This is a genomic window from Sphingomicrobium aestuariivivum, from assembly GCF_024721585.1.
Taxonomy (GTDB): Bacteria; Pseudomonadota; Alphaproteobacteria; order Sphingomonadales; family Sphingomonadaceae; genus Sphingomicrobium; species Sphingomicrobium aestuariivivum.
On sequence record NZ_CP102629.1, the window covers coordinates 2,182,445 to 2,294,309 of the forward strand.

Annotated in this window: 109 protein-coding genes and 1 tRNA gene (2 of these 110 cut by a window edge); 58 read left to right on the forward strand and 52 right to left on the reverse strand. The window is 66.3% G+C overall.

Annotated features, from left to right (window positions below; genetic code table 11):
• From NUW81_RS11230 to NUW81_RS11265, 8 genes are all read right to left on the reverse strand, one after another.
• A protein-coding gene (locus NUW81_RS11230; protein ID WP_245113329.1) for a TadA family conjugal transfer-associated ATPase crosses the window boundary here: on the reverse strand, positions 1-182 show its 5' end (the start). Its footprint begins 1,315 nt before the window's first position; only the first 182 of its 1,497 coding nucleotides appear in the window; its start codon is at positions 180-182; its stop codon lies beyond the left edge, outside the window.
• Positions 183-258: 76 nt separating this feature from the next.
• The gene (locus NUW81_RS11235; protein ID WP_245113330.1) at positions 259-1,776 is read right to left on the reverse strand and encodes a glycosyltransferase family 39 protein; all 1,518 of its coding nucleotides are present in this window, start codon (positions 1,774-1,776) and stop codon (positions 259-261) included.
• Positions 1,777-1,919: 143 nt separating this feature from the next.
• Positions 1,920-2,177 (reverse strand): ATP synthase F1 subunit epsilon, encoded by a 258-nt coding sequence (locus NUW81_RS11240; RefSeq protein WP_245113798.1) that lies wholly within the window; start codon positions 2,175-2,177, stop codon positions 1,920-1,922.
• Positions 2,177-2,371 carry a glutathione S-transferase gene (locus tag NUW81_RS11245; protein WP_245113331.1) on the reverse strand — a complete coding sequence of 65 codons (195 nt, stop codon included), beginning with the start codon at positions 2,369-2,371 and terminating at the stop codon, positions 2,177-2,179. The genes NUW81_RS11240 and NUW81_RS11245 overlap by 1 nt, the downstream gene beginning before the upstream one ends.
• 5 nt (positions 2,372-2,376) lie before the next feature.
• Positions 2,377-3,837: a F0F1 ATP synthase subunit beta gene (atpD, locus tag NUW81_RS11250; protein ID WP_245113332.1), complete on the reverse strand. Its 1,461-nt coding sequence runs from the start codon at positions 3,835-3,837 to the stop codon at positions 2,377-2,379.
• Between the two features lie 19 nt (positions 3,838-3,856).
• On the reverse strand, positions 3,857-4,738 hold the full coding sequence (locus NUW81_RS11255) for a F0F1 ATP synthase subunit gamma (RefSeq protein WP_245113333.1): 882 nt from the start codon (positions 4,736-4,738) through the stop codon (positions 3,857-3,859).
• Positions 4,739-4,797: 59 nt separating this feature from the next.
• Positions 4,798-6,327 carry a F0F1 ATP synthase subunit alpha gene (atpA, locus tag NUW81_RS11260; RefSeq protein ID WP_245113334.1) on the reverse strand — a complete coding sequence of 510 codons (1,530 nt, stop codon included), beginning with the start codon at positions 6,325-6,327 and terminating at the stop codon, positions 4,798-4,800.
• A gap of 20 nt (positions 6,328-6,347) precedes the next feature.
• Complete coding sequence (locus NUW81_RS11265) at positions 6,348-6,893, reverse strand: F0F1 ATP synthase subunit delta (RefSeq protein ID WP_260508504.1); 546 nt, start codon at positions 6,891-6,893, stop codon at positions 6,348-6,350.
• 142 nt (positions 6,894-7,035) lie between these two features.
• Here NUW81_RS11265 and NUW81_RS12060 point away from each other — a divergent pair, with 142 nt between their 5' ends.
• Together NUW81_RS12060 and NUW81_RS11275 are read left to right on the forward strand one after the other, a co-directional pair.
• Positions 7,036-7,644, forward strand: coding sequence for a methylated-DNA--[protein]-cysteine S-methyltransferase (locus NUW81_RS12060; RefSeq protein ID WP_376741949.1), 609 nt, complete (start codon positions 7,036-7,038; stop codon positions 7,642-7,644).
• A 48-nt stretch (positions 7,645-7,692) separates the two neighbouring features.
• Positions 7,693-8,925, forward strand: coding sequence for a sulfotransferase family protein (locus NUW81_RS11275; RefSeq protein WP_245113339.1), 1,233 nt, complete (start codon positions 7,693-7,695; stop codon positions 8,923-8,925).
• A gap of 45 nt (positions 8,926-8,970) precedes the next feature.
• Here the strand turns inward: NUW81_RS11275 and NUW81_RS11280 are convergent, their stop codons facing one another.
• The 5 genes from NUW81_RS11280 to purC all read right to left on the reverse strand — a co-directional run bounded on the left by NUW81_RS11280 (position 8,971) and on the right by purC (position 16,783).
• Positions 8,971-10,548, reverse strand: coding sequence for a tetratricopeptide repeat protein (locus tag NUW81_RS11280; RefSeq protein ID WP_245113342.1), 1,578 nt, complete (start codon positions 10,546-10,548; stop codon positions 8,971-8,973).
• Between the two features lie 147 nt (positions 10,549-10,695).
• The gene (locus NUW81_RS11285; RefSeq protein WP_245113344.1) at positions 10,696-12,171 is read right to left on the reverse strand and encodes a DUF1570 domain-containing protein; all 1,476 of its coding nucleotides are present in this window, start codon (positions 12,169-12,171) and stop codon (positions 10,696-10,698) included.
• Between the two features lie 63 nt (positions 12,172-12,234).
• Entirely contained in the window at positions 12,235-13,788 is a 1,554-nt protein-coding gene (locus NUW81_RS11290) for a cryptochrome/photolyase family protein (protein WP_245113345.1), read from the reverse strand.
• A gap of 39 nt (positions 13,789-13,827) precedes the next feature.
• Positions 13,828-15,987, reverse strand: a complete 2,160-nt coding sequence (locus tag NUW81_RS11295) for a primosomal protein N' (RefSeq protein WP_245113346.1) — start codon at positions 15,985-15,987, stop codon at positions 13,828-13,830.
• Between the two features lie 4 nt (positions 15,988-15,991).
• A complete protein-coding gene (gene purC / locus NUW81_RS11300) occupies positions 15,992-16,783 on the reverse strand; it encodes a phosphoribosylaminoimidazolesuccinocarboxamide synthase (protein ID WP_245113347.1) in 792 nt (263 codons plus the stop codon).
• A 383-nt stretch (positions 16,784-17,166) separates the two neighbouring features.
• On the opposite strand from purC, the gene NUW81_RS11305 reads away from it, so the two are divergent.
• The 7 genes from NUW81_RS11305 (at position 17,167) to NUW81_RS11335 (ending at position 26,107) form a co-directional block, all read left to right on the forward strand.
• Positions 17,167-20,229 carry an RNA-directed DNA polymerase gene (locus NUW81_RS11305; protein ID WP_245113348.1) on the forward strand — a complete coding sequence of 1,021 codons (3,063 nt, stop codon included), beginning with the start codon at positions 17,167-17,169 and terminating at the stop codon, positions 20,227-20,229.
• 96 nt (positions 20,230-20,325) lie between these two features.
• Entirely contained in the window at positions 20,326-22,587 is a 2,262-nt protein-coding gene (gene parC / locus NUW81_RS11310) for a DNA topoisomerase IV subunit A (protein ID WP_245113349.1), read from the forward strand.
• Between the two features lie 80 nt (positions 22,588-22,667).
• Complete coding sequence (locus NUW81_RS11315) at positions 22,668-24,458, forward strand: putative bifunctional diguanylate cyclase/phosphodiesterase (protein ID WP_245113351.1); 1,791 nt, start codon at positions 22,668-22,670, stop codon at positions 24,456-24,458.
• Positions 24,445-24,732 (forward strand): PilZ domain-containing protein, encoded by a 288-nt coding sequence (locus NUW81_RS11320; RefSeq protein ID WP_245113353.1) that lies wholly within the window; start codon positions 24,445-24,447, stop codon positions 24,730-24,732. The genes NUW81_RS11315 and NUW81_RS11320 overlap by 14 nt, the downstream gene beginning before the upstream one ends.
• Positions 24,733-24,843: 111 nt before the next feature.
• A complete protein-coding gene (locus NUW81_RS11325) occupies positions 24,844-25,116 on the forward strand; it encodes a PilZ domain-containing protein (protein ID WP_245113355.1) in 273 nt (90 codons plus the stop codon).
• Between the two features lie 77 nt (positions 25,117-25,193).
• A complete protein-coding gene (locus NUW81_RS11330; protein WP_245113357.1) occupies positions 25,194-25,745 on the forward strand; it encodes an RNA polymerase sigma factor in 552 nt (183 codons plus the stop codon).
• Positions 25,742-26,107, forward strand: a complete 366-nt coding sequence (locus NUW81_RS11335) for a DUF6768 family protein (RefSeq protein ID WP_245113359.1) — start codon at positions 25,742-25,744, stop codon at positions 26,105-26,107. Before NUW81_RS11330 ends, NUW81_RS11335 begins: the two co-directional genes overlap by 4 nt.
• On the opposite strand, the gene NUW81_RS11340 is transcribed toward NUW81_RS11335, so the two are convergent.
• The 3 genes from NUW81_RS11340 to NUW81_RS11350 are packed head-to-tail and all read right to left on the reverse strand — an operon-like array spanning position 26,104 to position 28,496.
• On the reverse strand, positions 26,104-27,330 hold the full coding sequence (locus tag NUW81_RS11340; RefSeq protein WP_245113361.1) for a CCA tRNA nucleotidyltransferase: 1,227 nt from the start codon (positions 27,328-27,330) through the stop codon (positions 26,104-26,106). The genes NUW81_RS11335 and NUW81_RS11340 overlap by 4 nt on opposite strands.
• Before the next feature lie 4 nt (positions 27,331-27,334).
• The gene (locus NUW81_RS11345; RefSeq protein WP_245113364.1) at positions 27,335-27,913 is read right to left on the reverse strand and encodes a CoA pyrophosphatase; all 579 of its coding nucleotides are present in this window, start codon (positions 27,911-27,913) and stop codon (positions 27,335-27,337) included.
• A 7-nt stretch (positions 27,914-27,920) separates the two neighbouring features.
• Positions 27,921-28,496 (reverse strand): DUF1285 domain-containing protein, encoded by a 576-nt coding sequence (locus NUW81_RS11350; protein WP_245113366.1) that lies wholly within the window; start codon positions 28,494-28,496, stop codon positions 27,921-27,923.
• A gap of 66 nt (positions 28,497-28,562) precedes the next feature.
• On the opposite strand from NUW81_RS11350, the gene NUW81_RS11355 reads away from it, so the two are divergent.
• The 7 genes from NUW81_RS11355 to NUW81_RS11385 all read left to right on the forward strand — a co-directional run bounded on the left by NUW81_RS11355 (position 28,563) and on the right by NUW81_RS11385 (position 33,149).
• The gene (locus tag NUW81_RS11355; RefSeq protein ID WP_245113368.1) at positions 28,563-29,288 is read left to right on the forward strand and encodes an SDR family oxidoreductase; all 726 of its coding nucleotides are present in this window, start codon (positions 28,563-28,565) and stop codon (positions 29,286-29,288) included.
• A complete protein-coding gene (locus NUW81_RS11360; protein WP_245113370.1) occupies positions 29,285-29,692 on the forward strand; it encodes a dihydroneopterin aldolase in 408 nt (135 codons plus the stop codon). Before NUW81_RS11355 ends, NUW81_RS11360 begins: the two co-directional genes overlap by 4 nt.
• A gap of 194 nt (positions 29,693-29,886) precedes the next feature.
• On the forward strand, positions 29,887-30,570 hold the full coding sequence (locus NUW81_RS11365) for an energy transducer TonB (RefSeq protein WP_245113373.1): 684 nt from the start codon (positions 29,887-29,889) through the stop codon (positions 30,568-30,570).
• Positions 30,571-30,611: 41 nt separating this feature from the next.
• On the forward strand, positions 30,612-31,406 hold the full coding sequence (locus NUW81_RS11370) for a MotA/TolQ/ExbB proton channel family protein (protein WP_245113375.1): 795 nt from the start codon (positions 30,612-30,614) through the stop codon (positions 31,404-31,406).
• A 118-nt stretch (positions 31,407-31,524) separates the two neighbouring features.
• Positions 31,525-32,016, forward strand: a complete 492-nt coding sequence (locus NUW81_RS11375; RefSeq protein WP_245113376.1) for an ExbD/TolR family protein — start codon at positions 31,525-31,527, stop codon at positions 32,014-32,016.
• 18 nt (positions 32,017-32,034) lie between these two features.
• A complete protein-coding gene (locus NUW81_RS11380; RefSeq protein ID WP_245113377.1) occupies positions 32,035-32,466 on the forward strand; it encodes an ExbD/TolR family protein in 432 nt (143 codons plus the stop codon).
• Positions 32,467-32,735: 269 nt separating this feature from the next.
• Positions 32,736-33,149: an ExbD/TolR family protein gene (locus tag NUW81_RS11385; protein WP_245113378.1), complete on the forward strand. Its 414-nt coding sequence runs from the start codon at positions 32,736-32,738 to the stop codon at positions 33,147-33,149.
• A 36-nt stretch (positions 33,150-33,185) separates the two neighbouring features.
• Here NUW81_RS11385 and NUW81_RS11390 read toward each other — a convergent pair whose 3' ends face one another.
• Complete coding sequence (locus NUW81_RS11390; protein WP_245113379.1) at positions 33,186-34,895, reverse strand: cytochrome c biogenesis protein DipZ; 1,710 nt, start codon at positions 34,893-34,895, stop codon at positions 33,186-33,188.
• Between the two features lie 3 nt (positions 34,896-34,898).
• Positions 34,899-35,399 (reverse strand): peptide-methionine (R)-S-oxide reductase MsrB, encoded by a 501-nt coding sequence (gene msrB / locus NUW81_RS11395; RefSeq protein WP_245113380.1) that lies wholly within the window; start codon positions 35,397-35,399, stop codon positions 34,899-34,901.
• 88 nt (positions 35,400-35,487) lie between these two features.
• On the opposite strand from msrB, the gene NUW81_RS11400 reads away from it, so the two are divergent.
• Positions 35,488-36,174 carry a hypothetical protein gene (locus NUW81_RS11400; protein WP_245113381.1) on the forward strand — a complete coding sequence of 229 codons (687 nt, stop codon included), beginning with the start codon at positions 35,488-35,490 and terminating at the stop codon, positions 36,172-36,174.
• Here NUW81_RS11400 and NUW81_RS11405 read toward each other — a convergent pair.
• Positions 36,171-37,940, reverse strand: a complete 1,770-nt coding sequence (locus NUW81_RS11405) for an ABC transporter transmembrane domain-containing protein (RefSeq protein WP_245113383.1) — start codon at positions 37,938-37,940, stop codon at positions 36,171-36,173. The genes NUW81_RS11400 and NUW81_RS11405 overlap by 4 nt on opposite strands.
• A gap of 25 nt (positions 37,941-37,965) precedes the next feature.
• Entirely contained in the window at positions 37,966-38,379 is a 414-nt protein-coding gene (locus tag NUW81_RS11410; protein WP_245113385.1) for a hypothetical protein, read from the reverse strand.
• A 144-nt stretch (positions 38,380-38,523) separates the two neighbouring features.
• Between NUW81_RS11410 and NUW81_RS11415 the strand changes: the two genes are divergently transcribed.
• Together NUW81_RS11415 and NUW81_RS11420 are read left to right on the forward strand one after the other, a co-directional pair.
• A complete protein-coding gene (locus NUW81_RS11415) occupies positions 38,524-39,753 on the forward strand; it encodes a polyhydroxyalkanoate depolymerase (RefSeq protein ID WP_245113387.1) in 1,230 nt (409 codons plus the stop codon).
• Positions 39,754-39,840: 87 nt separating this feature from the next.
• On the forward strand, positions 39,841-40,815 hold the full coding sequence (locus tag NUW81_RS11420) for a hypothetical protein (RefSeq protein WP_245113389.1): 975 nt from the start codon (positions 39,841-39,843) through the stop codon (positions 40,813-40,815).
• A gap of 1 nt (position 40,816) precedes the next feature.
• Here NUW81_RS11420 and NUW81_RS11425 read toward each other — a convergent pair whose 3' ends face one another.
• Both NUW81_RS11425 and NUW81_RS11430 read right to left on the reverse strand, forming a co-directional pair.
• Positions 40,817-42,145 carry an MFS transporter gene (locus NUW81_RS11425; RefSeq protein ID WP_245113391.1) on the reverse strand — a complete coding sequence of 443 codons (1,329 nt, stop codon included), beginning with the start codon at positions 42,143-42,145 and terminating at the stop codon, positions 40,817-40,819.
• An 83-nt stretch (positions 42,146-42,228) separates the two neighbouring features.
• Positions 42,229-42,828 carry a DUF4126 domain-containing protein gene (locus tag NUW81_RS11430; RefSeq protein ID WP_245113392.1) on the reverse strand — a complete coding sequence of 200 codons (600 nt, stop codon included), beginning with the start codon at positions 42,826-42,828 and terminating at the stop codon, positions 42,229-42,231.
• 120 nt (positions 42,829-42,948) lie between these two features.
• Here NUW81_RS11430 and NUW81_RS11435 point away from each other — a divergent pair, with 120 nt between their 5' ends.
• Both NUW81_RS11435 and NUW81_RS11440 read left to right on the forward strand, forming a co-directional pair.
• Complete coding sequence (locus NUW81_RS11435; RefSeq protein WP_245113393.1) at positions 42,949-44,232, forward strand: metal-dependent hydrolase family protein; 1,284 nt, start codon at positions 42,949-42,951, stop codon at positions 44,230-44,232.
• 86 nt (positions 44,233-44,318) lie between these two features.
• Positions 44,319-45,041, forward strand: a complete 723-nt coding sequence (locus NUW81_RS11440; protein WP_245113394.1) for a head GIN domain-containing protein — start codon at positions 44,319-44,321, stop codon at positions 45,039-45,041.
• Between the two features lie 102 nt (positions 45,042-45,143).
• Here the strand turns inward: NUW81_RS11440 and NUW81_RS11445 are convergent, their stop codons facing one another.
• The 6 genes from NUW81_RS11445 to NUW81_RS11470 form a co-directional block, all read right to left on the reverse strand.
• A complete protein-coding gene (locus NUW81_RS11445) occupies positions 45,144-45,587 on the reverse strand; it encodes a hypothetical protein (RefSeq protein ID WP_245113397.1) in 444 nt (147 codons plus the stop codon).
• 95 nt (positions 45,588-45,682) lie between these two features.
• Positions 45,683-46,864, reverse strand: a complete 1,182-nt coding sequence (locus tag NUW81_RS11450) for an acetyl-CoA C-acyltransferase (RefSeq protein ID WP_245113399.1) — start codon at positions 46,862-46,864, stop codon at positions 45,683-45,685.
• A 10-nt stretch (positions 46,865-46,874) separates the two neighbouring features.
• A complete protein-coding gene (locus NUW81_RS11455) occupies positions 46,875-47,330 on the reverse strand; it encodes a MaoC family dehydratase (RefSeq protein WP_245113401.1) in 456 nt (151 codons plus the stop codon).
• Positions 47,331-47,396: 66 nt separating this feature from the next.
• Entirely contained in the window at positions 47,397-48,185 is a 789-nt protein-coding gene (locus tag NUW81_RS11460) for a TspO-related membrane protein (RefSeq protein ID WP_245113402.1), read from the reverse strand.
• Positions 48,186-48,250: 65 nt separating this feature from the next.
• On the reverse strand, positions 48,251-49,579 hold the full coding sequence (locus NUW81_RS11465) for a mechanosensitive ion channel family protein (protein ID WP_245113404.1): 1,329 nt from the start codon (positions 49,577-49,579) through the stop codon (positions 48,251-48,253).
• 39 nt (positions 49,580-49,618) lie between these two features.
• The gene (locus NUW81_RS11470; RefSeq protein WP_245113406.1) at positions 49,619-50,659 is read right to left on the reverse strand and encodes a DNA topoisomerase IB; all 1,041 of its coding nucleotides are present in this window, start codon (positions 50,657-50,659) and stop codon (positions 49,619-49,621) included.
• Between the two features lie 72 nt (positions 50,660-50,731).
• Here NUW81_RS11470 and NUW81_RS11475 point away from each other — a divergent pair, with 72 nt between their 5' ends.
• Together NUW81_RS11475 and NUW81_RS11480 are read left to right on the forward strand one after the other, a co-directional pair.
• The gene (locus NUW81_RS11475; protein ID WP_245113408.1) at positions 50,732-51,268 is read left to right on the forward strand and encodes a DJ-1/PfpI/YhbO family deglycase/protease; all 537 of its coding nucleotides are present in this window, start codon (positions 50,732-50,734) and stop codon (positions 51,266-51,268) included.
• A 79-nt stretch (positions 51,269-51,347) separates the two neighbouring features.
• Positions 51,348-51,917: a hypothetical protein gene (locus tag NUW81_RS11480; RefSeq protein ID WP_245113409.1), complete on the forward strand. Its 570-nt coding sequence runs from the start codon at positions 51,348-51,350 to the stop codon at positions 51,915-51,917.
• Positions 51,918-51,954: 37 nt separating this feature from the next.
• Here the strand turns inward: NUW81_RS11480 and NUW81_RS11485 are convergent, their stop codons facing one another.
• Positions 51,955-52,290, reverse strand: a complete 336-nt coding sequence (locus NUW81_RS11485) for a hypothetical protein (RefSeq protein WP_245113410.1) — start codon at positions 52,288-52,290, stop codon at positions 51,955-51,957.
• Positions 52,291-52,560: 270 nt separating this feature from the next.
• On the opposite strand from NUW81_RS11485, the gene NUW81_RS11490 reads away from it, so the two are divergent.
• The 4 genes from NUW81_RS11490 (at position 52,561) to NUW81_RS11505 (ending at position 59,813) form a co-directional block, all read left to right on the forward strand.
• The gene (locus NUW81_RS11490; RefSeq protein WP_245113411.1) at positions 52,561-53,205 is read left to right on the forward strand and encodes a S24 family peptidase; all 645 of its coding nucleotides are present in this window, start codon (positions 52,561-52,563) and stop codon (positions 53,203-53,205) included.
• A 72-nt stretch (positions 53,206-53,277) separates the two neighbouring features.
• The gene (locus NUW81_RS11495) at positions 53,278-53,487 is read left to right on the forward strand and encodes a hypothetical protein (RefSeq protein ID WP_245113412.1); all 210 of its coding nucleotides are present in this window, start codon (positions 53,278-53,280) and stop codon (positions 53,485-53,487) included.
• Between the two features lie 174 nt (positions 53,488-53,661).
• A complete protein-coding gene (locus NUW81_RS11500) occupies positions 53,662-55,608 on the forward strand; it encodes an autotransporter assembly complex protein TamA (protein WP_245113414.1) in 1,947 nt (648 codons plus the stop codon).
• Positions 55,608-59,813 (forward strand): translocation/assembly module TamB domain-containing protein, encoded by a 4,206-nt coding sequence (locus NUW81_RS11505; RefSeq protein ID WP_245113417.1) that lies wholly within the window; start codon positions 55,608-55,610, stop codon positions 59,811-59,813. Before NUW81_RS11500 ends, NUW81_RS11505 begins: the two co-directional genes overlap by 1 nt.
• Before the next feature lie 27 nt (positions 59,814-59,840).
• Here the strand turns inward: NUW81_RS11505 and NUW81_RS11510 are convergent, their stop codons facing one another.
• The 5 genes from NUW81_RS11510 to map form a co-directional block, all read right to left on the reverse strand.
• Positions 59,841-60,815, reverse strand: coding sequence for a hypothetical protein (locus tag NUW81_RS11510; RefSeq protein ID WP_245113419.1), 975 nt, complete (start codon positions 60,813-60,815; stop codon positions 59,841-59,843).
• A 149-nt stretch (positions 60,816-60,964) separates the two neighbouring features.
• Positions 60,965-62,374 (reverse strand): type I glutamate--ammonia ligase, encoded by a 1,410-nt coding sequence (glnA, locus tag NUW81_RS11515; RefSeq protein WP_245113423.1) that lies wholly within the window; start codon positions 62,372-62,374, stop codon positions 60,965-60,967.
• 141 nt (positions 62,375-62,515) lie between these two features.
• On the reverse strand, positions 62,516-62,737 hold the full coding sequence (locus NUW81_RS11520) for a helix-turn-helix domain-containing protein (protein ID WP_245113425.1): 222 nt from the start codon (positions 62,735-62,737) through the stop codon (positions 62,516-62,518).
• 13 nt (positions 62,738-62,750) lie between these two features.
• A complete protein-coding gene (locus NUW81_RS11525) occupies positions 62,751-63,089 on the reverse strand; it encodes a P-II family nitrogen regulator (RefSeq protein WP_245113426.1) in 339 nt (112 codons plus the stop codon).
• Positions 63,090-63,109: 20 nt separating this feature from the next.
• Positions 63,110-63,937 (reverse strand): type I methionyl aminopeptidase, encoded by an 828-nt coding sequence (map, locus tag NUW81_RS11530; protein WP_245113427.1) that lies wholly within the window; start codon positions 63,935-63,937, stop codon positions 63,110-63,112.
• 52 nt (positions 63,938-63,989) lie between these two features.
• Between map and NUW81_RS11535 the strand changes: the two genes are divergently transcribed.
• Both NUW81_RS11535 and NUW81_RS11540 read left to right on the forward strand, forming a co-directional pair.
• The gene (locus tag NUW81_RS11535; RefSeq protein WP_245113428.1) at positions 63,990-64,466 is read left to right on the forward strand and encodes a GFA family protein; all 477 of its coding nucleotides are present in this window, start codon (positions 63,990-63,992) and stop codon (positions 64,464-64,466) included.
• A gap of 48 nt (positions 64,467-64,514) precedes the next feature.
• Positions 64,515-65,270: a competence/damage-inducible protein A gene (locus tag NUW81_RS11540; RefSeq protein ID WP_245113429.1), complete on the forward strand. Its 756-nt coding sequence runs from the start codon at positions 64,515-64,517 to the stop codon at positions 65,268-65,270.
• Here the strand turns inward: NUW81_RS11540 and NUW81_RS11545 are convergent.
• Positions 65,267-65,584, reverse strand: coding sequence for a hypothetical protein (locus tag NUW81_RS11545; RefSeq protein ID WP_245113430.1), 318 nt, complete (start codon positions 65,582-65,584; stop codon positions 65,267-65,269). The two genes, NUW81_RS11540 and NUW81_RS11545, sit on opposite strands and share 4 nt — an antisense overlap.
• A 44-nt stretch (positions 65,585-65,628) precedes the next feature.
• Between NUW81_RS11545 and NUW81_RS11550 the strand changes: the two genes are divergently transcribed.
• Positions 65,629-67,584, forward strand: coding sequence for a cation:proton antiporter (locus NUW81_RS11550; protein ID WP_245113431.1), 1,956 nt, complete (start codon positions 65,629-65,631; stop codon positions 67,582-67,584).
• A complete protein-coding gene (locus tag NUW81_RS11555) occupies positions 67,584-68,198 on the forward strand; it encodes an OmpA family protein (protein ID WP_245113432.1) in 615 nt (204 codons plus the stop codon). Before NUW81_RS11550 ends, NUW81_RS11555 begins: the two co-directional genes overlap by 1 nt.
• Positions 68,199-68,219: 21 nt before the next feature.
• Here NUW81_RS11555 and NUW81_RS11560 read toward each other — a convergent pair.
• A tRNA-Gly gene (locus NUW81_RS11560) sits at positions 68,220-68,293 on the reverse strand.
• 272 nt (positions 68,294-68,565) lie between these two features.
• Here NUW81_RS11560 and NUW81_RS11565 point away from each other — a divergent pair.
• The 8 genes from NUW81_RS11565 to NUW81_RS11600 all read left to right on the forward strand — a co-directional run bounded on the left by NUW81_RS11565 (position 68,566) and on the right by NUW81_RS11600 (position 76,258).
• Positions 68,566-68,706 (forward strand): hypothetical protein, encoded by a 141-nt coding sequence (locus tag NUW81_RS11565; RefSeq protein WP_245113435.1) that lies wholly within the window; start codon positions 68,566-68,568, stop codon positions 68,704-68,706.
• 158 nt (positions 68,707-68,864) lie between these two features.
• Positions 68,865-71,150 (forward strand): bifunctional salicylyl-CoA 5-hydroxylase/oxidoreductase, encoded by a 2,286-nt coding sequence (locus NUW81_RS11570; RefSeq protein WP_245113437.1) that lies wholly within the window; start codon positions 68,865-68,867, stop codon positions 71,148-71,150.
• Positions 71,147-71,896: an SDR family NAD(P)-dependent oxidoreductase gene (locus tag NUW81_RS11575; RefSeq protein WP_245113439.1), complete on the forward strand. Its 750-nt coding sequence runs from the start codon at positions 71,147-71,149 to the stop codon at positions 71,894-71,896. The genes NUW81_RS11570 and NUW81_RS11575 overlap by 4 nt, the downstream gene beginning before the upstream one ends.
• On the forward strand, positions 71,893-72,702 hold the full coding sequence (locus NUW81_RS11580) for an enoyl-CoA hydratase family protein (RefSeq protein ID WP_245113441.1): 810 nt from the start codon (positions 71,893-71,895) through the stop codon (positions 72,700-72,702). The genes NUW81_RS11575 and NUW81_RS11580 overlap by 4 nt, the downstream gene beginning before the upstream one ends.
• A gap of 1 nt (position 72,703) precedes the next feature.
• Positions 72,704-73,855, forward strand: a complete 1,152-nt coding sequence (locus NUW81_RS11585) for an acyl-CoA dehydrogenase family protein (RefSeq protein WP_245113444.1) — start codon at positions 72,704-72,706, stop codon at positions 73,853-73,855.
• Complete coding sequence (locus NUW81_RS11590; RefSeq protein ID WP_245113446.1) at positions 73,855-74,274, forward strand: acyl-CoA thioesterase; 420 nt, start codon at positions 73,855-73,857, stop codon at positions 74,272-74,274. Before NUW81_RS11585 ends, NUW81_RS11590 begins: the two co-directional genes overlap by 1 nt.
• Entirely contained in the window at positions 74,271-74,666 is a 396-nt protein-coding gene (locus NUW81_RS11595) for a RidA family protein (RefSeq protein WP_245113447.1), read from the forward strand. The genes NUW81_RS11590 and NUW81_RS11595 overlap by 4 nt, the downstream gene beginning before the upstream one ends.
• Positions 74,663-76,258 carry an AMP-binding protein gene (locus NUW81_RS11600; RefSeq protein WP_245113448.1) on the forward strand — a complete coding sequence of 532 codons (1,596 nt, stop codon included), beginning with the start codon at positions 74,663-74,665 and terminating at the stop codon, positions 76,256-76,258. Before NUW81_RS11595 ends, NUW81_RS11600 begins: the two co-directional genes overlap by 4 nt.
• Before the next feature lie 34 nt (positions 76,259-76,292).
• Here the strand turns inward: NUW81_RS11600 and NUW81_RS11605 are convergent, their stop codons facing one another.
• A complete protein-coding gene (locus NUW81_RS11605) occupies positions 76,293-76,544 on the reverse strand; it encodes a nickel-binding protein (RefSeq protein ID WP_245113449.1) in 252 nt (83 codons plus the stop codon).
• A 16-nt stretch (positions 76,545-76,560) separates the two neighbouring features.
• On the reverse strand, positions 76,561-79,449 hold the full coding sequence (locus NUW81_RS11610; RefSeq protein WP_245113451.1) for a helix-turn-helix transcriptional regulator: 2,889 nt from the start codon (positions 79,447-79,449) through the stop codon (positions 76,561-76,563).
• A 182-nt stretch (positions 79,450-79,631) separates the two neighbouring features.
• On the opposite strand from NUW81_RS11610, the gene NUW81_RS11615 reads away from it, so the two are divergent.
• The 4 genes from NUW81_RS11615 (at position 79,632) to NUW81_RS11630 (ending at position 83,200) form a co-directional block, all read left to right on the forward strand.
• Positions 79,632-79,985, forward strand: coding sequence for a hypothetical protein (locus NUW81_RS11615; RefSeq protein WP_245113453.1), 354 nt, complete (start codon positions 79,632-79,634; stop codon positions 79,983-79,985).
• Positions 79,986-80,064: 79 nt separating this feature from the next.
• Positions 80,065-80,670 carry a C39 family peptidase gene (locus tag NUW81_RS11620; RefSeq protein ID WP_245113454.1) on the forward strand — a complete coding sequence of 202 codons (606 nt, stop codon included), beginning with the start codon at positions 80,065-80,067 and terminating at the stop codon, positions 80,668-80,670.
• A complete protein-coding gene (locus NUW81_RS11625) occupies positions 80,667-81,752 on the forward strand; it encodes a hypothetical protein (protein ID WP_245113455.1) in 1,086 nt (361 codons plus the stop codon). The genes NUW81_RS11620 and NUW81_RS11625 overlap by 4 nt, the downstream gene beginning before the upstream one ends.
• Positions 81,749-83,200: a hypothetical protein gene (locus NUW81_RS11630; RefSeq protein ID WP_245113456.1), complete on the forward strand. Its 1,452-nt coding sequence runs from the start codon at positions 81,749-81,751 to the stop codon at positions 83,198-83,200. Before NUW81_RS11625 ends, NUW81_RS11630 begins: the two co-directional genes overlap by 4 nt.
• Before the next feature lie 12 nt (positions 83,201-83,212).
• On the opposite strand, the gene NUW81_RS11635 is transcribed toward NUW81_RS11630, so the two are convergent.
• The 3 genes from NUW81_RS11635 to NUW81_RS11645 all read right to left on the reverse strand — a co-directional run bounded on the left by NUW81_RS11635 (position 83,213) and on the right by NUW81_RS11645 (position 86,416).
• On the reverse strand, positions 83,213-83,467 hold the full coding sequence (locus NUW81_RS11635; protein ID WP_342370360.1) for an imm11 family protein: 255 nt from the start codon (positions 83,465-83,467) through the stop codon (positions 83,213-83,215).
• 5 nt (positions 83,468-83,472) lie between these two features.
• Positions 83,473-85,398 (reverse strand): acetate--CoA ligase, encoded by a 1,926-nt coding sequence (gene acs, locus NUW81_RS11640; RefSeq protein ID WP_245113459.1) that lies wholly within the window; start codon positions 85,396-85,398, stop codon positions 83,473-83,475.
• 232 nt (positions 85,399-85,630) lie between these two features.
• Complete coding sequence (locus tag NUW81_RS11645) at positions 85,631-86,416, reverse strand: ion transporter (protein ID WP_245113461.1); 786 nt, start codon at positions 86,414-86,416, stop codon at positions 85,631-85,633.
• Positions 86,417-86,695: 279 nt separating this feature from the next.
• Here NUW81_RS11645 and NUW81_RS11650 point away from each other — a divergent pair, with 279 nt between their 5' ends.
• From NUW81_RS11650 to NUW81_RS11660, 3 genes are all read left to right on the forward strand, one after another.
• Positions 86,696-86,881, forward strand: a complete 186-nt coding sequence (locus NUW81_RS11650) for a DUF465 domain-containing protein (protein WP_245113463.1) — start codon at positions 86,696-86,698, stop codon at positions 86,879-86,881.
• A gap of 121 nt (positions 86,882-87,002) precedes the next feature.
• Complete coding sequence (gene nhaA / locus NUW81_RS11655; protein ID WP_245113465.1) at positions 87,003-88,208, forward strand: Na+/H+ antiporter NhaA; 1,206 nt, start codon at positions 87,003-87,005, stop codon at positions 88,206-88,208.
• Positions 88,201-89,235, forward strand: coding sequence for a TerC family protein (locus NUW81_RS11660; protein WP_245113467.1), 1,035 nt, complete (start codon positions 88,201-88,203; stop codon positions 89,233-89,235). Before nhaA ends, NUW81_RS11660 begins: the two co-directional genes overlap by 8 nt.
• A 60-nt stretch (positions 89,236-89,295) precedes the next feature.
• On the opposite strand, the gene NUW81_RS11665 is transcribed toward NUW81_RS11660, so the two are convergent.
• The 4 genes from NUW81_RS11665 to NUW81_RS11680 form a co-directional block, all read right to left on the reverse strand.
• Complete coding sequence (locus NUW81_RS11665) at positions 89,296-89,760, reverse strand: hypothetical protein (protein ID WP_245113469.1); 465 nt, start codon at positions 89,758-89,760, stop codon at positions 89,296-89,298.
• A 21-nt stretch (positions 89,761-89,781) separates the two neighbouring features.
• Positions 89,782-91,866: a toll/interleukin-1 receptor domain-containing protein gene (locus NUW81_RS11670; RefSeq protein WP_245113471.1), complete on the reverse strand. Its 2,085-nt coding sequence runs from the start codon at positions 91,864-91,866 to the stop codon at positions 89,782-89,784.
• A gap of 99 nt (positions 91,867-91,965) precedes the next feature.
• Positions 91,966-93,768: a hypothetical protein gene (locus NUW81_RS11675; protein ID WP_245113473.1), complete on the reverse strand. Its 1,803-nt coding sequence runs from the start codon at positions 93,766-93,768 to the stop codon at positions 91,966-91,968.
• Positions 93,765-94,223, reverse strand: a complete 459-nt coding sequence (locus NUW81_RS11680) for a potassium channel family protein (protein WP_245113474.1) — start codon at positions 94,221-94,223, stop codon at positions 93,765-93,767. Before NUW81_RS11680 ends, NUW81_RS11675 begins: the two co-directional genes overlap by 4 nt.
• A 314-nt stretch (positions 94,224-94,537) precedes the next feature.
• Between NUW81_RS11680 and NUW81_RS11685 the strand changes: the two genes are divergently transcribed.
• Both NUW81_RS11685 and NUW81_RS11690 read left to right on the forward strand, forming a co-directional pair.
• Positions 94,538-96,586: a TIR domain-containing protein gene (locus NUW81_RS11685; RefSeq protein WP_245113475.1), complete on the forward strand. Its 2,049-nt coding sequence runs from the start codon at positions 94,538-94,540 to the stop codon at positions 96,584-96,586.
• A gap of 20 nt (positions 96,587-96,606) precedes the next feature.
• A complete protein-coding gene (locus NUW81_RS11690; protein WP_245113476.1) occupies positions 96,607-97,056 on the forward strand; it encodes a hypothetical protein in 450 nt (149 codons plus the stop codon).
• A 31-nt stretch (positions 97,057-97,087) separates the two neighbouring features.
• On the opposite strand, the gene NUW81_RS11695 is transcribed toward NUW81_RS11690, so the two are convergent.
• From NUW81_RS11695 to NUW81_RS11710, 4 genes are all read right to left on the reverse strand, one after another.
• Complete coding sequence (locus tag NUW81_RS11695; RefSeq protein WP_245113477.1) at positions 97,088-98,164, reverse strand: copper resistance protein B; 1,077 nt, start codon at positions 98,162-98,164, stop codon at positions 97,088-97,090.
• The gene (locus NUW81_RS11700; protein WP_245113478.1) at positions 98,164-99,879 is read right to left on the reverse strand and encodes a copper resistance system multicopper oxidase; all 1,716 of its coding nucleotides are present in this window, start codon (positions 99,877-99,879) and stop codon (positions 98,164-98,166) included. Before NUW81_RS11700 ends, NUW81_RS11695 begins: the two co-directional genes overlap by 1 nt.
• A gap of 73 nt (positions 99,880-99,952) precedes the next feature.
• Positions 99,953-100,240, reverse strand: a complete 288-nt coding sequence (locus tag NUW81_RS11705) for a GNAT family N-acetyltransferase (RefSeq protein ID WP_245113479.1) — start codon at positions 100,238-100,240, stop codon at positions 99,953-99,955.
• Positions 100,241-100,260: 20 nt separating this feature from the next.
• Positions 100,261-100,950, reverse strand: coding sequence for a queuosine precursor transporter (locus tag NUW81_RS11710; RefSeq protein ID WP_245113482.1), 690 nt, complete (start codon positions 100,948-100,950; stop codon positions 100,261-100,263).
• A gap of 144 nt (positions 100,951-101,094) precedes the next feature.
• Here NUW81_RS11710 and NUW81_RS11715 point away from each other — a divergent pair, with 144 nt between their 5' ends.
• From NUW81_RS11715 to NUW81_RS11740, 6 genes are read left to right on the forward strand one after another with little or no spacing between them, the layout of a single operon-like run.
• Positions 101,095-102,087, forward strand: coding sequence for an adenosine kinase (locus tag NUW81_RS11715; RefSeq protein ID WP_245113484.1), 993 nt, complete (start codon positions 101,095-101,097; stop codon positions 102,085-102,087).
• On the forward strand, positions 102,084-102,668 hold the full coding sequence (locus tag NUW81_RS11720) for an LOG family protein (protein ID WP_245113486.1): 585 nt from the start codon (positions 102,084-102,086) through the stop codon (positions 102,666-102,668). The genes NUW81_RS11715 and NUW81_RS11720 overlap by 4 nt, the downstream gene beginning before the upstream one ends.
• Before the next feature lie 28 nt (positions 102,669-102,696).
• Positions 102,697-103,992: a NupC/NupG family nucleoside CNT transporter gene (locus NUW81_RS11725; protein WP_245113490.1), complete on the forward strand. Its 1,296-nt coding sequence runs from the start codon at positions 102,697-102,699 to the stop codon at positions 103,990-103,992.
• A gap of 46 nt (positions 103,993-104,038) precedes the next feature.
• On the forward strand, positions 104,039-104,980 hold the full coding sequence (locus NUW81_RS11730) for an isopenicillin N synthase family dioxygenase (RefSeq protein ID WP_245113492.1): 942 nt from the start codon (positions 104,039-104,041) through the stop codon (positions 104,978-104,980).
• Complete coding sequence (locus tag NUW81_RS11735) at positions 104,977-105,306, forward strand: alkylphosphonate utilization protein (RefSeq protein ID WP_245113494.1); 330 nt, start codon at positions 104,977-104,979, stop codon at positions 105,304-105,306. Before NUW81_RS11730 ends, NUW81_RS11735 begins: the two co-directional genes overlap by 4 nt.
• On the forward strand, positions 105,306-106,094 hold the full coding sequence (locus NUW81_RS11740) for a thioesterase family protein (protein ID WP_245113496.1): 789 nt from the start codon (positions 105,306-105,308) through the stop codon (positions 106,092-106,094). The genes NUW81_RS11735 and NUW81_RS11740 overlap by 1 nt, the downstream gene beginning before the upstream one ends.
• 14 nt (positions 106,095-106,108) lie before the next feature.
• On the opposite strand, the gene NUW81_RS11745 is transcribed toward NUW81_RS11740, so the two are convergent.
• A complete protein-coding gene (locus NUW81_RS11745; RefSeq protein ID WP_245113498.1) occupies positions 106,109-106,894 on the reverse strand; it encodes an SDR family NAD(P)-dependent oxidoreductase in 786 nt (261 codons plus the stop codon).
• A gap of 43 nt (positions 106,895-106,937) precedes the next feature.
• Positions 106,938-107,381, reverse strand: a complete 444-nt coding sequence (locus tag NUW81_RS11750; protein ID WP_245113500.1) for a cytidine deaminase — start codon at positions 107,379-107,381, stop codon at positions 106,938-106,940.
• 47 nt (positions 107,382-107,428) lie between these two features.
• Here NUW81_RS11750 and NUW81_RS11755 point away from each other — a divergent pair, with 47 nt between their 5' ends.
• Together NUW81_RS11755 and NUW81_RS11760 are read left to right on the forward strand one after the other, a co-directional pair.
• Positions 107,429-109,162: a bifunctional metallophosphatase/5'-nucleotidase gene (locus NUW81_RS11755; protein ID WP_245113502.1), complete on the forward strand. Its 1,734-nt coding sequence runs from the start codon at positions 107,429-107,431 to the stop codon at positions 109,160-109,162.
• Between the two features lie 46 nt (positions 109,163-109,208).
• Complete coding sequence (locus NUW81_RS11760) at positions 109,209-109,661, forward strand: hypothetical protein (RefSeq protein ID WP_245113506.1); 453 nt, start codon at positions 109,209-109,211, stop codon at positions 109,659-109,661.
• Between the two features lie 3 nt (positions 109,662-109,664).
• Here NUW81_RS11760 and NUW81_RS11765 read toward each other — a convergent pair whose 3' ends face one another.
• Positions 109,665-111,116, reverse strand: coding sequence for an AMP nucleosidase (locus NUW81_RS11765; RefSeq protein ID WP_245113509.1), 1,452 nt, complete (start codon positions 111,114-111,116; stop codon positions 109,665-109,667).
• Between the two features lie 81 nt (positions 111,117-111,197).
• Here NUW81_RS11765 and NUW81_RS11770 point away from each other — a divergent pair, with 81 nt between their 5' ends.
• Positions 111,198-111,629 (forward strand): MarR family winged helix-turn-helix transcriptional regulator, encoded by a 432-nt coding sequence (locus tag NUW81_RS11770; RefSeq protein ID WP_245113511.1) that lies wholly within the window; start codon positions 111,198-111,200, stop codon positions 111,627-111,629.
• 5 nt (positions 111,630-111,634) lie between these two features.
• Positions 111,635-111,865, forward strand: partial view of an HlyD family secretion protein gene (locus NUW81_RS11775; protein WP_245113800.1) — the start only. It continues 798 nt past the right edge of the window; the window shows 231 of its 1,029 coding nt (coding positions 1-231); it begins with the start codon at positions 111,635-111,637; its stop codon lies off the right edge, out of view.

Sequence of the window (111,865 nt, forward strand, 5' to 3'; positions counted from 1 at the left end):
TTGTCCATCGCGGACAGGCTCGCGGCACCGCCGCCGGAGGAAGAGGCTTCCTCTACGGGCGGAAACTGATCGCTTTCGGTATCCTCGCTGGGGGCCGGCGCAGGCCCGCCCTTCATCGGGCGTGCGACACCGAAGCTGGGCCGAGCGCCACCGACATTTCCTCGCTTACCGAACGCATTCATCGCGATATCCCCATGGATTCGTGTCTGGTCGGTAATGGTGAATAGGATGCAAACTTTTAGAAAAGCCTAATGGGGATCAGTCGCCTTGCCGCAGCCGCTTGCGGATCATTCGGAAACCGCGGGAAGGGTCATAGTCGTCGCGCGGCCTGTCCTTGGCGTTGGAGACGGTCAGCTCGCTCACCGGTTCGCGATAGCGGTAATGGCAGATGTTGGACGCCAGCTCTCCCGGCAGCCGCTTGACGAGACCCATAGGATAGACCCGCACCACTTCCAGTTTTCCGCCGAGCAGGCGTTCGCTCCACAAGGCGCAGTCGATATCGACTTTCACGATCAGTTCGGGCGCATCGCTCGACAGGGGGAGGAGCCGGTCGGCCCCTTCGACCAGCGCGAGGTGTCGCCGCGTCTCCGCGTCGGTCTCGATCTTGCCGGGGTGGTCGGCGATCGCCTTTGCAATCGCAGGCTCGATTGAGCGGATTTCGCGCTGCACCGCGATCCCGAAGGCGCCTGCAAGGAGCACGGATGCGACCACCGTGGCCGCGGCAAGACGGACACCACCACGCCACAATGCCCGGACCTGTATGGCGAAGATGAGGGACGAGCATAGAAGGGGGACCAGCAGCATGCGCGGCTTGGGGTCGATCGCAAGTGCATAGACCAGGCCGAAGAGGAAATAGAGCCCAACGAGGGTCGTCCACTTGATCACGCTCCGGTCGTGTCCTGTCAGCCGCTTCCAAGCCAATGGAAGGATGAACAGGTTGAGGAGCAGGGTCAGCCCTCCAGCACCATTGAGGAAGAGGTTCAACGGCCCGTCGACGAGCCAATGCACCCTGAACCCCGGGACATGCCTCCAATTGGCAATGAGCTGGCTGTTGAAAAGCGGTGGTCCCTCGGCCACTTCGCCGCGCAGTTCGGTCGAGGGCACTGCCGTATGGCCGAGCGACAAGGCGCGCCGATGGAAGGGGTCCCCCGTCTGCAGTCCGAAAACGAGCATTTCGACGAGCAAGGGCAACAGGAAGGCGGTGACGGCGAGCGCGATGTGGCGCACGGGCGCCTTCAGCGCGAGGGCGCCCAAGGCTAACGGCAATGCGGCAAGGAGCGCGGTTTCGCGGACTTGGAAAGCCAGTCCGAGCAGGAGCCCCGACAGCAGGATGGGCCGTGCGTCATGTCGGTCGCCGTAATGGAGCAAGGCCAGCGTCGATCCCGCCAGCAGGGCAAGTTCGATCGGTTCGACGCTCGGCTGGTACATCTTGATCGTCGCTGCGGGGATCGCGAGCAGCAGCGTGGCGACCATCCATCCTATTGGTGGCCCGGCGAGCCGGTTGCCGATCCGCGTGATCAGGAAACAGAGGGCGAGAAAGGCCAGGAGATAGGGCAGTCCGACCGCGAACCGGCTTTCTCCGAGGAGGCCGGTGGAAAGGGCGAGGGGGGCGATGACAGGCCAGCGCCCCTGCCAGTGGTCACCCGGCAGGCACGGGCCGTTCTCGACCCAGCAGCGCGCGGCATTGAGGTACTGCCAGTCGTCCCACGCACCGCCTATGTAACCGACCGGATTGACGATGAGGATGAAGGCGAGCAGCGCAAAGAAGGCGAGCATCCACGGGCGCTCCTCGCGCGTCACCCATCCCCGGCCAGCTTGGGTCCACGAAAAAGAGCCGTGCATCGCTTGTCTCCCCCATCGGGAAGGCTAGCGGCGCACGGCCCTAATTCAAGTGTGGCGTGATCGCGGCGCGGGAGGAGCTAGCCCTCGACCTTCTCCGCCAGCACGGTCAGGCCCTTGGTCCCGACTTCGGCGAAACCGCCCGAGACGGTGACGCGCTTGGGCTCGCCGCCGGCGCTCTCGTGGATCTCGAGCTGGCCGTTCTTCAGCGTGGTCATGAAGGGCGCATGGCCCTCCATCACGCCGAAATCGCCCTCGACGCCGGGGACGACGACCATGTGCACCTCGCCCGAGCGGACGAGCTTTTCAGGGGTCACCAGTTCGAAGTTCAAGGCCATCATACGATCCCGTCTATCGCCGTATCGAATTGCGACACGGCCTGTGCAAACTTGTCCCGGCAGCCCGGGTTACAGAAGCCGACGACATGGCCCCGATAGAGGGTCAGGCTGTCAGCCTGCACCGGGTCGCCCGACCAAGGGCAGACCCGGTTCACGCAGTCCTCGAGGCGAAGTTCCGGCTGGTCCTTCGCCATGAGGGTTAGGCGTCCTGCGCCATCTTCTCGGCCTTGGCGACGGCTTCGTCGATGCCGCCGACCATGTAGAAGGCGCTTTCCGGCAGGTGGTCATACTCGCCGTTCACCACCGCCTTGAACGACTTGATGGTGTCTTCGAGCTGGACGAACTTGCCCGGGATGCCGGTGAAGACTTCCGCGACGTGGAACGGCTGCGAGAGGAAGCGCTGGATCTTGCGGGCGCGAGCCACGGTCAGCTTATCTTCTTCCGACAGCTCGTCCATGCCGAGAATGGCGATGATGTCCTGCAGCGACTTGTACTTCTGGAGGATTTCCTGGACCGCACGGGCGGTTTCGTAATGCTCCTGGCCCACGACGCGCGGCTCGAGGACGCGGCTCGAGCTGTCGAGCGGGTCGACGGCCGGGTAGATGCCGAGTTCCGAAATCGCACGCGACAGGGTGGTGGTCGCGTCGAGGTGGGCGAACGAGGTGGCGGGCGCCGGGTCGGTAAGGTCATCCGCGGGGACGTAGATGGCCTGGACCGAGGTGATCGAGCCCTTGTTGGTCGAGGTGATGCGTTCCTGCAGCGCGCCCATGTCGGTCGACAGGGTCGGCTGGTAGCCCACCGCCGAAGGAATACGGCCGAGCAGCGCCGACACTTCCGAACCCGCCTGGGTGAAGCGGAAGATGTTGTCGACGAAGAACAGGACGTCCTGGCCTTCTTCATCGCGGAAATATTCGGCCTGGGTGAGGCCCGAGAGCGCCACGCGGGCACGCGCGCCCGGCGGTTCGTTCATCTGGCCGAACACGAGGGCGACCTTCGAGCCTTCGCTCGTCGGGTTGCCGTCGGCGTCCTTGGCGATGACGCCCGCGTCGAGGAACTCGTGATAGAGATCGTTGCCTTCACGGGTGCGTTCACCGACGCCCGCGAAGACCGACACGCCGCCGTGGCCCTTGGCGATGTTGTTGATCAGTTCCTGGATGAGAACCGTCTTGCCCACGCCGGCGCCGCCGAACAGGCCGATCTTGCCGCCCTTGGCGTAGGGGGCGAGAAGGTCGATGACCTTGATGCCCGTGACGAGGATCGAGGCTTCGGTCGACTGGTCGACGAAGGCCGGAGCCTCGGCGTGGATCGGGGCGAACTTGTCCGACCCGATGGGGCCGCGTTCGTCGATCGGCTCGCCGGTGACATTCATGATGCGGCCGAGGGTCTTGGGACCGACGGGCACTTCGATCATCGAGCCGGTCGACGTGACTTCCTGACCGCGGGTCAGGCCCTCGGTGGCGTCCATCGCGATGGTGCGCACGATGTTCTCGCCGAGGTGCTGGGCGACCTCGAGAACGAGGCGCTGGCCATTGTTGGAGGTTTCAAGCGCGCCGAGGATCGGCGGCAGTTCGCCGTCGAACTCGACGTCGACGACGGCGCCGATGACCTGCGCGATGCGCCCGGCCTTGATGTTGGTTGCGGTCTTTGCAGCGGTAGCCATGAAAGTTGTTCCTCGGCTGTTAGAGCGCTTCGGCGCCCGAAATGATTTCGACAAGTTCGGTGGTGATCGCCGCCTGGCGCTGGCGGTTGTACTGGATCGACAGGCGGTTGATCATGTCGCCCGCATTGCGCGTGGCATTGTCCATCGCGGTCATCTGCGAGCCGTAGAAGCCGGCCTGGTTTTCCAGCATCGCGCGATAGATCTGGATCGCGACATTCTTCGGCAGGAGATCGGCGAGGATCGCTTCCTCGTCGGGCTCATATTCGACCGCCGCCGACGCGCCGTCGGTGGCATCGCCCGCTTCCGCCGGCTTGACCGGGATCAGCTGGTCGACCTGCGGCACCTGGCTCAGCGTCGATTCGAACTCGGCATAGGCAAGGTGCGCGACATCGAATCGGCCCGAATTGAACCGGTCGATGATGTCGTCGGCGATCGCCTGCGCGGTGTCGTAGCTCGGGTTCTTTTCCTGCGTCGTGTCATGCTCGCCGATGATGGCATCGGGAAACACGCGCTTGAGGAGCGGCTTCGACTTGCGACCGACGAGGTAGAAGTAGACGGTCTTGCCTTCCTTCTGCAGCGCTTCGGCCTTGAGGCGCGCGGCCTTGGTGATGTTGGTGTTGAACGCGCCCGCCAGGCCACGGTCGCCCGAGGCGACGATGATCAGGTGGGTTTCGTCCTTGCCCGTGCCGGCGATCAGCTTGGGGCTCTGCGGCCCCACGGTGATCCGGCTGGCCAGCGACGAGACCACGTCCGAGAGACGGGTCGCATAGGGACGACCCGCTTCGGCATTGGCCTGGGCGCGGCGCAGCTTGGCCGCCGCGACCATCTTCATCGCCTTGGTGATCTTCTGGGTCGACTTGACCGAGTTGATCCGGCCCTTGAGTGCCTTGAGTGATGCCACTGGTGCTTCTCTCTCTGCCCGTCATCCCCCCGCCGGGAGGATGACGCTGATTTGATCTCTTAGGCGAACTGCTTGGAGAAGTCGGTGAGCGCGCTGCTCAGCTTCTCGGCGGTATCGTCTTCGAGCTTCTTGGTTTCGCGGATGGTGACGAGGACGTCATTGTGCTCGGCACGCATGTAGCTGAGCATCGCCGCTTCGTAGCGGGTCACGTCTTCGACCTTCACGTCATCGATGAAGCCCTTGGTGCCCGCGAAGATCGAGGCGACCTGTTCCTCGACCGGCATCGGCGAGAACTGCGGCTGCTTGAGGAGCTCGGTGAGACGAGCGCCGCGAGCAAGCAGCTTCTGGGTCGAGGCGTCGAGGTCCGAACCGAACTGCGCGAAGGCAGCCATTTCGCGATACTGCGCGAGCTCGAGCTTGATCGAGCCGGCGACCTTCTTCATCGCCTTGGTCTGCGCGGCGCCACCGACGCGGCTGACCGAGAGGCCGACGTTAATCGCGGGACGGATGCCCTGGTAGAAGAGGTCGGTCTCGAGGAAGATCTGGCCGTCGGTGATCGAGATCACGTTGGTCGGGATGTAGGCCGACACGTCGCCCGCCTGCGTTTCGATGATCGGCAGCGCGGTCAGCGAGCCGGCGCCATTGTCTTCGTTCATCTTCGCCGCGCGCTCGAGGAGGCGCGAGTGGAGATAGAAAACGTCGCCCGGATAGGCTTCGCGGCCCGGCGGGCGGCGCAGCAGGAGCGACATCTGGCGGTAGGCGACGGCCTGCTTCGAAAGGTCATCGTAGCAGATGACGGCGTGCATGCCGTTGTCGCGGAAATATTCGCCCATCGCGCAGCCGGTGTAGGGCGCGAGGAACTGCAGCGGGGCCGGCTCCGAGGCGGTCGCGGCGACGACGATCGAATATTCCATCGCGCCATTTTCCTCGAGCGCGCGGACGATCTGCGCGACGGTCGAGCGCTTCTGGCCGACGGCGACATAGACGCAGTAGAGCTTGGCGCTCTCGTCGTCGCCCGCATTGGCACCCTTCTGGTTGATGAAGGTGTCGAGCGCGACGGCCGACTTGCCGGTCTGGCGGTCGCCGATGATCAGTTCGCGCTGGCCGCGGCCGACGGGAACGAGCGCGTCGACGGCCTTGAGACCGGTCTGCACCGGCTCGTGGACCGACTTCCTCGGGATGATGCCCGGAGCCTTGACTTCGACGCGGCTGCGCTCGTCGGTGACGATCGGGCCCTTGCCGTCGATCGGGTTGCCGAGCGCGTCGACGACGCGGCCGAGCAGGCCCTTGCCGACGGGCACGTCGACGATGGTGCCGGTGCGCTTGACGGTCGAGCCTTCGCGGACGCCGGCGTCCGAACCGAAGATGACGACGCCGACATTGTCATGTTCGAGGTTGAGGGCCATGCCCTGCACACCGCCTTCGAACTCGACCATTTCACCGGCCTGGACCTTGTCGAGGCCGTGGACGCGGGCGATGCCGTCGCCGACCGACAGGACGCTGCCGGTTTCGGTGACTTGCGCTTCGGCGTCGAAATTCTCGATTTCGTCGCGGATCACACGGGAAATTTCAGCGGCACGGATATCCATGTTCAGCCTTTCATCGAGCCTTATTGGGCGGTGCCCGCCATCTTGGCGGCGAGCGAATTCAGTTTGGTTTCAACGGAAGCGTCGATCAGCTCGGAGCCGAGCTGGATGCGAACGCCGCCGAGCAGCGAGGGATCGACCTTGGTATCGAGCGACACGGTGCGACCGGCGCGCTGCGACAGCTTGGTCTCGAGCGTCTTGGCCTGCGCGTCGGTCAGCGCACGGGCGCTGGTGACGGTGGCGCGGGCCTCGCCCTTGTGCGCGGCGACCAGCGCGTCGAACACGCGGATGGCGGCGCCGAGCTGCGTCAGGCGGCCGGCCTTGGCGAGCACCCCGAGGAAGTTCTTCGACAGCGCGTCGAGCTTCAGCTCGTCGGCGATCTTGCCCATCGTGCGGGTCGCGTCCTCACGCGACACGGCGGGCGATTCGATCATCGCATTCAGGTCGGGCGCCTGGTCGAGCGCCGCGCGAACACGCGAAAGGCTCGCCTCGACCGTGTCGATTTCCGACCGGTCTCGTGCGAGTTCGAACAGTGCAGTCGCATAGCGTCCTGCCAAGCTGGCCTTCATGCCGCTGCCAATATCCACCTGGGGTAAGCTCCGGGTTAGCGATCCTGATGTCATGCGTAAAAGGAGGCAGGCGGGCGATTCCCCGAAGAGAAAAATCCGCTGCCCCCGCATGGGTTGGCGCGCCCCTAGCAAGGGGTGGACGATGATGCAAGGCACCGCCCGCCGCTTTCGCGACGAGGCGCGCAAAAGCGTCTCCCGCCAGCCTGCCGCCGCCGCTATCCTCGGCGTCATGCCCGCGCCCGAATCGATCCGCCTCGTTACCGGCGCCTGCCGGCTCGGCCGCTTCGTCGCCGGCATGGCGGGCGACCGCCTCGTCGGCCTGTCGCTCGGCGACGGCAAGCACCGCAGCGACCGCTGGCTCGCGCAGGCCGCCGGTGCCGCGCAAGAGGGGGGAAGCGAGGCCGCCACCATCGCCGCCGCACTCGATCGCCCCGGCAGTACCAGCCCTTTCGAGCTCGCCCCCGAAGGCTCCCCCTTCCAGCAGGCAGTCTGGGCCGAACTCTGTCGCATCCCGACGGGCGAGACGCGCAGCTATGCCGATATCGCGGCGGCACTGGGCAAGCCCGGCGCCGAGCGTGCCGTCGGCACCGCTAACGGGGCCAATCCCATCGCCGTCTTCATTCCTTGCCACCGCGTCATCCGCGCCGATGGCGGGCTCGGCGGCTATGCCTATGGGCTCGCCATCAAGGAGGCGCTGCTTGCCGCCGAAGGGGCGCTCGTCCCGCCCACGCAACAGACCCTCGCCTTTTGACCGTGTTTTTGGTTCGTTTTTGACGATAAGGCGCGTTACAGCTTGGTCATGGCCACGCTAGCGCCCGATCAAACGCGCCTCGATGCGCCGTCCGCCCGGGACGACAGCCTCGCCGCCGCGCGCTTCATCGACCGCATGCTGTTGAATGTCTGGCGCAGCGGCATGAGCCCGCGCCCGAGCCTGTCCCCCGGGGCGCTCGTCGATCATGCGGTGAAGGCAGAGGGCAGGGCACCCGCGCCGGGCGACTGGGAAGAACGGCTCGCCATCCTCACTCGCAGCCTCGCGGAAGAAGCGCAGCTGTCGCCGCTCGGGCGCGCCATCGCCTTCGGCCAGATCGTCCGCAAGATCCGCTGCCGCATCCGCGCCGAGGAGCAATGGGAGCGCGATCCCTCCATTCTCGACCGGCCGGTCGAACGCCCGCTCGTCATCGTCGGCCAGATGCGTTCGGGCACGACACGGCTCCATCGCTTGCTCGCGCAGGACCCCGGCTTCATCCACACGCGGGCTTACGAGACGATGATCCCCGTGCCGACCGGCGGGCGATTGGAAACGCGCCCGCTGACCGTCACCGCCAACCTCCTGTTCCTGCGCGCGCTCAACCCGCTGCTTGCCGCGGTCCACCCGACCGGCCCCTTCCAGGCCGAAGAGGAATTCGGCTTCCACGCGATGAGCATCTTCGGCGCCCAGTTCGAGGGACAGTGGCAGGTCCCGGCCTTTGCCCGCCATTGCGAGACCTGCGACCGCGACGCCGTCTACGCCGAATTTCGCAAGACGCTACAGACCATCGCCACCGTGCGCGGCGAACCTGCGGACAAGCCGTGGGTGTTGAAAGCGCCGCAATTCACGCAGGACATGGACGCGCTCCACGAGGCTCTTCCCGACGCGCGCTACCTTTTCCTCCGCCGCGACCTCGCGCAGGTCGTCGGCTCCTCGGCGAGCCTCGCCTTCCAGCAGGCGCGCGTCCAGTCGCGCCATGTCGATCCGCATGCGGTGGGCGCCGAGTGGCTGCGCAAGACCAGGCTGCGGCACGACCGCGTCGACGACTTCCGCGCGCGCCATCCCGATATCGAGGCGCTCGATGTCTGTTTCGACGAAGTGGGGCGCGACTGGCGCGGCCAGATGCGGCGCATCTACGCCTTCCTCGGCCGCGATCTCGACACGAGGGTCGTCAATGCGATGGAAAGCTTCCTCGGCAAGAGCAAGGCGCATCACAAGCACCGCTACCGGCTCGAGGATTTCGGACTGACCGAAGAGCGCGTCCGCGCCGCTTTCGGGCAATAAGGGGCAGGGCGGGGCGCACCGTCGCGGCGCGCCCCTTGATACGTCCTAGCCGCCGCGACGCTCGCGTTCGGCCTTGGCTTCGGCTTCGGCGCGCGTCAGCGGGCGCAGTTCCTCGATGACGGGGGCGAGCTCGCCCTCGTCGATCTGCGCCAGCAGCTCGTGATATTTCTCGGTCCGCTTGCCGCCATGCGGGTCCGAGGCGAGCGGCAGCAACACCGTGCGCGCCGCATCGGGACGGTTCTCGGTGAGCAGGACATGCGCCAGCGTGCGCCGCACGATCGGCGAGAAGGGCGCGAACTCATAGGCCTGCTCGAGCGCGATCAGCGCGGTCTCGGTCATCGGCTCGTCCGAGAAATAGTAGCTGAGGTAATAGCCCAGCATGACCTCGGCGTTGCGCGGGTCGATCTGGCTCGCGCGGCCGTAATAGCGGCGCGCCTCGGCCCAGTGCGATGCATCCTCCTCGGCCCGCTTGGCCGCGATCCGCGCGAGGAAGACATTGGCGCGAAGATGGTCGGGATCCTGCTCGAGGATTTGCTTGGCGACCGCTTCGGCGCGGTCGAGATTGTCGCCGTCAAACTCGGCTTCCACGAGCGCGTTCATGACCGGCACGCTGCCCGGATACTGGCCAAGGATCTCGCGCATCCGCCCCGCGGCGAAGTCGGCGCGGCGCTCGTCCCAGCCGGCCTGCGATTCGATGAACAACTCCATGACCGCTTCTTCGTCGGGTCCCAGCGGCGTCACCGTGGCGGTGGCGGGCTCGTAATTCTCGAAGGTGACCTCGGTCAGCGGCGCGCGGCTGCCGCTGAAACGGTCGATCTCGCGCTTCAGCTGGTCGAGATCGCCGAACGCGGCCTTGGCCGCCTCGATCGATTCCTCGCCCGCATTGAGGCGGCGCAGATAGTCGGCGAGCTGTCCCTGCCGCTCGGGCGTGAAGGACAGGTAGGTCGTCAGGAGCCAGCCATAGCCATAGCTCTGGATATAATCGGCATAGCGCATCTTCTCGGGCGGATCGAACATACGGCTGATGTCATAGCTGGTCTGGAGAAGGCCGCCGCGCGCGGGCGGGCGCCCGACGACGAAGCCGTCTTCCTTGAGATCGATCGTGCCGAACAGTTCGGCAAAGCCTTCGCGATACCAGGCCGGATAGGCCGCCGCGCCGTGATGGAACATGAAGTAGTGCGTATATTCATGGAACATCACTTCCTCGACGGTGGCGCGCTTGCGCTCGAGCCGTGCGCCGCGGCCGCGCAGGTCGCGGCCATATTCGGTCGGGGTAAAGGCGACCGACTGGCCCTCGCGGGCGCTGAAGAAGCCGCCCACGCCGCGCCGGCCGGCCAGCCTGCCCATGTCCTCGATGTCGCCGACCTGGAAGATGACGAGCTTGCGTTCGGCGGCGAGCGGCGCCTCCTTGCCAAGATTGCGCATGAAGCGCAGCGCATCGTCGAGCCGCTCGAGATTTTCGGCCAGCTCGCGGGCATCCTCGCCCTCGCCGCTCGAATAGACGATGAACTTGTCGGTCTCGGCCTTCCACCAGTCCTGTGCCATCGCCGGCGTGGCCGCCACGGCCGCCATCATCATGCCCGTGGCCGCGAGCACGGCCTTGTCCGTCAGTTTGGAAAACACGCGAAAAATCCCCCACTGGATTCAAGAAACGCTTCAGGCTGAAAATGTTAATGCCAAAGCCCTGCCTGTCCAGCAGGCGCGCGCGCCGACAAGGGGCGCGGGCGTCACTTCCGGCTCGAGAGTCGCCGAAAAGTCACGCCTCCCGCTTCAGGATGCGCCGTCGACAGTAGCAGCAGCCCGTTCCTCGATCTCCGCGAGCATCTCGCGCGCCTGCGCCGCCCGCTCGGGATGATGGGGATCGTTGACGACGGGGACCATCAGCCGCCGTACTTCGGCCACGCGCCCCTGCCGCCCGAGCGCTTGGGCCGCGGTCATACGCATGTTGAAATCCTGCGGCGCCTTGGCGATCGCCGCGACCAGCCCGTCGACCGCCATGTCGGTCGCCCGCCCGTGGCGCTCCTTCGACACGCGATAGTAGAGCTTCAATGCCTCGGGATCCTCGGGGTCGAGCCGGTTGGCCGCCGCCGCCATCCTGCTCGCCTCGGCATAGAGGCTCTCGTCCTCTTCCTCGTAGGCGCGCTCGAGCAGCGCCCGCACCCGCAGCAGCATCGGCTCGGCCTTGCCGGGGCGCAATTCCATCGCCCGCGCCGCCGCCTCGTCCGCCGCCTGCGGGTTCCCGCGCGCCAGCTCGGCCATCGCCAGCACCGTCATGAACAGTCCCGACCCGCCATTCTCGGTTTCCATCGCGCGCAGGCGGGGAAGGAGGTCCTCCTCGTCCTGGTCGAGCCACAGCGCCAGATAATGCGGGATGGCCGCGCCATCGCTTTCGCTCAACGCGGCGACCGTAACCGACGGCGTCGCCACGCGCTCGGGGCCGAGTTCGAGATAGCCCAGCCGCGACCTGCGGTAAGACGCCAGTTCCTCATCGAGCCGCGCGAGGTCGCCAAAGGCGGTGCGCGCCGCCTCGCCCGACGGCAAGCCTTCGGCCATGAGGTCGAGATAGCGCGCGAAATGCTGCCGACGCGTCGGTTCGAAGGCGACATAATGGGTCAGCAGCCAGCCCGTCGCATAGAAGCGCTGCCCGTCGCTGCCCCATTGCCTGTTCTGGAGATCGAACAGCCGGTCGACCGGCATGATCCCCTCGCGCTGGAGGACCCGCGCCGCGCGGACCGGCACGTCGCCGATGCGCACCGCGCCATCCTTGTCGCTGCGCGCGGTGGAGAAGAATTCGGCCCATCCCTCGACCAGCCAGGCCGGCATCGGGCCATCCATGTCCTGGAGCAGAAGGTGATGCGAATATTCGTGCACCAGCACGTTCATCCGCCACTCGGCACGCTGCCCCTCGATGTCGGGCACCACCGCCAGCGGTCCCATCTCGCGATAGGTGTAGAAACCGCCCGCATTGCCGACCCCCGCAAGGCGGCGCACGACCTGCTCGCTGTCGAGCATGAAGATGGTGACACGGTTGCCGTCGCCGACCGCCGTATCGGGCTGCGCGCGCACGACGCGGATAGCGCTGTCGATCCGCTCCAGTTCCTCGAGCCGCTCGCGCAGCGTGTCTTCGGACAAGGTCGAATAGACCACGAAATGCGGACTCTCGGCGCGGCGCCACTGTTCGGCATCGGCCGGCGAGGATAAGGCAATCGCCGAGGCGAGAAGCGGAAGGATGGAAAGAAAACGCAAGAGACTGACCCCCGATAGGCTTCGGCGCGCCCACCATTGACCGATCCGCCGCGGCGGACAAGCTCAGCCGCGCGCCCATCCCGCATCGGCCGGCGTCAGCGTGGCAAGGAAGTCACGTGCGCTCTCCCGATATTCCGCCTTCCGCTCGTCCCCCATCCGATCCCAGGTCGCGAAGATACGCCCGATGCGATGGTTGCCCTCGAGCTTGTCGCGGTTGCGGTCCATGAAATCCCAGTAGAGCGCGTTGAAGGGGCAGGCATCCTCGCCGGTTTTCTTCTTCACATCATAGCGGCAGTGCCGGCAGTAATCGGACATCTTGTTGATGTAATTGCCGCTCGCCGCATAGGGCTTGGAGGCCATGTCGCCGCCATCGGCGAACAGCGCCATGCCGACCACATTGGGCTGCTCGACCCATTCATAGGCGTCGGCATAGACGGTGAGGAACCAGTCCTGCACATGGTCAGGCCGGACCCCCGCGATCAGCGCGAAATTGCCGAGCACCATCAGCCGCTGGATATGATGCGCATAGGCATGCTCGCGCGTCGTCCGCACCGCCTCGGCCATGCAATGCATGTCGGTCTCGCCGGTCCAGTAGAAGTCGGGCAGGTGGCGGCGGTTGCCGAAGAAATTCTCCTCGCCATAGTCCGCATCCTCCCACCAGTAGATGCCGCGGATATATTCGCGCCAGCCGAGGATCTGGCGGATGAAGCCTTCCACCGCCTCGATCGGCGCCTTGCCGTCCCGATAGGCCTGCTCGGCCTTCCGGCAAACCTCGAGCGGATCGAGCAGCCCGCAGTTGATGCTGGTCGAGAGAAGGGCATGGTTCATGAAATCCTTCCCCGTCAGCATCGCGTCCTGCGTCGCCCCGAAGCAGGGCAGGCGGTTCGCGATGAAATCGTCCAGCGCTTGCCCCGCCTGCGCCGCCGTCACCGGCCAGCCGAAGCCTTCGAGGCTGCCGAAATGGTCGCCGAAGTGGCCCGCCACGAGGTCGAGTACTTCCTGCGTGATGTTGTCGGGCTCGAAGACTGGCCGTTCGGGAAAGTCGGTGTCGGGATCGGCGCTGTCGCGGTTCTCGGCATCGAAGTTCCAGCGCCCGTGGGCCGGCTCCTCTCCGTCCATCAATAAGCCCGTCTTCAGCCTCATCTCGCGATAGAAATGCTCCATCCGCAGTCCGCTGCGCCCCTGCGCCCAGGCGCAGAATTCGGCGATCGAGCAGATGAAGCGCGTGTCGGGCAGGATGGTCATGGGCAGACCGAACTGGTGCTCCCAGCCGGCGATGGCATCCATCACCCGCCGCTCGCCCGCCTCGACGATGCGGATCGCCTCCACCTCGTGCCGTTCCAGCGCCCGCTCGACCTCACCGGTGAAGCTGCCCGAATTGCCGGCATCATCGAGCTTCACATAATCGACGGTGAAGCCCTTCTCTTCGAGCTCGGCGGCGAAATGCCGCATCGCCGAAAAGAGCAGCGCGATCTTCTGGGGGTGGTGTTTGACGTAGGTCGCCTCGTCCCACACCTCCATCATCAGCACCACGCAGGCGGCGGGGTCCTCATCGGGCAGGCTGGCGAGGTCGTGGCTGAGCTGGTCGCCGAGGACGGGAACGAGGGTCGTGGCCATGGCGCCCCAGCGGCTGGCGGGGGCGGGTCGTTCCCGACCCTAGACGAAGGAATAGGGGTCGACGTCGACCGCCACGCGCACCTTCTGCGGCCAGTCGACCTTCGCGAGCCAGTCACGGATCGCCGCCTGTACGTCGACGCGTCGCTCGGCATGGACCAGCAGGCGCTGGCGGTGCCGTCCGCGCAGCATGGCGAGCGGGGCGGGCGCGGGGCCGTAGATCGCCACGCCCTCCATCTCGGGCCGCGCGCGCCCGAGGTTCTGGGCGATCAGCTTGGCCGCTTCCTCGTCCTCGCTGCTGACGATGATTGCCGCGAGGCGCCCGAAGGGCGGCATGGCAGCGGCGCGGCGCGCCTCGGTCTCGGCGGCGATGAAGGCGGGGGCATCGCCCGACACCAACGCTTCCATCACCGGATGGTCGGGCTCGTGGGTCTGGATGAAGACGCGCCCCGGTTTGTCGCCGCGTCCCGCGCGTCCTGCCACCTGGCTGACCTGCTGGAAGGTACGCTCGGCCGCGCGCAAGTCGCCGCCTTGCAGCCCGAGGTCTGCATCGACCACGCCCACCAGCGTGAGGTTGGGGAAGTGATAGCCTTTGGTGACAAGCTGGGTGCCGACGACGATGTCGATTTCGCCAGCTTCCATCGCCCGCACGAATTCGGCGGCACGCGCCGGGCTCCAGATCGTGTCCGATGTGACGACGGCGGTGCGCGCCTCGGGAAAGAGCGCGGCGACCTCGTCGGCAATCCGCTCGACCCCCGGACCGCAGGCGACGAGGCAATCTTCCTCGCCGCACTCGGGGCAGGCCTTGGGCGGTGGCATGACATTGCCGCAGTGGTGGCAGGCCAGCCGCGCCATCAGCCGGTGCTCGACCATCCAGGCGGTGCAATTGGGGCATTGGAAACGGTGCCCGCAATTGCGGCACAGGGTCAGCGGGGCAAAGCCGCGGCGGTTGAGGAAGAGGAGGCTCTGCTCGCCCGCCTCGAGATTGGCCTCGAGCTCGCGCACCAGCCGTGGCGCCAGCCACTTGCCGCGCAAGGGCGGGTCCTGCGTCAGGTCGATGGCCGAAAGCTCGGGCAGGCGCGCTTCGGCATGGCGCTCGGCCAGCCGCACCTCGTCATAGCGCCCGATCTCGACCATGTGCCGCGTTTCGATCGCGGGAGTGGCGCTGGCAAGGATGATCGGGAATTGCTCGAACTGCCCGCGCATCACCGCGACGTCGCGGGCATGATATTGCACGCCTTCTTCCTGCTTGAAGCTGGTCTCGTGCGCCTCGTCGACGATGATGAGCTTCAAGTCGCGATAGGGAAGGAAGAGGCTGGAACGCGCGCCGACCACGACCTTCGCCGTGCCTTCCGCAATCCCGCGCCACGCTCGCCGCCGCTCCGACCCGCGAAGGTCGGAGTGCCACGCCACCGGCATCGTGCCGAAGCGCCGCTCGAAGCGCTGGAGGAAGGGTTCGGTGAGCGCGATTTCGGGGAGCAGCACGAGCACCTGGCCGCCCTGCCTGAGCGCCTCGGCAAGCGCCTCGAAATAGACTTCGGTCTTGCCCGAGCCGGTGATGCCGTCGAGCAGGATCGGCGCGAAGCCGCCGCCGATGGCACCACGCAGTCGGTCGGCGGCGGCGGCCTGTTCGGGTCGAAGCTCGACCGGCGAGAAGTCGGGATCGGGCTGCGGGAAAGGCGCATCGGCATCGACCTCGACCGCCTCGAGCGCGCCGGCCTTGACCAGACCGCGCACCACCGCGTCGGACACGCCCGCCTTGGCGGCGAGTTCGCGCACGCTGCCCTGCCGCCCCTCGAGTTCGCGCAGCGCTTTCTCGCGGGTCGCGGTGAGGCGTGGCGGGACGAGGCCGGTGAGGCGATATTCGACCAGCTGTCGCGGGCTGGCGAAGGCCGCGCTCGGGAGCATCATCCGCAGCACGCTGGCGAGCGGCGAGCAGTAGTAGGTCGCGGTCCACTCGGCGAGGCGGCGGAGCTCGGCCGACAGCGGCGGCACGTCGATCGCGCCGATGAGGGGGCGCAGGCGATTGTCGCCGACTTCCTCGGTCGGCAGCCGTTCGGGCTCCCACACCACGCCGGTGAGCTGGCGGGGCCCAAGCGGCACGGTGACGAGCGTGCCGGGCGGTGCCTCGACGCCCTCGGGCAGCTTGTAATCGAGCGGCCCCAGTGCGGCGTTCAGCGTGACGACGCGAACGCGCTCCACCGGCCTAGTCCTTGCGCTCGCGCTTCTTCTTGGCGCTGTCGAAGTCGAGCACCGCGCTTTCCTCGCCATCCTCGGGCTGGAGGAGGCCGAGGCGGCGGGCGACTTCCTGATAGGCTTCGGCGATTTCGCCGAGGTCCTGGCGGAAGCGGTCCTTGTCGAGCTTGCGGTTCGAGGCGATGTCCCACAGGCGGCAGCTGTCGGGCGAGATTTCGTCGGCGAGGATGATGCGGCTGTAGTCGTTTTCCCAGATGCGGCCGAATTCCAGCTTGAAATCGACGAGGCGGATGCCGATGCCGGCGAACAGGCCGCACATGTAATCGTTCACCCGGATCGCCATGTCGGCGATGTCGTTCATCTCTTCCTGGCTGGCCCAGCCGAAGCAGGCGATATGCTCCTCGGTCACCATGGGATCGCCGAGCTTGTCGTCCTTGTAGTAATATTCGATCACGGTGCGCGGCAGCTGGGTGCCTTCCTCGATGCCGAGACGCTTGGTCATGGAGCCGGCCGCGACGTTGCGGACGACGACCTCGATGGGGACGATCTCGACCTGGCGGACGAGCTGTTCGCGCATGTTCAACCGGCGCATGAAATGGGTCGGCACGCCGATGGTGTGGAGCGAGGTGAAGATCTTCTCCGAGATGCGGTTGTTGAGCACGCCCTTGCCCGCGATCTGCCCGGTTTTCTCGGCGTTGAAGGCGGTGGCGTCATCCTTGAAATATTGGATGATGGTGCCGGGTTCGGGACCCTCGTAGAGGATCTTCGCCTTGCCTTCGTAGATCTGCCTGCGCCGTGCCATGCTTCCCCGCCTCAACTGGTTGAAATCGGCCTATAGGAGGTTGGGCGGGACGGGGCAATTGGCTGTGTAGGGAAGCGCCTCCTGTTGGAGAAAATCGGGGGTGTGTCCACTTCGTCCACTTGTGGAACTTTTCGGGGCCAAGCCGCTGATTTTGCACGGCCCGTGCCGCTGTCGGCGGCGGTGCAGGGCGAGGAAAAAAGCGCGGCGAACCGCCGTGAACCCGCGCGAGCGGCGGGGCGATGCGGGGAGGGTGTCGGTCATTCGAGAACATAGACCGAAACGGGCGCTGTAGGACAGCGAACGCAACCCGACGCCAGGAGGTTTTACAAGCTTGACAATTCAAGACGTAATACCAAAACTTTTGAAAAACTTCGGGGCTCAATGTGAAAATAGCAAGTTGGGAAAGTATTTCCCTCGACGACATTCGAAAGGCTTACCGTAAAGCAAAGGCTGATTGCTTTTTTGAGCGATCTCTGCCCCTCGCGGAACGCTTTGCATCTTATGAGATGGATCTAGAAGAGAATTTGAGTTCTCTGCAGTGCGAGCTTGTGAAAGGCGCTGTGAGTGAAGTATTAGAGAGAGATCCGCTCGAATTTGCGGTCTGGGGAAAGGTGTTAAAGCCATCGAAAAGCACTTCAGTTAGCTCTGATGACGCTTGTTTTGACACTGAAAAAATTAACAGTCTCCAATTCGATCAAGCAAATGGTGGCACTGCAAAATTTAGATCAGTCGGCCTTTTCGCGGTCGAAACCCATATAATTTCTGCTCTATGGCTTCTCACGGTCGGTGATCGCTTGGACAAGCTATTAAGCGAAAATGCAAAAGGCTCGAGAATAAACCGACTTCCGAAAAAGGGCAGTGATAGCGCTGGGGACATTCATGCAGAATCTCTCGGGACGTTTGAGCCGTATTTTTTGCCATATTCTGAATGGCGAGATCGCGGCCTAGCGGCCATGCGAGACGAAATCGAGAAGGGGGGTCGCGTTACCGCCATCACGACGGATTTGACCGACTTCTATCAAACAGTTGACCCCTCGTACATTACTTCGGGCGAATTTAGAGAGAGGTATGGCCTAACATATTCACGAGTTGAGACTGACTTAAATCGCGCCTTGATATCGCTGATGAGGCGTTGGAATACTAAGATTTCAGAAGAATTGAATTTTGAAAAGGTCGACCCGATTGGTGTGCCGGTAGGTCTTATGGCATCAAAAGTTCTCGCAAACGTTGCCCTTATAGAGCTAGATGAAATATTCGAGACCTCTATTCGACCATACTACTACGGCAGATATGTAGACGACATTTTCATTGTTTTCCGATCGGATGGCATCGACAGTCTAGAAGGCTTTTGGGCACTACTGGAGCAAAACTCGGCGTCGATAAAGAAAGGAGCGGAAAAGGTAAAAATCTCGATCTCGTATCATCGCCCAGAGTTTAAAATTGTTGATAGTAAAACAAAGCTGTTCAAGTTGAAAGGCAGGGCGGGTCGGGACACTATTGACAAAATTGATGACGAAATTCGATCAATTTCAAGTGAACGTCGATTGCTGCCAAGTGTAGACGACCTAATAGAGGGGAGGTCGTCTGAGGCCCTCGTGCTTGGGGATGCGCCAAATTCGGAACCCACCAGTTTGATGCGCGCAGGGGGGCTGACGGTTAAGCGCTTGGCGTGGGCATTGAAGCTCAGAAACATCGAATATCTTAATCGTTTGCTCCCGCCCGATCAGTGGGAGCGGGAGCGAACAAACTTCTTTGAGTTCGCTCGAGTACATCTCTTAAATCCGAATGCGATTCTGGAGCATGTTGATTCCATTTATCGGATGTTCGGAGTGGCGGTGGCTTGTCGTGATTGGAGAGAGGCAGAGAAGCTCCTCAAGACAGTCCTCGAGTCCTTCAAAGCAATATCCCACAACAAGTTCATCAGTACTAAAGTTGATGGTTTCTCGTGCGACCATGAAGCTTGGCTCGCGCTGGAGGGGACTTTCCTTAAGGCTTTGGCGGACGCGGCCCTGAAAAATATCGGGTTTGGAAACCTCTGTCGGACGAGAAGCGATCAAAGGAGCATGCAAAACGTATTAATGACTGCTGGTCTGCCCTTGGGTGAAGAGGAATTGAGGCGGCGCTTCTTGTCAATCTATACTTCTGACTGGTCCACGATCCCTTTGAAAAGTCGCTATCCTCTAACAGCGATGGCGGCACATGTAGGGAGGCAAATGGGAAGACTTAGCTTCGATGACGTATGGGACTACGATCGTCGGAGTTTTGAGCTAGGCCTGTTTTGCATTGAGGCGTCGATGTCCCCTTATTTTAGGGAATTTATCCGCGAGCCGTTGGAGGCCGAAGAGGCGCTGATATCCAAATGTGTGAATTCTCTAAGGTATCCAACGCGTCCTTTTTCGCCGGGGGAGATATATGGTTTGTTGCCGACCACTTGCGGGTGGACTGAGAGCCGTGACGGTAGGCCGGTGTGGGCAAAACTGGTCCGCCTCTTAAGAGGCTCATGGGTGAGTGATGAAAACTTATTGTCAGTGAGCGAAGCACCAATGTCGGGCGGTAGTGGTCCGACAAGGCAAATGATTAATCGTGAAGAGAAGGTCGTACGTCTAGGTATCTCCAGCTATAAGACGGCTGGTGCTGACTGGAGGCTCATGGCTGCAGGCCAACCGCTCGTAACTGCCAAAAGGCATAAACAAATTTCTACTATGATTAATATGGCGATTAAAGCTGACCCAAAGCCGACACACCTAATACTGCCCGAGCTCGCCTTGCCGCATGAGTGGCTATCTGATGTCGCGGCTGTTCTCGCTCGGAGCAATATCAGTCTTATTAGCGGTGTTGAATATTACCATTACCCTCACCGTAAGGTCGGCAGTTCTGCCTTTATGAACCTCAGAAGTGACGATTTAGGCTGGCCAATTTGGCTATCATTGTTCCAGCACAAATCGATCCCGTCACCTCGTGAAGGAGACGAGCTAGAGAAGGTCTATAATTTAGCCTGGGAGTGCCCGTCCTTGCGCAAGCCAATCTATGTGCACGGCGAATTTGCATTCGGTACATTGATTTGTTCAGAGCTCCAGAATTTGAGCTATCGTAAGAACGCTCAGGGGAACGTTGATTGCCTTATAGTTCTCTCTTGGAACCAAGACCTTGCAACTTTTTCATCGTTAACTGAAGGCGCGGCTTTGGATGTCCATTCATATATCGCCGTAGTCAATAATAGAGCGTACGGAGATAGTCGTGTCCGCGCTCCTGCGATGAAAAACTTTGAAAGGGATATCTGCCGCGTAAAAGGTGGAGAGAATGACCATATGCTAGTTGTTGAACTTAATCCTTATGACTTGCGGCGGTTCCAGTCTCGATACACGCGGCTTACGGACCCTATGGATAAATTTAAAGCGCGGCCGGAAGATTTCGAGATAGCCAATTACCGAAGGGTAATTCCCTAGAGGTTTATGTTCGGAGACATGTCGAGCTGACAGAATCTTTTCTAAAAGAGACTAATGGGATGACACCCATAGGGCACCCGACCTAAGCTCGCTTGCATGACCACCGAATCCGTCCCCGACCAGATCATCGACGAACCCTTTTCGAGCGCGCTGAGCGAACGCTATCTCGTCTACGCGCTCTCCACCATCACGGCGCGCTCGCTGCCCGATGTGCGCGACGGCTTGAAGCCCGTGCATCGCCGCCTCCTGTGGGCGATGCGCAAGCTGAAGCTCGATCCCGCCGGCGCCTACAAGAAGTCGGCGCGCGTGGTGGGCGATGTCATCGGTAAATATCACCCGCATGGCGATGCGTCGGTCTATGACGCGATGGTGCGATTGGCGCAGGACTTTTCGCTGCGCTACCCGCTGGTCGAGGGGCAGGGGAATTTCGGCAACATCGACGGGGATAATGCCGCTGCCTATCGCTATACCGAGGCCAAGCTGACCAAGACCGCGATGCGGCTCATGGCTGGGATCGACGAGGGCACGGTGCCGTTCCGCTCGACCTATAATGGCGAGGAGGACGAGCCCGAGGTGTTCCCGGGGCTGTTCCCCAACCTGCTCGCCAATGGCGCGGCGGGGATCGCGGTGGGGATGGCGACCTCGATCCCGCCGCACAATGTGGGCGAGCTGTGCGATGCGGCGGTGCATCTGGTCGGCACGCGCGACGCGCGCGACGAGACCTTGATGAAATATGTGAAGGGGCCGGACTTCCCGACGGGGGGCGTGCTGGTCGATGACGAGGCGGTGATCCTCAAGGCCTATGTGACGGGCAGGGGGTCTTTCCGCATTCGCGCGAAGATCGAGCGCGAGGATTTGAAGGGCGGGGCCTGGCAGCTGGTCGTGACCGAGATCCCCTATGGCGTGGCGAAGGGCAAGCTGATCGAGCAGATCGCGGGGCTGATCGGGGACAAGAAGCTGCCGATCCTCGGCGATGTGCGCGACGAGAGTGCGGAGGATATCCGCATCGTGCTCGAGCCGCGGTCGCGGACGGTGGATGCGCAGCTCTTGGAGGAGAGCCTGTACAAGCTCTCTGATCTCGAGAGCCGCTTCTCGCTCAACCTCAACGTGCTCGAGCATGGGCGGACGCCGGGGGTGATGAGCCTTCGCGAGGCGCTGCTGTCGTGGATCGACTTCCAATATGACGTGATGCGCAATCGGGCGCAGTGGCGGATCGGGAAGATCGATGACCGGCTCGAGCTGGTGCGCGGCTATCTCATTGCCTTCCTCAACCTTGATCGGGTGATCGAGATCATCCGCACCGAGGACGAGCCCAAGGCGGTGATGATGGCCGAGTTCGGGCTGACCGACCGGCAGGCCGAGGCGATCCTCAACATGCGGCTGCGCAGCTTGAGGAAGCTCGAGGAGATGGAGCTCAAGGGCGAGGAAGAGAGCCTCTTGGCCGAGAAGGGCGAGCTGGAGGCGCTGCTCGGGGACGAGGAGCTGCAGAAGGCCAAGCTCAAGGAGGAGCTGCGCGCGCTCAAGAAGGATTACAAGGACGATCCGCGGCGCACCGCGGTGACGCCGGCGGCGGTGACGGCGGATGTCGACTGGACGCAGATGATCGACAAGGAGCCGGTGAGCGTGATCCTGTCGAGCCGCGGCTGGATCAGGGCGATGAAGGGGCATGTCGACCTTGCCACCGTGCCCGAGATGAAGTTCCGCGAGGGCGACGAGGCGGCGTTCCATTTCCATGCGCAGACGACCGACCGCATCCTCGTGGTGGCGGAGAACGGGCGGATCTTCACGGTGGGGGCGGACAAGCTGCCCGGTGGCAGGGGCTTTGGCGAGCCGCTGCGGCTGATGATCGATCTCGAGGGCGAGGTGGAGATCGTGACCGCGCTGCCCCTGGATCCCAAGGCGAAATATCTCGTCGCAGCGTCGGACGGGCGCGGGTTCGTGGCACTCGGCGAGAACCTCTCTGCCGAGACGCGCAAGGGCAAGCAGCTGGTGAACCTCAGGAAGGGCGCGAAGGTGAAGCTGGTGAAGCCCATTCCCGAAGGCGCCGATGCGATCGCGGTCGTGGGCGAGAATAGGAAGGTGCTGGTCTTCAGCCTCGAGGAGATGCCCGAACTGGCGCGCGGCGCGGGCGTGCAGCTCCAGCGCTATCGCGACGGGGGTTTGAGCGATGCCATCGGCTTCCGGCTGGAGGACGGGATCAGCTGGGCGATGGGCGGGGGCACGCGCAACCGCACCGAACCGGACATGACGCCGTGGAAGGTCGTGCGCGGGGCGGCAGGGCGCATGGCGCCGCAGGGTTTCCCGCAATCCAATGCCTTCGTGCCGCCCGTCAAAAAGAATGACGAGGCGCAGGATTGATCCGAAACGGGACGGAATGGGAAGGTTCACAAACGGCTTGAATACTAGCCGTTAACCCTTCGCGTTTAAGGCGGGGGCCCATGCAGGCGACCGTGCCCCTCCAACCCGCCCCCGTGGCGAGCGCCCCGCGCAACGGGCGTGGCATGTCCGTCGAGGACTGCCAACTGCTCGCCGCGCTGCCGATCGCGGCAGGGGTGGTGCACCTCGATGAAGAGGGGGAGCTGGGGCTCGACGCCTGGAACCCGAAATTCATCGAGACGATCACCGGCGGCCAGCTTCACCTCGATGCGCGCGCGATCCTGAAGGCCGCTGCGGGCGGGCCGATCGGCGCCTTCCTCAAGGCCTATCTCGCCGATCCGGCGAACGCCCCTGACGAGATGGAGCGGCAGGACGGATCGGGCGTGCACCGCCGCTATTTCCGCCTGAAGGCCGCGCCGCTGGGCGGGGCGGGGGCGATGCGGCGCTGCCTCCTCAGCCTCGTCGAGGAAACACAGGAGAAGCGCACGCAGGAGCATCTCAGGAACCAGATGCTGCAATGCTCGCTCACGGGCCTGCCCAACCGCCTCGCCTTCACCGACGCGATCGAGGCGGTCGCGGGCGACAAGGCGCGGGCCGACGGCTATGCGATCCTGCTGGTCGACCTCCTCCGCTTTTCGCGCATCAACCAGTCGATGGGCTCGGTGGTGGGCGACGAACTGCTCATCAGCTTTGCCAGCCGCCTCGTCGGCGGGCTTCGCGACGGCGACATGCTGGCACGCGTCGGCGGCAACGAATTCGGCATCCTCTTTTCGGTCAAGGGCGGGGCGGGCGATGCGGTCCGCGCGGCGGAGCGCATCGCGCGGCTGATCGAGGAGCCCTTCACCCTGTCCGACCTCGACATCCGCGTCGACGGGGCGATCGGCATCGCGCTGCTCAGTCATGGCGAGGACGGCGAGGAGCTGTTCCGCAACGCCCAGTTCGCGGTCAAGCAGGCCAAGCTGGCGGGCAAGCCCACTATCTACGAGCCCGAACAGGCGGTGGCGGCGCGGCGGCGCTTCTCGATCGAGACCGAACTCAGGCGCGCCTTGGAACGCGACGAGCTCGACCTTGCCTACCAGCCGCTCATCGAACTGAAGACGGGGCGCGTCACCGGCTTCGAGGCGCTGGCGCGCTGGAACCATGCCGAGCGCGGCGAGATCGGGCCGTCCGAATTCATTCCCGTCGCCGAGGAATCAGGCCTCATCCTCGAGCTCGGTCGCTGGGCGATGGACAAGGCGGCGCGCACGCTGTCGGGCTGGGACAATGCCGAGGGGCAGGTCCTGCCGATCAACCTGTCGGTCAACCTGTCGGCGATCCAGGTGGCGCGCGACAATGTGTCGGAAATGGTCGGCACGACGCTCAGGACCCACAAGATCGGCGGCGAGCGGCTGACCATCGAACTGACCGAAAGCGCGATCGTCCAGGATCCGGCGCGGGCGACCAAGGTGTTCGAGGCCATCAAGGGCCTAGATGCCAATCTCGCGATGGACGATTTCGGCACCGGCTATTCGAGCCTTGCCTATCTCCAGCGCCTGCCGATCGACCTTCTCAAGATCGACCAGCGGTTCATCAAGGGCATGCTGTCGGACAGGGACAGTATCGCCATTGTCCGCGCGATCCTCGGCCTTGCCGACGCACTCGGCATGAAGACTACCGCCGAGGGGATCGAGAGCGTCGAGCTGGCGACCACGCTGGCGGGGCTCGGCTGTGCCCACGGGCAGGGCTTCCATTTTTCGAAGGCGGTCGATGCCAAGCGGGCGCTGGCCTATTGGCGGGCGCGCGAGGAAAAGGCACTGCGCGAAGGCACCATCGCGGCTAGCCCGATCGGGAGGGTCCGGCATGGCCGAGCGTGATCCCGGCATGACCGGCAACGGGAGCGGCGCGCGCAGTGTGCGCATCGACCTTGCCCAGCCCGGCATGGTGACCGACAGCGATGGCGGCCGCGTGGCGGTCATCGTGCGCGACCTGTCGAAGGACGGGTGTCGCCTGTCGACCGACGGCTCGCTGATCGAGGGCGAGCAGGTCATGCTCGCGGTCGGCAAGGGACAGCCCGTTCCGGCGCTCGTTGCCTGGGCGCTCGGCGACGATGCGGGCTTGCATTTCACGGCGCCCGCCGCCATCGGGTAACGCTGTTCGTTACGGTAGCGTTAGAAAAACTAATCCAGTATAGTATTTTGTATTGCGTCATGCGCGGGTTTACGGCAGTTTCCCCTCATGAAGCTCGGGGGAAGAAGTTTGATGAGGCGTAAAGTCGGCGAAGTGAAACGCGCCAAGCGGATCGAGGTCAATCACGAAGGCGTGCTGGTCGCCAGCGACGGGGTCGAGAGCCCCGTGACCGTCATCGACCTGTCGGCGGAAGGCTGCCGCCTCAAGACCGACGGCACCCCCATGATCGGCGAGGACGTGCGGCTGCGCGTCGGCCGCTCGGGCGACTATCCGGCGCAGGTGCGCTGGGCGCTGGGCGACGAGGCGGGGCTGCGCTTCACGGGGCCCGCCGAACCGCCGGCCTGAGGGCATAGCCTCCCTATTTTTCCGAAAAATTCGCGACGGGATTGAACCGGACGCGCGCTGCGGTGCACCTTCTTTCCATGAGTAAGGGGCATCGTCTCGAGGGCCGTGCGCTCGATGGCTGGCTGGTCGCCGGCGCGCGGGCGGGCGAGAAGCGGTTGGCGGCGGCGCTGGTGCGGCGCTGGCAGCCGCGGCTCGTCGGCCATGCGCGGCGCTTGCTGGGTGGTCCCGGCACGGAGGATGTCGTGCAGGCGAGCTGGGCGGCGATCTGGAAGGCGCTGCCGACCCTGCGCGAAGAGCGGGCCTTCGGGACCTTCGCCTATCGGATCGTGTCGCGCCAATGCGCGCGCACGATCGGCAGGCGCCAGCAGCGGCGCGCGCTGGATGCGGCAGTGGCGGCCGAGCCGGCCCAAGTCGAAGCGCCGCCCGAGGGCAATGAGCGCGAGCGGCTGGCGGCGGCGATGGCGCGGTTGTCGCCCGCGCACCAGGCCGCGCTCAGGCTGTTTTATTTCGAGGACATGCGCGTGGCCGAGATCGCCGTCGCGCTCGACGTGCCGCCGGGCACGGTGAAGACCCGGCTGATGCATGGACGCGCCGCCTTGCGCGCGGCGCTGGAAGGAGAAGGGAAATGAGTGATCTCGACAAGAGGATCGCGGAACTGCTGCGCGAGGAAGAGGATGCGCTGGTGGCCGACTGGGAGGCCAATGAGCCGGGCTATTTCAGCCAGGCGATGGGGCTGTTCAAGGGGCGCACCGGCTGGCCGAGCATGGTGCTGTTCGTGACGCAGGCGGTGATGTTCATCGCCGGCGTCTGGATGGCGCTGAAATTCTATGCCGCCGACAATGTGCTCGAGGCGCTCCACTGGGGGCTGCCCGCCGCCGTGCTGGTGCTCGGCGCGCTGGTGTCGAAGCTGGCGCTGTGGCCGCAGATGCACATCAATCGCGTGCTGCGCGAGTTGAAGCTGATCGAATACCAGCTGGCGCGGAAGGACTAGGCGTCGCTGTCCGAGCGGGCGCAGGCGAGGTGACGTTCGACGATCGCGTCGAACGTCGCATCGTCGGCGAAATCATTGTCGATCCACTCGTTCTCGATGGCGCGCAGGGTGCGGGCGACCATGGGGCCGGCCGCGAGGCCCATCTTGATGAGGTCGCCGCCCTTGACCGGGAGCCTCGGCACGTCCCAGCGCTCGATATAGCGCACGGCGTCCTCGCGGCTCTTGCCCGAGGCGCTTTCCCACCAGGGGGTGAGCGCGATGCGGTCGATGGCGAAGAGCGGGCCGAGGCGATAGGCGAGCTCGCGCGCGCTGCCCTCGGCGGGGACGGCGGCGGAGGACAGGCGGTCGCGCTGTTCCTTGGAGAATTTGAGGCGGCTGGCGACGTCCCGCGCGACATCGGGGTCGCGCGGCAGCAGCGCGGCGAGGCGGCGGATCGGGCGGAACTTGCGCCCCGATGCCTGCTCGAAGACGAGGAGCTGCTTCAGGCGCTCGACGCCCGCGGCGCTGATCTCGGGGAGAACAGGTTCGAAGATGCCATTGGCCTGCATCACTTCCACGGTGGCGTGGGGGTCGGGCAGGGCGAGGAGCTTCAATAGCTCATCGGCGATGCGCTCGCGCGACAGCGATTTGAGCGTGTTCGCCATGTCGGCGCAGGCCGCGAGGCCGTCGGCGTCGGGCGCGCCCTCGGCAAAGCGGGCGTGGAAGCGGAAGAAACGCAGGATGCGAAGGTGGTCCTCGGCAATGCGCGCGCGCGGGTCGCCGATGAAGCGGATGCGGCGCGCCTCGAGATCGGCGAGGCCGTCGTGATAGTCGAAGATCTCGCCCGTCTTCGGGTCGGCGTAGAGCGCGTTGATGGTGAAGTCGCGGCGGTTGGCGTCTTGGTGCCACTCGGTGGTGAAGGCCACGGTGGCGCGGCGCCCGTCGGTGTCGACGTCGGCGCGCAGGGTGGTGACCTCGACCACCGTGCCCTGGCTGACCGCGGTGATGGTGCCATGGTCGATGCCGGTGGGCACGGCCTTGATGCCGGCGCCCTCGAGATAGCCGATGACGCGCGGGGGCTCGTAGATGGTGGCGACATCGAGATCGGAGACGGGGGCACCAAGAAGGTGGTCGCGCACGGCGCCGCCGACGAGGCGCACGCCGCCCTTGTCGACATGGAGCGCGTCGAGCAGTTCGGTGACGCCCGGGCGGGCGAGGAAAGGCTTGGGATCGAAAGCGGTCATAAGGTCAGCGTTGGAGGCGGCGCGTGAGGTTGACGATCATCGCCGCGGTGGCTCCCCAGATGTCATGGTCGGAATAGTCAATGCGCCAGTAACGCCTTTGGCGCCCACGCCAAGTTAATTCTTCCTCGCGCTGGCGGGCGGGGTCGAGAATATGGTCGAGCGGGGCCTCGAACAGTGCGTCGACCTCGGCGGGATTGGGGCGGAGGTCGAGGTCGGGGGGGACGATGCCGACGATCGGCGTGACGACATAGCCGGTGCCGGTGACATAGTCTTCGAGGCTGCCGACGAGGCGGACATGATCGCGGGGCAGGGCGATTTCCTCCTCGGCCTCGCGCAGCGCGGCGGCGACGGCGTCCTCGCCGGGATCGAGGCGGCCGCCGGGGAAGCTGACCTGGCCGGCATGGGTGCGCATGGCGGCGTTGCGGCGGGTAAGGAGGAGGCCGGGGCGTTCTTTTTCAGTGATGGCGACGAGGACGGCGGCGGGCTTGGCCTCGGGCCATTCATGGGGGTCGAGGTCGGCCTCGAGCACGGGGGCTTCGAGCGGCTGCGCGAGCGCGGCGGTCAAGCGGTCAAAGAGGCTCATCGCGGGATCAGCCGAGCGCGAAGAAGGCGCCGTCCGACCAGATGCCGGGCGGGTCGGCGTCTTCGGCAAGCGCGATTTCGGCGAGTTCGTAATAGACGGGACGGTCGAGTTCGGCTTCGAGGCCGTGGTCGAGCGGGCCTCGCACGTGGAGGCGGGGGGAGGGGCCCTCGGGCGTCTCCTCGATGCGGATCGGGTGGTCGGGGCCGGCGATGACGCTGTCGCCCGTGTCGAGGCGGAAGGCGAGGCGGCGCGCCTTGCCTTCGCCCTCGCTCTTCATCGCGACGGCACGGAAGGGCGTGCGCTCGACCGCAATCGAGAGCTTTTCCACCGGGGTGACGAGGACGTGGCTGCCGTCCGCCTCGCGGCGCAGGACGGTCGAGAAGAGGCGGACCATCGCGGGGCGGGTGATCGGGCGGCCCTGGTGGAGCCAGCTGCCGTCGGCGCGGATGACCATCTCGCTGTCGCCGCAATGTGCAGGGTTCCAGCGCTCGACCGGGGGCGCGCCGCCCGAGGCTTCGAGCTGCGCGGCGAGCGCCGACAGGCTCGATCCTTCGAAGTCGGCGGGAGGGCGCGTGTCGGGCATGGACCTGCCCTAGCGCTTCCGGTGCGCGCTTGCCTAGGGGCAGGGGGGCGGCTAGCGCATGGGGCCATGACCAAGGCCGCCCTCGTCACCGGCGCGCGCCACCGCATCGGCGCCGCCATCGCCGCGCATCTTGTCGACAAGGGCTGGCGCGTCTTCGCCCATGTGCGTTCGCAGGATGATGACGTGCCCGAGGGGTGCGCGAAAGTGGTGGGAGACCTTGCCGACCCCGACATCGGCGCCGCGCTGTTCGCGCAGGTCGAGGGGCCGTGCGACCTCCTCGTCAACAATGCCGCGGCCTTCGAGCATGACGGGCTCGAGGCGCCCGACGCGGCGATGTTCGAGCGGATGATGGCGGTGAACGCGCGCGCGCCGATGCTGCTGACCAGCGCCTTTGCCGCGCACGGGGCGAGCGGGGGCGATCGTTCGATCGTCAACATTCTCGATGCCAAGCTGGCCGCGCCCAACGCCGATCACCTGAGCTACACCCTGTCGAAGGCCGCGCTGGCGGGATTGAACGAGGTCAGCGCGCGGGCGCTGGCGGCGGCGGGCATCCGCGTCAACGCCATCGCGCCCGCGCTGATGCTGCCCTCCGGGCCGCAGGACAGTGAAGATTTCACCCGCGTCCACGACCTCAATCCGCTCGGGCGCGGGGTAGAGCCCGCGCACCTTCTCGAGGCGCTCGACGCGCTCGTGGACAATCGCGTTCTGACCGGCCAGACGCTCTGGCTCGACGCGGGGCAGCGCTATCTCGCCCTGCCGCGCGATGTCGCATTTCTGGGAGAAAATCAGTGACGGACACCATCGAGGGGCTGGCGGTGCATCGCCCGAGGAGCCTTCGCCTGTTCCTCGATTCGCTCGAGGTCATGGCCGATATCGGCTTCCACGATTTCGAGATCGGCACGCCGCAGCGGCTGAAGATTTCGGCCGAGGTGTGGATCGCGGCCGACCGGCTGCCGGCGGAGGACGAGGAGGCGCATGCATGGAATTACGACCGGCTGCGGACGACCGTCGTCGAGCTCGCCGCCGCGCGCCGCTACAACCTGCAGGAAGCGCTGGTCCAAGCGATTTTCGAGCGAATTGCATCCATGTCGGGTGTCGAGGCGTTGAGAATTCGTTCGGTCAAACCCGACATCTATCCCGACGCCGAAGGTGTCGGCGTGGAAGTGGCGAGTTTCGGCGGAACGTGGCCTGAGTGAGATGACTTGAAGCCGACGGAGAGTCGCCGAGGGAACAATGGCCCTTGCGGCCCTGATGGGTGGGCGATAGAGAAGCGCGCTGTTGTCGATGATACGTTAGTACACGACAGCGCCGAATCAGTGGGCCGTGCGTTGTACGTCGGCCTGGTCCGTGGCTCCCCCGCCACGGGTGAACCGAGGAGACGAGCGACTTAATGTCCTACGCAAGCAGACGAGAAATGGGCTCGGGCAACAAGACGGGGACGATCATTATCGTCGCCCTGATCCACGTTGCCCTGGGCTACGCGCTGGTCAGCGGGCTGGCGCTGCGCGTCGTTGAAAAGGCGGCGGAGGATCTCAAGACCTTCGACGTCGAGAACGAGCCGCCGCCCCCGCCGGAAGAACCGCCGCCCCCGCCGCCCGAACCGCAGCAGGTCCAGACCCCGCCGCCGGTCGTGGCTCCGCCGCCGATCGTGCGCACCAACCCGCAGCCGCCGCCCGTGACCACGGTCAACGTGGCACCGCCGCCGCAGGTGACGACGACCGCTCCGGTCACGCCGCCCGCGCCGACGCCGCCGGCACCGCCGCCGCCGCCGCGCATCGAGCCGGCCGCACCGCGTGGTGACGTCCGTGGCCTGTTCTCGGGCGACGACTATCCGAGCCGTGCGCTTCGCAACGAGGAAGAAGGTTCGGCCCGTGCCCGCCTGACGATCGGGACCAACGGCCGGGTGACCGGTTGCACGATCGTGCAGTCGACCGGTTCGTCGAGCCTCGACGATGCGACCTGCAAGGTGCTCCAGCGCCGGGCCCGTTTCACCCCCGGGACCGACAGCACGGGTGCGAAGGTCGTCAGCGAATATACGACCCCGACCATCGTGTGGCGCATCCAGGGGCGCTAAGCGCTCTTCATTTCAAGATTTCATCATAGGAACATCGACCCATGACCATTGAACTTCTTATGGCCGCAGCGGCCGGCGAAAACCCCTACGGCCTCAAGGCCGCCCTCGAAGAAGGCGGCCCGATCGCCATCGGTACCTTTGCGGTGCTGGTGATCATGTCGGTGGGCACCTTCTACATCCTCTTCACCAAGTTCATGCAGCAGCAGAAGATCATCAAGCAGGGCAATGCCGTGCGTGCGGCCTTCTGGAACGCGGGCACCCTCAAGGGCGGCGCCGACAAGCTCGACAAGAAGAGCGCCTACCGCGCCATCGTCGAGGACGCCCTCGTCGCGCAGGAACAGCACGGCAAGCTGACCGACCCGGTCGACCAGCACGAGTGGATGCACGGTTCGCTCGAGCGTTCGAAGACCTCGATCGGCAACCGTCTCGGTGAAGGCCTCGCCTTCCTCGCGACCGTCGGTTCGACCGCGCCGTTCGTCGGCCTGTTCGGTACCGTCGTCGGCATCTACCGCGCCCTCGTGAAGATCGGTGCCTCGGGCCAGGCCGACATCTCGACCGTCGCCGGTCCCGTCGGTGAAGCGCTCATCATGACCGCCGTCGGCCTGATCGTCGCGGTTCCCGCGGTGCTCGCCTACAACTGGCTGATCCGCCGCAACAAGGGCATCATGGAAGACCTTTCGGCCTTCACCACCGACGTCCACGGCTACCTGATGTCGGGCGGCAAGGTGAAGCCGGTCATGGCGACCGCCGCCGCGACCAAGCCGGCCCCCGCCGCGGCGCCGAAGCCGGGTGTCCAGGCTGGTGGCGCGCCGGTCAAGCCGACCGTCCGCAAGTAAGCCTGCCCGTGGAAGCCGGGGCGGCATTGCGCCGCCCCGGTCTCCCGCCCTCGCCGCGGCGCCTTCGCGCCGAGCGGAAATCCGAGGGACGAAAGACGAAGTAGAAGGATAAGCGCCCATGGGCATGAATGTTGGGATGGAGCAATCGGGTGAAGATATCCCGATGTCCGACATCAACACGACGCCGCTCGTCGACGTCATGTTGGTTCTCCTCATCATCTTCCTGATCACCGTCCCGGTGGTGCTCGAAACCGTCCCCGTGCAGCTGCCCGAGGTCCAGTACGAGCCGACCGAATCCAAGCCCGAGAACGTCAACCTCTCGGTGCGCGGCGCTGCTGACGGTAGCTGTGAAGTCTATTGGGGCGTCACGCCGGTCACGAGCGAGGAACTGCTCGACCGCGCGGTCGCCCAGCTCGAAGCCGCAATCGAAGCCGCTGGCGGGGTCGACAACATCACCGACGAGAATATGCCCGAAGCGCATATCCGCGGTGACGTGAACACCCCCTACAAGTGCATCGGCGGCGCGATCTTCACCATGCAGCGTGCGGGTTTCGCGCGGGTCGGCTTCATCTCCGAACCGCCGGCCGGTACCGCCGTCCGTCGCCTCTAGAACAAGGAGCAATTCGCCATGGCAATGTCCTCCACGGGTGCCGACGACGATACCCCGATGATGGACATCAACACGACGCCGCTTATCGACGTCATGCTGGTGCTCCTCATCATGTTCATCATCACCATCCCGGTGCAGACGCACGCGGTGAAGCTCGATCTTCCGCAGGATGACGGCTCCACCAACCCGCCGCCGGTCGACCCGATCAAGAACAAGATCGTGGTCACCGAGTCGGACGAGGTGCTCTGGAACGGCAGCCCGGTCAATCTTGTCCAGCTGCGCCAGTTCCTCGACATCTCGCAGCAGCTCCCGGTGACCCCCGAGCTGCACCTGCAGCCCGAACCCAACGCCCGTTACGAAACGGTCGACGAGGTTCTCGCCGTGACCAAGCGTGCGAGCGTCGAGAAAATGGGTTTCGTGGGTAACGAAGCTTATGTGAGCGAGTTCTAGGGAACACGCTTTCACGAGACAGGAAGGGGCGGTCTTCGGGCCGCCCTTTTTTGTGGTCTTGCGTCGGCGATGATATAACGTCACTTTGACGGAGGTTTGCTGGCGTGGCTGGGCTTGGTGCCGGGCTTGGTGCCGGGCTTGGTGCCGGGTTTGGTGCCGGGGCTGGATGTGTGGCCGTCACCAACGGGCCGCGGGCCGAGTTTGCCTGGCCTGGCCTCCCCTTGGCTTAGGCCGGGTTGGCGTGGCGCTGGAGCAGGAGGAGAATTGTCATGACCGAGGATCGGACACAGGCGGTGATGGTCGAGATGAACACCACGCCGTTGATCGACGTGATGCTGGTGCTGCTCATCATGTTCATCATCACCATTCCCGTGCAGAGCCATGCGGTGAAGCTCGACCTGCCGGGAGAGGCGCCCGAGATCACCGTGCTCGAGCCCTTGCGCAACAAGGTGGTCATCACCGCCGAGGACCGCATCCTGTGGAATGGCGAGACGGTCGGGCGGACGCAGCTGCGCACCCTGTTCGACCTGACGCTCGAGATGGATATGGAGCCCGAGCTGCATCTCCAGCCCGAAGCGGACGCGCGATACGTGCTGGTCGACGAGGTGCTCGCCGATGCGGGGCGGGCCGGGGTGACGAAACTCGGATTCGTCGGCAACGAGGGCTATGCGCGGGCCTTCTGAATGGGCGGATGAGCCGTCGTGTGACGTCGCCGCGTCCTAGCCGAAGGTGAAGGCGTAGGCGGCGGTGCCGGCGTCGAGGAAGCGGATCTCGATCCTGCGGCGGGCGGTGCCGTCCTCTTGGCGGACGAGCTGGTAGAGGCGCTCGTCGGTGATCGTGCCATAGCCGCCCGCATCCACGTCCACGCCTGCATCCTTGCCCGGTGCCTTGCCGTCGAGGAGCAGGCGGAAGCGGCGGGGTTGGCCGTCGTCGCTGCCGAGGACGAGATTGAGGTCGCGTGCGGCGAAATTCATGACGATGTCGGCATTGTCGGCGCGGGTGACGGCGCGGCGCGGCTCGACCGTCCAGGTGCCGCCGAAACCCCATTGGTCGGGTGCGAGCGGGTCGGGGAAGCGGTAGCGCGCGCTCGCATTGCGATCGATGCCCTCATTGGCGTTATTGGCCATGCGTTTCCAGCCGACATAGGTCTCGGGGGTACGACCCGCGGTGCGCGCGGCCTGCATCTCCTGTGCGGCGAAATCGGGGCCGTCGGCTGCGGCACCGACCGGCTTGCCGGCTTCGGCGAGGAGCATGCGGATGGCGGCTTCGGTCTTGTCGTAGCTGCCCTCGCCGAAGTGATGGTAGCGCAGGCGCCCCCTGGCATCGATCAGGTAATGGGCGGGCCAGTAGCGGTTGTCGAAGGCGCGCCAGATCGACCAGCGGTTGTCGAGCGCGACCGGATAGGTGATGCGCGCGTCGCGCACGGCCTTTTCGACATTGGCGCGCTTGCGCTCGAAGGCGAATTCGGGGGTGTGGACGCCGATCACGACGAGGCCGTCGCCGGCGTAGCGCTCGTGCCAGCTGCGGACATAGGGGACGGCGCGGATGCAGTTGATGCAGCTGTAGGTCCAGAAATCGATCAGCACGACCTTGCCCTCCAGGTCGGCGGCGGTGAGCGGCGGCGAATTGATCCAGCCGGTGGGGCCGGGAAGGCCGGGGAAGGCGCCTTCGTCGGGGAGCGGCCCTGCGAGCGAGGTGGTGAGCTCGGGCGCGTCCATCCCGAGGATGCGGGCGAGGCGGTTCTCGAGGCTGTTGGTCGGGCCCGATGACAGGTTGGCGAGGAGGCGGGTGTCGAGGCCCAGCGCGATGGCACCGACCCCGAGGAGGATGAGGAGGCCGAGTGCTTTCTTGATGGTCTCGCCCGCGCCGAGGCCGCGCTTCATGGCGGCGAAGACACGGCCGCCGACAAGCAGGGCGAGGGCAAGGCTGGTGGCAGCGCCGGCGGCATAAGCGAAGAGAAGGAGCGCGGTCTCGCCGCTCGCGCCCGAGAGGGCGGCGCCGGTCAGGATGAGCCCGAGGATGGGGCCTGCGCAGGGCGCCCAGAGGAGGCCGGTGGCGACGCCGAGGGCGAGGCTCGAGAAGAGGCCGGCGCGGCCTTCGTGGCGGGCGGAGAGCTTTTCGCCCATGCGCACCAGCGGGCGCGTCACGGGATCGGCGAGGCGGGGGAAGAGGAGCATGAGCGCGAACAGGCTCATGACTCCAAGCGCGATCCAGCGGCCGATGCTGTTGGCGGTGCCCGCCGCCTCGCCCGCCACGGCGGTGAGGGTGGCGACAGCTGCGAAGGTCGCCGCCATGCCGAGGAGCATGGGCAGGCCGTTCGTGAGGAAGGGCTTGTCGGCGCGCGCGAAGACGAAGGGGAGGACGGGCAGGATGCAGGGGCTGAGGATGGTCAGCACCCCGCCGAGATAGGCGAGGAGGAGGATGAGCATGGATCAGGCGGGCCGGAAGCGGAGCGCGAGGCCGTTGATGCAGTGACGCTTGCCGAGCGGCGGCGGGCCGTCGTCGAAGACATGGCCGAGATGGCCGCCGCAGCGGGCACAATGCTCCTCGGTGCGGATCATGCCCAAGGAGGTGTCTCTCGCATAGCCGATGCGGCCCCTGGCGATGGGCGCCTTGAAGGCAGGCCAGCCGGTGCCGCTGTCATATTTGGCGCTGCTCGCGAAGAGGGGCTGGTTGCAGCCCGCGCAATGATAGGTGCCGCGGCGCTTTTCGGCGTTGAGGGGGCTCGAGAAAGCGCGTTCGGTGCCCGCCTTGCGCAGGATGCGGAAGCGCTCGGGGCCGAGCTGTCGGCGCCATGCGGCCTCGCTCTTCGACACGGGGAAGCCGGACCGGTCGACGCGCGCGCCGCCCGCTGCCAGCGCGTAGGCCGCGCCTGCGCATCCCGCGGCGGCGGTGCCGAGGAACAGGCGGCGGGTGATCGGGGCGGCGGGCATGACGGCTTTCCTTGGAACGTCTCTCACCCTTCCAATCGCACGGGAAGCGTGAAAGGTTACAGATGGGCAAAGGAAGGGGGCACCCCCAATGGACTTTTACAAGCTCATCAAGTCATTGGACGACCTCGTCTACGAGGTGCTGTCGTGGCTCTATTTCTACCCGCGCACGCTGCTCCGCGTGATCTTCAAGCCATTCGGGCTGATGAAGGACACACACGAGCAGATGCTCGAGGATGACGATCCGGCCTTCGGGGACCGCATCGCGCCGCCGCTGTTCCTCGCCATTACGCTGGTGCTGATCCACGTCGTGGAACTGGCGATCGACCCCAAGGGCGGGGAAGTGGAATATTCCAATCCGGTCGTCGCCAACTTCATGGCCGACGACAAGAATTTGCTCGCCTTCCGCATCGTTCTCTACGGCATCCTGCCCCTGATCGCGGCGGCACGGCAGCTGACCTACCAGGGGGTCGCGATCAGGAAGTCGAGCCTCAAGAACCCCTTCTATCCGCAATGCTATGCGGCGGCGGGGTTCACCGTACTGACGAGCCTTGCCATCTTCGGCACGCAGGCCGCGATCGGCAACGAGGAAGGCATCCGCGCCGTCTTCTGGCTGTTCGGCGGTATCCTGCTGTCCTTCGTCTGGCTCGGCTTTGTCGAGGCGCGCTGGTTCCACCGCGTGGTGGAAACGAGCCGCGTCAAGGCGCTCGGCCATGCGCTGATGGTGCTCGGCATGTGGAGCGCGCTCGCCCTCACCCTGACGATCCTGATCGCCTAGGCGGCAGCCACGCTGTCGAACTGGAGCTTGGCGAGGCGGGCATAGAGGCCGCCGCGCGCGATGAGCGCGTCATGCGTGCCTTCCTCGACGATCCGGCCCTGGTCCATGACGAGGATGCGGTCGGCGGCGCGCACGGTCGCGAGGCGGTGGGCGATGACGATGGTGGTACGGGTGCCCATCAGCGCATCGAGCGCCGACTGGACGCGCGCCTCGCTCTCGGCGTCCAATGCACTGGTCGCCTCGTCGAGGAGGAGGAGCGGGGCGTCCTTGCGCAGGAGTGCGCGGGCGATGGCGAGGCGCTGGCGCTGGCCGCCCGAGAGGCGCGCGCCGCCTTCGCCGAGATAGGTGTCGAGGCCTTGCGGCAGCGCGCGCAGGAAGTCGTCGGCATGGGCGGCGCGGGCGGCTTCCCAGATCTCCTCGTCGCTGGCGTCCCAATGGCCGTAGCGCAAATTGTCGCGGGCCGAGGCCGCGAAGATCATGACTTCCTGTGGCACCATGGCGATGCGTTGGCGCAGCGCCTCGGGGTCGACGGTGGCGATGTCGACATCGTCGAACAGGACGCGGCCGGCGTCGGGATCGTAGAAGCGCTGGGCGAGCTGGAAGATGGTGGTCTTGCCGGCGCCCGAGGGGCCGACCAGCGCGACCAGTTCGTCGGGCTTGATGTCGATGGCAATGCTGTCGAGCGCGACATCGTCGGGGCGCGTGGGATAACGGAAGGTGACGTCCTCGAAGGTGAGGCGGCCGCGAGCGGGGCTGGGCAGCGGCGCAGGATTGGCGGGCGCGGTGATGGTCGGCTCGACCTGCATGAGCTCGTTCAGGCGTTCGGAAGCACCGGCAGCGCGCAGGAGCTGGCCATAGACTTCGGACAGGGCGCCGAAGGCTCCGGCGAGGAGGCCGCCGTAGAGGACGAAGGCGAGGATGGTGCCGCCGGTCATGGTGCCCGCGCGCACGTCCAATGCGCCCTGCCAGATGGTCAGGGTGATGGCGGCGAAGAAGAGGGTGATGGCGATGCCGGTGAGGACCGCGCGCAGGAAGATGCGGCGGCGCGCGACGGTGAACACCTCTTCGGTGACGCCCGAGAAGCGCTCGGCCTCGCGGTGCTGCTGGCCGAAGGCGAGGACGATCTTCATCGCCGAGAAGACCTCTGAGGAGACGGTGCCGACGTCGGCGAGCCGGTCCTGGCTGGTCTTGGAGATCGCGCGCACTTTCCGCCCGAGGAAGATGATCGGCACGAGGATCAGCGGGATGGCGAGGAGCAGCAGCCCTGCGAGCTTGGGGCTGAGCGCGATGATGATGCCCGCGCAGGCCACGCCGAGAACGAGGTTGCGAAGCGCGACCGAGATGGTGACGCCGACGGTCTGCTCGATGATCGCGGTATCCACCGTGATACGGCTGGTGATCTCGGCGGGGCGGTTTTCCTCGAAGAAAGACGGCGACAGGCGCATCAGGTTGCGGTGCACGGCAAGGCGGATGTCGGCGACGACGCGCTCGCCCATCCAGCTGACGAAATAGAAGCGTAGCGCGGTGGCGATCGCCATGATGACGACGAGCAGCAGGAGATATTGGAACCAGCGCGCGATGTCGCCGTCGGAGGTGAAGCCGCGGTCGATGATGAGCTTGAGGGCATAGGGGATGCCCGCGGTGGCTGCCGCCGAGACGAGGAGCGCGAGGCTCGCGGCGAGGATCTGCCACGGGTAGCGCATGGCGATGTTCCAGACCATGCGCAGGTTCGAGATCGGCTTCTTGGGCGGCGGTTCGGCTTTCATGCCCCCGCCCTAGGAAAAAAGCGCCTCAGGTGCCAGCGGCGAGATCCAAAAAGTAGAGCTGCGTGTGCAGCCGCCCGCGGCGGTCGACGGTCATGGAGACGCCATAGGGATGGCCGCGGGTGGCCTTGTCATCGAGGACGACGCGCAGCCGCTCGTAGCGCGCGGCGAAGGCGCCCATCGGCATCGTCACGGGATCGATGGCGACAGGGAGCGATTTGTCGTCGCGGTCGAGACAGGCGAAGGCCATGTCCTGCAACTCGTCGGTGACGAGATTGATGCGCACGCGTAGCTTGGCGCATTCGGGGGGCATGGCGGCCTTCACCTCGCGCATCACGCGGAAGAGGATTTCCTCATATTCATCGGCAGCGCCATGCGTCATCTCCACCGGCAGGCCCACGGGCTGGGCCGTGCCGAGGGCGAGGGAGAGCAAGGCGGACATCGGCGCATGGTGCCCGAAAGCCACGACATTGCAAGCGCGGGCCCCGCTTTCTCCCGCTTTTGCAGCGCACAAATTTTTAACTTGGCAACGGCACAAAGCCCGCTAGGCTTCGTTGCCGAATGGAACCCATTTTCAGGAAACTCAATGCTTTACGACGCCTATGAGGTGCAGCGCACGCTGATGGCCGGCGCCAGCAAACTGGCGGGTCTCAGCGCCGGCTGGCTCAGCAACCCGTCCAATCCCTTCGGCTATGGCCAGATGGGGCCGATGATGGCCGCGGGGCTCGATGTCTTCGCCCATGCCGCCGCGCCGCGCGGCAAGCCCGACTTCGGTTTCACCGAGGTCGTGGTGGACGGAAAGAGCGTGCCGGTCGACGAGGATGTGCTGGTGCGCAAGCCCTTCGGCAACCTGCTCCACTTCCACAAGAAAGGGATCGAGGGGCAGGAGCCGCTCATGATCGTGGCACCCATGTCGGGGCATTTCGCCACGCTCCTGCGCGGCACGGTCGAGCGCATGCTGCCGGGGCATGAGACCTATGTCACCGACTGGGCGGACGCCAAGCTGGTACCGCTGGCCGACGGGCATTTCGACCTCGACAGCTATATCGATTACCTGATCGAATTCGCGCAGGCGATCCATGAGGAGACGGGCAAGCGCCCGCACCTTCTTGCCGTGTGCCAGCCCTCGGTGCCGGCCTTTGCCGCGACCGCGATCATGAACCGCGACAAGATGGAGGCGACGCCGAAATCGCTGACCATGATGGGCGGGCCGATCGACACGCGCGAATGCCCGACGGCGGTCAACACGCTGGCGACCCAACGCCCGCATGCCTGGTTCCAGCAGAATGCCATCGCCACCGTGCCCTATCTCTATCCGGGCGCGGGGCGGAAGGTGTATCCGGGCTTTCTCCAGCTCGCGGGCTTCATGACCATGAACCTTGGCGATCACATGACGAGCCATTGGGAGATGTTCAAACATCTCGTCGTGGGCGACGAGGAAAGCGCCGACAAGACGCGCGAATTCTACGAGGAATATCGCTCGGTCGCCGACATGACGGCCGAATTCTATCTCCAGACGGTCGACGTGGTGTTCCAGCGCCACCTGCTCCCCGAAGGCGAGTTCACCCACAAGGGCGAGCTGGTCGATCTCGGCGCGATCGAAGAGACCGCGCTGCTCGCCATCGAGGGCGAGCGCGACGATATCTCGGGCATCGGCCAGACCAAGGCGGCGCTCGATCTTGCCACCGGCCTTGCAGAGGAAAAGAAGCAGTATCTCCTCGCCAAGGACGTCGGCCATTACGGCATCTTCCACGGCGGCAAGTGGCGCGACAAGATCGCGCCGGTGGTCGAGGAGTTCATCCAGAAGCACGCCTGAACGGGCTTGAACCCCCGGCGCTTTTTGCGCACCTTTCGCGCGAGTGTCCGTGGGGTCGGCCACGAACTTTATCCGGGGGGATTTTCCATGTTGCGTTTCCTGATGGGGGCGGCGGCCCTGGCGAGCCTTTCCAGCCCCGTGCCCGCGAGTGCGCAGGTGCACCAGCCGTCGACGCGTTGGCAGGTGGATTTCGGTGCCGAGGGGTGCGTCGCGCTGCGCGATTTCGCGGGCGCGGACCGCACCTATCACCTCGTCGTCAAACCCAATCTCATCGGCCAGCGCTACGAGATCGCGCTGATCGAGAACGGCTGGCGCGGCGAGACGCAGTCGCGCGAGGGCACTTTGAGGTTCGACGGGGCCGAGCAGGAAGTGCCGGCGCTGCGCTATGCCGACAAGGAAAACGGGCGCGTGGTGACGAGCTGGTTCGCCGACGACCTGACGGACCTTGCGGATACCGAGCGGCTCGACCTCCAGTTCGCGGGACAGCGCATGGCACTGGCGCTCACGCAGACCGCCATGGTGGTCGAGGCGCTGGAGAGCTGCCGCGTCCAACTCGCCGACTATTACAATATGGACGAGAGCAAGCTGGCCGAGGGGCCCAAGGGCGACAGCATGGTCTTCCATGCGCGCAATTACCCCAAGTTCCTCGGGCTCGACGGCGAGGAAGGGATCATCCGCGCCATGCTGTTGCTCGACGATGAGGGCAGCGTGGTCGACTGCTCGCTCCTGAGCTTTGCAGGCGATGCGATCTTCATGGCGCATAGCTGCGGCATGCTTCACGAGCTGGCCAGGTTCGAACCCGCCATCGGGCTCGACGGCAAGCCGACGCGCTCGGTCCATGTCACGCCCGCAATCCACTGGCGTATTGTCGGCAACAAGAGCGATGCGCTGACCGAGGAATTCCTCGCCCGTGACGCGGCGCTGTGGGGCGGCGCGCGCGAGGAGGAGCCGCTGGTGCTCGAGAGTCGCAAGGATAGCGACCGGCGCGAGGGCAGCCGCAACAATGCGGTGCGCGGCGGCGACGACAATGGCGGCCAGTTGCTGCGCCCGCCGGGCAAATAGGCTATCGCGCGTCGCGTTTCGCGAGGCCCCAAGAGGCGATGCCGCCCGCGATGGCGGCGGTGACAGACATGACGATCAAGGCGCGGTGGAAGCCGTCGAACAGGGCGGCGCCCGAGAGGGCGAGGATCCCGCCCAACAGCGCGACGGCGACGAGGTTGCCGGTGCGGCTGACCGCATTGTTGAGGCCCGAGGCAGTGCCGGTGAAGCGGTTTTCCACCGCGCTCATGACGGTGGAGGTGAGGGGCGCGACGGTTATCGCCATGCCCGCCGACACGGTGAGCAGGCTGGGAAGCACGGCGGTCCAATAGCTGGCGCCTTCCTCGATGCGCAGGCCGAGGAGCAAACCTGCGGCGACCACGAGCGGCCCGATGGTGAGCGGGAGGCGCGCGCCGATGCGCTCGGCAAGGCCGCCCATGAGCGGGCTGCCGAGGCCGATCAGGAGCGGGAAGGGCATGATCGCGAGACCTGCGCGGGTCGGGCTGTAGCCCGCGCTTTCGATCAAGAGGTAGGGAAGCAGCAGGAGCATGCCGCCGAGCGCTGCGTAAAGCAGGAAGGTGAGGAGGTTCAAGGCCAGCACCGCACGTGCGCCGAACAGGCCCAATGGCATCATGGCCTTCTCGCCGACGCGATGCTCGATCCAGAGGAAGAGCGCGAGAATGGTGAGTCCCGCGCCGCCCCACAGGATGACGGCGCGGTCGAAGACGCCGTCGAGGGACCAGCTGGTGAGCGTATAGGCGATGAGGCCGAGGCCGAGGGTGGCGGTGGCGGCGCCCTTCACATCGGTATGACCGCCCGCGTCGGGGACGACCTCCTCGACCTTCATGAGCGCGACGGCGATGGCGGCGAGCGCGAGGGGCAGCGGCACCCAGAAGATGAGCTGCCAGCCCAGATTGTCGACGATGGCGCCGCCCGCGAGCGGTGCGACCGCGCCCGCGATGGCTCCGGCGGCGGCCCAGGTGCCGACCGCGCGGCCGCGCGCTTCGCCCGCAAAGGCGCCGTTCAACAGCGACAGGCTGTTGGGCAGGAGCAAGGCAGCGCCGACGCCCTGGATGGCGCGGCCTGCGGTGATGGTGGCGAATTGGGGCAGGAGGGCTGACAGGAACCCGCCGGCGAAGAACAGCGCGACCCCGATGACGAGCAGGCGGCGGCGGCCGTGATGGTCGCCGAGCGTGCCGCCGAGGAGGAGCAGCGCCGCGACGGGCAGGTTGAAGGCGTTGACCATCCACTGGAGCTGCGCGGGGCTGGCATCGAGGTCGGCGCGCATGGCGGGCAGGGCGACGTTGATGAGCGAGGCGTTGACGAAGGCGAGGCTCGAGGCGAGCACCGCCATGATGAGCGTCCAGCGCGGGCAGCGTTGCTCGCCGCCCTTCTCGTTGCTCGCCCCGGGGCGGCATTCGCCAGGGGCTTGCGTGCTCAGGGGCTGGCCTTGGGCTCACGCGTGAAGAAGCGCGCGATGGCGCGGCGGGCGGCGAGGATCAGCCAGAGGGTGAAGCCCACGAGCATGAGCGCGATGACGAGCGCGGCGACGGGGTTGAGGATCGCCAGCGCGAGGAGCGAGCCGGTGGCGATATCCTCGCCGGCGGACACCACGACGTTGGAGACGGGCTCGGGGCTCATGTTGACCGCCGCGCGCGCGCTGGCCTTGCCGGCATGGGCGGCAAAGGCGGCGCCGCCGCCCAGCAGGAAGGCACCGACCTGGAAGGCGGGATCGCCCGCATCGATGATGGCGAGGCTGAGAAGCGCGCCGCCGAGCGGGCGCAGGAGGCTGTGGATCGAGTCCCAGGCGCTGTCGACCCAGGCGATCTTGTCGGCGAAGAATTCTGCGAAGGTGCCGCCCGCCGCGATGGCGAGCACCCAATTGTTGGAGAGGACCTGCAGCCCTTCGAGCTCCTCGGGCAGGGGTACCCAGCCGAACTTCATTCCGAGGCCGGTGATGAAGGTGACGAGATAGAGCCGCCAGCCCGCGAGCAGGCTTGTCGAGGCGGCGAGCGCGATGAGTTCGACAGCGTCCATGAGCCGCCAACGGGGGAAGGGGCGCGGCGGTTGCGGGAAGCGTCGAGTGGCCGCCCAAAATGGCGGTTGTCTTTCGCTCGGTCGCCGCGCAAGCTCGGCGCAATCAACAGGGGACCGCCGATGAAAACCACCTTCGCCGCCGCCATGCTCGCCGCCAGCCTGCTCTCGAGCCCCGCGCTGGCCGCCGACACCATCCTTGCTGGCAATCTCATCGCCGATGCGTCGGAAGGCGCGATCGGCCCGGCGACCATCGTGGTCGACGAGGGGCGGATCGTGTCGGTGACGCGCGGGCTCGATGCGCCGCGCCATGGCACGGTGCACGACTGGTCGGACAAGACGGTGATGCCGGGGCTGATCGACCTGCACGTCCATCTGAGCGGCAATCCGTCGGGGGATTATTGGCAGGCGGCGACGACGCCGAGCGAATGGAATGTCATCCTCGGGGTGGCCAATGCCGAGACGACGCTGCGCGCGGGGTTCACCACGGTGCGCGATGTCGGTTCGCGAGGAAACCAGAGCGTCCACATGCTGCGGCGTGCGACGGCGAACGGGGTGGTGCCGGGGCCGCGGATCGTCTCGGCGGGCAGCTCGATCGCGATCATCGGCGGACATGGCGACGTCAACGGCTTCCGTCCCGAGGTCAATGAGCTGCTCGATGATGGCTATAATTGCACGGGGCCGGTCGAATGCGCCGCCAAGGTGCGGCTCGCCAGCCAGAATGGTGCCGATGTCATCAAGATCACCGCAACGGGCGGGGTGCTCTCGCAGCAGGGGCGCGGGCTCGAGGCGCATTTCACCGATGCCGAGATGAAGGCGATCGCCGACACGGCGCACAGCCTGGGATTGAAGGTCGCCGCGCATGCGCATGGCGCGCGCGGGATCGAGGCGGCGGCGCGCGCTGGTATCGATACGATCGAACATGCCACCTTCGCCGATGACGATGCATTGGAAGCGATGGCCGAGAATGGCACCTATTTCGTGCCCACGCTGCTCGCTTTCCGCGGGGTCACCGAGATGATGGGCGAGGGCGCCTATACCGAGGTGGTCAACGCCAAGATCCGCGAAGTCATGCCGCAGGTCGGCAAGCCCATCGCCACCGCCATCCGCATGGGCGTGCCGATCGCTTATGGTACCGATGCGGGCGTGTTCGCGCACGGCCGCAACGCCGAGGAGCTGGGCATGCTGGTGAGCTATGGCATGAGCGAGGAGCAGGCATTGGAGAGCATCACGACGGTGGCGGCGCGCGCGCTGGGGATGGAGGCCGAGATCGGGCGCATCGCGGTGGGCATGAGCGCCGACCTCATCGCCTTCGACGGCGACCCCTATGAGGATGTCACCGTGCTCGAGGAAGTGGATGCGGTGATGGAGCGCGGGCGCGTCTACGCGGGCCACGGCGCGCGATAGACCAACGGCTGGAGCGCTTCGACCAACGGGCTGGACGCCTGCCCCCTTATCGACTACATCTGTAGTCACAAAGAGGGAGACAGGTGATGCTGACGAATTGGTTGAAGGCCGGAATGGCCAGCGCGGTCGTGCTAGGCGGAACGATGCTCATGTTCCAGCCGGGTTCTGCGAAGGCGGCCGAAATGACGACGGGCGTCCAGTCCTCGGTCTATAATGGCGGCGAGATGGTCATCGGCTCGGGCAACCGCGTCCGCCAGGCGCGCCCCGTGAGCGCGGCGGTGCGCCGCATCGTCATCGAGGATGCGAGCGATCTCGACCTCAAGCAGGGTGCGCCCTCGCTGACGGTCGAGACGGACGACAATATCATCGACATGATCAAGACCCGCATCGAGGGCGACACGCTCTACGTGACCAGCAAGGGCAGCTATCGCACCCGTATCGGCGTGAAGGCGATGCTGACGCTGCCCTCGCTCGATGCGGCGACCATCAACGGGTCGGGCGACATCGACGTCACCGGCTGGCAGGGCGAGGCGCTCGACCTCGAGATCAACGGGTCGGGTGACATCATGCTCGCGGGCCGCGTCGAGAAGGTCGATGCGCAGGTGCATGGCTCGGGCGACATCGACCTGCGCGGTGCGCGCATCGGGCGGCTTGACGTCGAGGTGGCGGGCTCGGGCGATATCCGGACCGGCGCCCCGCGCGAGGTGAAGGCCGCGGTCTATGGCTCGGGCGACGTCCATATCGACGGCAACCCGCGCATCATCGGTGCCACGGTCACCGGCACGGGCGACATCCACGGCGCCCACTGACGAGGTTGGTGCGGGAACGAGCGACCTGTCGCGGGCCGCGCGCTGCCGAGCCGACGTGGAGAGGAGGGAGAGTGGGCGGCGAGGCCCGCTCTCCCTTTTTCGTTAGTGCCCGTCGAGCGAGGCGTCCGCGCTGAGGTGCGTGCGCCAGAACCAGTGCGTGTAGGTGATGAAGAGGTGGCTCATGCCATAGGCCGCGCCCGCGACCATCGCCGGCATGAGCGGGGCGTCGAACATGAGCTGCCCCGGGCTGGAAAAGATCCGACCCCAGAGTGGCCCGGTGACGGTGACATGGGCCATGATCGCGGTGGCAAAACCGAGCGACCCGTTGACCCAGCCGGGCAGCGGGCCGCGATCGAGGAGCGCCGACAGGCCGAGGAAGATGGCGAGGACGCTCAGTGTCGACGCCGCGGTGAAGCCGGCCCAGCTCAGCCAGATGGCCATGAATTCGCCGTCGGGGCGCAGGATATGCTCGAAATAGTCCGCGAGGGAGACGATCACGACGAGCAGCGCGAAGATGCGGCGCTGGAAGGGGATGGAGCGGAGCATGGGATGATGCTGCCGGCTCGGCGCAAGGCTGGCAAGAGAAAGGGGCCGGATGCGATCTGCACCCGACCCCTCTGTCTCGTGGCTGGTTGCGAGGACTAGAGGACCTCGAAAAGTCCCGCCGCGCCCATGCCGCCGCCGACGCACATGGTGACGACGACATATTTGGCGCCGCGGCGCTTGCCTTCGATGAGGGCGTGGCCGGTGCAGCGCGCGCCGGTCATGCCATAGGGGTGGCCGATCGAGATCGAGCCGCCGTTGACGTTGAGGATGTCATTGTCGATGCCGAGCTTGTCGCGGCAGTAGAGGACCTGGACGGCAAAGGCCTCGTTGAGTTCCCACAGGCCGATCTCGTCCATCTTCACGCCGGTCTGCTCGAGGAGCTTGGGGATGGCGTAGACGGGGCCGATGCCCATTTCGTCGGGCTCGGTGCCCGCGACCGCCATGCCGACATAACGGCCCAGCGGTGCAAGACCGCGCTTGGCGGCTTCACCGGCTTCCATGATGATGCAGGCCGACGAGCCGTCCGAGAGCTGCGAGGCATTGCCCGCGGTGATCGAGGTGCCGGGGCCCATGACGGGCTGGAGCGACTGCAGGCCTTCGAGCGTGGTGCCGGGGCGGTTGCCCTCGTCCTTCTCGATGGTGACTTCCTGCGTCGAGATCTTGCCGGTTTCCTTGTCCTTCACGCCCATGGTGGTGGTGACGGCGACGATCTCGTCGTCGAACTTGCCGGCTTCCTGCGCGGCGGCGGTGCGCTGCTGCGACTGGAGGGCATATTCGTCCATCGCGTCGCGCGAAATGCCGTAGCGCTGGGCGACCGTCTCGGCGGTCTGGAGCATGGGCATGTAGGTCGCGGGGTGCATCTTGACGAGCTCGGGGTCCATCGCGACGCGCATCTCGGGGGTCTGGACCATCGAGATCGAGTCCTGGCCGCCCGCGGCGACGATAGCCATGTTGTCGGTGATGACCTGCTTGGCGGCGGTGGCGATCGCCATCAGGCCCGAGGAGCACTGGCGGTCGATGGTCATGCCCGAGACCGAGACGGGGCAGCCGGCGCGCAGCGCGACCTGGCGGCCGATGTTGCCGAACTGGGTGCCCTGCGTGAGGACCGCGCCCCAGACGACATCCTCGATCTCGCCCGCCTCGATCTTCGCCCGCTCGATGGCGGGGGCGAGGCTGTAGCTGCCGAGGGTGGCGCCGTGGGTCATGTTGAACGCGCCCTTGTAGGCACGGCCGATGGGGGTACGCGCGGTCGAGACGATGACGGCATCGCGGGACATTGTTTCTCTCCTAGGTGATGATGAGGCCGAGCCAGTCGGCGATGAGGGCGGGCTTGTCTTCACCATCGATCTCGACGGTGACGTTGTAATGCATGAGGAGCTGGCCGGGCGCCTTTTCGGTCATGTCGGTAAGAACGAACCGGCCGCGCACTTTTTTCCCTGCCGCGACGGGCTTGAGGAAGCGCACACGCTCGAGGCCGTAATTGACCGCCATCTTCGTGGTGGCGGGCACGAGCATGACGTCGGCGCCCATGCGGGACAGGAGCGACAGGCTGAGGAAGCCGTGCGCGATGGTACCGCCGAACGGGGTCTGCCTGGCCAACTCGGGATCGGTGTGGATGAACTGCCGGTCCTCGGTCGCCTCGGCGAAGTCGGTGATGCGCTGCTGGCCCACCTCGATCCAGTCGGACGTGCCGATCTCGCTGCCGATGGCGGCGCGGATGTCATCGAGGGTGGCAACGGGCATGGGCTCTCCTTGGGCTGGAGGGCTACCTTAACGTAAACGTCAAGACAAGTGGGTTTTGTTGAGCAATCAATTGGCCCGGTGGTGCCGGCGCGCACCAAGATGGGCGATAAGGATCAGCGCGATACCGATAATGGCGGCACCGGCAATGAGTTGCGAGCGGTCGTCGGTCGCGAGCCGGTCGTAGGCGAGCAGGCCGAGGCCCCAGATGGTCGGGAAGGCGTAAAAGGCGTTGCCCTTGGCCCTGTGGAGGTTCCAGCAAATCCAGCCCGCGGCCGCTGCAAGCAGCGCGATGGCATTGGTCGTCGGGGTCAAGAGGCCCAGTTCCTCGGTGAAGATGCGATCCCAGTTGATGAAGACGGCGAGCGAGGTCCAGCCCGCGTAGAGGGCGACGGCGGCGCTGCAGAAGCGTTCGGCGAGGTCGCGGCCGCGTGCTTCCAGGCTGAAGCGGCGCATCGCGACGCAGATGGCGATGACATAAGGGGTGAAGATCAAGGCGGTGAGCCAGCCGCGCAGCGCGAGCGGGGAAAAGCTCTCGGCGATCGACCAGGCGCAGGACAGCGCCATTGCCGCCGCCCACCACCAGCCGGTGCGGCGATGGATTGCCATGGTGCGCCGCGAGGGCAGGGCCTGGATGACCGCCGCGACAAGCGTTGCGAGAAAGATCGGGCCCCAGATCGAGAAGGCAAGCTCGTAGGGGACGAGCAGTTCGGGGCCCGCCGCACTCTGGTCACCGACCTGGCGCCCGTAGCCGAGGACGTTGGGCAGGGCATTGGAGAGCGGGTAGAAGATGGCGAGGGTCAGGACGGCGGACTGGCGCGCATAATCCGCTGCGCTGGCGGTGCTGTGAGACGTCATGCAAGGCCAATGCGGGCCGCGTCGCGAGGTTCCGGCGTCATCCGCGGGGGCCGCGCCGCCGCGCTTCAGCCTTCCTCGCCGCCGCCACCCGTGTCGCTCGCCCCCGGCGCTTCGCCGCTAGACCCGCTGCCGGGCGCCTTCTTCACGCTGGTGATCGGCGGCAGCGGCGTGGAACCGCGCTGGGGCGCTTCTTCTTCGATCAGGCGGAAACCGGCCTCCGGATAGGGCATGATCATCGTGCCGTCGGGCGCCGAGGTGAAGGTGGTCTGGGTCGGATAGGCGAATTCGATGCCCTGCTCGGCGAACAGGCGCGTGATGGCGATGAGCACAAGGCTCTTGGTGCCGACCACTTCCTCGTAATCGTCGGTGTAGTGGTCGTAGATGAAGAGGAAGTCGATCGAGGAGGCCCCGAAGCCCGTGCAGATGGTTCGCACCGGCTGGATGTCCTCATGGTCGGCGATGGTGCTCTCCACGAGCGCCTTCATGCGGGCAAGCAGCTCGGGCGGGGTCTGGTAGATGACGCCGAAGGGGATTTCGACGCGGCGGCGCTCGGCCAGCGCGATATTCTTCACTTCCTGCTCGAGCAGCTGCGTGTTGCCGATCACGACCAGCTCGCCCGAGGGCGCGCGCAGGCGGGTGGTCTTGAGGCCGATCTTCTCGACCGTGCCGAAGGTGCCGGCGGCGCCGCCATAGTTGATCGTGTCGCCGCGGCGGAACGGCCGGTCGAAGACGATGGCGAGTGCGGCGAAGAGATCCGAGAAGATGCCCTGCGCGGCAAGACCGATGGCGATACCGCCGATACCGAGACCGGCGACCAGCGTGGTGACATCGACCCCGAGGTTGTCGAGGATGACGATGACGGCGATGGCGAAGACCGCGACATTGACCAGCACGCGGATGATGTTGAGCGCATTGCCAAGGGTGCTGTCGGGGTCGTCCTCCTCGGTCGCGGCCTTGGACTTGATGACGCCGATGATCAGCTCGCGCGCCCAGATCGCGCCCTGCAGCGTGGCCGAGACGATAAAGGCGATCTCGAAGATCCGCTCGAGGTTGCTCGGGATCTCGGTGTGGCTGACGACGATGTAGAAACTGGTGACCAGCATGAAGGTGAGGGTGGTCTTGGCGAGGACGCCCGCGATGATGCCCTTCCAGCTGGTGCGGTCCTTGGTCGACCTGCGGTAGCGCCGCCCGATCGAGCGCAGGATGAGGAGAAGGCCGGCAAGGCCGAGCGCGACCGCGCTGCCGATCAGCAGCTCCTCCCAATAGGTGCCGAGCCAGTCGATGGTCGAGAGTACGGGCTCCTCGAGGCTCTGGACGGTTTCGTCGAGGACGGCCTGGTCCTCGCTGATGAGGTCGGCGGCGCGATCGATGGGGTTGTCGGTAGTCTGGGTCATTGCGCCCTTGTGTGGAGATGGTGGCGCCGAGTTGCAACCTCAGCGGCGCAGGAAGCGGCGCGCGAGGCGGCGCTGCCAGCCGGGCGGCGGGCCCTGTGCCTCGAGAAACGCAAGGAGCAGCGTCTCCTCGCGACTCATACGGCGGCGGGCGCGGCGCGGACGGCGGATCCCGCGCAAGGGGTCCCCGGGATGCTCCTTCACCGCCTCGAGGATGGCGGGGTGGATGTAGGAGGATCGCGTGACGGCGGGGGTGTTGGCGAGCGCTTCGGCGACGGGTTCGACGATGCGCTTGAGGGTGGGCGGCTTGTCCTCGGTCATCGCTGTCACCAGCTCCTCCATCGCCATCGCGCTCGCGCCCCAGGTGCGGAAATGCTTGGCGGTGATGTCGGCACGGGCAGTGGTGCGAAGGAAGTCGTTGACGTCGTTCGAATCCACCTGCCGCGGCCTGCCGTCCTCGCCGACATATTGGAACAGGTGCTGGCCCGGCAGCTCGTGACATTCGCCGACGATGCGCACGAGGGCGGGGTCGGTGATGGTGATGTCGCGCTCGACGCCATGCTTGGCGCGGTAGCTGAGCTTGAGGCGGGTCTTCAATTTCTCGACATGGCCCGCGGTGAGCGTGGTGGCGCCATAGCTCTTGTTCGAGCGCGCATATTGGCGGTTGCCGACGCGCAAATGGTTCTCGTCGATCAGGCGGACGATGGCAGCGATGACCGTCTCGCGGCCAAGCTTGCGCTTGCGCAGTGCTTTCTCGACGCGCTTGCGGATGCGCGGCAGGCGGCGGCCGAACAGTTCGAGGCGGGCGAATTTCTCGGCTTCGGCGAGCGCGCGGAAACCGTCATGATAGCGATATTGCTTGCGCCCCTTCTCGTCATAGCCGGTGGCCTGGACATGGCCATTGGCGTCGCGGCAGTACCAGACGTCGCGATAGGCGGGTGGCACGGCGAGGGTGTTGAGCCGCTCGATGGTGCGCAAATCCTTGATCCGCGTGCCGTCGGGGCGATGATAGCTCCACCCCTTGCCGCGTCGGATGCGCGCATAGCCCGGTTCCTCGTCGCTGGAATGCCGCAGTTGGCGCACGCTTCATCCTTCACTAACGGAAACGACAAGCGCGCCGCAGCGTTCGCGGTTCCAAACAGGCAGGAGTGAAAAATGCAGGATCTATCGGGCAAGAAGGTGCTGATCATGGCAACCGAGGGCTTCGAGGAGCTCGAACTGACGGGGCCGCGCGACCGGCTCGGGGCGGCAGGCGCCGAGATCAGCATCGCCTCGCCCGACCGCAATCCCTTCCGCGGGCGGGTGAAGGACGAGCCGACCATCTGGGTCCAGCCCGACATGCTGATCGAGGAAGCGAAGGTCGAGGATTATGATGCGCTGGTGCTGCCCGGCGGGGTGATCAACCCCGACCAGCTGCGCACCAACGAGGAGGCGATCAAGCTCATCAAGGCGTTCGACGAGGCGGAAAAGCCGCTCGCCGCCATCTGTCATGGACCGTGGCTGCTGGTCGAGGCCGACGTGGTGAAGGGGCGGACGGTGACGAGCTGGCCCTCGATCCGCACCGACCTGCGCAACGCGGGCGGCAAGCTCGTCGACAAGGCTGCCTGTGTCGACGGGCACCTCATCACGAGCCGCAATCCCGACGACGTCCCCGCCTTTTGCGAGGCCATTGCCGAGGCGGTCGCCGGTTAAGCCCTTGGGCAGGCGAAAAATTTTACGGCCGGGCAAAAGCGTAAGAGACAATTCACCTTTGTCCGGTTAAAGCGCCCGCATGTTTGAGATTCTTCGCCTGCGTTCCGTCGCCGACCTCGCCATCGCTGCCTTCTTCGGGCTGTGCATCGGCTATTGCGTGCCCATCGTCCTCACCGCGGTCCTCGGCCCGTTGTCGACTGCGCCGGTCGGCGTTGCCGGCGTCATTGCCGGAATCGGCGCGAGCGTGGGTGCCTATTTCCTGCTGCGCTTCCTCGAACCCAAGGAGCCGACGCGTTACGAGGCGGGGCTGCTGGGCGCGGTACGCGTTACCCGCCGCGACGGCGAGGCGCCCGCCGCGGCGTTCGAACAGGCCGCTGCTGCCGCCACTGCTGCGGAAGCGGCACCGCAACCGGCCGCAGCAGCGCCGCAGCCGGCCCCCGTTCGGGTCGCCGTTGCCGATGTCCCGCCGGCGCCAGCGCCGGCACCGGTGATGGCGCCGCGTCCCGCCAGTGCGCCCGCTGCCGCCGCCACCCTCGAGGAAGTCCCGGCATCGCCGCTGATGCAGAAGAGCCCGCAGCGCCGCCGCCAGATCAATGTCGCGGTGGCCGCGGACGAATGTGACGCCGCCGATCAGCGCCGCAGCGCCTGAGGAAGCGCGGGCCGCGCTCGCCACGGCGGGCGGGCCATCATGCCTCGGCCAGCGTCAGCGCCTCGATCTCGATCCCGATCGACCCGTCCTCGCCGTGGATCGGCGGGCAGGCGAGCGCGATGTCGGCGACGAGATGGCCCCCGATCTCGAACTCGGCATCCTCGAGCCCGTCGGTCAGCGCGCGGGCCGTTTCGGCAGCGTGCGGTGGTGGCAGGCGTAGCGAGATGCAGTGCCGCTCGCCCTGGTAGGTGAGCGAATGCCAATCGACTGAGCGGAATTCCCTTAGCAAAATCCTATCGCGTGGCAGGCCCGTGCGGTTGATCACGGCGCGCAGCAGGCTGGTGGCCGCGCTCGACAGCGGCGGACGCATCATCGCGCCTGCTCCATATAGTCGCGGACCCGCGCGATGGTGCGCGGCCGCGGCTCGCGCCCGCGGCGCAGGTCGAAAACGAAGCGTGGATCCCCAACCACGTCCCGCCCGAATCGCGCCGCCGCCACATTGCTCGCCCTCAAATATTGTTCAACGTCTCGAAGTAGATGCACGGTGTTACCCCATATCTCGCTCGCGACTCGGCACCGGGCTGTTGTTCCAATCCGTTTCCTACTTGTCTAGGAAAAAGCCTATCTGTATGTAGGGCGGACCATGAACGATCCGCGTGCAAGGCTGGAGGAACTCTGTCGGACGCAGCGGGTGGACTATGCCACCCTGTCGCGGCTGGTCGGGCGCAACCCCGCCTACATCCAGCAATATCTGCGCCGCGGCACCCCGCGCGACCTGGCCGAGCGCGACCGCGCGGCCATCGCCGCCTTCTTCGATGTGGACGAATCCGAGCTCGGCGCGCCGCCGCGTCATGCGGGCGGTACGGGCACGCTGGTGCGCGTCCCGCGGCTGCCGATCCGCGCTGCAGCGGGGGCAGGGTCGCTGAACGAGGAGCGCGCCGGCGGGGCGCATTTCGGCTTCGACCGCGGCTGGCTGCGCGACCTCACCGCCGCACGGCCCGAGGATTTGGCGGTCATCAAGGTCGAGGGCGATTCGATGGCGCCGACGCTGGCGGCAGGCGACGAGATATTGATCGACCGGTCCGACGGCGCCGAGCGGCTGCGTGACGGCATCTATGTCCTCCGGAAGGAAGATGCGCTGATGGTCAAGCGGCTCGCGCTCCACCCGATGGGGCGCAGCGTGACGATCCAGTCGGACAATCCCGCCTATATCGATTTCCCGGGCTGTGCGCTCGAGGAGATCGACCTCGTCGGGCGGGTGCTGTGGACCGCGCGGCGGTTGGGGTAGCTGCGGAAAAGCGCGGCGTTAACCTTGTTCCTTGGCCGGAACATTCACCATTTCGCTTTAAGGCCTTGCCACATGGTCCCGCTGTTCATTGCCGACCGCGACATGTTCGCGGACGCCACCCTCCTCCTCGATCATTTCGGCCCGCGTGCGGGCGAGGAAGCGCGTGCCCGCGCCAACGCGGCACGGGCCAGCGACAATGTCCTGCGCTTCTGCCACTGGCGCCAGATCGAGCGGCTGGTCGGCCATCTCGAGACCCGCGAGGTCGAGGGCACGGTCCACTAGGAAAGCGCCCCCGACGGCCCTCCCGCGATGGCCGGATCGGGACTGTAACGAAATTGCTGGGAATGCGGGCGAATCGCGGTTAGGCTCCGCCCCATGAAAGGGATCGCGGGTCGCGGCGTAGCAGCCCTCCTGATGTGCGGGACGGGCTTGTCGCCCGCCTGGGCACAACAAGCCGTGCCCGAACCCACCCCTGTGTCCGGCGACCCCGCGCAGCCTGAAACTCCCCAGCCTGCCCCGCTCGATGTCGATGTCGAGGCGCCGCTCGATCCCCTGCCGGGGCTCGACCTCCCTTGGCCCGAAGTGACCGGCGAGGAAGAAGACCCGCTGTTCGAACCGCTCGCCGACCTGATCGATGGCGAAGAGGTCGAGGTGGGCGAGATGCAATTGTTCGAGGGCGATCACCGCGATTATGCGTGGGAGCTGGTCGGGCTGCCCGAGGCGTCGGCTGATGCCATCGAGGACGATTTCGATGCGCTGTCGGTGCTCGAGGCGGGGGACGGCGAGGCCGACAATGCCGCCCAGATCGACCGCCGCGCCAAGACCGACGTGCTGCTGCTCGAGCAGTTGCTTGAATCGCGCGGTTACTACGCCGCCGAGATCGATCTCGAATATGTCCCGCAGGTCGAGGAACTGCTCGTCCGCTTCATTGTCGAACCGGGCGAGCAATTCATCTTTACCGAGGTCCTGTTGCCGGGTCTCGAGGCCACCGGCGTGGCCGAGCCCGAATTGCGCGAGGCCTATGGGGTGGAAGAGGGCGACCCCGTGCTCGCCGCCGAGGTCATCACCGGCACCGCCAAGCTGACCGAGCAGCTGGGGAGGAACGGCTATCCGCAGGCGGAACTGGGCGAGCGGCAGGTGATCGTCGATTATGACAGTGCCACCGCCACGCTGGTCCAACCGGTCAGCCCGGGGCCGATCGCGGTCTATGGCGAGATTCTCATGGAGGGCGAGCCCCCGTTCCCTGCCAGGCATGTCGCGCGGCTGGCGCGGTTCGAGCCGGGCGAGGTCTATGACCAGGCCGAGATCGTCGACCTGCGCCGCGCGCTCATCTCGACGGGGCTCGTCTCGTCGGTCGTCATCGAGCCCGAGCCCAATGCCGACGGCAGCGTGGTCGATATCGCGGTCGCGCTCCAGCCCGCCAAGATGCGCACCATCTCGGGCGAGGTCGGTTACGGCACCGGCGAGGGCTTCCGCCTCGAGGGGCAGTGGCAGCATCGCAATTTCTGGAACCCCGAGGGCGCGCTGACGCTCGACGGGGTGCTGGGGACGCAGGAGCAGCTCGCCGCGGTCACGCTCATACGCTCCAACTGGCTGCGCCGCGACCAGCAACTGTCTTTCCAGGCGCTTGCCAGCACCATCCGCCGCGATGCCTATGAGGCGGATCTCGCGCAGGTCTCGGCGCGTATCGAGCGCGTCTCCGACTTCCTGTGGCAGAAGGAATTCACCTGGGGGGTGGGCGTCGAGCTCATCGCCTCGAGCGAGCTCGACGTCGACGAGGAGCTGGCGCTCGAGCGGCGCCGCGCCTTCTATATCGGCGCGCTGCCGCTGACGGCCAAGATCGACCAGTCGAACGACCTGCTCGACCCTACCGACGGCTGGACCGTCGGCGGTTTCTTCAGCCCCGAATTCAACTTGAACGAGGGCGGCGACTTCTACCAGCGCGCCGCCATCGAGGGCACCTATTACCACCCCTTCGGCGAGAAGGTGGTGGGCGCCGCCAAGGCGCGCTTCGGGACGATCACCGGCACCACCCGCGATGCGGTCGCGCCGACGCGGCGCTGGTATGCGGGCGGCGGCGGCTCGGTGCGCGGCTATGGCTACCAGGCGCTCGGGCCGCGCGATGCCTTCGGCGATCCGCTCGGCGGGCGCTCGGTCAGCGAATTCGCCTTGGAGGCGCGCGTGCGCGTCTGGGGGCCGTTCGCGGTCGTGCCCTTCTTCGATGGCGGACGGGTCAGCGCCGATGCCTGGCCCGGCAAGCGCGACTGGCAGTTCGGCACCGGTATCGGCGTTCGCTACCACAGCAATTTCGGGCCGATCCGCCTCGACGTCGGCACGCCCTTGAACCCGCAGGAAGGCGATAGCCGCATCGCGGTGGTCGTCGGGCTGGGGCAGGCCTTCTGATGGCGGAGGCGGAAACGGGGGGCGCCAAGAAGCGCAGCCTGCCGCGCCGCGCGGCACGGCGCTTCGGCAAGGAATTGCTGACGCTGCTGCTCATCCTTGTCGGGCTGGCGGCGATCGGGCTGCTCGTGCTCGACAGCGCCATCGGTCACCGCTTCATCGCCGACCGCATCGCCGCGATGGAGCGCGAGGATTGCCTCGAGATTCACATCGGGCGGATCGAGGGGTCGATCTATGACGACATGGTGTTGCGCAACGTGGAGTTGCGCGATCCGGAAGGCGGCTTCATCACCATTTCCTCGGCGGAGGTGGACTGGGCGCCGCTCGCATGGCTCTACAACAGCCTCCACATCGACCGGCTCCACGCCGAGCGTGTGACGCTCGAGCGGCTGCCCGCACTGTGCCCCGTCGACCCCGATCCCGACAAGCCGATCCTGCCCGACTTCGACATCCATATCGGCGATTTCGCCATCGAGCAGCTGGTCGTCGCCGAAGAGGTCAGCGGCACTGCGCGGCAGGGCAGCGCGTCCGGCGAGGTCACCATCCGGTCGGGCCGCGCGCTGGTGCGGCTCGATGCCGAGCTGGAGGGCGGCGACACGGTCGCGCTCAACATGGATGCCGAACCCGACAACGACCGTTTCGAACTGTCGCTTGCGGTGGATGCTCCCGCCGACGGGCTCATCCCCGAACTGGCCGGTCTCGAGGAAGCGATCGCGCTCAGGATCGCCGGCAAGGGGACGTGGACCAACTGGGAAGGGCAGGCGCGCGGACAGATCGGCGAGGTCGACGCGATCGATCTTGCGGTCCGCCTCACCGACGGGACTTATGAGGTGGACGGCCGCTTCGATCCGAGCGGGATGGTCGAGGGCACGCTCGCCAATCTGGTCGAGGGCGGGGTGGCGGTCGACAGCCGCTTCACCTTCGAGGACGGGCTCGTCGACGGCGAGGCGATGCTGACGTCGGAGGCGGTCCGGCTGGTCGCCGATGGCGGGGTGCACCTTACCGACAGCCGGTTCGAGGGGCTCGACCTTGGCGTCGACCTGCGCCGTCCCGAAGCGCTGTTCGAACAGCTCGGCGGGGCGCGGCTGCGGCTGGTCGCCAGCCTCGACGGCGCCTTCTCCACTTTCGACTACGACTATCGCCTGACCAGCCCCGAGCTGAAGGTCGATGCGATCACCCTCTATGACCTCGCCGCCGAGGGTAGCGGGCGCTGGTCGCCCGCACCGCGGCGCGTGCCGCTCACCGCCAGTGCGGGCCGCGTGGTCGGCCTCGGCCTCGAATTCGAGCAGATATTGAGGCGGCTGCGGCTCCAGACGATGCTGGTGATCAGCGAGGACGGGCTGCGCAGCGAGGGATTGCGGTTCCGCACCGACAAGACCAGCGGCACCGGCAATCTCGACATGGATTTCGATACGGGCGCGATCGACTTCGATCTCGATGCGACGCTCAGCCAGTATCTCATCCCGGGCCTCGGCCTCGTCGATGTCGATACCGAGCTGGCGCTGCGCCCGGGGGGCGGCGGGCTCCAGCTCGACGGGCGCGCGACGGCGCGGGTGACGCGCCTCGACAACAGCTTCTTCGAAGGGCTGCTCGGCGGCAATCCGGTGATCGAGACGCGGCTCGCGCGCGGTGCCGACGGGGTCATCCGCTTTGCCGACACGACGCTCAGCTCGCCGCTGCTCGAGCTGTCGGGCTCGGGCATGCGCCGCAACGACGGCACCTTCTATTTCGAGGGCGAGGGCGTGCACGAGGGCTATGGCCCGCTGTCGGTCACGGTCGATGGTGTGATCAGCCGCCCCAGCGTCAGCCTCTTCCTCGAGAGCCCCAATGCCGCGCTCGGCCTCGCGGATGTCACGGTCAACCTCGATCCCAATGCGGCGGGCTTTGCCTATGACGCCGAGGGGATGAGCCGCTTCGGGCCGTTCACCAGCGAGGGCGACATCCTCCTGCCTGCCGATGACGGGCAGGCGGCGATCGACGTCGCCGACCTCACGGTCGCGGGCTCCTCGGGCTCGGGCCGCCTCGATATCGTGCCCGGCGGCTTTGCGGGCGACCTCGCTTTGTCGGGCGGCGAGATCGAGGGCACGCTGTCCTTCTCGGTTCCCGAGGGCACGCCCGAGGGCGTGTCGGCGCAGCGGATCGGGATGGACCTTGCCTTCGACAATGCCGCCTTCCCAGGCCCGCCCGCCATCGCCGCGCGCTCGGGCACGCTCGATGGCGTCATCCTCCTGACCGAGGCGGGGCTGAGCTCCGATTTCGACTTCGCGCTCAATCGCGCCACCATCGCCGGCCTCGATTTCGAGACGGTGACAGGCGAGGGACGGCTCGAGAATGGCAAGGGCAATATCAATGCCTCCCTCGTCGGGCGCGGGCGCTCGGACTTCAGTTTCGAGCTGGCGGCGCAGATCGACATGGAGGTCATCCAGGATCCCGGCCAGTCGATTATCCTGTCGGGCTCGGGCAGCCTCGACGGGCGCCGCCTCGCGCTGGTCCAGCCGGCACGCTTCGAGATGATCGACGGCCAGTGGGTGCTGGGCGATGTCGACCTGCGCTACGGCACGGGCCGCGCGCGCGTGTCGGGGCTGACCGATGGCGGGCCGATCGATGTCGCGCTGACCGGCATGCCGCTGCGCCTCGTCGACCTGTTCGTACCCGAGCTCGGGCTGTCGGGCACGCTGAGCGGCACGGCGAGTTACGATCCCGCCACGCGCAATGGCGCCGCCAGCATGCAGGTGCGCAACCTGTCACGCGCTGGCCTGCTACTCGCCTCGCGACCGATCGACATGGCGATCAACGCCAAGGTCTCGGGCGATGTCGCGGGCGCGCGCATCGTCATGGAGAGCGAGGGCGAGAGCATCGGCCGCGCCCAGCTCGGCTTCTCGCCGCTGCCCGAGGGCTCGCTGTTCAGCGCCATCCAGCGCGCGCCGATGCTGGCGCAATTCCGTTTCGACGGGCCCGCAGGCACGCTGTGGCGCCTGTCCAATATCGAGCTGTTCGACCTGACAGGGCCATTGAGCGTCGCGCTCGATGCGCGCGGCTCGCTCCTGCGTCCGCGTGTCACGGGGGCGCTGCGCCTGACCGGTGCCAAGCTCGAGAGCCCCGTCACCGGCACCGAGATTACCGACATGGACGTCTATGGCCGGTTCCGCGGGTCGCGCCTGATCATCGACCAGATGAGCGGGCAGACGCGCGAGGGCGGCAGCGTGACGGGGACGGGCGACTTCGTCTTCCTGCCGGGCGGGGTGGGGATCGACGTCGGCATCCGCGCCAGCCAGGCCTGGCTCCTCAACCGGGACGATATCGGCGCGGCGGTCTCGGGGCCGATGCGGGTGCGCTCGGACACCGGCAATGGCGGCATCATCACCGGCGACCTGACGCTAGACGAGGGCCGCTTCCAGCTCGGGCAGGCGGGCCGCGTCGCGGCGGTGCCGAGCCTCGAGGTTATCGAACGCGGGACCGATCCCGACGAGATCATCGAGGTCGAGCGGATCGCGCCGTGGCGGCTCGACGTCGATGTCGCGGGCGGACCGCTGATCGTGAAGGGGCTGGGGCTGGATTCGCGCTGGACCACCGACGTCAATATCGGCGGCAGCGTGCTCGAACCGCGCATCCGCGGCTCGGCCGACCTGCAGTCGGGCGAGTACAGCTTCGCGGGACGGCGCTTCCGCGTCGAGCGCGGCGATCTCGACTTCACCGGCCAATATCCGCCCAACCCGACCATCGAGGTCGTCGCGGTGGCCGATGGCGCGGGGATGGACGCCGAGGTTCGCGTCACCGGCAATGCGCTCAACCCGAGCATCCAGTTCTCGAGCGCGGGCGTGGCCGACCAGGACGAGATCCTGTCGCGTCTCCTGTTCGGCACCTCGGCGGCCAACCTGTCGGCGGCCGAACTGGTCCAGCTCGGCGCGGCGGTCGCCAGCCTGCAGGGCGGCGGCGGGGGCGGGCTCGACCCGATCAACGCGGTGCGCTCGGCCATCGGGCTCGATCGCCTCCGCATCCTGCCGGCCGACGTGACGACGGGGCAGCAGACCGCGATCGGCGCGGGCAAGTACATCACCCGCCGCCTCTATGTCGAAGTGATCACCGACGGGCAGGGCTATACGGCGACGCAGGCCGAGTTCCAGATCACCCGCTGGCTGGCCTTGCTGGCGGCGATCGACAGCACCGGACGGGCCGGCGCCAACGCGCGCTTCAGCAAGGATTATTAGGCGAGGGGAGCCGCGCTCCCCCCGGCCTCAATATTTCATATAGCCTTCGAGCTCTTCGCGCAGCGCCTCGACGCTGGGGGCGTTCCAGTGACTGGCCCAGGGGCTGTCCTGGTCGTCGCGGCGGGCGCGCTCGTCATGCTTCTTGAGATAGGCGGGGCTCTCCCAGCCCGAGGCGAGCTGCGGCTTGCTCTCGGCCAGCTTGGTGACGTTGAAGGGTTCTTCGAAGCACAGGCCCGCCTGGCCGCCGCGCGACCAGCTGACATGGGCGAAGATGGTGCCCGCCGCATCGAGGTCGAGGAGGAGGCCGACGCCGCGCGGGAAAACGGTGCGGCTCTCGATCAGCGCACCGCTTTCCGAGATGTTGCGCAGGCGCACGGGATGGGTGTCATGGTCGTAATGGACATGGCCCGACCAGATCAGCGGGTGGCGCCGAGCCGCGCGGGGCATGCGCTCGGTCTCGCCCTCCTCGCCATCCTTCTGCTGGAAGGGCGAGGGAGTGTAGGTCATGCCGTCGATATTGGCGGTCGGAAAGCTCTTGCGGATGGTCTCAAGGAGGAGGTTGTCGCGGGTCGCGGCATCGCAGCCGATCTGCGTCTCGCTGGCGAACTGCATGCCGATGCGCCCCTCCTTGACCCAGCGCACCGCGGCCTCGATCTCGCCGCCGTCGCCAAGGTCGAGCAGCAGCGGCTCGAGATGCTCGGGAATATAGTCGAAGGCCACCATCGCGCCGCCGCCCGACAGGTTGATGAGATCGACGACATGGCGGATGCCGTCGGTCGTGGTAACGATGGCCTGTTCGGACTTGAGGCGATGGCGCTCGTCCTCGCGCATGTTCTTCCAGCGCGTCTCGTGGCGCGGGATGGAGATGGAGAGGAGGTCGTCCTCCCGCGTGGTGTGGCGCTTGGCGTGGTTCGGGCGCAGCAGCGGCGTATCGGCCTCGCTGCCCACGGGCGCGAGCCGGAGCCGGTCGCGGAAGTGCTTCATCGGGACTTCTTCTGCCATCACACTCTCTCCAATGTGCCCGGCAGGGTTAATCGAAATTAGTTACGGGCCTCTTATGACCACTGGTTAACAGGCGACGTTTAACGGGAAAGAAAAGGGGCCCGCGACTGGCGCGGACCCCGATCCCTTTGCAGCGAAGAGCGGCTGGCTCAGGCGCTGTAATACATGTCGAATTCGACCGCCGAGGGCGTGGTTTCCCAGCGCATGACCTCGTCCCACTTGAGATCCATATAGGCATCGATCTGGTCGTCGGTGAACACGTCGCCCTTGGTCAGGAAGGCGCGGTCCTGGTCGAGCGCGATGAGCGCTTCGCGAAGCGAGCCGCAGACGGTGGGAACGTCGACGAGTTCTGCGGGCGGCAGGTCGTAGAGGTTCTTGTCCATCGCCTCGCCCGGATGGATGCGGTTCTCGATACCGTCGAGGCCGGCCATCATCAGCGCCGCATAGGCGAGATAGGGGTTGGCCATCGCATCGGGGAAGCGGAACTCGACGCGCTTCGACTTCTCGCCGGTCCCGTAGGGGATGCGGCACGAGGCCGAGCGGTTGCGCGACGAATAGGCCAGCAGCACGGGGGCTTCGAAGCCCGGCACGAGTCGCTTGTAGCTGTTGGTCGTCGGGTTGGTGAAAGCGTTGAGCGCGCGGGCGTGCTTGATGACACCGCCGATGAAGAAGAGCGCGGTTTCCGAGAGGCCGGCATAGCCGTCGCCCGCGAACAGCGGCTTGCCGTCCTTCCAGATCGACATGTGCACGTGCATGCCCGAACCGTTGTCCTTGGCGATGGGCTTGGGCATGAAAGTGGCCGACTTGCCGTAGGCGTGGGCGACCATGTGCACGACATATTTGTAGAGCTGCATGCGGTCGGCAGTTTCGACGAGATGGCCGTAGGTCAGGCCGAGCTCGTGCTGCGCGGGCGCGACTTCATGGTGATGCTTGTCGCAGGGCAGGCCCATCTCGAGCATGGTCGAGACCATTTCCGAGCGGATGTCCGAGGCGCTGTCGACCGGCGCGACGGGGAAGTAGCCGCCCTTTTCGCGCGGACGGTGGGCCATGTTGCCCTGCTCGTATTCGGTGGCCGAGTTGGTCGGCAGTTCGACGTCGTCGAGCTGGTAGCCGTTGCCGGCATAGCCGTCATGGAAGCGCACGTCGTCGAACATGAAGAATTCGGCTTCGGGGCCGACGTAGAGCGTGTCGCCGATACCGGTCGACTTGAGATAGTTTTCGGCGCGCGTGGCGGTCGAGCGCGGATCGCGGGCGTAGAGTTCGCCCGAACCCGGATCGACGATGTTGCAGAAGATGACCAGCGTCGAGGTGGCCATGAAGGGATCGACATAGACCGCATCGAAGTCGGGCTTGAGGATCATGTCGCTTTCGTTGATCGCCTTCCAGCCCTGGATCGAGCTGCCGTCGAACATGAAGCCGTCCTCGAGCTGGTCCTCGTCGAGCGCCGAGGCGACCATCGAGAGGTGCTGCCACTTGCCCTTGGGGTCGGTGAAGCGGAGCTCCACATAATCGATTTCTTCGTCCTCGATGCGAGCGAGGATGTCCTTGGCGCTGCTCATGTCAGGATGTCTCCGTTGGATGCACGATGGGGGCGAGTCGTACCCGCCCGGTCACTGGCCCTTATGATCGGGCAGGGGAGCAGGTTCCGACAAGCGCGATCAGCCGTGCGGTGAACAATTCAACAGGAGCGAAGAAGCGGCCTAATAGGCGCGGCGCTGGGCACCGTGGAGCATGCGCAGGAGCATGGCGACGGGGCGCGGGACGCCCACCTTGCCGTCGAGCCAGAGGCTGACCGAGGAGCGCGAGACGCCGATGGCGTTGGCGAGGTCGGACTGGGTGCGATAGCCCAATGCGCGCATGATGCGGCGCAGCTCCTCGGGCGGCATGGAGGAGAGGCGGGGGTCGCGCTCGGTGGTGGACACGGGAGGCGCGATCCTAGAGCGCGTCGGCGTCGCGGTCGCCGGTGCGGATGCGGACCGCCTGTTCGATGTTGGACACGAAAATCTTGCCATCGCCGATGCGGCCGGTGCGCGCGGCATTCTCGATCGCCTCGATGACGCGGTCGAGCTGGTCGTCGGTGACGACGACCTCCACCTTCAGCTTGGGCAGGAAGTCGACGACATATTCGGCGCCGCGATAGAGCTCGGTATGGCCCTTCTGGCGGCCGAAGCCCTTCACTTCGGTGACGGTGAGGCCCGACACGCCGACATCGGAGAGTGCGTCCTTCACATCGTCGAGCTTGAAGGGCTTGATGATGGTCTCGATCTTTTTCACGTCGGTCCCCCGAGAAGTCGTCAGTAAGGCGGCTTATGCAACCCTTTGGGGCTCTCCGTAAAGATTTCGATGCCGTCCTCGGTGATGCCGATCGAATGTTCGAACTGCGCCGAGAGCGAGCGGTCGCGGGTCACCGCGGTCCAGCCATCGCCGAGGATCTTCACGTCGGCGCGGCCGATGTTGATCATCGGCTCCACGGTGAAGAACATGCCGGGGCGAAGCTCGGGGCCGGTGCCCGCGCGGCCGGCGTGCACCACTTCGGGGCTGTCATGGAAGAGGCGGCCGAGGCCGTGGCCACAGAAGTCGCGGACGATGCCATAACGATGCTTCTCGGCATGGCTCTGGATGGCGTGGCTGATGTCGCCGAGGCGGTTGCCGGGGCGCGCCTGCTCGAGCCCGAGCATGAGGCACTCGTAGGTGACCTCGACCAGCTTCTTGGCCTTCACATTGGGCTCGCCGACGAAATACATGCGGCTGGTATCGCCGTGCCAGCCGTCGAGGATCGGGGTGACGTCGATGTTGACGATGTCGCCGTCCTTCAGGACCTTGTCGCCCGGGATGCCGTGGCAGACGACATGGTTGATCGACGTGCAGCAGCTCTTGGTATAGCCGCGATAGCCGAGGGTGGCGGGAACGCCGCCGCCCGCCAGCGTCATGTCGAAGACGATGCGGTCGATCTCGCCCGTGGTGACGCCCGGCACGACATGGTCGGCCAGCGCATCGAGGATCGAGGCGGCGAGGCGGCCGGCCTTGCGCATGCCCTCGAAGCCGGCCTCGCCATGCAGCTTGATGACGCCCGACTTGGGCTCGACGCGGTCCTCGGGACCTACCTTGATATATTCGGTCATGGGGGGCGATATAAGCGCATCGGCCGCGAAATGCGAGGGGAGCGAAGGACCTATGACAACGGAAGCGAAGCGGCGCGGGCGGTGCGCCTGCGGCAAGGTCGAGGTGGAGGTCACGGGCGCGCCGATCATCACCCATGCCTGCCACTGCAGCTATTGCCAGCGCGAGAGCGGGTCGGCCTTCGGACTGAACTGTCTCTACGAGGCGGGAAGGGTGGCGATTACCGGGCCGGTCGAGACGGTGGTGACGGGGTCCGAAAGCGGCAAGGACCAGTGGATCCTGCGCTGCAAGCACTGCCATGTCGCGGTCTCGGGCCACTATCACCACACCCGCGAAAAGATCCATTTCGTGCGGGCAGGGGTGCTGGGGGATCGCACGGTGCGACCCGACTGCCATATCCACGCCAGTGCGAAGATGGACTGGGTGGGGCTCGATCCCGACATCCCCGCCTTCGAGGGATTTTACGATGCGCGGACCTTCTGGACCGACGAGCAGATGGCGCGCTGGAAAGCCGCGGCGAAGGGCGAATAGCCCAAAACCCTTCTAGCCGCTCGGGGCATGGCGTGGCATGAGACGGGCATGAGCCGCACCTATACCGCCGCCCTCGTCATCATCGGCGACGAGATCCTCTCCGGTCGTACGCAGGACAAGAATGTCGCGCAAATCGCGCAGTGGCTCAACGTCCAGGGCATCCGGCTCGCCGAGGCGCGGATCGTCGCGGACGTCGAGGAGGCCATCGTCGAGGCGGTGAATGCGCTGAGGGCGCGCAACGACTATCTCTTTACTACCGGCGGGATCGGGCCGACGCATGACGATATTACGGTTGATGCCATTGCCGCCGCGCTCGGCGTGCCGGTGGTCGTCCACCCCGGGGCCGAGCGGATGCTGCGCGACTATTATGCCTCGATCGGCAAGGAAGCGACGCCGGCGCGGATGAGCATGGCGAGGGTGCCCGAAGGCGCCGACCTTATCGACAATCCGGTCTCGGGCGCGCCCGGGATCAAGGTCGAGAACATCTTCATCATGGCGGGCATCCCGCACATCACCGCGGGCATGCTCGAAGGGCTGACCGGTACGCTCGAGGGCGGGCGCCCGCTCGTCAGTGTCACCGTCGGCGCCTTTTCGCCCGAGAGCGAGATCGCCGACCTCCTGCGCGAGGTGGTGAAGGCGCATCCGGACGTGGCGCTCGGCAGCTATCCCTTCTTCAAGGAGGGCCGCTACGGCTCCAACTTCGTGATGCGCGCCGAGGGCGAGGAAGTGGCCGCCGCCTGCGCCGAGGACCTCGCCCGCAAGCTGCGCGCGGCGGGTTACGAGCCGACCGTCGGCGGGCTCTAGGGCTCGAGCGCGGCTTCCCAGCCGGCATAAGGCGTGCTGCGCGCCATCTTGCGATTATAGTCGGGGGCGCCGTCGTCCCACCACGGCTCCCCGCGTTCGCCGAGCGCATGCTTGGCCGCATCCACTGCCCGCCGCGCCTCCTCGCGCGCCGCGGCATCGCCGGCCCGCATCGCCCGCCCCTTGGCCGCGCGTGCCGCCATCAGCGCGCGCACCAGCTCATCGCGCCTCTCGGGACTGAGCGCAGGATCGCTCATGCGCCACAGGCGCCCACGCACGAGGAAGTAGCGACCGTCGGGGGTGACCGGATATTTCATGCCGGTTGTGGAACTGTTCGCGTCCCTTTATCGCTCCACGTCCAATGATCGACGCTTTTCCGCCCATCCTGCTCGCAGCTGGCGACAATGCCATCGTCATCTCGGTCGCCCTGATCGGGCTGGCAGGGATCGGTGCGCAGTGGGTCGCATGGCGCACCGGCCTTCCGGCCATCGCCCTCATGTTGGTGGCGGGCATCATCCTCGGGCCGGTGACGGGCATCGTCAATCCGGCCGAGGATTTCGGCGAATTGCTCGAGCCGGCGGTGGCATTGGCGGTCGCGATCATCCTGTTCGAGGGCGGGCTGCAGCTGCGCTTCAACGAGCTGAAGAAAACGGGCGGCGCGGTGCCGCGGCTGGTTATCATCGGGGTGCCCGTCGGCTGGGCGCTCGGGGCCTGGGCCCTTTACGAAGTGGCGGGGCTGAGCCTTGCGGTCGCCGTGCTGTTCGCGGGCATCCTCGTCGTCACTGGCCCGACCGTGATCATCCCGCTCCTGCGCCAGACCAACCTTGCCCAGCGCCCGCGCGCGATCCTCAAGTGGGAAGGCATCGTCAACGATCCCATCGGCGCGCTCGCGGCGGTGGTGACCTACGAATTCCTCCTGCAGCAGCAGCAGGGCACCAGCTTCATCGACAATATCGTCGGCCTCGTCATCGCCAGCGCGGCGGCGGGCGCGGTCGGCTGGGGCGCGGCCAAGGCGGTGGCCTTCACCTTCCCGCGCGGCCTCGTGCCCGAATTCCTGAAGGCGCCGATCCTGTTCGTCACGGTGATCGGCACTTTCGTCCTGTCCAATTACGTCCAACAGGAAACGGGGCTGCTCGCGGTCACCGTGATGGGCATCGCGCTCGCCAACATGCACCTGTCGAGCGCGCGGACCTACTTGCCGTTCAAGGAGAATATCACGATCATCCTCGTCTCGGGCGTGTTCGTGACCCTGTCGGCGAGCCTCGACTGGAACATGATCCAGCAGTTCCAGTGGCGCTGGGCCGCGTTCCTGCTGGTCCTCCTTTTCCTCGTGCGTCCGCTGACCGTGCTCATCAGCCTCGCTTTCTCGAAGGTGCCGTGGAAGGAGCGCATCTTCGTTGCCTGGATCGCGCCGCGCGGGATCGTGCTGGTCGCCATTTCGGGCCTGTTCGCGCTGCGCCTCGACGAGCTCGGCTATTCGGGCGGCATGCTGCTCATCACCCTGTCCTTCGCGGTGGTGGCGGCGACCATCGTCGCGCATGGCTTTACCGCCGCGCCGCTCGCCAGGATACTCGGCCTCAACGGGCCCGAGAGCAATGGCGTGCTCATCGTCGGCACCACGCCCTTCTCGCTGCAGCTCGCCAAGACGCTGCGCGACCTCAAGGTCCCCGTGATGATCGCCGATACCAGCTGGCAGCGCCTGGGCGCCGCGCGGACCGAGAAACTGCCCACCTTCCACGGCGAGATCCTTGCCGAGGCGACCGAGGAGGACTTGGACTTCAACCAGTTCCAGGTGCTTGTCGCGACCACCGGCAACGAGGCCTATAACGCGCTCGTCTGCTCCGAATTCGCGCCCGAGATCGGGTCGGACAATGTCTACCAGCTGGGCGATGCCTCGGGCGATGACCCGCATGCGCTGCCCACGTCCTTGCGCGGGCGCTCGCTGTTCGATGCGGGGCATGGCGTCGAGGATGTCGCCGACCATGTCGCGCGCGGCTGGAAGCTGATGCCGATCGAGCTGACGATCACCTTCGACACCAATTTGATGCGTAGCCACCTGCCCGAGGAGCATTTGCCGCTGTTCGTGCTGCGCGAAGATGGCAGGCTGCGCTTCTACACCCACGCCTCGCGCCCCGACGGGCGGCCCGGCGACACGATCGTCGCTTATGTGCCACCCGGCACGCCGCATCCGCTCGACCAGGTCCTGCCCGACCGCGAGGGCGAGGACGGGGAGGGCGAGGGCGCGGCAGCCCCCGAGGCGGAACTCGACCGCACCGCATTGCCCGACCCGGGCGACGAGCATGAGGAGAGCAAGTGATGACCCCCCGCAACCGGCTGGCCCTTGTCCTTCTCGGCGTCGGCGCGCTGGCGGGGTGCCGCGAGCCCGCGCCGGCCGGACCCGAGCCCGAGGTCGAGGAAGAGAGCCCGCCGCTGCGCTCGATCATCCGCGAGGACATCGAGGAGCAGGTGCCGGTGGAAGAAGAGATCGAGGTGCCGATGGAGCTGACCGTCGGCTTCGGCGACCGCGACGCGCTCGATGCGGCAGCGATGCGCGCCATCGACGCCTTCTTCGGCGAGGAACGGCTGGCGAGCGACGAGGCGATCACCCTGTTCGGCCATTCGGATTCGATCGGCTCGGACGAGGCCAACGAGCGCGCCAGCGCGGCGCGGGCACAGGTCGTGGCGGACTATCTCGAGGAGCGGGGCGTCGATCCCGACCGCATCACCATCGTCGCGCTGGGCGAGCACAACCCGGTCGCGCCCAACCTGATGCTCGATGGCGAGCCCGACGAGGAAGGTCAGGCCATGAACCGCCGGGTCGAAATCGCCATCGGCACGCCCGGGCAGGTGACCGAGCGCCGCGCGCTGGAAGCACAGGAAGCGAGCGTCGAGGCCGAGGCCGCCGGCCTTGCCACCGAGGGGGCGACCTAGGGTTCAGTCAATCGGGTAAAATGGAGCGGGTGAAGGGAATCGAACCCTCGTCTTAAGCTTGGGAAGCTCCTGCTCTACCATTGAGCTACACCCGCATCGCGTTGACAAGCTGTGGAGTGGGGACGGCCTCGAGAGGCCATCGGCTGCAACTCCCAGCTGCGATCGGGCGCCGAACTGCCATCTTCGATGCACAGCGTCAATCCAATTCATTCGCGGCTGCGCCAGTGCGCCGCCTACAGATCGGGTCGCCTCCGACCATCGGCATGTCGGAGGTTTGCCAGCCCGGCCCAAACGGGGTTTATTCGAGGGTAACGACGGGGTTTGTCCGGAAGCGCTTGCCTTGTCAGAAGCGGAGGGCGCAACCATTTTGGCAAAGGCGTTCGACCTTGTGGACGGTGCGGTCGACGATGTGCTCACCATCGCGGGCGACTATGTCGGCGAGGACGGCGCCTGGGCCGATGTCGGCGAGACCAAAGGCTTCGGCCTGAAGGCGGGCTTGCGCTTCTAGGGCAGGCCGGGTCTCCAACAGCTCCACATGGGTGCAGGGGGGGGGGCACGCGCAAAGCGCGGCCGCCCTGCACCCTTTTCGGCGTCGGTCGAGCCCGAGCCCGCCGGATTGCCCCCGGCAAGCGAATATTCTACGCCTTCCCATTCAGGGGAGGCGTCATGAAGATCGCAGTGTTGGGCGGCGGGCCCGCGGGGCTCTATTTCGCCATCTCGATGAAGCTGCGCGATGCGGCCTGCGAGATCGACCTCTACGAGCGCAACAAGCCCGACGATACCTTCGGCTGGGGCGTGGTCTTCTCCGACCAGACGGTCGACAACCTCATGACCAACGACCCCGTGAGCGGCGCGGTGATCCGCGACGAATTCGCGCATTGGGACGATATCGACGTCCATATCCGCGGCGAGTGCATCCGCTCTTCGGGACATGGCTTCATCGGCATCGGCCGGAAGCGGTTGCTCGAGATCCTGCAGGAGCGGGCGCGCGGGCTCGGCGTCAACCTTCACTTCGAGCATGAGGCGTCGAGCGATCTTGGCGACTATCCGGGCTATGACCTCGTCATCGCCGCCGACGGCGCGAATAGCCGCATCCGCAGCCGCTACGAGGAGCATTTCGGCGTCGATATAGACCGCCGACGCAACAAATATTTCTGGTTCGGCACGCCGCGGACCTTCGAGGCTTTCACTTTTGCATTCGAAGAGCTGCCCGAGGGCTGGGTGTGGGCGCATGCCTATCGCTTCGACGAGGATTGCTCGACCTTCATCGTCGAGATGGATCCCGACACGTGGGAAAGGCTCGGTTTCGATCGCATGAGCCAGGCCGAGGCGATCCAAAAGTGCGAGGAGATTTTCGCCGACCAGCTCGAGGGCGCGCCGCTCCTGTCCAATGCGACCCATCTAAAGGGACCCGAGGCGTGGCTGCAATTCCCGCGCATCATCTGCGAGAAGTGGCATTACAGGAACCTCATCCTCCTCGGCGATGCGGCGCATACGGCGCATTTCTCGATCGGCTCGGGGACCAAGCTTGCACTCGAGGATGCGATCAAGCTCGCCGAAGTGTTGGCACGCCAGGGGCTGTCGCTTGCCGACGCGCTCGAGGAATATCGCGCCGAGCGGCACCTCGAGGTGCTCAAGCTCCAGAATAGCGCGCGCAATTCGACCGAATGGTTCGAGACGCTGGACCGCTATCTGGCGTTCGAACCGATCCAGTTCACCTATTCGCTGCTGACGCGCTCGCAGCGGGTGAGCCACGAGAATTTGCGGCTGCGTGATCCCGATTTCGTCGCGCGGCTCGAACAGTGGTTCGACGCCCGCGCGGGCGGGGAGGGTGACGCGGTGCCGCCGATGTTCGCGCCATTCAGGCTGCGCGAGATGGGGCTTGCCAACCGGATCACGGTGTCGCCGATGGCGATCTACATGGCCGAGGAGGGGATGGTCGGCGACTATCACCTCGTCCATTATGGCGAGCGCGCGAAGGGCGGGGCGGGGCTGCTCTACACCGAGATGACCTGCGTCAGCCCCGAGGGGCGCATCACGCCCGGCTGTCCCGGCATCTGGTCCGATGAACAGGCGGCGGCGTGGAAGCGCATTGTCGATTTCGCCCATGCGCATGGCGACGCCAAATTCTGCCTCCAGCTCGGCCATTCGGGCCCCAAGGGTTCGACCAGGGTCGGTTGGGAGGGCTATGACGTGCCGCTCGAGGACGGCAACTGGCCGATCATGGCCTCGTCGGACGTGCCGTGGAGCCCCGACAACCAGGTACCGCGCCCGATGAGCCGCGCGGATATGGACAGTGTGCGCGACCAGTTCGTCGCGGCGACGCGGCGCGGGGTGGATGCGGGGTTCGACATGATCGAACTGCACGCCGCGCACGGTTACCTGCTGTCGAGCTTCATCACGCCGCTGCACAACAAGCGGACCGATGAATATGGCGGCAGCCTCGAGAACAGGCTGCGCTTCCCGCTCGAGGTGTTCGCGGCGATGCGCGAGGCCTGGCCCGCGGACCGGCCCATGTCGGTCCGCATCTCGGCCAATGACTGGATGGGTGATCAAGGCGTGACCCCCGACGAGGCGGTCGAGATCGGGCGGGCGTTTGCCGCGGCAGGGGCGGATTTGATTGACGTGTCGGCGGGGCAGACCTGGGCCGACTGCAAGCCAGTCTATGGCCGCATGTTCCAGACGCCCTTTTCCGACCAGATCCGCAACGAGGCACGGCTGACGACGATGGCGGTGGGCAATATCTTCGAGACCGACCACGCCAATTCGATCCTTGCCGCAGGGCGCGCCGACCTCGTGGCATTGGCGCGGCCGCACCTTGCCGATCCGCACTGGACGCTGCGCGCCGCCGCCGAGCTCGGCTATGACGGGGTGCGGGTGCCAAGACCCTATCGCGCGGGGCATGAGCAATTGCGCCGTAATTTGAAGCGCGCGGCGGAGATGGCGTCATGATGCTGGCGGGTGCCCATGCCATCGTCACCGGCGGTGGCACCGGTATCGGCGCGGCAATCGCGCGGGCGCTGGCCGCAGAGGGGGCGAAGGTCAGTGTCGTCGGACGACGCCTCGGGCCGCTGGAAGAGGTGGCGGGCGAGATCGGCGGCACCGCGATCAGCGCCGACCTTTCACGGCCCGAGGAGATAGATCGGGCGTTCGATGAGGCGCGTGCTGCCAACGGCCCGATCAAAATTCTCGTCAACAATGCAGGCATTGCGCCCTCGGCACCTTTCAAGCGCACCGACAGTGACATGTGGCGCAACGTCATGGCGACCAATCTCGATGCGCCCTTCCATTGCTGCAAGGCGGCGCTCGGGGACCTTCTGGCGGCCGACGCAGGCCGGATCGTCACCATCGCCTCGGTCGCGGGACTGGAGGGCTTTGCCTATGTCGCGCCCTATGTCGCCTCCAAGCACGGGGTGGTCGGGTTGATGCGCGCGTTGGCCGCCGAATATGCGGGCACGCGGCTGACCGCCAATGCCGTCTGCCCGGGCTTCGTCGATACCGACATCGTCGCGAACGCCGCCGCGCTCATCGCCGCGAAGAGCGGGATGGACGAGGAAGAAGCGCGCGCGCAGCTCGCCCGCCAGAACAAGGGCGGCACGCTGCTCAGCCCCGAGGACGTCGCCCGTGTCGTCGTCGAGCTGTGCGACCCGTCTTGCAACACCACCGGCGCCGCCATCACCATCGAGGACCGACCATGACCCCCGAGACTTTCGCTCCCGACCATTTCCGCTGGGACTTCGCCGATGGTGTGGCGACGATCACGCTCGACCGGCCCGAGAAGAAGAACCCGCTGACCTTCGACAGCTATGCCGAGCTGGTCGCGACCTTCCGCGCCTTGCGCGACACGCCCGCCGTGAAGGCCGTGGTGATGGCGGGCGCGGGGGGCAATTTTTCGAGCGGCGGCGATGTCCACGAGATCATCGGCCCGCTCACTGAAATGGACATGCCCGGGCTCCTTGCCTTCACTCGCATGACGGGAGACCTCGTCAAGGCGATGCGGGGCTGTCCGCAGCCGATCATCGCGGCATTGGACGGCATTTGCGCGGGTGCTGGCGCGATCGTGGCGATGGCGTCGGACATGCGGCTCGCCAGCCCCGACACGCGTACGGCCTTCCTGTTCACCCGCGTCGGGCTGGCCGGCTGCGACATGGGCGCCTGTGCGATCCTGCCGCGCATCATCGGGCAGGGGCGGGCGTCCGAATTGCTCTACACCGGCCGCTTCATGAGCGCCGAAGAGGGGCTCGCCTGGGGCTTCCACAACCGCATCGTCGACGACAGCGAGGTCTTGGCAGAAGCACAGGCGCTGGCGCGCAGCCTCGCCGACGGCCCGACCTTCGCCCATGGCATCACCAAGACGCAGCTCTCCGCTGAGTGGAACGTCAGCCTCGAGACCGCGATCGAGATGGAGGCGCAGGCGCAGGCGATCTGCATGGCGACCAAGGATTTCCGCCGCGCCTTCGAGGCCTTCGCCGACCGCCGCACCCCCGAGTTCAAGGGGGACTGACATGGATCTCGACTGGCCCTTTTTCGACGACCACCACCGCGACCTCGGGGCGCGGCTTGAGGCGTGGTGCGACGCGAATCTGCGGGACGTCGATCATTCCGATACGGACGAAGCCTGCCGCACGCTGGTGCGGCAGTTGGGCGAGGGCGGGTGGCTGCGCTACTGCGTGCCCGCCAGTCATGGCGGGGTGCACAAGACCCTCGATGTGCGCAGCCTTGCCATCCTTCGCTCGACGCTGGCGCGGCACGATGCGCTGGCCGATTTCGCTTTTGCCATGCAGGGGCTGGGGTCGGGCACGATCAGCCTGTTCGGCACCGATGCGCAGAAGGCCGACATCCTGCCCGCCGTGGCCGCTGGCGAGAAGATCGCCGCCTTCGCGCTGACCGAGCCGCGTTCGGGCTCGGACGTCGCCAATGTCGAGACGAGCGCGGTCGAGACTGACGATGGCTGGAAGATCGACGGGGCGAAGAGCTATATCTCCAACGGCGGGATCGCGGATTATTACGTCCTCTTCGCGCGCACCGGTGAGGCACCGGGGGCCAAGGGGCTGTCGGCCTTCCTCGTGCCCGCGGACACGCCGGGGCTCGACGACAGCGAACGGATCGAGGTGATCGCGCCGCATCCGCTGAGCGCGCTCAAGTTCGACGACATGCGCTTGCCCGCCGATGCGCTGGTCGGCGAGCGCGGGCGCGGTTTCCAGCAAGCGATGGCGACGCTCGACATCTTCCGCACCAGCGTGGGGGCCGCCGCGCTCGGCTTTGCGCAGCGTGCCTATGAGGAGACGCTGGCGCGCGTTACCAGCCGCAAGCTGGGTGACGGCACGCTGGCCGACAGTCCGGTGACGCAATCCACGCTCGCCGACATGGCGCTGGGGCTCGACAGCGCGGGGCTGCTCATCGCGCGGGCGGGCTGGGTGCGCGACGTCACGGGGCGGCGTAACAGCCGCGAGGCGGCGATGGCCAAGCTCGCCGCCACCGAAAATGCGCAGGCGATCATCGACCAGGCGGTACAGCTTCATGGCGGGCTCGGGGTGACGAAGGGCGTGGCGGTCGAGGCGCTCTATCGCGATATCCGCGCGCTCCGCATCTACGAGGGCGCTTCCGAGGTGCAGAAGCTGGTGATCGCCAAGTCGATCCTGTCGGAGCGCGGCTGATGGCGTATGAGGCGTCCCGCAAGGTGCGCTTCGGCGCCTGCGATGCGGCGGGGATCGCATATTATCCGGCGCTGTTCGAACTGTGCGACGGGGTGATCGAGGACTGGACCGCCGACGTGCTGGGCGTGCCACGGCGCGAATTGCACCTCGAGCAGGGGCTGGCGCTGCCGACCGTCGACATGCGCGCGACCTTCGGCAGCCCCGCGCGGCTCGGCGACCGCCTGGACATGGTGCTGCACGTGCGGCGTGTCGGCAATTCGTCGGTCGACCTCGCGCTGACCGCGGCGGTCGCGGGACGGGAATGTTTTTCGATCACCTATCGGCAGGTGCTGATGGAGATGGAGGGGGCGCGCTCGCTGGCATGGCCGGGCGAATGGCGCGAGCGGCTAGAGGCCGCGATCGAGGGGACAGACCAATGAACCAGATCCTGCAGCCGCCGGGCTGGCCGCGGCCCAAGGGCTATGCCAACGGTATTGCCGCGAGCGGGCGGATGATCTTCACCGCGGGCGTCGTCGGCTGGAACGAGCGCGAGGAGTTCGTCGCCGCCGACATGGCGGGGCAGTTCCGGCAGGTGCTCGAGAATACGGTTGCGATCCTCGCCGAGGGCGGCGCGGCGCCGGCGCATATCGTGCGCATGACCTGCTATGTCACCGACCGCGACGCCTATGTCGACAGCCTCGAGGGCATCGGCGCGGCGTGGCGCGAGATCCTCGGCAAGGTCTTCCCCGCCATGGCGGTGGTCGAGGTGTCGCGGCTGGTCGAGCCCGCCGCGCTGGTCGAGATCGAGACGACCGCGGTGGTGCCGCAATGAGCCGCGATCGCTTCGTCGAGGAGCGGCTGCCGAACGCGTCGGAGCAGCCCGAATTCCGCTTCGACCTGCCCGAACTGCGCTATCCCGAGCAGCTCAATGCGGCGGTCGAATTGCTGGCGGTCGGGGGGGCGGACGATGTCGCGCTTCTTTCTGATGCGGGCGCGCTGACCTATGGCGAGCTCGACAGGTTGTCGAACCGCGTGGCGCGGTTGCTGGTCGACGAGCAGGGGCTCGTGCCGGGCAATCGCGTGCTGCTCGCGGGGCGCAACACGGCGACGATCCTTGCCTGCTGGCTGGGTATCTTGAAGGCGGGCGGGATCGCCGTCGCGCTGATGCCGATCCTGCGCGGCAAGGAATTCGCGACCGTCTGCGAAAAGGCGCAGATCAGCCATGCGATCGTGGATACGCCCTGCCTCGAGGCCTATGACGAGATGGCGCGCAGCTGCTCCTCGATGCGCTCGTTCATTGCCTTCGACGGCGATGCCGAGGGCGATGAATTGTCGCGCCGGCTGGCGGGGTTGAGCGAGGACTTCGACGCTGTTCGCACAGGGCGCGACGATCCGGCGCTCATCGCCTTCACATCGGGGACGACGGGGGTGCCGAAGGGCTGCGTGCATTTCCACCGCGACGTGCTTGCCAGCTGCGACAGCTTCGCACGCCACATCATCGGCGGGGGCAAGGACGATCGCTGGGCCTGCACCGCGCCGCTCGCCTTCACCTTCGGGCTGGGCATGCAATATCTCTTCCCGCTGCGTGTCGGCGGCACGGCGGTGATCCCGTCCAAGCCCGGTCCCGAGGGGCTGTTGGACGCGATCGAGCGGCACCGCGTCACCATCTGCGCCACCGCGCCGACCGCCTATCGCGCCATGCTCGGCCAACTCGGCGGGCGCGACATCTCCTCGCTCACGACCTGCGTGTCGGCGGGCGAGCACCTGCCCAAGGGAACGTGGGAGGCGTGGAAGGCGGCGACGGGCATCCCGATCATCGACGGGATCGGCGCGACCGAGATGATGCATATCTTCATTTCGGCGAGCGGGAAGGACATCCGCCCCGGCTCCACCGGCAAGGCAGTGCCCGGCTATGAGGCGACCGTGCTCGACGACGAGGGGGCGTCGCTGGAAACCGGGACAGGCCGGCTCGCGGTCAAGGGACCGACGGGCTGCCGCTATCTCGATGACCCGCGGCAGGCGGACTATGTGGTGGGCGGCTGGAACGTCACCGGCGACACCTATCGCAAGGACGAGGACGGCTATTTCTGGTACCTCGCCCGCTCGGACGACATGATCATCTCCTCGGGCTACAATATCGCGGGGCCCGAAGTGGAGATGGCGCTCTACGAGCATCCCGCGGTGGCCGAATGCGGGGTCATCGGCGCGCCCTGCGAGGAACGCGGACAGATGGTCGAGGCGCATGTCGTGCTGGCGCCGGGATATGAGCCCTCCGAAGCGCTGGTCGAGGAACTGCAGGCGCATGTGAAGGCGATCATCGCGCCCTACAAATATCCGCGCTCGATCCGTTTCGTGGACAGCCTGCCCAAGACCGCCACGGGCAAGCTTCGCCGTGTCGCGCTGCGCGAGGCGCGGGACGCATAGCGAGCCACCGCATGCGCGCGAAGGCGGGCGTGCCTCAGCCCGTCGGGCCGAATTGCGAGACCTCGACGATCTTGTCGGCGGGGATGCCGGCGGCCTCCGCGGCCCTGCGGATCGCCTCGGGATCGCTCGCCTGGTAGAGGCAGTAGGTCTTGGTCTGGTCGGCGCTCAGGAAGCTGTGGAGCCATTCCACACCCGCCTCGGCATTGATCGCCTCGATCCCCGCGATCCCCTCGGGGGTGACCTCGAGACGTTCGGCGAACTGGCGTTCGATCAGGTAGAGCGGCATTGTTCTTTCCCCCTTGTCATTGGTCCGGTGTGTCATTGGCGACGAGCCCGATGCGGCGGGCATAGCCGGCCGCCGCGGTGCGGTTGCGGCAGTCGATCTTGCTGAAGATGTTGCGCACATGGGTGGCCACGGTGGGCACCGAGATGTGGAGGTGGCGCGAGATGGCGGCGTTGCTGGCGCCGCCCGCGATCTCGCGCAGCACTTCGACCTCGCGCGGAGTGAGCTGGTCGAAGCCGTGGCTGGCGGCCATCGAGCGCAATTTGGTGCCGGCTTCGGCAAAGCGGTCCGCGAGAGATGCCATGCCGAGCGGTCCGGCCTCGCCGGCAAATTCCTCTTCCAGTTCGCGGGCGCGCCGGATGGCCTGCGGCGAGCCATCGGCGAGCAGGACCTCGACATGATCGCATGCCACGCGCAGCATTGCCGGCATCGAGCCCCAGTCGCGCGCTTGGTCGAGCGCGCTCTCGAGCCACGGATGGGCCTCGTCGACATTGCGCAAGCTCGCCTTGGCGAGGCCGAGGAGCCGGTCGACAGGGCCGAAATTGGCGAAGACGGGACCGTTGATGACCACCGCGCCGGCGTCGGGCAGCAGTTCCTCGTAGAGGGCACGCGCGAGCCTTGCGTTGCCGGTGCGCCAGCAGGTCTCGGCCAGCATCGCCAGCGTCAGGCGGCGCATGTCATCCTCGGGGATGGTGGCGATGCCCTCGCGGTGGATGCGGTCGAGCAGGGCGGAGGCCTGGTCGAGGCGTCCGGCTTCGGCCAGCATCAGCGCCATGCCGGGCTTCCAGGCGCGGCCGCCCATCGCATCGCCGATCCGCTCGGTCAGCTCGGCGAAGGCGCCAAGCGTGCCGCGCTCGCGCTGGATCAGGAACATGACGGTGCCGAACATGCCGCCCGCGCCCGAGCCCGAAATGCGCTCGCCGAGCGATTTTGCCTTCACCGCCGAGGCGGACGCGGCGGCAAAGTCGCCTTCGAACAGGGCTAGCGTGGTCGTCCAGCCTTGCATGACATAGAGGAAATGCGGCTGCGCCAGCTCGCGGGCGACGACCCGAAGCTCGCCAAGAAGTATGCGGAAGGTCGCCCAGTCGCCCATGCAGGCGCAGCGGTAGCCATAGGAGATAATGGCATTGGCGAGGCGGGGCGCGTCCTGCAGCGCCTTGGCGACCTCATAGGCCTCGCGGACCAGCGTCAGCCGTTCGCTTTGGTCGCCCGGGCGGGAGAAGACCGGATGCACGCCAAATTCGATTGCGTCACACAATTCGGCTGGATCGCCGAGGGCACGCGCTTTCTCGATCGCTTGGATGCCATGAGCATAGGCGTCCTCGAGCCTCCCAAGCTTCAACAGCGCCGTGCCGAGGCAATATTGGAGGCGGACAACCGTATTGTCGTCCAGCTCGTCGGCGTGGTCCAGAGCCAGTTCGAGGCAGGGGGCCACCTCGTCAGAGGCTAGTCCCGGCTGCCACCGCGCTTTCTCGTAGGCGATGGCGGCCGCGGCGACTTGCGACCAGTCGCCGAGTTTGCGGGCGAGCTCCAACGCATGGCGGCTGGCCTCGATCGAGGCGAGATTGTCGCCGGCCAGATGTTCGGCCTCGGCCAGCAGGAGACAGGTGTCGATCCGGCTTTCCTCGTCGTCGATGCCCGGGATGGAATGGCATTCGAGTGCGATGCGGAATTGCGCTGCGGCGTCGTGATAGGCGGCGACCGACACGGCATGGCGGCCGGCGCGCCAGGCAAAATCGATCACCCGCCGCGCGCCGACGAACATCTGCCCCTCGAAGGCGTGATAGGCGAGGGCGGCGAGCACGTCGGGGTCGTCGGCGCCGCGCACCCGCTCGATGGTCGAGGCCGCCTCTGCATGTGTCTTCAGCCGCTGCATCGGCGCCATCGCGTCATAGAGCACTTCGCGTACCAGCGCGTGGGTGAACTGCCAGCGCCCGCGCACCGGGTCGTCGGGGCGGACGAGCCCGAGCGCGGCGGCCTCGTCGAGAAGCGCGGGATCGAAGGCAGGCTCGAGGTCGGACAGGATGGCGAGATCGAAAACACGGCCGAGAACGGCGGCCCTCTCGAGCAGCAGGCGGCAGGCGGGGGAGGTGGCGGACAGGCGCATGCCGATCGCCTCGATGATCCCCTCGGGGATGGTCAGGCGCGGCGGCAGGCTTGCCTTGCCGTCCGCGACATGTCCCTCGTCGACGAGCGACTGGACGATCTGGCGCAGGAACAGCGGGTTGCCCTCGGTCTGGCGGTGGAGCCGCCGCGCGATGACCGTATCTGGCATCCAGCCGCTCAGCGCATGGCAGAAATGCGCGCATTCGAGCTGGTCCATCCCGCGCACGACGAAGCGGTGGGCGTGCGCCATCGCGGCGACCGGCGGGACGGTGGCGCCGGCGCTGCGTAGCCCGTCATTTTCGCGGAACGTGACGAGGAGCAGGACGGGGACGTCCTCGATCGCGGCCGCGAGCATCTCGAGCAGCGCTGCCGAGGCGCGGTCGGCATGGAGGATGTCGTCGAAGAAGAGCGCGACCGGCCGGTCGTTCGCCACCTCGCGCAGCACTGCCGTCAGCCGGTCGACCAACTGCCAGTGCGAGCGCTGGCCGCTCGCGCGTTCTTCCATCTGCTGGACCAGTGCGGCGGCGCCGCTGTCCGGGAAGTCGGCGGCGATGCTGCGGCACAGGCCGATCCAGCCGCGATATGGCGGGCAGTCGCGCTGTTCGGGAAAAGCCGACCAATAAGTGAGCACGCCGTCCTCGGCGGCGCGGCTGCTCATCCGGCGGGCAAGCGCGGTCTTGCCGATGCCGGCATGGCCCGAGACCACGACCAGCTGGCCGGCGCCGCCGTGCAGCCGCTCGAGAATCTTTGCGAAGGAAGCGAGTTCGTCGTCCCTCCCGACAAAGTGGTTCCCGAGAATCATGACCTCACCCTGGCTCCCTCAGCGGTGTCTCGACTTCACTCCATACAGTAATGCGGATTAATTCTCGCGCCTCATCATAATTGATGATGCGGCCGAACCTTCTCTGGCGCGACAGTCCATCAGGCTTCGGGCCCGTCGGTCCGCGGCTTCGTGAAGACAACATCATGAGGAGGGAAAGAGTTATGAAGACCCTGTTTGCCATCGCCGCCGCGTTCGCGCTTTCCGGCCCCGCGCTTGCTACCGACCCCGCGCCCGTGGCGTTGAGCGACAGCGATCTCGACCGCGTCACCGCGGGCGATCTCCTGCTGCCCAACGGCCAGATCCAGTTCGAAGGGATCGACGGGCCGGGCAAGGATGCGACCAATTTCATCTGCACCGACCTCGGCATGTGCCACTCGACCTTCCTGCGCAGCCTGACCGCGGTCGGCGAACTGGTGGGCAAGGAAACGGGCTCCGGCATGCAGGTGCCGGGCATCGAGGGGCCGTGGGCCGCCGGCCGCGTCGACAACCCCATCGAATGCGTGGACTGCCCGTAAGGGCAGGGGAAACGGAGCGGGTGCGGCCTTCATGCTCGCAGGCCCCGTACCCGCTCCGCCCCCGTTGGGAGGCATTGCCATGTTCATGTCGATGATCGGCCTTTCCGCGCTCGCCGCCGCCCCCGACGGGGCGCGCCCCGTGGCCTCGCTGCTCGAACAGCGGCACGAGGCGGTGGTGGTCCAGCAATGGGACCTCAGCTGCGGCGCCGCCGCACTCGCCACCCTGCTCAACCACCAGCATGGGGAAGCGGTGACCGAGCGCGAGGTGGCGGCGATGCTGGTCGACCGCCCGGAATATCTCGACCATCCGTGGATCGTGCGCGCCCGCCACGGCTTTTCGCTGCACGACTTGCGCCGCGTGGCGCGGCGCTATGGCTATGAGGGGATCGGGCTGGGCAATCTCACGATGGAGGGGCTCGACCTGCTCGCGCCGCTGATCGTGCCGGTGGATTTCACCGGCTATCCCCATTTCGTGATCTATCGCGGGCGGGAGGGCGGCGAGGTGCTGCTCGCCGATCCCGCTTTTGGCAACCGCACCATGACCGCCGACCGGTTCGAGCGGGCATGGATGGAGGATGCGAGGCTAGGGCGCATCGGATTTCGCATCGCCCTTGTCGGCGATGCCGGGGTGACGGCGGGAGCGCTCGCCTTCGACCGCGACCAGCTTCACATGGTGCGGCCGTGAGCGCGGCCTTGCGCGCGCTGCTGTGCGCCGGCGCACTGGCCGCCGGTTGCGCACCGGCCGCGGCGCAGGAGGAGACGCCCGCGCCCGCCGCCAGCACCGCCGAGGAGGAGCGCGACGCGCTTATCGCGCGGCTCGAGGCCCGGATCGAGCGGCTCGAACGGCGGCTGGCGGCACGGGAAGCGGCGGCGATGCCGAACGCCGTCGCTTCCTCCCGCACCCCGCCGCCCGGACAGGCGATCGACCCCGATGCCGAGCGCGCGCTCGAACGCACGCTGGTCGAGGCGGGGACGGCGCTGGTCTCGCCCGGCGCGGTCGAACTCGTCCCCTCGCTGACCTATTCGCGCTCGAGTTCGGAGCGTGCAGCGCTCGCGGTCATGGACGGGACGCCCGTGCTGGCAAGCGAGCAGCGCCGGCTTGCCTATCACGAGGCGCGGCTGCGCGCCCGCGTCGGCCTTCCCGCCAATATGCAGCTCGACGCCTCGGTGCCGTGGCGGCTCGCCGCGCGCCGCGACGTGCTGTTCGCCAATGGCACGCCGCTGTCGGATAGTGACGACACGGCCTCGGGGGTGGGCGATGTGAGCGTTTCGCTCTCGCACGTCCTGCTCGGCGGCGAGCGCGCCATCCCGACCCTGATCGGGCGCCTCAGCGGCACGCTCGGCACGGCAGTGCGCGGCGAAGACCATGGCCTTCTCGGCGGCGGCTATCACGGGCTCGGCGTCGGCCTGTCGGCCAGCCAGCGGCTCGACCCGCTCGTCTTCGCGGGCAGCCTGTCGTGGGACAAAAGATTCGAGCGGGACGGGGTCGATCCCGGCGGCCGCTGGGGTTTCTCGCTGGCAAGCTATTTGGCGGTCTCGCCCGAGGCCTCGCTGCGCCTGCAATATAGCCAGAGCCATGCTGGCGATGTCAGCGTGGACGGGGTGCCGGTGCCGGGATCGGGCGGGACCAGCGCCTCGCTCTCCTTCGGCACGTCGGTGATCGCCAAGCGAGGATTGCTCGTCGATGTCGGCGTCGCCGTCGGGCTGACCGAGCGCGCACCCGACCTCGCCCTGACCTTCGCCACCCCGATCAGGGTGTCGCGATGAGCGCGGCGCTGCTGGGGCTGCTGCTGGGCGTCGCGGTACAGCCCGCCGGGGCCGCGAGCGAGGACCTGTCCGCCGTGCTCCAAAGGCTGGACCGGCTCGAGAGCGAGAATGCGGCGTTGCGGGCGCGGGTCGCCACGTTGGAGGCGCAGGAAGCGCCCGCGCCATCCATCACGCCGGCAGCGCCGGAAGGACCCGCAGGTCTGGTCGGCACGAGCGCCACCTATGCCGCCGAGATGCTCGAGCATACGGAGGGCATCACCGAACGCCCGCTGCGCCAGCTCGAGGCGCGGGCCGAGGGAGAGCTCGCGCACCGCGTCATCCTGTCGGGCGGCATCACCGCCATCGCCGACTGGCAGTCGAGCAATTCGCCCGGCAGCTTCGGCTATCTCATGCGCCACCCGACCATCGCCAACCAGGTCGGCGACCGCGCTACCGAGATCGTGCTCCACAGCGCGCAGCTCGCGCTGACCGCGACGGTGGGAGAGGAGCTTACCGGCTATGTCGAGTTGCTCTACGATCCCGAACAGAGCTTCGGGCCGGGGACCATCACCGCGCTGACCCGCAACCAGGTGCAGCTGCGGCGCGGGTGGATCCTGTGGGGCAATCTCGACAAGCGGCCCGTCTATGCGCTTATCGGCAAGCTCGACGTGCCCTTCGGCCTCATGGACACGCTCAGCCCCTTCACCAATTCGAGCAATTACCATGCCTTTGGCGGGCTCGCCTTCGGGGGACAGGTGGGGCTCGCCTCGGGCGGTCTGCATGTCCGCGCGATGGCGGTGCAGGGGGGCGCGCAGTTTCGCGCCGCCAATACGCCGGTCGATGGCACCGCTGTGCCTTCGCGCACCAACAATTTTGCGCTGGACGGGCGCTACACGCTGGCACTTGGCGAGAAGGGCGAGGTGATGGCGGGGGCGAGCTACCTCCACGGCAGCCCCTATTGCCAGGCCTATCCGGTTACCCATTTCTCGCCCTGCGCGGAGAATGTGCCGGCATGGGCGGCTTACGGGCGGCTGCGCTACGGACCGGTCACGCTGCTCGCCGACTATGCGACGACGACCAGGCCGTGGCCCGGATCGGCCGTGCCCGATCCCGCCAATCCGCTCAGCATCTACGAGGCGCGCGATACCGAGAGCTTCACCCTTGGCGCCCGCCTCGGCCTGTTCGGTCGGGTCGCGGGGCGTGACCGCCACCGCCTCGCGCTATCGGCCGAGTTCAGCCGTTTTCGCGCGGGCGACAGTGGCTCGCCGTGGGAGAAGCAGGACCAGTGGGTGGGCGGCATCGCCTGGCTGCCCGATCCGGCGATGAAGCTGTTCGCCGAATATGTGCATGTCGACGGTTTCGTGCCTTTGAACTTCCTCAGCGGCGGCAATTTGCCCGACGGGTCGAGCTGGTCGAGCCAGGAGGCGAAGACCGACGTCGTGCTGGTCGGCGGGCAAATGGCTTTTTGAAGAGAGGTCGCGTCAGGAGAAGAGGCGCTTCAGCAGCCCCTTCCTCGCCTCGGCTGGGGGTCCTTTGGCTTCGTCGCTGGCGCTTACGGTGTCTACCGGCTTGGGCTCGATACCCGTGAGGCCCGCCTCGTCGAAGGCGGCCTTCAGTTCATCGGAGATGAAGACGCCCATCGACAAATGCTTGTCGCACCACATGTGAGCACCCCCGATCTTCGCGGCGGAAAAGACGAGCCTCGGTGGGGCGGTGAGGTCGAATCCGGGCGGCACCAGACCTAGCGGTTCTGCCGGCCCTCGATCAGCGCATCGACGACCCCGGGATCGGCGAGCGTCGAGGTGTCGCCGAGCGCGCCATAGTCGTTCTCCGCGATCTTGCGCAGGATACGCCGCATGATCTTGCCCGAGCGGGTCTTGGGGAGCGCGGGGGTGAAGTGGAGATGGTCGGGCGTCGCGATGGGGCCGATCTCCTTGCGGACATGGGCACGCAATTCGGCGGCGAGGTCATCGGACGGTTCGACCCCTGCATTGAGCGTGACGTAGCAATAGATGCCCTGGCCCTTGATGTCGTGCGGATAGCCGACGACGGCCGCCTCGGCGACGTCGTGGTGGAGGACGAGCGCGCTTTCCACCTCGGCGGTGCCCATGCGATGGCCCGACACGTTGATGACATCGTCGACGCGGCCGGTGATCCAATAATAGCCATCGCGATCGCGGCGGCAGCCGTCGCCGGTGAAATATTTGCCGCGATAGGTCGAGAAATAGGTCTGGATGAAGCGATCGTGATCGCCGTAAACGGTGCGCGCCTGCCCCGGCCACGAGGCGGCGATGCAGAGGTTGCCCTCGGCCGCGCCCTCGAGGACCGCGCCGTCATTGTCGACGAGCTGGGGGCTGATGCCGAAGAAGGGCTTGCCAGCACTTCCGGGTTTCATGGCTTGGGCGGCGGGCAGGGTGGTGATCATGATGCCGCCCGTCTCGGTCTGCCACCAGGTGTCGACGATGGCGCAGCGCCCTTCGCCCACGACATCGTGATACCAGCGCCAGGCCTCGGGATTGATCGGCTCGCCGACGGTGCCGAGGATGCGCAGGCTCGAGCGGTCGTGCGCCGTGACAGGATCATCGCCCTCGCGCATCAGCGCGCGGATCGCGGTGGGCGCGGTGTAGAAGATGTTGACCTTGTGGCGCTCCACCACCTGCCAGAAACGCCCGAAATCGGGGAAGTTGGGCACGCCCTCAAACATGACGCTGGTCGCGCGATTGAGGAGCGGGCCGTAGACGATGTAACTATGCCCCGTGACCCAGCCGATGTCAGCGGTGCACCAATAGGTCTCGCCCGGCTGGTAGTCGAAGACATAGTGGAAGGTGCTCGCCGCCCAGACGCCATAGCCGCCGGTGGTGTGGAGCACCCCCTTGGGCTTTCCGGTCGAACCCGAAGTGTAGAGGATGAAGAGCGGGTCTTCGGCCTGCATCGGCTCGCACGGGCAGTCGGCGTCGCCGCGCACGTCGTGGAGCCAATGGTCGCGGTCGTGACACCACTCGATGTCGCTGCCGGTGTTGCGGACGACAAGGACGGCGTCGACCGCGACGCCATCGCGGGTGAGCGCGGCATCGACATTGGCCTTCAGCGGTACGGTCTTGCCGCCGCGGCGGCCTTCATCGGCAGTGATGACGAAGTGGCTGTCGCAATCGGTGAGGCGGCCTGCCAGCGCTTCGGGCGAGAAGCCGCCGAAGACGACCGAATGGACCGCGCCCAGCCTCGCGCAGGCGAGCATGGCAAAGGCGCCTTCGGGGATCATCGGCATGTAGAGGGTGACGCGGTCGCCCTTCTTCACGCCGATTGCTTTCAGCGCATTGGCCATGGCCACGACCTCGCGCCGGAGCTCGGCATAGGTGATGGTGCGCGCGGGCTGTGCCGGATCGTCGGGCTCAAAGATCAGCGCGACCTGTTCGCCATGGCCGGCGGCGACATGGCGGTCGACCGCATTGTGGCACAGGTTGAGGACGCCGTCCTCGTACCAGCGGATGTCGACCGGATCGAAGGACCAGTTGCCCGCCCGGGTCGGGGCGGTGGTCCAGTCGAGGCGCCGAGCCTGCTCAAGCCAGAAGCCGTCATTGTCCTCGAGCGAGCGGGCGTAAAGGCGGCCGTAGGCTTCGGCGTCGGCATGGCTGTCCACGCTCATGAGCGGCGGGTTGATCGCGTCCATCTGTCCCTCCTGACCAACTGGATCGGGGCGAGGCTAACACAGGCGATTTGCACTGTCTCGGGGGACAAATCCTCATAAAATCTCCGCTTTCCCCCCAAGTCGGCAATGGCGAATTAACGGCGGGAAGGGAGGATGGGGATATCGAAATCAAACGGGCGAGCGGGCGTGGAGGGGCGTGCCGCGCGCGTTCCATCCAGAACGGAAGATCGGCACCAAATATCGCTTCTGAGGGCTATTGCCGCAGGGCGCGCACTTCCGCGCGCAAGGCGCGCAATTCGGTGAGGATTTCCTCGCGTTCGTCATGCGCTTCCTCGTCGGTGGCCTCGGACATGGCATTGACGATGACACCGATGAACAGGTTGAGGACGATGAAGCTGGTCATCAGGATGAAGGGCACGAAGAAGAGCCAGGCCTGCGGATAGACCTCCATCAACGGGCGCACGATCCCCATCGACCAGCTTTCCAGCGTCATGATCTGGAACAGCGAATAGAGGGAGGCACCGAGGCTGCCGAACCATTCGGGGAAGGCACCGCCGAACAGCTTGGTCGCCATCACCGCGCTGATGTAGAAGAGCAGCAGCAGCATCACGATGACCGTGCCGATGCTGGGGATGGCATTGAACAGCCCGACGATCACCCGGCGCATGCTGGGAATGACCGAGACGAGCCGCAGCGCACGCAGCACCCTTAGCGCGCGCAGCACCGAGAATTGCTGGGAAGCGGGTACCAGCGCTGCCGCGACCACCACGAAATCGAAAAGGTTCCAGCCGCTCGCGAAGAAGCGGTGGCGATAGACGAAGAGCTTCAATGCGATTTCGACAACGAAGATGGCGATGGCAGCGCGGTCGAGCGTTGCGACAATGCTGCCATAGCCGGCCATGACCGCCGGCGAGGTCTCGAGCCCGAGACCGATCGCGTTGACGATGATGACGCCGATGATGAAGCGCTCGAAGCGCCGATCCTCGACGAGGCGGCGCACGGAATCGCGAAGGCCCTGGCTGCTGGTCTCGATGGTCATGCGCGCCATATAGGGGGCTTTTCGCGGGACGATAGGGGCCGTGCGCTCGATACGGCCCTTGGTCCATCTACGGAACCGCGCTTGCCGCCCATAGTTCTTTGCATACGGACCGGGCCCCTCTGGCGGGCTTTGCTCGAAGGTCGGGCAAAAGCGCGTGATGTCGGACCGTATCGGAAGATCCGATGCGAACCGACGGGCCGTTTCCCATCCCCTCCCAAGGTCGCGTCGCGCCGCATCGGTCTTCCGATCACCATGAACCTTCTTGTCACGAGGAGACGAATGATGACGGCCCGAATGTATCGACTGACCGAGATCCACCAGAAGATCGACGAGCACCTGCGCGCCGAACAGCGTCGCAAGGTGCCCGATGGCGTGGCCATCTCGAAACTCAAGAAGATGAAATTGCGCGCCAAGGACATGCTGTATCGACTGCACCTGTCCTCGCGCTCCGAGATGTCGCGTTAAGCCAGCGGCGCCACCGCCGGGGTATCCGTTGGGTGCCCCGGCGGACCATTTTTCGAGCGCCCGGCGATGAACCTTCGCGGCTCTCCGGGCGCTACGCGTCAAAGCAAACAGGGAAGATGACATGATCTCCACCATCGCGCCGGCGTTGCGCGACTTTTTGAAGAAGGAGAGCGCGGGCGGCATCCTCCTGATGATCGCCGCCGCGCTGGCCGTGCTCGTCGCCAATTCGCCGCTCGCCGGTCTCTATCGCGACTGGCTCGCCGTGCCCGTGGTGGCCGGCATCGGCGGCGCGGTGATCGACAAGCCGCTCATCTTGTGGATCAACGATGGCTTGATGGCGGTCTTCTTCTTCCTCGTCGGGCTCGAGGTGAAGCGCGAGGTGATGACCGGCCAGTTGTCGAGCTGGCGCAAGGCCAGCCTGCCGCTCGTCATGGCGGTGGGCGGCATGGCGTTGCCCGCGATGATCTTCGCCGCCATGAACTGGGGCGACCCGCAGGCGCTGCGCGGCTGGGCGATCCCGGCGGCAACCGACATCGCCTTCGCCCTGGGCGTGCTCGCATTGCTCGGCAGCCGCGTGCCGGTGGCCTTGAAGGCGCTCCTCCTCGCGGTGGCGGTGATCGACGATATCGGCGCCATCGCGGTGATCGCGCTTTTCTATACCGAGAGCGTGGCGATGGAGATGCTGGTGGGAGCCGCGATCACGCTGGGCGCGATGATCGCGCTCAACCGTGCGCGGGTCGCGGACAGTTGGCCCTATGTGGTGCTGACGGTCGTGCTTTGGGTGTTCGTGCTCAAGTCGGGCGTCCATGCCACGCTCGCCGGGGTGGCCGCGGCGATGACCGTGCCGCTTGCCGCGCGCGGGCAGGAGCCGCTCATCCGCATGGAGCATGCGCTGCACTACTATGTCGCCTTCCTGATCATCCCCATTTTCGGTTTCGCCAATGCAGGCGTCAGCCTTGCCGGCATTTCCTTGTCCGATATCCTCGCGCCGCTACCGCTCGGCATCGCGCTGGGGCTGCTCCTGGGCAAGCAGATCGGCATCTTCGGCTTCGGTTGGCTCGCGGTGAAGAGCGGGATCACCCAGCTGCCCGAAGGCGTGGGCTGGCGCCAATTGCACGCGATGAGCCTTCTTGCCGCCATCGGTTTCACGATGAGCCTGTTCATCGGCAACCTCGCCTTTGCCGACCCCGCGTTCATCAACCAGGTCAAGATCGGCGTCCTGTCGGGTTCGCTGATCGCCGCGGTGACGGGATACCTGCTTCTCAAGTCGAGCCTGCCCGACAAAGCGGCGTCGACATCGGGCGAAGGAGTCCCGGCAAATGCTTGAATTTTTCTCGGCCGACTGGCTCGGCACGCCTGCCTGGTTCTGGATGGCCTTCCTCGCCATCGTCATCATCCTCACCGCTTTCGACCTCGGGGTGCTCCACAAGGAAGACCGCGAGCTCGGCATCGGCGAGAGCCTCAAGCTGTCGGCCTTCTATATCGGCATCGCGATGCTGTTCGGCCTGTGGGTGTGGGTCGAGCGCGGGGCGACCGCGGGGATGGAATATTACACCGGCTTCTTCATCGAGAAGGCGCTGTCCATCGACAATGTCTTCGTGATCAGCCTTATCTTCAGCTATTTCGCGATCCCCCGGAAATACCAGTATCGCGCGCTCTTGTGGGGTATCATGGCGGTGATCGTGCTGCGCGGCCTGATGATCGCGGGCGGAGCGGCGCTGCTCGCCGAGGCCTATTGGGTGCTCTACATCTTCGCCGCCTTCCTGATCTTCACGGGGGTGAAGATGTTCTTCGCCGGCGATGACGCGGTCGATATCGGCAACAATCGCGCGGTGCAGTGGATCTCCAACCACATGCCGGTGACCAAGGAACTCCACGGCCAGCGCTTCCTCGTGAAGGTCGAGGATCCCAAGACCGGCAAGATGGTGCGCGCGGCAACCCCGCTGCTGCTCGCGCTGGTCGTGATCAATATCGCCGACCTCGTCTTCGCGCTGGACAGCGTGCCCGCGATCTTCGCGATCACGACCGATACGTTCATCGTCTATACGAGCAACATCTTCGCGATCCTGGGCTTGCGCGCGCTTTATTTCGCGCTGGCCGCGATGATCCACCGCTTCCACTATCTCAAATATGCGCTGGCCGCGGTGCTGGTGTTCATCGGCTCGAAGATCTTCGTCGCCGACTTCCTGTTGGACGGCGGCAAGATCCCGGCATGGATCAGCCTTGGTGTCACCTTCGGGCTGATCGCGGCGGGCGTCCTCTATTCGCTCTGGCGCACCCGGGGCGAGGAGGAGGCCGACTGGCCGGCCGAACCGGAGGGGGACGGTCGCCATATCGGCAATATCGCTGGCTGACCCCGCACCGACCGGCGTTGCAGCCGGTCGGTCGCGCGAAGGGGCCAGGACATATCGACGTCAGTTATTGGTGCGGTTGATCAGCTTGGGATCGTTGTAGATGCGGGTGCCATTGGTGCCGTCGCCATTGGTGTTGGCCCACACGCAGAGCGTGTATTCGCGCGTTTTCCCGTCGTCATTATCGTCGGTGTAGGTGATCGACATGGTGTCGTTGGACGGGTCGGCGCGGTTGGCGTGGATCTCGCCGCCGGCATTGTCGGGGAAGGTGAAGGTCTTGTAGGACGGCGTGAGGTAACTGCAGCCATAAAGCTTGTCCTCGATGGTCACGAATGGCGATGCCCAGTCGAACCGGATGTTGACGGGGCCATCGAAGCTGTTGAGGTCGATGTCGCCATTCTCCCGCACGAACAGTTCAGGGCCCTTGGGGTAGGTCTGCTGGTAGATGAAATCGCCCGTCCATTGACCTTCACGGTCCTGATGGACGTTGGAAACGAAGACGTTTGCAACAATGTCAGCCTTGGCCATTCTCACTTCTCCTCTTGGATTTCAGGATTGTCCGAGCAAGTCGTCGATGAGCGGATCCACTCCGCGGCTGGCGAGATCGGCGCGCAGGCGCCGTGCTCGCTCACCATCGCCCGCACGTTCGGCGGCGAGCGCCTGTAGGGCGGCAACGCGATAATCATATTGGTCGCCCTCGAAGCGCGTCGCGGCGGCCCGGCGATAGGCTGCGCGAGCCGCGGCCCGGTCGCCCCGCCGATCATGGGCATGTCCCTGAACGAGCAGCGCGGCGACGATCGGCCAGCGATGGACCGGGTTGGCGGGGTCGAGACGGTCATGGGCGGCGGTGGCCTCGCGCAGCATGGTAGCAGGCGTCGCCGCGCCCACGGTCATTGCTTCGACAAGATCGAGCGTCGTGCGCCCCTCCACGTTCCAGTCCTCATTGTCGGGATCGCGTGCGGTGAGATCATCGAGCAGCTGGCGGGTGCGAGTGAAATCCTGCCGTGCCGCTTGCCTGCTCCCCTGTGCCCATCGCATCATGCCGCGGGCGCGCAGCGGGTTCATCAGGAAGGTCGCGGTCATGGCGTTGTCCGGGTCGGCGCGCAGCAACGCCTCGCCGTCGCCCACAGCCTCGTCGAAGAGGGCGGCGGCAGCCTGCGTATCGCCCGTATCGGCGAGCAGCTGGCCGAGGCGGGCGGCGGTATAGACCCGGCGGCGGCGGGCCACCGCATGATCTTCGTCCTCGGCCAAGATGCGGTCATAGAGCGCCATCTCGCGTTTGCGTGCCGCGATTGCCTCCGGGATCCGCCCGAGCCAGCCAAGACTGGTGGCGATCCAGGAATGGCCATCGGCCAACTCGACCTCCAGGCTGGCAGGCCGACCCTGCTGGTCGGACAGTTTGTCGCCAACCTCGACATAATGTTCGAAATGTTCGAGCGCGCTGGCGATATTGCCGGCTTCGAGCTCCATGGTGCCGAGGTTGCTCGCACCATAGGCCTCCTCCATCTGCCAATCGAGGTTTGACCGGTCGCGCGCGGCGAGCCGGGTGGAGATGTCGGCATAACCCTCCATCGCGCGGCGAGCGCGGGGCAGGTCGCCGTGCTGCCAGGCGATGGCACCGACCCAGAACAGGCTCTGGCCGTGATTGAACATGGCATCGGGGTCGTCCGGATTGCGCTTGAGGAGCGCGGCGGTGGTGCGGGCGCTTTGCTCGAAGGCGGGCAGGGCCGCGCCGACATTGCCGCGCAAATTCTGCACTTCGGCAACAAGTTGGGTGGCACGCGCCCGACGCCCCAGCTCACCGTCGGTCAGGTCGGACAGGTCCTGTCGCGCATAATATTGCATCGCCCGCTTGCCGACGCCGTCGAGCACTTCGAGACGCCCGACCGGTTCGAGCTGGGTACGCAGGTCGGTCAGCATATATTCGATCAGCCCGTCGGCCTCGGCGCGCTGCTCGCGCGCGGCATCGCGCTGGTCGAAGGCGTAAAGCGCGAGGCCGCTGGTGCCGACCATGCCGAGGACCGAGGCGGCGGCAAGCGCACCGAGCCGGCGGTTGCGGCGCGACGCGTCGCGTTGGACGAGCTCGTCGAGGCCGAGGCCGAACATCCCCGCGACGATCTTGAGCTTGGCAAGGCGGCGACTGTCGCCCTGCGGGCGAAAATCGGCGGCGATCGGTTCGGCGCGTTCGTGGGTCAACGTTCCCGTGGTGTCGAGTTGGTAGCGAAGCGCAGGCGGGAAGCACTCTTCGGCCTCCTGCCCGGCTCGCTCGCTCGCATAGGGTTCGCCCGCGACGATGGCGGCGAGGATGGGGGCTTGCGGGTTGAGCCGCTTGAAGGTGGCGATCTCCTCGTTGGTCCATGTCGACCGGGCGGCGGCGGGCGAGCAAAGCACAATGAGCGCGCGCGCGCCGCGCAGCGCGGCCTCGATGCGCTCGCCAAGGTCGGCAGAGGCGGCGAGTTCTTCGCGGTCGCGGAAGATGGGGCGCAGGCGGCGGGGGATGGGACCGGCCGGGCTGTCCCGGCCGACCAGCCGACCGGGCATGGCATAGTTTTCGAGCGCGCGATGCAGCCAGTTGGCGAACTTGCTGTCACGGTGGCTGTAACTCAGAAACGCAACATAACCCTCTTGCCGCAAGACTGCCCCTTTCCGAGACCAAAAGTCGCAAAGGAGATTGTTAACAACAGTTAAGCGAAAGGGGAATGCAGAAGTTCGCATGCCGTCATGCCGGGCTTGCTAGCCAGGAAGGCTGAGCGGGCGGGTCTCGTAGTGCATTTGCCACTGGCCGAATTCGGACAGCATGATGTCGCCGAGCCGGCGCGAGCGTTCGGCCATGAGGCCAAATTCCGGCTCATCGCCATCGATGGCATTGCGCAACCGCGCAAGCTGGCGGACGAGGGCATTGGAGCGCTCGGCAGCGGCGGCGAAGTCGCCTTGCATCCGGATGCCGTAGAAGGCGGCGGCGAGCGCTGGGAAAAGGGCAGTGACAAAGGTCACGAGCCCTGCCAGGCCGAGGCCGAGGATGTCCCTATTGGTGCCGATCGTGAAGGCGAGGGCGAGATAGGCCGCGCAGGCCACCACCGTGCCGGCGAAAAGGAGATCGCCAGCCTTGTGCAGCACATGGTTGCTCTGATGCATCGCGGACGCATTGCCACGGTGATAGCGCTCCTGCTCGTCGATCATGCGCTGCATCGACCGGCGCAGCTTCTCGAGATAGGCCGCGTCCACGTGCGCGCGGACGAGGCCGAGTTCGCGCGCGGTGGCGCGTGCATACCAGGCGACCCAATTGGGATGGGTGGTGCCGTCCTCGACATCGCGTAGGCCAAGACGCCCGAGCGGCGCGGACAAGGCCAGCAAGCGTAGCCGCTCCGCCAGATGTCGATGTTCGAGCCAGCGCCGATGAAGATCGACTTTCCTCGCACCGCGCGTGTTGGCGATGATGAGCAGGATGACGAGGAGTTCGATCGCGATCAGCAGCTTCTTGGCTTCAGGCACGAGGAGGCCGAGAAGCGCGAGGAACACCGCCAGGCCGGCCATCGCGAAATTGGAGACGAACGACGAGCGAAAGCGCAACGCGAAGATGCCCGCGCGGCTGTCGGCGCGCGCGAAGCGGGGCAGCAGGCGCTCGTTGAGCTGCGTGCCGAAGCTACCGTGGCCGGCAAAGGGATGGGTCAGCGGCGCGAACCAGCGGGCGCTGTCTTCAGGACTGGCAGCGCGAACCGAGAATCTTCGCCATGGACGCGCACCGGTCAGCGAGAGCAGCAGCGGCCAGCTGTAGGAGCGCGGCGAGGCGACCTTCTCTTCAAGGAAGGCGCGCAGGCATTCGGCGTCGCGCTCGTTCGTGGGAGGCGCACATAGCGCTTCGACCAGCGAGGCGAGGCTGTCGAAGGCGGAGGCGCGCTGGACACCGTCGAGCGAAGGGCGGTCGGGAATGGCCTCATGCAGCCCGCTCCACATGAGCTGGGGCGGAGCCTCGCCACGGGCATGGACGTGAATGACGGGCAGGTGTCGCGCGATCGCCTCGGCGACGATCTGGGTGGTGCCGCCGCGCCCCGCCGCACTCTCTCCATCCCAGACGGCGATGAGGATGTCGCATTGGGCAAGGACGATGCGGCCGGCGGCCTCGTATCCGACCTCGTCCTTGTCGTGCGATGAAAGGGTGAGGACATTGTCCGATTGCTCGATGAGCCTGAGCGTGCGCTGCCATTCGGCGGGTTCGAAATCGCGGGCGTAACGCTCTTGCGGCATGGGGAGGCAGGCGCTCAGCGAGACGCCTGTATCGAGCGCTGCCTCGGCGGCGATGACGTCTGCGCCTTCGGCGAGTGAGGAGACGAGCTTTACCTTCGCAGGGCGCGGGTCGAACATGCTGGCATGAGCCTCGTGCAGCTCTGCCAGCGCCGCCGTGGAGCGGCGAAAAATCCGGGCGATATCGGCATGGATCGAGGCATTGAGCGCCGGGTCGAGCCGTGGCGGGCGATGGCCGGTGATGCCGAAGCGCAGCGCGAGCCGAGGTCGAAAGGTGGCCCGGGACGCGCTCATTTACGCGACTTCCGACGCGGTTCAGGGCGAGCGCGAAGGTGCCAGAACTTCTCCATGTAGAGGTAGGTCATCGAGGCCGTCCATCCGACCATGACCAACCCGTTCAAGGCTTCCACACCGCTGATGAGTCGCATGGCGCCGATGGGGTAGAGATCGCCGATGCCGAGCGTGGTGTAGCTGGTGATCGAGAAATAGAAGGCGTCACCGAGATTGTGGCGGGTGTCGCCTCCGTCGATCGAACCGAACCCGCCCGCCTGTTCGAGCAGCAGGAAGGCGAGCGCATAAAGGAAGACGTGGAGAAGGTGGCTGACGAGGGCGGTGGTCAGCATGATGGTAATGCGAAAGCGCGGCGGAATGCGCAGGTGCGTCAGGCGATTGGAAGAAAAACGCAGCGCTTCGTAATGGATGGCGATGGTCGCGGCCAGCAACGCGAGACAGACGAGCGATGTCAGCACGAAAGCGTCACTTGAAGCATGATATTCCCCGACCGATTAGTATGCTGGGCACAGTAGTGACGATTGATTTGCTTTAGTCAAACAAATTGCCGAATTGGGCGCGGCGCGGCCCACATCGGTACATAGGTGGCCGCAATAGTCCTTTCTTCTATTCTTGGCCGCAGCGATGCGTTCCTCTTCGCTGCTGGCGGCGGCGCCCGGCTTGGGCTTGCGGCCCTGTTCCTGAAAACGTCGGGCGCCGGATTTCTTCTTTGTCGCAAAGAGCAATCTCTGTTACTAATCGGCGTTGTTAGTGATCTTGCCGGGGGCTGTGCATGCGACGAGACGGTTATGTTGCGTTCCTGAGCTACAGCCACCGCGACAAAAGCCTCGCCAACTGGTTGCACCGGGCGCTCGAGACCTATGCGCTGCCTGCGCGGCTGGTCGGACGCGACAGCCCGATCGGCCCGATCCCCAAGCGCCTGCGACCCATTTTTCGCGACCGCGAGGAATTGGCGGCATCGGAGGACCTCGGCGAGCGGATCGAGGGCGCGTTGCGCCAGGCGCGTGCGCTGATCGTGCTTTGCTCTCCCGCTGCGGCACGCTCGCGCTGGACCAACGAGGAAATCGCGACCTTCAAGCGGGTGAACCCGGGCGCGCCGATCCTTGCCGCCATCGTGGCGGGCGAACCCTATATGAGCGAGATGCCCGGACGCGAGGAGCAGGAATGTTTTCCGCCCGCGCTCCGCTACCAGCTCGACGGCGAGGGGAGGCTGACCGACCGGCGCGCCGAACCGATTGCCGCCGATTTTCGCCCCGAGGGCGATGGCAAGCGCCTTGCCAAGCTCAAGATTGTCGCCGGGCTGTTCGGCCTCGGGCTCGACGAGCTGGTGCAGCGCGACAATGCGCGGCGCAATCGTCGTCTCGGGCTGGTCGCGGCATCGCTGGCGGTGGGCATGGTCGGTACCAGCGGCCTTGCCCTCTATGCCTTCGACCAGCAGCAGGAAGCGGTCGAGCAACGCGAACAGGCAAACGGGCTGGTCGAGTTCATGCTGACCGATCTCAAGGCAAAGCTCGAACCTGTGGGGCGGCTCGATGCGCTCGACAGCGTCGGCGACCGGGCGCTAGCCTATTATGCCCAGCAGGATCTCGCCAGCCTCGATGCCGACGCGCTCGGGCGACGAGCGCGGGCGCTGCTGCTGGTGAGCGAGGTTGCCGAGTTGCGTGGCGATCCGGCCGAGGCGCTGCGCGGCTTTCGCGAGGCCGCCCGCACGACTGGCGAATTACTCGAGCGCGAGCCTGACGACTGGCAGCGTATCTTCGATCATGCGCAAAGCATCTTCTGGGTCGGCTATATGGAGGGGGTGAACGGCAATGAGGCCGGGCAGCTGGCCGCCTTCCTGACCTACCAGCAACTCGGGGATGCGCTGGTGCGATTGCGCCCCGAGGATCGCCAGTCACTGATGGAAGCGGGCTTTGGCGGCATCAACCTCGGGCTTGCCTGGCGTGAGAGCGGCGAACCCGAAAAGGCGCTTGCCTCGCTGGAGGATGCCGAACGGCGGCTGGAGGCAATCGATGCCCCCGACCGGGATATCCGGATGGCCATCGCTGAAACCTCGGCTCATCGTGCCTCGATCCTGCATTTCCTCGGAGAAGACCAGGCTTCGGCCCAAGCGCGGCAGAGCCAGATCGAGCAGCTGATGGCGATCGACGCGACGGGAGGGGATGCCGAGATCATGACGGCGCTGGCTTACGCCAGCGAGAGCATGGCAAAGGCGCGTTTCGCCAGCGGGGCGCTAGCCGAGGCCGACCGCTCCTATGCCGAATGCCGTCGGCTGTGGACGCAGCTTCGCGGCCTGGATGCCACCAATGTCGAATGGCAGAAGGGACAGGCGCAGTGCCTCGCCTCCTCGGCGCTGCATTCCCATGTCCGCGACCGGACTGGTGAAGCCCGGGCACAGCTCGTGCAGGCACGCGGCCTGATCGAGCAGCTTGGCGCCGATGAGGCGAGCCGCGAGGAAACCTTGCTGGAACGGCTCAAGGTGGAGGCGACGGCGTTGCTTGTCGGCGCGTCGGACGGCCCCGCCGGGCTGGCGGAACTCGCGCGGGACCTCGATCATGAAGAATTGGCCAGGGGCAGCCAGCAGAACCGGGAAATCCTCGGGCTCGCCTACTTCGCGCTCGGCAAGGCGGTCGCGCCATCGAACGAGGCTCGCGCCAGAAGCTACTGGCAGCGCACCCGTTCGCTGATGGGGCAGTCGGATGACCTCTCGACCGGGGGAAGGGCGCTGCTGGCCGCCGCCGAGCGTCGGCTGGGCACCGCCGAGGGCGAAACGGTGAAATTGAGCGCGAATGTCCGCAATTTCAGCAACGTCTATCAATGATCGCAACAGGGAGAATGGGCATGGGTAAGAATGTGGTGACATTCAACATCGATTGGGACGGTCGTCAGTGGGTGATCGATTGCGACGACGACGACGTGCAGGTCGATAATGACGGGCATGTGAGATTCACGATTCCGGGCGGCCAGTGGCAGTTTCTCCAGCAGGACGAACCCAAGCCTTCGGGTACCGCACCCGACGGCAAGGACTATTCCACCTTCACCGCCCCGCTGTCGCAAAAAGGCGGGACGGAGCGCACCTATTGCGGCGTCTATGTCTACGATCCCGAGAACAATTTCTCGGTGGTCTCGAGCGACGCCTATGATGTGAAGCTCAAGGATACGTCGGACGACAAGAATTCGCCGGGTCTTGGCAAGCACGAATATTGCGTGATGTTCGTCAACGCCGAGGATCCCTCGGTCGCGCCGCTGATGTACGACCCCTATGTGCGCGACAAGGGCGTGAAGGCCTGAAAAGCCTGCACGGCGGCCGGATCGGCGAGCGCTAGAACCAGGCGCGCACGCCGAGGAGGAGCTTGAGGCCGGCGACGTCTTCCCCCTCGGCGCGGGCGAAGTCGGCGGTGCGACCGGTCTTCGCTTCATAGTCGAGGCCGATATAGGGCGCGAATTCGGGGACGAATTCGTAGCGCAGGCGAAGGCCCGCCTCGACCTTCGAGAGACCCGCGCCCACTTCGATTTCGGGCATGTCCTGCGCGGCGAGCTCGACCTCGAGGCGGGGCTGGAGGATCAGGCTTTGCGTGATCTTCTGGTCATATTCGCCCTCGAGCCGCGCGGTGAGGTCGCCGCGATCCGACAGGAAGAGCGCGGCATCGACATGGAACATGTAGGGTGCAAGGCCCTGCACGCCGAGGACGGCATGGGGACGGGTTTCGGGTTCGAGATCGAGGCGCACGCCCGCCTGCAGGTCGAAGAAGGGGCCGATGGCGCGGCTGTAGAGCGCCTGTATCTCGGCCTCCTCGAGGCTCTCGTCGAAGGCGCCTTCGCCCTCGGTCTTGAAGACGAAGCGGTTCAAGTCGCCGCCGTACCAGCCCTGTGCGTCCCACAGGTAACCGGTGTCGCCGCCCTCGGTGGGGATGCGCGCCTCGAGGCGCTCGATCATCAGCATGCCGGTGGTCATGCCGCTCGCGCTTTTCGCGAGCTGGTCGCGGGCAGGGGCCATGACGGCTTCACCGAAGATGAGGTCGGCGGCATGGCGCGGGCCTTCGAAGGCGCGGGGCGGGACAGCGCTTTCTGGCGCGGCGCCGGGCGCGGACTTGTCCATCGGCATGGCGTGTCCGGCGTGCGGATCGGCGGCCTGTCGCGTGGGCATGGCATGGCCGGCGTGAGGATCTGCGGCCTGCGGCTCGGGCATGGCGTGTCCGGCGTGCGGATCGGCCTCGATGGCCTCTTCCTCTGGCGGGCATTGCTCGGGGGGCAGGTGGCCCATCGCGCAATGGTCCATTTCCTGCGTCTCGACCGGCTCCTTCGAATGCACCTGCGGCTGCTGGCCGTGATGCTGGTGGTCCTGCGCGAGGGCGGGGGCGGAGGCGGCGGCGAGGAGGAGGAAGGCAGCACTGCGCATCAGGCATCTCCCTCGGGCTCGGGGAAGGGGCGGACGGTCACCACCTGCATCATGCCTGCGTGCATGTGATAGAGGAGGTGGCAGTGGAAGGCCCAGTCGCCCGGCTCGTTGGCGGTGAGGTCGAAGGTCGCGGTGCCGCCCGGCTGGACGACCAGCGTGTGCTTCAGCGGCTGGTGCATGTGGTCGGCGCCGTTGACCAGCTCGAAGAAATGGCCGTGCAGGTGGATGGGGTGCGCCATCATCGTGTCGTTGACGAGCTTCACGCGAACGCGTTCGTCATAGCCGAAGCGGATCGGGTCGTCGGTGACGGCGGAGAATTTCTTGCCGTCGAACGACCACATGTAGCGCTCCATGTTGCCGGTGAGGTGGATCTCCAGCTCTCGCTCGACCGTGCGATGCGGGTTCATCCGCGCCGCCTTGAGGTCGGTGTAGCGAAGGACGCGGTGGTCGACCTTGTCCAGCCCGAGGCCGGGGAAGTCCATGCGGTCGACCGGCATGGGGGCGATCATGTCGACGCCGGGGCCGACCTTCACGTCGTCGGGCACGAGGCTCTTGTCGCGCATCGAGTGGTCCATGCCGCCCGATCCGTGATCCATGCCGCCATGGTCCATGCCGTCCTTCGACCCCATGCCCATGTCGGCCATGGTGAGGGTGACCGGCTCGCGTAGGCGCGGCGGGGCGGCGATATGGCCCTTGTGGCTGGTCAGCGTGGCGACGCCGAGGCCCGAGCGGTCCATCGCCTCGGCGGTGATGGCATGGACGCCGTCGGTCGGCTCGACGATCACGTCATAGGTCTCGGCGGTGCCGATCTGGAATTCGTCGACCTCGACCGGCGCGACCGGCTGGCCGTCGGCCTCGATCACGGTCATCGGCACGCCCGGGATGCGCACGTTGAAAAAGGTCATCGCCGAGCCGTTGATGAAGCGCAGGCGGATGCGCTCGCCGGGGGTGAAGTCGAAGCTGAGATTGTCGGCGGGCCCGTGGCCGTTGACGAGATAGGTGTAGGTCGCGCCGGTGACGTCCGAGATGTCGCGCGGGTTCATCCGCATGCCGCCCCACATGAGGCGTTCGGACAGCGGCATGTCGCCGTCGGTGGCGGTCTGCATCTGCCGGTTGAAATAATGCTCGCCCACCTTGAGCTTGCGCATGATCTCGTGCGGGTGGACCGGCGTGAATTCGGAGAGGAGCACGACATAGTCGCGGTCGTAGCGCGGGTCGGGCTCGGCGCTCTCGATGACGATGGGGCCGTAGTGGCCCGCCTGCTCCTGGAGGCCCGAGTGCGAATGGTACCAGTAGGTGCCGGCCTGGCGGATCTTGAAGTCGTAGGTGAAGGTCTGGCCCGGGCGGATGCCGGGGAAGCTGACGCCCGGCACGCCGTCGAACTGGAAGGGGACGAGGAGGCCGTGCCAGTGCACCGACGTGTCCTCCTCGAGATTGTTGGTGACGTGAAGCCGGACCTGCTGGCCCTCGCGAAGGTGGAGGAGCGGGCCGGGGACGCTGCCGTTGATGGCGACCGCATGGCCGCCGCGCGCACCAGTGGTGAAATGGTGGTTGTCGATGGTGAGGCGGATGTCCTCGCCCATCAGCATGCCGAAGCCCTGCTTCGCATGGGTCAGCGACTGCCCCTTCGCCCAGGCGGGAACGGGGAGGGCAGCGGCGGCACCGAGGCCGACGGCGCTGGTGATGAAATGGCGGCGGTTCAAGCTGATGGGCATGGGGTCACACAGATAGGGGAAGAGGGTCGACCTGCCGATACCGTCAATGGGAAGGGGTGACCAGTGTCGCGGGCTAGCGCTGGATCACGTCGTCCCAGTCGTCGTGCTTTTCCGCCTCTGCCTTCATGTAGGGGCAGACGGGAATGATCTTCCAGCCCTCGGCCCGCGACTTGTCGACCGCGGCCTGCGCGAGCTTGCCCGCGATGCCCTGGCCGCGCGCCGATGGCGGCACGAAGGTATGGTCGATCATGATCAGCTCGGCATTGGTCCGGCTGAAGGTCATTTCGGCGTCCTCGTCGGCGCCCTCGGGACGGACGTGCCAGCGGCCGCGCCCGTCTTTTTCTTCGAAAATGATGTCCATGGAGAGCCGAACCCCCGAGGTCAGGCCGGAGTTGCCTCGGGCTTGGGCGCATCGAGGCGGCGGCCGATGGCGACCATCGCGTAGATGAGCGGCGGGAAGAGGACGGCCGAGAGGACGACCTTGGCGAGCATCTGGCCGATCATCAGGTTGGCGATCGGGAAGACGCCGTAGAAGGCGACCGAGACGAAGATCAGCGTGTCCAAGGCCTGGCTGACCATGCCGGCGATGGCACTGCGCGCCCACAGGAGGCGGCCGCCGGGGCGGCGCAGCTTGTCGAAGATCCACACGTTGAGGAGCGTCGAAATGCCGTAGGCGAGGATGCCGCCGAGCCAGATGCGCGGGGTCGAGGAGAGGAGGAGGTTGAAGGCGGCGAGGCGCTCTTCCTCCATCTCGGGGGCCGCGGGCAGGCCGAGGATCAGCACCGTCAGCAGCGAGGAGATGATGAGCGGCACGAAGCCGAACAGGACCATGCGGCGGCCCGCGGTCGCACCGAACATCTCGGTCACCGCCGAGGAGGTGACGACCAGCATGAGGAAGGCGAAGATGCCCGCCTCGACCGCCAGCGTGCCGACGCCCGGCAGCGGGAATAGCTCCACCTGCTTGTTGGCGAAGACCCCCGCGATGCAGACCATGCCGCCGTAGAAGACGGCGAAGGCGAAGAGCGAGAGGGGGATGGCGGTAGGCGCGGGGCGCGAAGGCTGATCGATCATGACGCCCGTTGCTGCCCATTTTTGATGCAGAAGAAAAGGCTTTTCATTGACGCTTAACCCCCGCGCCTATAGGCGGAGCGCCAATCCGGCGCGCCCCGTCGAGGGCCGGTGCCGATCCCTGTCCAGCTGCGTTCGAAAGTGAAGATGTCCCAGAGCCGTTTCGATATTGTCGCCATGGGCGATGCGATCGTCGACGTGATCGCGCCCGCGACCCCCGAGTTTCTCCGGCAGCATTGCCTGCCGGTGGGCTCGATGCAGCTGCTCACCCCGCTCGAGGCCGACCATCTCTATGCCTCGATGGGCGTGGCCGAGGAACATTCGGGCGGCTCCGCGGCCAATTCGATGGCGGGCGTCGCCAGCCTCGGCGGCAAGGTCGCCTTCATCGGGCAGGTCGCCGACGACCAGTTCGGCACGATTTTCCGTCATGACCTCACCGCGCTCGGCGTGCATTTCGACACGCCGGCGCTCGAGGCCAATGCCGACTGCCCGACCGGCCGCTGCCTCATCCTCGTGACGCCCGACGGGCAGCGTACGATGAACACCGCGCCGGGCGCGAGCCACGAGCTCGTCGCGGGCGCGGTCAGCGAGGAGCTCGTGAAGGCGAGCCGCATCCTCTATCTCGAAGGCTACCTCTTCGGTCCCGACAAGCCGCGCGCGGCGATGATGGAAGCGCGAAAGATGGCGCATGCGGCGGGCAACGAGACCGCTTTCACCCTGTCCGAAAGCGTCATCATTTCCGAGCGGCGCGACCGCTTCACGCGCCTCATCGAAGAAGGCGGGATCGACCTTCTCTTCTGCAACGACCATGAAGCCAAGCTGCTGACGGGGCATGACGACGTGCTTGCCGCCGAGGCCGCATTGGCGGCCAAGGTGAAGACCGCGGTCGTCACCCACGGCGCGGCGGGCGCGAGCGCCAACCGCGACGGCACGCGCGTGATGGTGCCGGCCGTGCCGATCGACGAGGTCGTCGACACCACCGGCGCGGGCGACCTGTTCGCGGCGGGCTTCCTTGCCGCCTACACCCGCGACAAGCCGATCGAGAAATGCCTCGAGACGGGCGCGATCTGCGCCGCCGAGGTGATCAGCCATTATGGCGCGCGGCCCGAGGCCGACCTGAAGGAACTGACCGAGCTGTGAGCAAGAGCGACATCGGACGCATCGCCATCTATTGCGGGCACCAGGCGGGGGCAAACCCCGTCTATGCCGACATGGCGGTGAAGCTGGCCTCCGAAATGGCCAACCGCGGCATCGACCTCGTCTATGGCGGGGGCAAGCTGGGGCTTATGGGCATCGTCGCCGACACCGTCCTCGAGGCCGGCGGCAAGGTCTATGGGGTGATCCCCCAGAGCCTCGTCGATGTCGAGGTCGCGCATCCGGGGCTGACCGAACTGCATCCCGTACCGGGCATGCACGAGCGCAAGGCCAAGATGACCGAACTCACCGATGCCTTCGTCTGCCTGCCGGGCGGCATCGGCACGATGGACGAGCTGATGGAAGCCTGGACGTGGAATGCGCTGGGCTATCACGCCAAGCCCTTCTGCCTCCTGAACGTCAACGGCTTCTGGGACGGGTTCGCGAGCTTCTGCGACCGCGTGGCCGACGAGGGCTTCATGTCGGCCGACCGCCGCCAGCAGCTCCTGATGGCGCATGACCCGGTCGAGGCCATCGAAAAGCTGGACGAAGCGTCCAAGGCCCGCCAACAAGGCATGGTTTGGTAGAAGTTTAACGCCGGGGGAGGGCGATTAAGTGCAGATTCTCATGAGCTTCGCGGGGATCGCGCTGATCCTCCTTCTCGCCTTCCTCCTGTCGAACGACAAGAAGGCCATCCGCCTGCGCGTCGTCGGCGCGGCCTTCGCGCTGCAGGCGGGGATCGCGGGCCTCGTGCTGGCCACCGACTGGGGCGCGCGCGTCCTTGAATGGATGGCGGGCGGCGTGTCCTCGCTGCTCGGCTATTCGGCGGCGGGCACCCAGTTCATCTTCGGGCCGATCGCCAGCCCCGAAATCGGCGGCAACAGCTTCGCCATCGCCGCGCTGCCGGTCATCATCTTCTTCGCCGCGCTCATCAGCATCCTTTATTATCTCGGCGTGATGCAGCTGATCATCAAATGGGTCGGCGGCGCGCTCCAGAAGATCACCGGCATCTCCAAGGTCGAGAGCCTTGCCGCGGCGGCCAACATCTTCGTCGGCCAGTCGGAAAGCCCTCTGGTGGTGAAGCCCTATCTCGCCGCGCTTCCGCCGCAGAAGATCTTCACGATCATGTCGGTCGGCATGGCGGGCGTCGCGGGCACGATCCTCGCGGCCTATGCGGCGATGGGCATCGACATCGAATTCCTGCTCGCCGCCGCCTTCATGTCGGCGCCGGGCGGGATCCTCATGGCCAAGATCATCATGCCCGACCCCAGGGTCGCGGTGGCCGCCGGAGATGACGCCGAGCTGGCCGAGCAGGGCCGCAGCCCGAAGGGCGGCGCGGCCGCGGCGCTCAACGACCATGTCGACGAGGTCGACGCGCATGACGGCGAGGAAAAGCCCGCCAACATCATCATGGCCGCCGCCATGGGCGCGCAGACGGGCGTGAAGCTCGCCGTCGCGGTCGCCGCGATGGTGCTGAGTTTCGTCGCGCTGGTGGCGCTGGCCAACGGCATCCTCGGCGGCGTCGGCGGCTGGTTCGGCCTCGAGGACCTGACCTTCCAGAAGATCGTCGGCTTCATCTTCCAGCCGATCATGTACCTCATCGGCGTGCCGTGGGAGGAAGCCAATATCGCTGGTGGCCTGTTCGGCACCAAGGTCGTGCTCAACGAGTTCGTCGCCTTCATCGACCTCGGCGCGCTCGAGGGCCTGTCCCAGCGCACGGTGGCGATCGTGACCTTCGCGCTGTGCGGTTTCGCGAACTTCTCGTCGATCGCGATCCAGATGGCGGTGACCGGCGGGCTCGCGCCCAACCAGCGTCCTGTGATCGCCAAGCTGGGGCTGCGTGCGCTGGCCGCGGGTTCGCTCGCCAACCTGATGAGCGCGGCGCTGGCGGGGCTTCTGCTGTCGCTTTGACGCGGGTCAATTGCGCCTTAAGCTGTTGAGGGCTAAAGGCGCTGCCATGACCAACGTAATCACCAGTGAAAGCGTCGCGACCGTCAGCCTCAAGGACGATCCCGATACGCTCGCCCGCGATCTGGGCAACAGCTTCGTCAACTATGGTTTCGCCATCGTGCGCGACCATGGCATCCCGCAGGACCTCATCGACGAGGCCTATGAAAAGGCCGCGGCCTTCTTCGCGCTGCCCGAGAGTGTGAAGAAGAAATACCATGTCGAGGGTGGCGGCGGTGCGCGTGGCTACACGCCCTTCGGCATCGAGACCGCCAAGGGCCACAAGGCCTATGACCTCAAGGAATTCTACCATGTCGGGCGCGACCTGCCCGAGGGTCACCGTTTCCGCGACCATATGGCCGACAATGTCTGGCCCGAGGAAGTTGAAAGCTTCGAGACGACCTTCAAGAAGCTCTATGCCGAGTTCGACAAGGCGGGCGAGCGCCTGCTCCGCGCCGTCGCGCGCTTCCTCGACATCGACGAGGAATATCTGGTCGATGCGATCGAGGACGGCAACAGCGTGATGCGCATGCTGCATTACCCGCCGATCCCCGCGCAGCCGGGCGAACATATCCGCGCTGGCGCGCATGGCGACATCAACGCCATCACGCTGCTGCTGGGTGCCGAGGAAGCGGGTCTCCAGCTCCTCACGCAGGACGGCGAATGGCTCGACGTGAAGCCCAAGGATGGCGAGCTTGCGATCAACATCGGCGACATGCTCGACCGGCTGACCAACGGCTATTTGCCCTCGACCCAGCACCGCGTGATCAACCCCACGCCCGAGCGCGCGTCCAACTCGCGCTACTCGATGCCCTTCTTCCTGCACTTCCGTTCGGACTTCGAGATCAAGGCGCTGCCGAACTGCGTGCCCGAGGGCGAAGAGCCGAAGAACCCGCCGATCACCGCGGACGAATATCTCCAGCAGCGTCTGGCGGAGATCAAGCTCAAGTGAGCGATGACGAATGGGCCTATGACGAGGTGACGGGCGACTGGATGCCCTCCTCGGAACTGGCCGAAAAGCAGGCGACACGCGCCGCCGCCGCTGCCGCATCCGACGAGGATGCGGTGGTGGTGCGCGACGCGGTTGGCAACCTGCTGGCCGACGGCGATTCCGTCACGCTGGCCAAGGACCTCGAGGTGAAGGGGGCGGGGCAAACGCTGAAGCGCGGCACGCTCATCCCCTCCATCCGCCTGACCGGCGACGCGCAGGAAATCGACTGCAAATATCCCGGCATCAAGGGCCTCGTCCTGCGCGCCGAATTCGTGAAGAAGCGCTAGTGGCGCGGCTTGCAGAGAGTTTCGACGCGCTGAGGCGCGATGGCGACCGCTTTACCATCACCGCGCCAGAGGCGTGGGCGCAGGGGCGCACGCTTTATGGCGGGATGACGATGGCGCTCGCCCATGAGGCGGCGCGGCGCTATTTCGACGACCTTCCACCGCTGCGCAGCGCGCAATGCGTGTTCGTCGGCCCGGCGGCGGGGCGCGTGCATTTCCTGCCCGGCATCCTGCGCAAGGGTCGCTCGACGACGATGGTCGCGGTCGAGGCAGTGAGCGACGACGGGCCGGTGCTGCGCGCGAGTTTTGTCTTCGGGTCGAGCCGTGACAGCGCGGTGGCAGTGGAGGCGCCGGGGCTACCCGAAGTCTCGACGCCGGATGAGGCGATCCCGCTGTTCGCGACGGGCAACGAGCGCGCGCCCGGGTTCACCGCCAATTTCGACATGCGCCTCGGCGGCGGCGCGCAGGGCGTGTCGGGGGGCGAGCCGATGATGGCGACCTGGGCGAAGTTTCGCGACCCGCCCGGCGGCGATCCGGTGTCGGCGCTGCTGGCGCTCGCCGATGCGCCGCCGCCCGCCGCCATCACCCGTTTCCCGCAGGTCGCGCCGCTGTCGAGCGTGACGTGGCACATCGACCTTGTCGCCCGGCCCGAGGAGGTCGACGGCTGGCACCTCTTGCGCGCGGAAGCCGAGCATTCGGGCGAGGGGATGACGACACAGGATATGAAACTGTGGCGCGAGGACGGGCAGTTGCTTGCCATCGGCCGCCAGAATATCGCGATCTTCGCCTAGCCGCGAGAAACGCTCTAGGAACCGCGTTTCTTCTGTCCCGCCGCGACCATCTTGAGGAGTGTCTTGCGCGGCACGAAGGGGACGATGCGCTTCAACAGGATCGAGAGCTTGCGCTCGTTGATGGTGATGAGATCGCCCTTCATCATGGCGTCATAGCCATGCTGCGCGACCGACAGCGGCGAAGCGCCGCCCTGCTTGACCATCTGCGTGTCGCGAAGGTCGGCGCGGTCGGCGAATTCGGTCTCGACATAGCCCGGCGCCAGCGCGGTCACGGTGACGCCGGTATCGCGCAATTCCTGGGCCAGCGCCTGGCTGTAGCTGTTCACGAAGGCCTTGGTGGCGAAATAGACCGCCTGGCCGGGGCCGGGCACGAAACCCGCGGTCGAGCCGACGTTGAGGATCCTGCCCGAACCGCGCGTGACCATGTCCTTGGCAACCAGCCATGTCAGCGTGACGAGCGCTTTCACATTGAGGTCGATCATGCCCATCTCGGTGCCGATGTCGCGCGCGAGATGCTTGCCGCCGCCGCCGAAACCGGCGTTGTTGATAAGAATGTCGGGGGTGAGGCCGGCAGTGGTGACCTTCTCGTAGAGCGCCTTGGCCTCCGCATGGCCCGACAGGTCGTGGGGAAAGACATGGACGGTAATGCCATGGCCTTTCTCGAGCTCGTCCTTGAGGGCCTTGAGTTCATCCTCGCGGCGCGCGGTGATGGCGAGATCGCCGCCCTTGGCCGCATGGAGCCGGGCGAATTCCTTGCCGATGCCTGCCGAGGCACCGGTGATGAGGGCGAGATTGGGCATATGTTTCTCCGCTCTTTGACGGGAAGAACGGAGCGGAGGGGCCTTAGGCTCCATCCTCGAGGTTCTTCGGCCCGAAGCCGTGCGGCAGGATCGCCTCGATGCGGAGCCGCTCGAGCGCTTCGCCGTCGCCCGATGCTGCAAGGATCTCGATATCGCGGCCCGACAAATGCGCGGCCTCGAGGATCGCTTGGCGGCAGCCGCCGCAGGGGGTGACGGGAGCCGCGCCGCTGAGCGCTTCGCCCGAACCGTCGCCGCCCGCCACCGCGATGCGTTTCACCTTGTCGAGGCCGAAGGCGTGGCAAGCGGTGGTCAGTGCCGACTGTTCGGCGCACAGGCCGAGGCGGTAGCAGGCGTTTTCCATGTTGGCGCCGGTGACGATCTCGCCGTCCACGCTCTCGATCGCGCAGCCCACCGAGAAGCCCGAATAAGGGGCATAGGCCTTGAGGGCGGCGGAACGGGCGAGCGCGATGAGTTCTTTTTCGGTCATGACATTGTCTCTAGGCGCGGCTAGCCAGCCCCGCAAAGGAGTTTTGAATGATGCGCCTCTTGTCCGTTTCGCTGTTGGCCCTGTCGGTCGCCGCCTGTTCCTCCACCCCGCCGATCGAGACCGGTCCGGTGGTGACCGAAGTACAGCTGCTGGCACTCAACGACCTCCACGGCCGCCTCGAGGCGCCCAAGGAAGTGGTGCCGGTGACGATGGACGACGGCAGCGTGATCAATGTGCCCGCGGGCGGGGCGGCGATGCTGGCGGGCGCGCTGAAGCAATACCGTACCGACGCGAGCTTGACGGTGGCGGCGGGCGACCTCATCGGCGCGACGCCGCTGGCGAGCGCCTTGTTCCTCGACGAGCCGACGATCGAGGCGCTGGACCTGATGGGGCTCGAATATTCGGCGCTCGGCAATCACGAGTTCGACAAGGGCGTGCCCGAGCTGCTGCGGATCCAGAATGGCGGCTGCGACCAGTTCACCGATCGCGTGCCCTGCGCGTTGGACGGCAGCTTCGACGGGGCCGATTTCGCCTATATGGGCGCCAATGTCTTCCTGCCCGATGGCACCAACCTGTTGCCCGATGCCTTCGTGAAGGATTTCGGCGACGTGCAGGTGGGGATCATCGGCCTGCCGCTGGTGACCGTGCCGGGGCTGGTCGCGCCCAATCTCGTCGACGGGCTGGTGTTCACCGACGAGGCGGAGACCGCCAATGCGCTGGTGCCGCGGCTCGTCGCGGAGGGGGCGGACACGATCGTGCTCCTCATCCACCAGGGCGCGCGAGGGGTCGAGCGCTGGGATGACAAGGGCTGTGCGGGCCTGTCAGGTGATGTGCTTCCCATCGTCGAGAAGCTCGATCCGGCGATCAGCGTGGTCGTCTCGGGCCACACCCATTTCTCCTACACCTGCACGCTGCCGATGGCGGGCGGCGAGGGCGAGCGGCTGCTCACCAGCGCGGGGCGCTATGGCGCCTTCTTCACCGACATCCGGCTGGAGTTCGTGGGCGAGGAGCTGGTCGCCAAGCGAGCCGATAATGTGGTCGTGCAGGGCGAAAGCTTCATCGGGCGCGACGGCCAGCCGGTGACCGCCGATCCGCGCCTTCCCCTGTTCACGCCCGACCCCGCGGTCGAGGAATTGGTGGCACGCACGGTCGGCAAGGCGCGCGACCAGATGGACCTCGTCGTCGGCAGCCTGTCGGGCCCCGCGCCCGACCATCCCGACGATCTCGAAAGCCCCGCGGGCAATCTCATCGCCGACGCGCAGCTCGCCGCCACCCGCGCTGCCGACAAGGGCGGCGCGGATATCGCCTTCATCAACGGAGGCGGCGTGCGCGCGGCCTTCGTGCCTGCGGTCGACGGCACGCTGACCTTCGAGCAGATCTTCAACGTGCAGCCGTTCGGCAACACGCTGATGACCGTGACGCTCACGGGGCAGGAGCTGAAGCGGCTGCTCGAACAGCAGTTCACCAACGACGCGGGCGGGGACGAACAGCACCATCTCATCCCGAGCGCCAACTTCACCTTTGCCTATGACCTCGACCGTCCGGCGGGGGACCGCGTTGTCTGGATGAAGCTCGATGGCAAGCCGGTCGACCCGGCGCGCGACTATCGCGTCACGACCAATAATTTCGTCGCCAATGGCGGTGACGGCTACACCGTCTTCACCGAAGGGCGCGACCGCACGGGGGCGGGGCTCGACCTCGATGCGCTCATCGCCTGGCTCAAGGACGGGCGGGACGTGCCCGCGGTGGGGCGCATCACCAACTTGACGCCGGAAGGCTGAGGCCGCAGCCTTCCTCCCGCTCGGTGTGATCGGGGGAGTGGGGCATATGCGTTGGATGATGGTCGCGGGCGCGTTGGCGCTGGCAGGGTGCCAGCAGGCGGGCGAGGTGCGCACGGCGCAGAGCGGCCCGCAGGTCATCCCGCCCGGCACCGCGGTGATGGCTGCCGCCGACATGGCACCGCGCGGCTATCCGGGGCGCTTCGGCTTTACGGTCAGCGAGGGCGCGCGGGTCGGCGGCTTCACCTATCTCAACAGCCATGATGACTATCGCGACCCGCGCAACCTGTCGGTCAAGCTCTCGCGCGCGGTGCGGCTCGCGCTGGAGTCCGACCATGGCGCACCGCTGCACGAGGCGCTGAAGGGCAAGGTGATCGAGGTCGACGGCGTCGCCATGCGCACGAAGATCGTCTTCAGTGCGAACGGCAAGCCGACCGACAAATATTACTACCAGACCCACGTGGCGGTCACCGATCCAGCGAACCTCCACGTGATCGACTAGGCGCTAGCGCAGCGGCGGCTCGTCGAAGCTGCGCAATTTGCGGCTGTGCAGGCTGTCGCCTTCGTGGCGGAGGTGATCGAGCGCCTCGATGCCGATGCGAAGGTGCTGGCTGATCGCTTTCTCGTAGAAGGCGTTGGCCTGCCCCGGCAGCTTGAGTTCGCCGTGGAGCGGCTTGTCGGAGACGCACAGCAGCGTGCCGTACGGGACGCGGAAGCGGTAGCCCTGCGCGGCGACGGTGGCCGATTCCATGTCGATGCCGACCGCGCGGCTCTGGTTGAAGCGCATCGCGCTGAGCGTATAGCGCAGCTCCCAGTTGCGATCGTCGGTGGTGACGACGGTGCCCGTGCGCAGGCGCTTCTTGAGCTGCTCGTCGCTCTCGCCGGTGACGTCGAGGGCGGCGCGATACATGGCGGTCTGCACCTCGGCGATGGCGGGGATCGGGATCTCGATCGGCAGCATCTCGTCGAGGACATGGTCATCGCGCAAATAGGCGTGGGCGAGGACATAGTCGCCGATGGTCTGCGAGGGGCGAAGGCCGCCGCAGTGGCCGATCATCAGCCAGGCCTCGGGACGCAGGACCGCGATATGGTCGCAGATCGTCTTGGCGTTCGACGGCCCGACGCCGATGTTCACGAGCGTGATGCCCTCGCCATTTTCGGCGACGAGGTGATAGGCGGGCATCTGGTGGCGACGCCACGTGCCGGCGGCGATCTGCGCCTCGGCATCGGCAAGCTGGCCGCGCTCGTAATAGCCGCCGGGCACCGAGAAGGCGTGGAAGCGGCTGTCGGGCTTGCGAAGCTCGTCGATCGCGAGACGGACGAACTCGTCGACATAGCGGACATAGTTGGTGAAGAGCACGTAGCGCTGGAAGTGCCACGGCGAGGTGCCGCTGTAATGCTTGAGGCGCGCGAGTGAAAAGTCGGTGCGCGGGCCGTCGAACAGCGCGAGCGGGCGCGCGGGGTGGAGCGAGAAGTCCCAGACGCCGTCGGCCACCTCGTCGCCGATCTGCTCGAGCTCGGTCGAGGGGAACCAGCGCGACAATTCGTTCGAGGAAATGCCGTCGAGGTCGAGGTCTGCCTGGTCGAGGACGAAGGGGTAGGGGATCTCGCTGTGGCTGCGCCCGACGCTGATGGTCACGTCATAGTCGCGCGCGAGGTGGCACAGCTGTTCCTTCAAATAGGCGCGGAACATGGCGGGGCGGGCGACCGAGGTCGTGTAGGTGCCGGGCATGTTGAGCCGCGCGAAGGCTCGACCGGGGACCGGCGCGTCGCTCTTGGGGTCATAATCGACCCTGAGTTCGGGATAGGCGAAGCGCCCTTCCGCACGCGCGCCCTCGTCGGGGCGTGTCCCGTCCTTGGCATAGGCCGCAAGGTCGGTGTGGAGGTTGGCAACGCTCTGTTCGTAAATGGCCTCGAGGTCGTCGAGGAGGCCGTCGATCATCTTTTCCTGTGACATGACAAGGCTCTGTGTTGACTTTTGGTGCAAAGCACAAGCCCCCACTTGATAATGCTAAGCATGCTTATTATATGCGCCGCCATGAAAGACATTCTCTGGGAAATCGGTGAGACCGCTCACACGCTGCGGCGCTATTACGACCGTCGCGTGAGCGCACATGGCGTGACGCGATCGCAGTGGCGCGTCCTGGCGCGGCTCGAGCGCGCGCCGGGCCTCAAGCAGGTCGAACTCGCCGACCTCCTCGACATCGAACCCATTACCCTGTCGCGCATCGTCGACCGCCTCGCCGCGGCGGGCCTCGTCGAGCGCGTGCGCGATCCCGATGACCGCCGTGCCTGGCGGCTCGAGCTGACGAGTGCCGCCGCGCCGCTCATGGCCGAGCTCCACGAGGTCGCCGACGAGGTGGCGGCGATGGCGCTGTCGGGGCTGGGGAAGACCGAACTCGAAACCATGCGCGACACGCTTGCCGCGATCCGCGCCAATGTTGCCGAAGAAGAAGGAAAGTCGGCGTGAACAAGATGACCGATATCGAGGCGGAATTGGCCGCCGAAGAAACCCGCCCCGCGACGAAGGGGCGCCTCAAGGCCGTGCTGATGCTGATCGTGCCGCTGGCGATGGTCGCCGCGGGGCTGTTCTTCTGGCTGACGGGCGGCAAGACCGTGTCGACCGACAATGCCTATGTGAAGCAGGACATCGTCTCGGTCAGCGCGCAGGTCGCGGGGCCGGTGGTCGAAGTGTTCGTCACCGAA

Excerpts from the sequence above, each read along its gene's own strand:
- NUW81_RS11235 (WP_245113330.1), bottom strand. The coding sequence starts at position 1,776 with ATGCTCGCCTTCTTTGCGCTGCTCGCCTTCATCCTCATCGTCAATCCG.
- NUW81_RS11240 (WP_245113798.1), bottom strand. The coding sequence starts at position 2,177 with ATGGCCTTGAACTTCGAACTGGTGACCCCTGAAAAGCTCGTCCGCTCG.
- NUW81_RS11245 (WP_245113331.1), bottom strand. The coding sequence starts at position 2,371 with ATGGCGAAGGACCAGCCGGAACTTCGCCTCGAGGACTGCGTGAACCGG.
- atpD (WP_245113332.1), bottom strand. The coding sequence starts at position 3,837 with ATGGCTACCGCTGCAAAGACCGCAACCAACATCAAGGCCGGGCGCATC.
- atpA (WP_245113334.1), bottom strand. The coding sequence starts at position 6,327 with ATGGATATCCGTGCCGCTGAAATTTCCCGTGTGATCCGCGACGAAATC.
- NUW81_RS11265 (WP_260508504.1), bottom strand. The coding sequence starts at position 6,893 with ATGAAGGCCAGCTTGGCAGGACGCTATGCGACTGCACTGTTCGAACTC.
- NUW81_RS12060 (WP_376741949.1), top strand. The coding sequence starts at position 7,036 with ATGATGCAAGGCACCGCCCGCCGCTTTCGCGACGAGGCGCGCAAAAGC.
- NUW81_RS11275 (WP_245113339.1), top strand. The coding sequence starts at position 7,693 with ATGGCCACGCTAGCGCCCGATCAAACGCGCCTCGATGCGCCGTCCGCC.
- NUW81_RS11290 (WP_245113345.1), bottom strand. The coding sequence starts at position 13,788 with ATGGCCACGACCCTCGTTCCCGTCCTCGGCGACCAGCTCAGCCACGAC.
- purC (WP_245113347.1), bottom strand. The coding sequence starts at position 16,783 with ATGGCACGGCGCAGGCAGATCTACGAAGGCAAGGCGAAGATCCTCTAC.
- parC (WP_245113349.1), top strand. The coding sequence starts at position 20,326 with ATGACCACCGAATCCGTCCCCGACCAGATCATCGACGAACCCTTTTCG.
- NUW81_RS11315 (WP_245113351.1), top strand. The coding sequence starts at position 22,668 with ATGCAGGCGACCGTGCCCCTCCAACCCGCCCCCGTGGCGAGCGCCCCG.
- NUW81_RS11320 (WP_245113353.1), top strand. The coding sequence starts at position 24,445 with ATGGCCGAGCGTGATCCCGGCATGACCGGCAACGGGAGCGGCGCGCGC.
- NUW81_RS11325 (WP_245113355.1), top strand. The coding sequence starts at position 24,844 with ATGAGGCGTAAAGTCGGCGAAGTGAAACGCGCCAAGCGGATCGAGGTC.
- NUW81_RS11330 (WP_245113357.1), top strand. The coding sequence starts at position 25,194 with ATGAGTAAGGGGCATCGTCTCGAGGGCCGTGCGCTCGATGGCTGGCTG.
- NUW81_RS11335 (WP_245113359.1), top strand. The coding sequence starts at position 25,742 with ATGAGTGATCTCGACAAGAGGATCGCGGAACTGCTGCGCGAGGAAGAG.
- NUW81_RS11340 (WP_245113361.1), bottom strand. The coding sequence starts at position 27,330 with ATGACCGCTTTCGATCCCAAGCCTTTCCTCGCCCGCCCGGGCGTCACC.
- NUW81_RS11345 (WP_245113364.1), bottom strand. The coding sequence starts at position 27,913 with ATGAGCCTCTTTGACCGCTTGACCGCCGCGCTCGCGCAGCCGCTCGAA.
- NUW81_RS11350 (WP_245113366.1), bottom strand. The coding sequence starts at position 28,496 with ATGCCCGACACGCGCCCTCCCGCCGACTTCGAAGGATCGAGCCTGTCG.
- NUW81_RS11355 (WP_245113368.1), top strand. The coding sequence starts at position 28,563 with ATGACCAAGGCCGCCCTCGTCACCGGCGCGCGCCACCGCATCGGCGCC.
- NUW81_RS11365 (WP_245113373.1), top strand. The coding sequence starts at position 29,887 with ATGTCCTACGCAAGCAGACGAGAAATGGGCTCGGGCAACAAGACGGGG.
- NUW81_RS11370 (WP_245113375.1), top strand. The coding sequence starts at position 30,612 with ATGACCATTGAACTTCTTATGGCCGCAGCGGCCGGCGAAAACCCCTAC.
- NUW81_RS11375 (WP_245113376.1), top strand. The coding sequence starts at position 31,525 with ATGGGCATGAATGTTGGGATGGAGCAATCGGGTGAAGATATCCCGATG.
- NUW81_RS11380 (WP_245113377.1), top strand. The coding sequence starts at position 32,035 with ATGGCAATGTCCTCCACGGGTGCCGACGACGATACCCCGATGATGGAC.
- NUW81_RS11385 (WP_245113378.1), top strand. The coding sequence starts at position 32,736 with ATGACCGAGGATCGGACACAGGCGGTGATGGTCGAGATGAACACCACG.
- NUW81_RS11390 (WP_245113379.1), bottom strand. The coding sequence starts at position 34,895 with ATGCTCATCCTCCTCCTCGCCTATCTCGGCGGGGTGCTGACCATCCTC.
- msrB (WP_245113380.1), bottom strand. The coding sequence starts at position 35,399 with ATGCCCGCCGCCCCGATCACCCGCCGCCTGTTCCTCGGCACCGCCGCC.
- NUW81_RS11400 (WP_245113381.1), top strand. The coding sequence starts at position 35,488 with ATGGACTTTTACAAGCTCATCAAGTCATTGGACGACCTCGTCTACGAG.
- NUW81_RS11405 (WP_245113383.1), bottom strand. The coding sequence starts at position 37,940 with ATGAAAGCCGAACCGCCGCCCAAGAAGCCGATCTCGAACCTGCGCATG.
- NUW81_RS11410 (WP_245113385.1), bottom strand. The coding sequence starts at position 38,379 with ATGTCCGCCTTGCTCTCCCTCGCCCTCGGCACGGCCCAGCCCGTGGGC.
- NUW81_RS11415 (WP_245113387.1), top strand. The coding sequence starts at position 38,524 with ATGCTTTACGACGCCTATGAGGTGCAGCGCACGCTGATGGCCGGCGCC.
- NUW81_RS11420 (WP_245113389.1), top strand. The coding sequence starts at position 39,841 with ATGTTGCGTTTCCTGATGGGGGCGGCGGCCCTGGCGAGCCTTTCCAGC.
- NUW81_RS11425 (WP_245113391.1), bottom strand. The coding sequence starts at position 42,145 with ATGGCGGTGCTCGCCTCGAGCCTCGCCTTCGTCAACGCCTCGCTCATC.
- NUW81_RS11430 (WP_245113392.1), bottom strand. The coding sequence starts at position 42,828 with ATGGACGCTGTCGAACTCATCGCGCTCGCCGCCTCGACAAGCCTGCTC.
- NUW81_RS11435 (WP_245113393.1), top strand. The coding sequence starts at position 42,949 with ATGAAAACCACCTTCGCCGCCGCCATGCTCGCCGCCAGCCTGCTCTCG.
- NUW81_RS11440 (WP_245113394.1), top strand. The coding sequence starts at position 44,319 with ATGCTGACGAATTGGTTGAAGGCCGGAATGGCCAGCGCGGTCGTGCTA.
- NUW81_RS11445 (WP_245113397.1), bottom strand. The coding sequence starts at position 45,587 with ATGCTCCGCTCCATCCCCTTCCAGCGCCGCATCTTCGCGCTGCTCGTC.
- NUW81_RS11450 (WP_245113399.1), bottom strand. The coding sequence starts at position 46,864 with ATGTCCCGCGATGCCGTCATCGTCTCGACCGCGCGTACCCCCATCGGC.
- NUW81_RS11455 (WP_245113401.1), bottom strand. The coding sequence starts at position 47,330 with ATGCCCGTTGCCACCCTCGATGACATCCGCGCCGCCATCGGCAGCGAG.
- NUW81_RS11460 (WP_245113402.1), bottom strand. The coding sequence starts at position 48,185 with ATGACGTCTCACAGCACCGCCAGCGCAGCGGATTATGCGCGCCAGTCC.
- NUW81_RS11465 (WP_245113404.1), bottom strand. The coding sequence starts at position 49,579 with ATGACCCAGACTACCGACAACCCCATCGATCGCGCCGCCGACCTCATC.
- NUW81_RS11475 (WP_245113408.1), top strand. The coding sequence starts at position 50,732 with ATGCAGGATCTATCGGGCAAGAAGGTGCTGATCATGGCAACCGAGGGC.
- NUW81_RS11480 (WP_245113409.1), top strand. The coding sequence starts at position 51,348 with ATGTTTGAGATTCTTCGCCTGCGTTCCGTCGCCGACCTCGCCATCGCT.
- NUW81_RS11485 (WP_245113410.1), bottom strand. The coding sequence starts at position 52,290 with ATGATGCGTCCGCCGCTGTCGAGCGCGGCCACCAGCCTGCTGCGCGCC.
- NUW81_RS11490 (WP_245113411.1), top strand. The coding sequence starts at position 52,561 with ATGAACGATCCGCGTGCAAGGCTGGAGGAACTCTGTCGGACGCAGCGG.
- NUW81_RS11495 (WP_245113412.1), top strand. The coding sequence starts at position 53,278 with ATGGTCCCGCTGTTCATTGCCGACCGCGACATGTTCGCGGACGCCACC.
- NUW81_RS11505 (WP_245113417.1), top strand. The coding sequence starts at position 55,608 with ATGGCGGAGGCGGAAACGGGGGGCGCCAAGAAGCGCAGCCTGCCGCGC.
- NUW81_RS11510 (WP_245113419.1), bottom strand. The coding sequence starts at position 60,815 with ATGGCAGAAGAAGTCCCGATGAAGCACTTCCGCGACCGGCTCCGGCTC.
- glnA (WP_245113423.1), bottom strand. The coding sequence starts at position 62,374 with ATGAGCAGCGCCAAGGACATCCTCGCTCGCATCGAGGACGAAGAAATC.
- map (WP_245113427.1), bottom strand. The coding sequence starts at position 63,937 with ATGACCGAATATATCAAGGTAGGTCCCGAGGACCGCGTCGAGCCCAAG.
- NUW81_RS11535 (WP_245113428.1), top strand. The coding sequence starts at position 63,990 with ATGACAACGGAAGCGAAGCGGCGCGGGCGGTGCGCCTGCGGCAAGGTC.
- NUW81_RS11540 (WP_245113429.1), top strand. The coding sequence starts at position 64,515 with ATGAGCCGCACCTATACCGCCGCCCTCGTCATCATCGGCGACGAGATC.
- NUW81_RS11545 (WP_245113430.1), bottom strand. The coding sequence starts at position 65,584 with ATGAAATATCCGGTCACCCCCGACGGTCGCTACTTCCTCGTGCGTGGG.
- NUW81_RS11550 (WP_245113431.1), top strand. The coding sequence starts at position 65,629 with ATGATCGACGCTTTTCCGCCCATCCTGCTCGCAGCTGGCGACAATGCC.
- NUW81_RS11555 (WP_245113432.1), top strand. The coding sequence starts at position 67,584 with ATGACCCCCCGCAACCGGCTGGCCCTTGTCCTTCTCGGCGTCGGCGCG.
- NUW81_RS11570 (WP_245113437.1), top strand. The coding sequence starts at position 68,865 with ATGAAGATCGCAGTGTTGGGCGGCGGGCCCGCGGGGCTCTATTTCGCC.
- NUW81_RS11575 (WP_245113439.1), top strand. The coding sequence starts at position 71,147 with ATGATGCTGGCGGGTGCCCATGCCATCGTCACCGGCGGTGGCACCGGT.
- NUW81_RS11580 (WP_245113441.1), top strand. The coding sequence starts at position 71,893 with ATGACCCCCGAGACTTTCGCTCCCGACCATTTCCGCTGGGACTTCGCC.
- NUW81_RS11585 (WP_245113444.1), top strand. The coding sequence starts at position 72,704 with ATGGATCTCGACTGGCCCTTTTTCGACGACCACCACCGCGACCTCGGG.
- NUW81_RS11590 (WP_245113446.1), top strand. The coding sequence starts at position 73,855 with ATGGCGTATGAGGCGTCCCGCAAGGTGCGCTTCGGCGCCTGCGATGCG.
- NUW81_RS11595 (WP_245113447.1), top strand. The coding sequence starts at position 74,271 with ATGAACCAGATCCTGCAGCCGCCGGGCTGGCCGCGGCCCAAGGGCTAT.
- NUW81_RS11600 (WP_245113448.1), top strand. The coding sequence starts at position 74,663 with ATGAGCCGCGATCGCTTCGTCGAGGAGCGGCTGCCGAACGCGTCGGAG.
- NUW81_RS11605 (WP_245113449.1), bottom strand. The coding sequence starts at position 76,544 with ATGCCGCTCTACCTGATCGAACGCCAGTTCGCCGAACGTCTCGAGGTC.
- NUW81_RS11610 (WP_245113451.1), bottom strand. The coding sequence starts at position 79,449 with ATGATTCTCGGGAACCACTTTGTCGGGAGGGACGACGAACTCGCTTCC.
- NUW81_RS11615 (WP_245113453.1), top strand. The coding sequence starts at position 79,632 with ATGAAGACCCTGTTTGCCATCGCCGCCGCGTTCGCGCTTTCCGGCCCC.
- NUW81_RS11620 (WP_245113454.1), top strand. The coding sequence starts at position 80,065 with ATGTTCATGTCGATGATCGGCCTTTCCGCGCTCGCCGCCGCCCCCGAC.
- NUW81_RS11630 (WP_245113456.1), top strand. The coding sequence starts at position 81,749 with ATGAGCGCGGCGCTGCTGGGGCTGCTGCTGGGCGTCGCGGTACAGCCC.
- acs (WP_245113459.1), bottom strand. The coding sequence starts at position 85,398 with ATGGACGCGATCAACCCGCCGCTCATGAGCGTGGACAGCCATGCCGAC.
- NUW81_RS11645 (WP_245113461.1), bottom strand. The coding sequence starts at position 86,416 with ATGACCATCGAGACCAGCAGCCAGGGCCTTCGCGATTCCGTGCGCCGC.
- NUW81_RS11650 (WP_245113463.1), top strand. The coding sequence starts at position 86,696 with ATGATGACGGCCCGAATGTATCGACTGACCGAGATCCACCAGAAGATC.
- nhaA (WP_245113465.1), top strand. The coding sequence starts at position 87,003 with ATGATCTCCACCATCGCGCCGGCGTTGCGCGACTTTTTGAAGAAGGAG.
- NUW81_RS11660 (WP_245113467.1), top strand. The coding sequence starts at position 88,201 with ATGCTTGAATTTTTCTCGGCCGACTGGCTCGGCACGCCTGCCTGGTTC.
- NUW81_RS11665 (WP_245113469.1), bottom strand. The coding sequence starts at position 89,760 with ATGGCCAAGGCTGACATTGTTGCAAACGTCTTCGTTTCCAACGTCCAT.
- NUW81_RS11675 (WP_245113473.1), bottom strand. The coding sequence starts at position 93,768 with ATGAGCGCGTCCCGGGCCACCTTTCGACCTCGGCTCGCGCTGCGCTTC.
- NUW81_RS11685 (WP_245113475.1), top strand. The coding sequence starts at position 94,538 with ATGCGACGAGACGGTTATGTTGCGTTCCTGAGCTACAGCCACCGCGAC.
- NUW81_RS11690 (WP_245113476.1), top strand. The coding sequence starts at position 96,607 with ATGGGTAAGAATGTGGTGACATTCAACATCGATTGGGACGGTCGTCAG.
- NUW81_RS11695 (WP_245113477.1), bottom strand. The coding sequence starts at position 98,164 with ATGCGCAGTGCTGCCTTCCTCCTCCTCGCCGCCGCCTCCGCCCCCGCC.
- NUW81_RS11700 (WP_245113478.1), bottom strand. The coding sequence starts at position 99,879 with ATGCCCATCAGCTTGAACCGCCGCCATTTCATCACCAGCGCCGTCGGC.
- NUW81_RS11705 (WP_245113479.1), bottom strand. The coding sequence starts at position 100,240 with ATGGACATCATTTTCGAAGAAAAAGACGGGCGCGGCCGCTGGCACGTC.
- NUW81_RS11710 (WP_245113482.1), bottom strand. The coding sequence starts at position 100,950 with ATGATCGATCAGCCTTCGCGCCCCGCGCCTACCGCCATCCCCCTCTCG.
- NUW81_RS11715 (WP_245113484.1), top strand. The coding sequence starts at position 101,095 with ATGTCCCAGAGCCGTTTCGATATTGTCGCCATGGGCGATGCGATCGTC.
- NUW81_RS11730 (WP_245113492.1), top strand. The coding sequence starts at position 104,039 with ATGACCAACGTAATCACCAGTGAAAGCGTCGCGACCGTCAGCCTCAAG.
- NUW81_RS11745 (WP_245113498.1), bottom strand. The coding sequence starts at position 106,894 with ATGCCCAATCTCGCCCTCATCACCGGTGCCTCGGCAGGCATCGGCAAG.
- NUW81_RS11750 (WP_245113500.1), bottom strand. The coding sequence starts at position 107,381 with ATGACCGAAAAAGAACTCATCGCGCTCGCCCGTTCCGCCGCCCTCAAG.
- NUW81_RS11755 (WP_245113502.1), top strand. The coding sequence starts at position 107,429 with ATGATGCGCCTCTTGTCCGTTTCGCTGTTGGCCCTGTCGGTCGCCGCC.
- NUW81_RS11760 (WP_245113506.1), top strand. The coding sequence starts at position 109,209 with ATGCGTTGGATGATGGTCGCGGGCGCGTTGGCGCTGGCAGGGTGCCAG.
- NUW81_RS11765 (WP_245113509.1), bottom strand. The coding sequence starts at position 111,116 with ATGTCACAGGAAAAGATGATCGACGGCCTCCTCGACGACCTCGAGGCC.
- NUW81_RS11770 (WP_245113511.1), top strand. The coding sequence starts at position 111,198 with ATGAAAGACATTCTCTGGGAAATCGGTGAGACCGCTCACACGCTGCGG.